The sequence below is a fragment of the Aequorivita sp. IT1282 genome, from assembly GCF_058068205.1.
The window spans coordinates 115,344-230,686 of the sequence record NZ_JBYRHR010000005.1 but is presented as its reverse complement, the minus strand read 5'-3'; the positions used below and the strand labels follow the sequence as shown (position 1 = coordinate 230,686).

At 36.3% G+C, this 115,343-nt stretch carries 107 protein-coding genes (2 of these 107 cut by a window edge); 64 read left to right on the top strand and 43 right to left on the bottom strand.

Going from position 1 to position 115,343, the window contains the following annotated elements:
• The 5 genes from AC3RVG_RS12535 to AC3RVG_RS12515 form a co-directional block, all read left to right on the top strand.
• Nucleotides 1–211: the 3' end of an AIR synthase related protein gene (locus AC3RVG_RS12535; protein ID WP_489691809.1), read on the top strand. The gene continues 968 nt to the left of window position 1, outside the view; 211 of the gene's 1,179 nt are visible here — the last part of the coding sequence; the start codon falls outside the window, past its left edge; its stop codon occupies nucleotides 209–211.
• A gap of 73 nt (nucleotides 212–284) precedes the next feature.
• A complete protein-coding gene (locus AC3RVG_RS12530) occupies nucleotides 285–1,010 on the top strand; it encodes a hypothetical protein (RefSeq protein WP_489691808.1) in 726 nt (241 codons plus the stop codon).
• A 111-nt stretch (nucleotides 1,011–1,121) separates the two neighbouring features.
• Nucleotides 1,122–2,198: a peptide chain release factor 1 gene (gene prfA, locus AC3RVG_RS12525; RefSeq protein WP_489691807.1), complete on the top strand. Its 1,077-nt coding sequence runs from the start codon at nucleotides 1,122–1,124 to the stop codon at nucleotides 2,196–2,198.
• Nucleotides 2,199–2,225: 27 nt separating this feature from the next.
• On the top strand, nucleotides 2,226–3,047 hold the full coding sequence (pyrF, locus tag AC3RVG_RS12520; RefSeq protein ID WP_489691806.1) for an orotidine-5'-phosphate decarboxylase: 822 nt from the start codon (nucleotides 2,226–2,228) through the stop codon (nucleotides 3,045–3,047).
• The gene (locus tag AC3RVG_RS12515; RefSeq protein WP_489691805.1) at nucleotides 3,034–3,807 is read left to right on the top strand and encodes an ABC transporter substrate-binding protein; all 774 of its coding nucleotides are present in this window, start codon (nucleotides 3,034–3,036) and stop codon (nucleotides 3,805–3,807) included. Before pyrF ends, AC3RVG_RS12515 begins: the two co-directional genes overlap by 14 nt.
• A 5-nt stretch (nucleotides 3,808–3,812) precedes the next feature.
• Here the strand turns inward: AC3RVG_RS12515 and AC3RVG_RS12510 are convergent, their stop codons facing one another.
• From AC3RVG_RS12510 to AC3RVG_RS12500, 3 genes are all read right to left on the bottom strand, one after another.
• Complete coding sequence (locus AC3RVG_RS12510) at nucleotides 3,813–3,995, bottom strand: Lacal_2735 family protein (protein ID WP_489691804.1); 183 nt, start codon at nucleotides 3,993–3,995, stop codon at nucleotides 3,813–3,815.
• 115 nt (nucleotides 3,996–4,110) lie between these two features.
• On the bottom strand, nucleotides 4,111–4,818 hold the full coding sequence (locus tag AC3RVG_RS12505; RefSeq protein WP_489691803.1) for a DUF4197 domain-containing protein: 708 nt from the start codon (nucleotides 4,816–4,818) through the stop codon (nucleotides 4,111–4,113).
• 83 nt (nucleotides 4,819–4,901) lie between these two features.
• Entirely contained in the window at nucleotides 4,902–5,807 is a 906-nt protein-coding gene (locus AC3RVG_RS12500; protein ID WP_489691802.1) for a T9SS type A sorting domain-containing protein, read from the bottom strand.
• 164 nt (nucleotides 5,808–5,971) lie between these two features.
• On the opposite strand from AC3RVG_RS12500, the gene AC3RVG_RS12495 reads away from it, so the two are divergent.
• From AC3RVG_RS12495 to AC3RVG_RS12485, 3 genes are read left to right on the top strand one after another with little or no spacing between them, the layout of a single operon-like run.
• The gene (locus AC3RVG_RS12495; RefSeq protein WP_489691801.1) at nucleotides 5,972–9,397 is read left to right on the top strand and encodes a methylmalonyl-CoA mutase family protein; all 3,426 of its coding nucleotides are present in this window, start codon (nucleotides 5,972–5,974) and stop codon (nucleotides 9,395–9,397) included.
• Nucleotides 9,398–9,451: 54 nt separating this feature from the next.
• On the top strand, nucleotides 9,452–9,952 hold the full coding sequence (locus AC3RVG_RS12490; protein ID WP_489691800.1) for an Xre family toxin-antitoxin system antitoxin: 501 nt from the start codon (nucleotides 9,452–9,454) through the stop codon (nucleotides 9,950–9,952).
• Nucleotides 9,953–9,954: 2 nt separating this feature from the next.
• The gene (locus tag AC3RVG_RS12485) at nucleotides 9,955–10,413 is read left to right on the top strand and encodes an RES family NAD+ phosphorylase (protein WP_489691799.1); all 459 of its coding nucleotides are present in this window, start codon (nucleotides 9,955–9,957) and stop codon (nucleotides 10,411–10,413) included.
• Here AC3RVG_RS12485 and AC3RVG_RS12480 read toward each other — a convergent pair whose 3' ends face one another.
• Nucleotides 10,414–11,013 (bottom strand): hypothetical protein, encoded by a 600-nt coding sequence (locus AC3RVG_RS12480; RefSeq protein ID WP_489691798.1) that lies wholly within the window; start codon nucleotides 11,011–11,013, stop codon nucleotides 10,414–10,416.
• A 74-nt stretch (nucleotides 11,014–11,087) separates the two neighbouring features.
• Nucleotides 11,088–11,483 (bottom strand): hypothetical protein, encoded by a 396-nt coding sequence (locus tag AC3RVG_RS12475; protein ID WP_489691797.1) that lies wholly within the window; start codon nucleotides 11,481–11,483, stop codon nucleotides 11,088–11,090.
• 117 nt (nucleotides 11,484–11,600) lie between these two features.
• Here AC3RVG_RS12475 and AC3RVG_RS12470 point away from each other — a divergent pair, with 117 nt between their 5' ends.
• Both AC3RVG_RS12470 and AC3RVG_RS12465 read left to right on the top strand, forming a co-directional pair.
• Nucleotides 11,601–12,044: an Lrp/AsnC family transcriptional regulator gene (locus tag AC3RVG_RS12470; RefSeq protein WP_489691796.1), complete on the top strand. Its 444-nt coding sequence runs from the start codon at nucleotides 11,601–11,603 to the stop codon at nucleotides 12,042–12,044.
• Nucleotides 12,045–12,136: 92 nt separating this feature from the next.
• Nucleotides 12,137–12,340 (top strand): hypothetical protein, encoded by a 204-nt coding sequence (locus AC3RVG_RS12465; protein ID WP_489691795.1) that lies wholly within the window; start codon nucleotides 12,137–12,139, stop codon nucleotides 12,338–12,340.
• A 3-nt stretch (nucleotides 12,341–12,343) separates the two neighbouring features.
• Here AC3RVG_RS12465 and AC3RVG_RS12460 read toward each other — a convergent pair whose 3' ends face one another.
• Complete coding sequence (locus AC3RVG_RS12460) at nucleotides 12,344–13,567, bottom strand: MFS transporter (RefSeq protein ID WP_489691794.1); 1,224 nt, start codon at nucleotides 13,565–13,567, stop codon at nucleotides 12,344–12,346.
• 244 nt (nucleotides 13,568–13,811) lie between these two features.
• On the opposite strand from AC3RVG_RS12460, the gene AC3RVG_RS12455 reads away from it, so the two are divergent.
• Nucleotides 13,812–14,420, top strand: a complete 609-nt coding sequence (locus AC3RVG_RS12455) for a DUF1684 domain-containing protein (protein WP_489691793.1) — start codon at nucleotides 13,812–13,814, stop codon at nucleotides 14,418–14,420.
• Here AC3RVG_RS12455 and crcB read toward each other — a convergent pair.
• Together crcB and AC3RVG_RS12445 are read right to left on the bottom strand one after the other, a co-directional pair.
• On the bottom strand, nucleotides 14,417–14,788 hold the full coding sequence (gene crcB, locus AC3RVG_RS12450) for a fluoride efflux transporter CrcB (protein ID WP_489691792.1): 372 nt from the start codon (nucleotides 14,786–14,788) through the stop codon (nucleotides 14,417–14,419). The two genes, AC3RVG_RS12455 and crcB, sit on opposite strands and share 4 nt — an antisense overlap.
• Nucleotides 14,789–15,844 (bottom strand): SRPBCC family protein, encoded by a 1,056-nt coding sequence (locus tag AC3RVG_RS12445; RefSeq protein WP_489691791.1) that lies wholly within the window; start codon nucleotides 15,842–15,844, stop codon nucleotides 14,789–14,791.
• Between the two features lie 147 nt (nucleotides 15,845–15,991).
• Between AC3RVG_RS12445 and AC3RVG_RS12440 the strand changes: the two genes are divergently transcribed.
• Nucleotides 15,992–18,031 carry a dipeptidyl-peptidase 3 family protein gene (locus AC3RVG_RS12440; protein WP_489691790.1) on the top strand — a complete coding sequence of 680 codons (2,040 nt, stop codon included), beginning with the start codon at nucleotides 15,992–15,994 and terminating at the stop codon, nucleotides 18,029–18,031.
• 88 nt (nucleotides 18,032–18,119) lie between these two features.
• Here the strand turns inward: AC3RVG_RS12440 and AC3RVG_RS12435 are convergent, their stop codons facing one another.
• Both AC3RVG_RS12435 and AC3RVG_RS12430 read right to left on the bottom strand, forming a co-directional pair.
• Nucleotides 18,120–18,824 (bottom strand): thioredoxin family protein, encoded by a 705-nt coding sequence (locus tag AC3RVG_RS12435; RefSeq protein WP_489691789.1) that lies wholly within the window; start codon nucleotides 18,822–18,824, stop codon nucleotides 18,120–18,122.
• Nucleotides 18,825–18,988: 164 nt separating this feature from the next.
• Nucleotides 18,989–19,780, bottom strand: a complete 792-nt coding sequence (locus AC3RVG_RS12430) for a hypothetical protein (RefSeq protein ID WP_489691788.1) — start codon at nucleotides 19,778–19,780, stop codon at nucleotides 18,989–18,991.
• Nucleotides 19,781–20,452: 672 nt separating this feature from the next.
• Here AC3RVG_RS12430 and AC3RVG_RS12425 point away from each other — a divergent pair.
• A complete protein-coding gene (locus tag AC3RVG_RS12425) occupies nucleotides 20,453–20,839 on the top strand; it encodes a pyrophosphohydrolase domain-containing protein (RefSeq protein ID WP_489691787.1) in 387 nt (128 codons plus the stop codon).
• Between the two features lie 61 nt (nucleotides 20,840–20,900).
• On the opposite strand, the gene AC3RVG_RS12420 is transcribed toward AC3RVG_RS12425, so the two are convergent.
• Entirely contained in the window at nucleotides 20,901–21,971 is a 1,071-nt protein-coding gene (locus tag AC3RVG_RS12420; protein WP_489691786.1) for a branched-chain amino acid aminotransferase, read from the bottom strand.
• Nucleotides 21,972–22,082: 111 nt separating this feature from the next.
• Here AC3RVG_RS12420 and AC3RVG_RS12415 point away from each other — a divergent pair, with 111 nt between their 5' ends.
• The 3 genes from AC3RVG_RS12415 (at nucleotide 22,083) to AC3RVG_RS12405 (ending at nucleotide 24,327) form a co-directional block, all read left to right on the top strand.
• Entirely contained in the window at nucleotides 22,083–22,598 is a 516-nt protein-coding gene (locus tag AC3RVG_RS12415; RefSeq protein WP_489691785.1) for a DUF4920 domain-containing protein, read from the top strand.
• Between the two features lie 3 nt (nucleotides 22,599–22,601).
• Entirely contained in the window at nucleotides 22,602–23,270 is a 669-nt protein-coding gene (mnmC2, locus tag AC3RVG_RS12410) for a tRNA (5-methylaminomethyl-2-thiouridine)(34)-methyltransferase MnmC2 (protein WP_489691784.1), read from the top strand.
• 142 nt (nucleotides 23,271–23,412) lie between these two features.
• A complete protein-coding gene (locus AC3RVG_RS12405; RefSeq protein ID WP_489691783.1) occupies nucleotides 23,413–24,327 on the top strand; it encodes a TIGR01777 family oxidoreductase in 915 nt (304 codons plus the stop codon).
• Between the two features lie 52 nt (nucleotides 24,328–24,379).
• On the opposite strand, the gene AC3RVG_RS12400 is transcribed toward AC3RVG_RS12405, so the two are convergent.
• A complete protein-coding gene (locus tag AC3RVG_RS12400; RefSeq protein WP_489691782.1) occupies nucleotides 24,380–25,033 on the bottom strand; it encodes a YceI family protein in 654 nt (217 codons plus the stop codon).
• A 105-nt stretch (nucleotides 25,034–25,138) separates the two neighbouring features.
• Between AC3RVG_RS12400 and AC3RVG_RS12395 the strand changes: the two genes are divergently transcribed.
• The 8 genes from AC3RVG_RS12395 to AC3RVG_RS12360 all read left to right on the top strand — a co-directional run bounded on the left by AC3RVG_RS12395 (nucleotide 25,139) and on the right by AC3RVG_RS12360 (nucleotide 34,067).
• Nucleotides 25,139–25,738: a nucleotide exchange factor GrpE gene (locus AC3RVG_RS12395; RefSeq protein WP_489691781.1), complete on the top strand. Its 600-nt coding sequence runs from the start codon at nucleotides 25,139–25,141 to the stop codon at nucleotides 25,736–25,738.
• 1 nt (nucleotide 25,739) lies between these two features.
• Nucleotides 25,740–26,855, top strand: coding sequence for a molecular chaperone DnaJ (gene dnaJ / locus AC3RVG_RS12390; RefSeq protein WP_489691780.1), 1,116 nt, complete (start codon nucleotides 25,740–25,742; stop codon nucleotides 26,853–26,855).
• A 287-nt stretch (nucleotides 26,856–27,142) separates the two neighbouring features.
• Complete coding sequence (locus AC3RVG_RS12385) at nucleotides 27,143–28,069, top strand: ABC transporter ATP-binding protein (RefSeq protein ID WP_489691779.1); 927 nt, start codon at nucleotides 27,143–27,145, stop codon at nucleotides 28,067–28,069.
• 6 nt (nucleotides 28,070–28,075) lie between these two features.
• Nucleotides 28,076–29,383: an ABC transporter permease gene (locus AC3RVG_RS12380; RefSeq protein ID WP_489691778.1), complete on the top strand. Its 1,308-nt coding sequence runs from the start codon at nucleotides 28,076–28,078 to the stop codon at nucleotides 29,381–29,383.
• 65 nt (nucleotides 29,384–29,448) lie between these two features.
• Nucleotides 29,449–30,396, top strand: a complete 948-nt coding sequence (locus tag AC3RVG_RS12375; RefSeq protein ID WP_489691777.1) for a hypothetical protein — start codon at nucleotides 29,449–29,451, stop codon at nucleotides 30,394–30,396.
• The gene (locus AC3RVG_RS12370) at nucleotides 30,396–31,559 is read left to right on the top strand and encodes a sigma-54-dependent transcriptional regulator (protein WP_489691776.1); all 1,164 of its coding nucleotides are present in this window, start codon (nucleotides 30,396–30,398) and stop codon (nucleotides 31,557–31,559) included. Before AC3RVG_RS12375 ends, AC3RVG_RS12370 begins: the two co-directional genes overlap by 1 nt.
• A gap of 163 nt (nucleotides 31,560–31,722) precedes the next feature.
• A complete protein-coding gene (locus AC3RVG_RS12365) occupies nucleotides 31,723–32,601 on the top strand; it encodes a PPK2 family polyphosphate kinase (RefSeq protein ID WP_489691775.1) in 879 nt (292 codons plus the stop codon).
• Nucleotides 32,602–32,675: 74 nt separating this feature from the next.
• Entirely contained in the window at nucleotides 32,676–34,067 is a 1,392-nt protein-coding gene (locus tag AC3RVG_RS12360; RefSeq protein WP_489691774.1) for a M20/M25/M40 family metallo-hydrolase, read from the top strand.
• 96 nt (nucleotides 34,068–34,163) lie between these two features.
• Here AC3RVG_RS12360 and AC3RVG_RS12355 read toward each other — a convergent pair whose 3' ends face one another.
• Nucleotides 34,164–34,973, bottom strand: a complete 810-nt coding sequence (locus tag AC3RVG_RS12355) for a DUF1853 family protein (protein WP_489691773.1) — start codon at nucleotides 34,971–34,973, stop codon at nucleotides 34,164–34,166.
• A gap of 143 nt (nucleotides 34,974–35,116) precedes the next feature.
• A complete protein-coding gene (gene rlmF, locus AC3RVG_RS12350; RefSeq protein WP_489691772.1) occupies nucleotides 35,117–35,965 on the bottom strand; it encodes a 23S rRNA (adenine(1618)-N(6))-methyltransferase RlmF in 849 nt (282 codons plus the stop codon).
• A 301-nt stretch (nucleotides 35,966–36,266) separates the two neighbouring features.
• On the opposite strand from rlmF, the gene AC3RVG_RS12345 reads away from it, so the two are divergent.
• The gene (locus AC3RVG_RS12345; RefSeq protein WP_489691771.1) at nucleotides 36,267–37,619 is read left to right on the top strand and encodes a flavin monoamine oxidase family protein; all 1,353 of its coding nucleotides are present in this window, start codon (nucleotides 36,267–36,269) and stop codon (nucleotides 37,617–37,619) included.
• Nucleotides 37,620–37,636: 17 nt separating this feature from the next.
• Here the strand turns inward: AC3RVG_RS12345 and AC3RVG_RS12340 are convergent, their stop codons facing one another.
• The 9 genes from AC3RVG_RS12340 to AC3RVG_RS12300 all read right to left on the bottom strand — a co-directional run bounded on the left by AC3RVG_RS12340 (nucleotide 37,637) and on the right by AC3RVG_RS12300 (nucleotide 46,120).
• The gene (locus tag AC3RVG_RS12340; protein WP_489691770.1) at nucleotides 37,637–38,377 is read right to left on the bottom strand and encodes an AAA family ATPase; all 741 of its coding nucleotides are present in this window, start codon (nucleotides 38,375–38,377) and stop codon (nucleotides 37,637–37,639) included.
• 190 nt (nucleotides 38,378–38,567) lie between these two features.
• A complete protein-coding gene (locus AC3RVG_RS12335; protein ID WP_489691769.1) occupies nucleotides 38,568–39,023 on the bottom strand; it encodes a DUF1801 domain-containing protein in 456 nt (151 codons plus the stop codon).
• Between the two features lie 92 nt (nucleotides 39,024–39,115).
• Nucleotides 39,116–39,466 carry a DUF2200 domain-containing protein gene (locus AC3RVG_RS12330; protein WP_489691768.1) on the bottom strand — a complete coding sequence of 117 codons (351 nt, stop codon included), beginning with the start codon at nucleotides 39,464–39,466 and terminating at the stop codon, nucleotides 39,116–39,118.
• A 28-nt stretch (nucleotides 39,467–39,494) separates the two neighbouring features.
• Nucleotides 39,495–40,232 (bottom strand): hypothetical protein, encoded by a 738-nt coding sequence (locus tag AC3RVG_RS12325; protein ID WP_489691767.1) that lies wholly within the window; start codon nucleotides 40,230–40,232, stop codon nucleotides 39,495–39,497.
• Between the two features lie 176 nt (nucleotides 40,233–40,408).
• A complete protein-coding gene (locus AC3RVG_RS12320) occupies nucleotides 40,409–40,576 on the bottom strand; it encodes a glycine zipper domain-containing protein (protein WP_489691951.1) in 168 nt (55 codons plus the stop codon).
• Between the two features lie 128 nt (nucleotides 40,577–40,704).
• On the bottom strand, nucleotides 40,705–41,235 hold the full coding sequence (locus AC3RVG_RS12315; RefSeq protein ID WP_489691766.1) for a hypothetical protein: 531 nt from the start codon (nucleotides 41,233–41,235) through the stop codon (nucleotides 40,705–40,707).
• Nucleotides 41,236–41,757, bottom strand: a complete 522-nt coding sequence (locus AC3RVG_RS12310; RefSeq protein ID WP_489691765.1) for a hypothetical protein — start codon at nucleotides 41,755–41,757, stop codon at nucleotides 41,236–41,238.
• A 599-nt stretch (nucleotides 41,758–42,356) separates the two neighbouring features.
• Nucleotides 42,357–44,129, bottom strand: coding sequence for a hypothetical protein (locus AC3RVG_RS12305; RefSeq protein ID WP_489691764.1), 1,773 nt, complete (start codon nucleotides 44,127–44,129; stop codon nucleotides 42,357–42,359).
• 152 nt (nucleotides 44,130–44,281) lie between these two features.
• Nucleotides 44,282–46,120, bottom strand: coding sequence for an ABC transporter ATP-binding protein (locus AC3RVG_RS12300; protein WP_489691763.1), 1,839 nt, complete (start codon nucleotides 46,118–46,120; stop codon nucleotides 44,282–44,284).
• A gap of 99 nt (nucleotides 46,121–46,219) precedes the next feature.
• Between AC3RVG_RS12300 and AC3RVG_RS12295 the strand changes: the two genes are divergently transcribed.
• The 3 genes from AC3RVG_RS12295 to AC3RVG_RS12285 all read left to right on the top strand — a co-directional run bounded on the left by AC3RVG_RS12295 (nucleotide 46,220) and on the right by AC3RVG_RS12285 (nucleotide 48,579).
• Nucleotides 46,220–47,599, top strand: coding sequence for an MATE family efflux transporter (locus AC3RVG_RS12295; protein WP_489691762.1), 1,380 nt, complete (start codon nucleotides 46,220–46,222; stop codon nucleotides 47,597–47,599).
• 91 nt (nucleotides 47,600–47,690) lie between these two features.
• Nucleotides 47,691–47,921, top strand: coding sequence for a hypothetical protein (locus tag AC3RVG_RS12290; RefSeq protein ID WP_489691761.1), 231 nt, complete (start codon nucleotides 47,691–47,693; stop codon nucleotides 47,919–47,921).
• 82 nt (nucleotides 47,922–48,003) lie between these two features.
• The gene (locus AC3RVG_RS12285; RefSeq protein ID WP_489691760.1) at nucleotides 48,004–48,579 is read left to right on the top strand and encodes a phosphatase PAP2 family protein; all 576 of its coding nucleotides are present in this window, start codon (nucleotides 48,004–48,006) and stop codon (nucleotides 48,577–48,579) included.
• 141 nt (nucleotides 48,580–48,720) lie between these two features.
• Here AC3RVG_RS12285 and AC3RVG_RS12280 read toward each other — a convergent pair whose 3' ends face one another.
• From AC3RVG_RS12280 to AC3RVG_RS12270, 3 genes are read right to left on the bottom strand one after another with little or no spacing between them, the layout of a single operon-like run.
• The gene (locus AC3RVG_RS12280; protein WP_489691759.1) at nucleotides 48,721–50,346 is read right to left on the bottom strand and encodes an ArnT family glycosyltransferase; all 1,626 of its coding nucleotides are present in this window, start codon (nucleotides 50,344–50,346) and stop codon (nucleotides 48,721–48,723) included.
• Between the two features lie 42 nt (nucleotides 50,347–50,388).
• Entirely contained in the window at nucleotides 50,389–51,054 is a 666-nt protein-coding gene (locus AC3RVG_RS12275) for a lipid-A-disaccharide synthase N-terminal domain-containing protein (protein ID WP_489691758.1), read from the bottom strand.
• Nucleotides 51,051–51,761 carry a glycosyltransferase family 2 protein gene (locus AC3RVG_RS12270; protein WP_489691757.1) on the bottom strand — a complete coding sequence of 237 codons (711 nt, stop codon included), beginning with the start codon at nucleotides 51,759–51,761 and terminating at the stop codon, nucleotides 51,051–51,053. The genes AC3RVG_RS12275 and AC3RVG_RS12270 overlap by 4 nt, the downstream gene beginning before the upstream one ends.
• A 196-nt stretch (nucleotides 51,762–51,957) precedes the next feature.
• Here AC3RVG_RS12270 and AC3RVG_RS12265 point away from each other — a divergent pair, with 196 nt between their 5' ends.
• From AC3RVG_RS12265 to AC3RVG_RS12240, 6 genes are all read left to right on the top strand, one after another.
• Complete coding sequence (locus AC3RVG_RS12265) at nucleotides 51,958–52,896, top strand: NAD-dependent epimerase/dehydratase family protein (RefSeq protein ID WP_489691756.1); 939 nt, start codon at nucleotides 51,958–51,960, stop codon at nucleotides 52,894–52,896.
• 31 nt (nucleotides 52,897–52,927) lie between these two features.
• Nucleotides 52,928–53,956, top strand: a complete 1,029-nt coding sequence (locus AC3RVG_RS12260) for a helix-turn-helix domain-containing protein (RefSeq protein WP_489691755.1) — start codon at nucleotides 52,928–52,930, stop codon at nucleotides 53,954–53,956.
• Nucleotides 53,957–54,057: 101 nt separating this feature from the next.
• Nucleotides 54,058–56,046 carry an LTA synthase family protein gene (locus tag AC3RVG_RS12255; RefSeq protein WP_489691754.1) on the top strand — a complete coding sequence of 663 codons (1,989 nt, stop codon included), beginning with the start codon at nucleotides 54,058–54,060 and terminating at the stop codon, nucleotides 56,044–56,046.
• Nucleotides 56,036–56,926 carry a diacylglycerol/lipid kinase family protein gene (locus AC3RVG_RS12250; RefSeq protein WP_489691753.1) on the top strand — a complete coding sequence of 297 codons (891 nt, stop codon included), beginning with the start codon at nucleotides 56,036–56,038 and terminating at the stop codon, nucleotides 56,924–56,926. The genes AC3RVG_RS12255 and AC3RVG_RS12250 overlap by 11 nt, the downstream gene beginning before the upstream one ends.
• 4 nt (nucleotides 56,927–56,930) lie before the next feature.
• Nucleotides 56,931–57,671, top strand: coding sequence for a COG4705 family protein (locus AC3RVG_RS12245; RefSeq protein ID WP_489691752.1), 741 nt, complete (start codon nucleotides 56,931–56,933; stop codon nucleotides 57,669–57,671).
• 10 nt (nucleotides 57,672–57,681) lie between these two features.
• The gene (locus AC3RVG_RS12240) at nucleotides 57,682–58,383 is read left to right on the top strand and encodes a DUF1003 domain-containing protein (RefSeq protein ID WP_489691751.1); all 702 of its coding nucleotides are present in this window, start codon (nucleotides 57,682–57,684) and stop codon (nucleotides 58,381–58,383) included.
• A 6-nt stretch (nucleotides 58,384–58,389) separates the two neighbouring features.
• Here AC3RVG_RS12240 and meaB read toward each other — a convergent pair whose 3' ends face one another.
• Nucleotides 58,390–59,472 carry a methylmalonyl Co-A mutase-associated GTPase MeaB gene (meaB, locus tag AC3RVG_RS12235; protein WP_489691750.1) on the bottom strand — a complete coding sequence of 361 codons (1,083 nt, stop codon included), beginning with the start codon at nucleotides 59,470–59,472 and terminating at the stop codon, nucleotides 58,390–58,392.
• 94 nt (nucleotides 59,473–59,566) lie between these two features.
• Here meaB and AC3RVG_RS12230 point away from each other — a divergent pair, with 94 nt between their 5' ends.
• Nucleotides 59,567–59,995: an organic hydroperoxide resistance protein gene (locus AC3RVG_RS12230; protein ID WP_489691749.1), complete on the top strand. Its 429-nt coding sequence runs from the start codon at nucleotides 59,567–59,569 to the stop codon at nucleotides 59,993–59,995.
• Between the two features lie 49 nt (nucleotides 59,996–60,044).
• Here AC3RVG_RS12230 and AC3RVG_RS12225 read toward each other — a convergent pair whose 3' ends face one another.
• Nucleotides 60,045–60,566 (bottom strand): DUF2383 domain-containing protein, encoded by a 522-nt coding sequence (locus tag AC3RVG_RS12225; protein ID WP_489691748.1) that lies wholly within the window; start codon nucleotides 60,564–60,566, stop codon nucleotides 60,045–60,047.
• A gap of 148 nt (nucleotides 60,567–60,714) precedes the next feature.
• Here AC3RVG_RS12225 and AC3RVG_RS12220 point away from each other — a divergent pair, with 148 nt between their 5' ends.
• Genes AC3RVG_RS12220 through AC3RVG_RS12210 form a run of 3 tightly spaced genes read left to right on the top strand, consistent with a single transcriptional unit; the run spans nucleotide 60,715 to nucleotide 63,251 of the window.
• Nucleotides 60,715–61,260 (top strand): RNA polymerase sigma factor, encoded by a 546-nt coding sequence (locus AC3RVG_RS12220; RefSeq protein WP_489691747.1) that lies wholly within the window; start codon nucleotides 60,715–60,717, stop codon nucleotides 61,258–61,260.
• The gene (locus AC3RVG_RS12215) at nucleotides 61,244–61,864 is read left to right on the top strand and encodes a hypothetical protein (protein WP_489691746.1); all 621 of its coding nucleotides are present in this window, start codon (nucleotides 61,244–61,246) and stop codon (nucleotides 61,862–61,864) included. The genes AC3RVG_RS12220 and AC3RVG_RS12215 overlap by 17 nt, the downstream gene beginning before the upstream one ends.
• On the top strand, nucleotides 61,815–63,251 hold the full coding sequence (locus AC3RVG_RS12210) for a DUF4097 family beta strand repeat-containing protein (protein ID WP_489691745.1): 1,437 nt from the start codon (nucleotides 61,815–61,817) through the stop codon (nucleotides 63,249–63,251). The genes AC3RVG_RS12215 and AC3RVG_RS12210 overlap by 50 nt, the downstream gene beginning before the upstream one ends.
• A 247-nt stretch (nucleotides 63,252–63,498) precedes the next feature.
• On the opposite strand, the gene AC3RVG_RS12205 is transcribed toward AC3RVG_RS12210, so the two are convergent.
• The 15 genes from AC3RVG_RS12205 to AC3RVG_RS12135 form a co-directional block, all read right to left on the bottom strand.
• Nucleotides 63,499–66,150: a YCF48-related protein gene (locus AC3RVG_RS12205; protein WP_489691744.1), complete on the bottom strand. Its 2,652-nt coding sequence runs from the start codon at nucleotides 66,148–66,150 to the stop codon at nucleotides 63,499–63,501.
• A gap of 184 nt (nucleotides 66,151–66,334) precedes the next feature.
• Nucleotides 66,335–67,462, bottom strand: coding sequence for a tetratricopeptide repeat protein (locus AC3RVG_RS12200; protein ID WP_489691743.1), 1,128 nt, complete (start codon nucleotides 67,460–67,462; stop codon nucleotides 66,335–66,337).
• Nucleotides 67,446–68,933 (bottom strand): helix-turn-helix domain-containing protein, encoded by a 1,488-nt coding sequence (locus AC3RVG_RS12195; protein ID WP_489691742.1) that lies wholly within the window; start codon nucleotides 68,931–68,933, stop codon nucleotides 67,446–67,448. The genes AC3RVG_RS12200 and AC3RVG_RS12195 overlap by 17 nt, the downstream gene beginning before the upstream one ends.
• A 176-nt stretch (nucleotides 68,934–69,109) precedes the next feature.
• The gene (locus AC3RVG_RS12190) at nucleotides 69,110–69,586 is read right to left on the bottom strand and encodes a DUF4199 domain-containing protein (RefSeq protein WP_489691741.1); all 477 of its coding nucleotides are present in this window, start codon (nucleotides 69,584–69,586) and stop codon (nucleotides 69,110–69,112) included.
• Nucleotides 69,587–69,703: 117 nt separating this feature from the next.
• The gene (locus AC3RVG_RS12185; RefSeq protein ID WP_489691740.1) at nucleotides 69,704–70,357 is read right to left on the bottom strand and encodes a DUF1579 domain-containing protein; all 654 of its coding nucleotides are present in this window, start codon (nucleotides 70,355–70,357) and stop codon (nucleotides 69,704–69,706) included.
• A 151-nt stretch (nucleotides 70,358–70,508) separates the two neighbouring features.
• Entirely contained in the window at nucleotides 70,509–73,868 is a 3,360-nt protein-coding gene (secA, locus tag AC3RVG_RS12180) for a preprotein translocase subunit SecA (RefSeq protein ID WP_489691739.1), read from the bottom strand.
• A 249-nt stretch (nucleotides 73,869–74,117) separates the two neighbouring features.
• The gene (locus AC3RVG_RS12175) at nucleotides 74,118–74,339 is read right to left on the bottom strand and encodes a DUF2795 domain-containing protein (protein ID WP_014782927.1); all 222 of its coding nucleotides are present in this window, start codon (nucleotides 74,337–74,339) and stop codon (nucleotides 74,118–74,120) included.
• Nucleotides 74,340–74,520: 181 nt separating this feature from the next.
• Nucleotides 74,521–75,096 carry a cob(I)yrinic acid a,c-diamide adenosyltransferase gene (locus AC3RVG_RS12170; RefSeq protein WP_489691738.1) on the bottom strand — a complete coding sequence of 192 codons (576 nt, stop codon included), beginning with the start codon at nucleotides 75,094–75,096 and terminating at the stop codon, nucleotides 74,521–74,523.
• 92 nt (nucleotides 75,097–75,188) lie between these two features.
• Nucleotides 75,189–75,365 (bottom strand): hypothetical protein, encoded by a 177-nt coding sequence (locus tag AC3RVG_RS12165; protein ID WP_489691737.1) that lies wholly within the window; start codon nucleotides 75,363–75,365, stop codon nucleotides 75,189–75,191.
• Nucleotides 75,366–75,473: 108 nt separating this feature from the next.
• The gene (locus AC3RVG_RS12160) at nucleotides 75,474–76,157 is read right to left on the bottom strand and encodes an ABC transporter ATP-binding protein (protein ID WP_489691736.1); all 684 of its coding nucleotides are present in this window, start codon (nucleotides 76,155–76,157) and stop codon (nucleotides 75,474–75,476) included.
• Between the two features lie 109 nt (nucleotides 76,158–76,266).
• Nucleotides 76,267–77,040, bottom strand: coding sequence for an O-methyltransferase (locus AC3RVG_RS12155; RefSeq protein WP_489691735.1), 774 nt, complete (start codon nucleotides 77,038–77,040; stop codon nucleotides 76,267–76,269).
• Between the two features lie 161 nt (nucleotides 77,041–77,201).
• Complete coding sequence (locus AC3RVG_RS12150; RefSeq protein ID WP_489691734.1) at nucleotides 77,202–79,073, bottom strand: ABC-F family ATP-binding cassette domain-containing protein; 1,872 nt, start codon at nucleotides 79,071–79,073, stop codon at nucleotides 77,202–77,204.
• Between the two features lie 74 nt (nucleotides 79,074–79,147).
• The gene (locus tag AC3RVG_RS12145; protein ID WP_489691733.1) at nucleotides 79,148–80,080 is read right to left on the bottom strand and encodes a leucine-rich repeat domain-containing protein; all 933 of its coding nucleotides are present in this window, start codon (nucleotides 80,078–80,080) and stop codon (nucleotides 79,148–79,150) included.
• Nucleotides 80,081–80,166: 86 nt separating this feature from the next.
• Entirely contained in the window at nucleotides 80,167–83,178 is a 3,012-nt protein-coding gene (locus tag AC3RVG_RS12140) for an alkaline phosphatase PhoX (protein ID WP_489691732.1), read from the bottom strand.
• A gap of 252 nt (nucleotides 83,179–83,430) precedes the next feature.
• Complete coding sequence (locus AC3RVG_RS12135) at nucleotides 83,431–85,260, bottom strand: cytochrome-c peroxidase (RefSeq protein WP_489691731.1); 1,830 nt, start codon at nucleotides 85,258–85,260, stop codon at nucleotides 83,431–83,433.
• Nucleotides 85,261–85,447: 187 nt separating this feature from the next.
• Here AC3RVG_RS12135 and AC3RVG_RS12130 point away from each other — a divergent pair, with 187 nt between their 5' ends.
• The 26 genes from AC3RVG_RS12130 to AC3RVG_RS12005 form a co-directional block, all read left to right on the top strand.
• Nucleotides 85,448–86,242 (top strand): polysaccharide biosynthesis/export family protein, encoded by a 795-nt coding sequence (locus AC3RVG_RS12130; RefSeq protein WP_489691730.1) that lies wholly within the window; start codon nucleotides 85,448–85,450, stop codon nucleotides 86,240–86,242.
• Nucleotides 86,243–86,246: 4 nt separating this feature from the next.
• On the top strand, nucleotides 86,247–88,709 hold the full coding sequence (locus AC3RVG_RS12125) for a polysaccharide biosynthesis tyrosine autokinase (RefSeq protein WP_489691729.1): 2,463 nt from the start codon (nucleotides 86,247–86,249) through the stop codon (nucleotides 88,707–88,709).
• A 484-nt stretch (nucleotides 88,710–89,193) separates the two neighbouring features.
• Nucleotides 89,194–89,556, top strand: a complete 363-nt coding sequence (locus tag AC3RVG_RS12120) for an endonuclease domain-containing protein (RefSeq protein ID WP_489691728.1) — start codon at nucleotides 89,194–89,196, stop codon at nucleotides 89,554–89,556.
• A 726-nt stretch (nucleotides 89,557–90,282) separates the two neighbouring features.
• Entirely contained in the window at nucleotides 90,283–91,149 is an 867-nt protein-coding gene (locus AC3RVG_RS12115) for an ABC transporter permease (RefSeq protein WP_489691727.1), read from the top strand.
• Nucleotides 91,150–91,329: 180 nt separating this feature from the next.
• Nucleotides 91,330–92,592, top strand: a complete 1,263-nt coding sequence (locus AC3RVG_RS12110) for an ABC transporter ATP-binding protein (protein ID WP_489691726.1) — start codon at nucleotides 91,330–91,332, stop codon at nucleotides 92,590–92,592.
• Nucleotides 92,592–94,415, top strand: a complete 1,824-nt coding sequence (locus AC3RVG_RS12105) for a DapH/DapD/GlmU-related protein (protein ID WP_489691725.1) — start codon at nucleotides 92,592–92,594, stop codon at nucleotides 94,413–94,415. Before AC3RVG_RS12110 ends, AC3RVG_RS12105 begins: the two co-directional genes overlap by 1 nt.
• 100 nt (nucleotides 94,416–94,515) lie before the next feature.
• On the top strand, nucleotides 94,516–95,454 hold the full coding sequence (locus AC3RVG_RS12100) for a glycosyltransferase family 2 protein (RefSeq protein WP_489691724.1): 939 nt from the start codon (nucleotides 94,516–94,518) through the stop codon (nucleotides 95,452–95,454).
• A complete protein-coding gene (locus tag AC3RVG_RS12095; RefSeq protein ID WP_489691723.1) occupies nucleotides 95,451–96,296 on the top strand; it encodes a glycosyltransferase family 2 protein in 846 nt (281 codons plus the stop codon). The genes AC3RVG_RS12100 and AC3RVG_RS12095 overlap by 4 nt, the downstream gene beginning before the upstream one ends.
• Complete coding sequence (locus AC3RVG_RS12090) at nucleotides 96,293–97,432, top strand: glycosyltransferase WbsX family protein (protein ID WP_489691722.1); 1,140 nt, start codon at nucleotides 96,293–96,295, stop codon at nucleotides 97,430–97,432. The genes AC3RVG_RS12095 and AC3RVG_RS12090 overlap by 4 nt, the downstream gene beginning before the upstream one ends.
• Nucleotides 97,433–98,272: a glycosyltransferase gene (locus AC3RVG_RS12085; protein ID WP_489691721.1), complete on the top strand. Its 840-nt coding sequence runs from the start codon at nucleotides 97,433–97,435 to the stop codon at nucleotides 98,270–98,272.
• Nucleotides 98,269–99,219, top strand: a complete 951-nt coding sequence (locus AC3RVG_RS12080) for a glycosyltransferase family 2 protein (RefSeq protein WP_489691720.1) — start codon at nucleotides 98,269–98,271, stop codon at nucleotides 99,217–99,219. The genes AC3RVG_RS12085 and AC3RVG_RS12080 overlap by 4 nt, the downstream gene beginning before the upstream one ends.
• On the top strand, nucleotides 99,216–100,421 hold the full coding sequence (locus AC3RVG_RS12075) for a hypothetical protein (RefSeq protein WP_489691719.1): 1,206 nt from the start codon (nucleotides 99,216–99,218) through the stop codon (nucleotides 100,419–100,421). Before AC3RVG_RS12080 ends, AC3RVG_RS12075 begins: the two co-directional genes overlap by 4 nt.
• 5 nt (nucleotides 100,422–100,426) lie before the next feature.
• Nucleotides 100,427–101,335 (top strand): glycosyltransferase family 2 protein, encoded by a 909-nt coding sequence (locus AC3RVG_RS12070; protein WP_489691718.1) that lies wholly within the window; start codon nucleotides 100,427–100,429, stop codon nucleotides 101,333–101,335.
• Nucleotides 101,336–101,338: 3 nt separating this feature from the next.
• On the top strand, nucleotides 101,339–102,343 hold the full coding sequence (locus tag AC3RVG_RS12065) for an N-acetylneuraminate synthase family protein (RefSeq protein ID WP_489691717.1): 1,005 nt from the start codon (nucleotides 101,339–101,341) through the stop codon (nucleotides 102,341–102,343).
• A 71-nt stretch (nucleotides 102,344–102,414) separates the two neighbouring features.
• The gene (gene neuC / locus AC3RVG_RS12060) at nucleotides 102,415–103,572 is read left to right on the top strand and encodes a UDP-N-acetylglucosamine 2-epimerase (RefSeq protein WP_489691716.1); all 1,158 of its coding nucleotides are present in this window, start codon (nucleotides 102,415–102,417) and stop codon (nucleotides 103,570–103,572) included.
• On the top strand, nucleotides 103,572–104,267 hold the full coding sequence (locus AC3RVG_RS12055) for an acylneuraminate cytidylyltransferase family protein (protein WP_489691950.1): 696 nt from the start codon (nucleotides 103,572–103,574) through the stop codon (nucleotides 104,265–104,267). The genes neuC and AC3RVG_RS12055 overlap by 1 nt, the downstream gene beginning before the upstream one ends.
• Nucleotides 104,264–105,208 carry an NAD(P)-dependent oxidoreductase gene (locus tag AC3RVG_RS12050; RefSeq protein WP_489691715.1) on the top strand — a complete coding sequence of 315 codons (945 nt, stop codon included), beginning with the start codon at nucleotides 104,264–104,266 and terminating at the stop codon, nucleotides 105,206–105,208. Before AC3RVG_RS12055 ends, AC3RVG_RS12050 begins: the two co-directional genes overlap by 4 nt.
• Complete coding sequence (locus AC3RVG_RS12045) at nucleotides 105,205–106,608, top strand: hypothetical protein (protein WP_489691714.1); 1,404 nt, start codon at nucleotides 105,205–105,207, stop codon at nucleotides 106,606–106,608. Before AC3RVG_RS12050 ends, AC3RVG_RS12045 begins: the two co-directional genes overlap by 4 nt.
• Nucleotides 106,605–107,678, top strand: a complete 1,074-nt coding sequence (locus tag AC3RVG_RS12040) for a glycosyltransferase family 4 protein (protein ID WP_489691713.1) — start codon at nucleotides 106,605–106,607, stop codon at nucleotides 107,676–107,678. The genes AC3RVG_RS12045 and AC3RVG_RS12040 overlap by 4 nt, the downstream gene beginning before the upstream one ends.
• Nucleotides 107,675–108,817, top strand: a complete 1,143-nt coding sequence (locus AC3RVG_RS12035; protein WP_489691712.1) for a glycosyltransferase family 4 protein — start codon at nucleotides 107,675–107,677, stop codon at nucleotides 108,815–108,817. The genes AC3RVG_RS12040 and AC3RVG_RS12035 overlap by 4 nt, the downstream gene beginning before the upstream one ends.
• Nucleotides 108,814–110,352, top strand: a complete 1,539-nt coding sequence (locus AC3RVG_RS12030) for a glycosyltransferase family 2 protein (protein ID WP_489691711.1) — start codon at nucleotides 108,814–108,816, stop codon at nucleotides 110,350–110,352. The genes AC3RVG_RS12035 and AC3RVG_RS12030 overlap by 4 nt, the downstream gene beginning before the upstream one ends.
• On the top strand, nucleotides 110,349–111,377 hold the full coding sequence (locus AC3RVG_RS12025) for a glycosyltransferase family 2 protein (protein WP_489691710.1): 1,029 nt from the start codon (nucleotides 110,349–110,351) through the stop codon (nucleotides 111,375–111,377). Before AC3RVG_RS12030 ends, AC3RVG_RS12025 begins: the two co-directional genes overlap by 4 nt.
• Nucleotides 111,374–112,486 carry a glycosyltransferase family 4 protein gene (locus AC3RVG_RS12020; RefSeq protein WP_489691709.1) on the top strand — a complete coding sequence of 371 codons (1,113 nt, stop codon included), beginning with the start codon at nucleotides 111,374–111,376 and terminating at the stop codon, nucleotides 112,484–112,486. Before AC3RVG_RS12025 ends, AC3RVG_RS12020 begins: the two co-directional genes overlap by 4 nt.
• Nucleotides 112,486–113,553, top strand: a complete 1,068-nt coding sequence (locus AC3RVG_RS12015) for a glycosyltransferase (protein ID WP_489691708.1) — start codon at nucleotides 112,486–112,488, stop codon at nucleotides 113,551–113,553. The genes AC3RVG_RS12020 and AC3RVG_RS12015 overlap by 1 nt, the downstream gene beginning before the upstream one ends.
• A 32-nt stretch (nucleotides 113,554–113,585) precedes the next feature.
• Nucleotides 113,586–114,899, top strand: coding sequence for an O-antigen ligase family protein (locus tag AC3RVG_RS12010; protein WP_489691707.1), 1,314 nt, complete (start codon nucleotides 113,586–113,588; stop codon nucleotides 114,897–114,899).
• Nucleotides 114,862–115,343, top strand: the start of a protein-coding gene (locus tag AC3RVG_RS12005) for a glycosyltransferase family 4 protein (protein WP_489691706.1). Its footprint extends 541 nt past the window's final position; 482 of the gene's 1,023 nt are visible here — the first part of the coding sequence; its start codon is at nucleotides 114,862–114,864; its stop codon lies beyond the right edge, outside the window. Before AC3RVG_RS12010 ends, AC3RVG_RS12005 begins: the two co-directional genes overlap by 38 nt.

Genomic DNA, 115,343 nt, shown 5'->3' with positions numbered 1-115,343 from the left:
ACAGGCAGAAAGTAAAACAGATTGGAAAGAGATGTATCAAGTTTTCAATATGGGGCACAGAATGGAACTTTATGCGCCAAAGGAAATTGCTGATAGTATTATAAAAATTTCAGAAAAATTTAATGTCGAAGCTAAAATTGTGGGAAGGGTAGAAACAGCTACTTCAAAGAAACTTACCATAAAATCAGCTATGGGCGAGTTTATATATTGATACCGCACTTATATTCGCTATTGATTTTTAATGCCATAATCCCTAAGTTCAGTACCAATAAAGCTAACGTCTCATGAAATTGCCTTTTAGAAAATATAAAGTGGGGCTGGCTATTTTTGCCATCTGTTTTATAGCAATAAGCATAGGTTTTCATATGGCTGAAAATTATTTTTGGTACCGCTTAATTCGTGCCATTTTTTGCTATTCCATTTTAGCGTATTTATTGTTAGTTTTCGGGTATAGGATTCAAAAGTGGATTGTCGTGTTTCTGTTTCTTAACGGAGCATCCTGTGTTGCAACGGTATGGTTTGAAAATGGATTAATAGCTAGTACGTCAATGATTTTGGCCTTTCTTTCTTATTTATCATTTTTCTGGTACATTATTCCGAAAATCAAACTACAGCATTTCACCAAAATATTTACGCTCTTTTTTGTCCTGATATTATTTGTTAACGGCTTTCTATTTATACAATTGATAGGAGCAATGAAAGAAATGACGTTAAATGAGACGCAATATTTTTTCATGCTTTTAAGTGGAATAACGGGTAGTTTATTGGGGTTTTTCGCTTTGTTTCACAATCATATTTACAATACATCGCAATCCATGAGCTTCATGATTCTGGTGCTTTTACTAGTTTTTTCTGGCGTCTTTAGAGGTATTGGGTATTACGATCTTGTTTTTGGTAGTACATTTGTTTACTTAGCCCGAATTTTATATGCGTTATCACTTTGTGTATTGGTTTACTTTTCATTTCTAGAAGTAAGGAATCAGAAGGATATAGAAACTAATAATTCTTAAACCACATTTTCCAATCTTCGAATTTTTAAAAAATTTCCATGAAAATTGAAAGATTTACCATTAGTTTCGTTTCGGTTAAAATTGTAAATTTGCACCCATTATAAAATCTCTATGTTAGAAAGGCTTCAAATAATAAAACAACGATTCGACGAGGTAAGCGACCTTATTATTCAACCAGATATAATGAGTGATCAAAAGCGCTATATTCAGTTGAACAAGGAATATAAGGATTTAAGAATTTTGATGGATAAAAGATCAGAATACTTGGAGCTTACAAACAATATAACCGAGGCTGAGGAAATTTTAGCTGACGGTAGCGATGCCGAAATGGTAGAAATGGCTAAACTACAAATGGAAGAGGCGAACACTCTTTTGCCAAAGTTAGACGAAGAGATAAAATTTCTTTTAGTGCCGAAAGATCCTGAAGACAGCAAGAATTCTGTAATGGAGATTAGGGCAGGTACCGGAGGCGACGAAGCGAGTATTTTTGCAGGCGATCTTTTAAGAATGTACACCAAATACTGCGAAAGCAAAGGTTGGAAAACCAATATTATAGATTTTAACGAAGGAACTAGCGGCGGCTTTAAAGAAGTTCACCTTGAAATTGAAGGCGAAGATGTTTACGGAACCCTTAAATTTGAAGCGGGAGTTCACCGTGTACAACGCGTTCCACAAACCGAAACACAAGGTAGGGTGCACACAAGTGCTGCAACTGTGATGGTTTTTCCGGAAGCGGAAGAATTTGATATAGAAGTAAACCCCAAAGATGTTCGCGTAGATTTCTTTTGTTCTTCGGGACCGGGTGGACAATCGGTGAACACAACATACTCTGCAGTACGTTTAACGCACGTTCCCACGGGAATAGTTGCACAGTGTCAAGATCAGAAATCGCAGCATAAAAACAAAGAAAAAGCATTTAAGGTGCTTCGTTCTAGATTGTACGATATGGAATTGGCGAAAAAGCAAGCCGAAGATGCTTTAAAGCGCGGCTCGATGGTTACCAGTGGAGACCGTAGTGCAAAAATTAGAACCTACAATTATTCGCAAGGTCGCGTTACCGATCACCGCATAAACCTTACTTTATACAACCTCGGGAATATTATGAATGGCGACATTCAAGAAATAGTTGACGAGCTTCAATTGGTAAGTAATACCGAAAAATTAAAGGAAACAGGCGAAAGTTTTTAAGCGAATAATCTTCTGAAATATAGCAGTATGACTACAGAAAATTTAATTTCAGAAATCAGAAACAAGAAATCCTTTCTTTGCATAGGCTTAGATGTACATCTTGAAAAAATTCCAGATTTTCTATTAGAAGAAGAAGATCCTATCTTTTCTTTCAACAAAGCTATTATTGACGCAACACACCAATATGCGGTGGCTTATAAACCAAATACGGCATTTTATGAAGCATACGGTATTAAGGGTTGGAAGTCTTTAGAGAAAACGATAAATTATTTAAACGAAAAATATCCTGAAATTTTCACTATCGCAGATGCCAAACGTGGCGATATTGGCAATACTTCTTCGCGTTATGCCAAAGCCTTTTTTGAAGATTTAGGTTTTGATTCGGTTACTGTTGCTCCTTATATGGGCAAAGATTCTGTAGAGCCATTTCTGGCTTTCGAAAGTAAACATACTATTTTGCTCGCCCTAACGTCTAACGAGGGCGCATTCGATTTTCAAACTAAAAAAATTGAAGGCGAAGAAGTTTATAAACAAGTTTTGAAAACTTCAAAAAACTGGAAAAACAGCGAAAATTTAATGTATGTTATTGGCGCTACTAAAGCGGAATATCTTGCTGAGGTTCGTAAAATTGTTCCAAATAGTTTTCTGTTGGTTCCTGGAGTTGGAGCCCAAGGCGGAAGTCTAAAAGAGGTCTGCAGATATGGAATAACTGAAGATATTGGTCTGCTAATTAATTCTTCCAGAGGAATTATTTATGCTTCAGATGGAACTGATTTTGCTGAAGCTGCGGCCAAAGAGGCTAAAAATATGCAGCTTGAAATGAAGACTATTCTTGATGGAATTTACTGATCAATTAAATAGAACCATAAAACTTCCCGAAACCCCGAAGCGCATTGTTTCATTAGTGCCATCCCAAACTGAACTTTTGGTAGATCTCGGTTTACGCGATGCCATTGTTGGCGTTACTAAATTCTGTGTTCATCCTGCAGATTTAAAAAGTGAAAAGACAATTGTTGGCGGAACCAAAAATGTAAACTTTCAGAAAATTGAGTCACTGCAGCCAGATATCATAATTTGTAATAAAGAAGAAAACACCGAAGAAATGGTGAAAGAACTGGAGAATATTGCACCAGTTTGGATAAGTGATATTGAAACCATTTCAGATTCGACTAAAATGATTGCCCTATTGGGCGATGTTTTTGGGGTCTCTTCAAAAGCTTCAGAAATAATCTCGGAGATAAATTTTGAAGCTAAAAAGCATAAAGACTTTGTTCAATCTTCGGAGTCTAAGAAAGTACTTTATTTAATTTGGAAAAATCCATATATGGCAGCGGGACGTGCAACATTTATTAATTCTATGTTGCAAGAAAACAATTTTGAAAATGTTTTCTCCAGTAAGAAATCTCGTTACCCAGAAGTAGAAGCATCCGATTTTGAGAAAGCCGATTTAATACTTCTTTCCACAGAGCCTTATCCATTTAAAGAAGCTGATATCGATACTTTAGCGTATGAATTTGAAACTGAAGTGAAATTGGTAGATGGAGAGTATTTTAGCTGGTACGGATCGCGATTAATAAATGCCTATAAGTATTTTAATACCCTGCATTAACCTAATTATTTATCAGCTTGTTTAAACGATAGGTATTGAATTTCCTGAAAAAGTTTGTTAGCTTGGTTATGTGCCATTTCACTTTTTTGAGGATCTTTTGAGGATAACTCAAAAGAACGCTTCATTAAAAGTCTGTATCTTTCTTTTAATGCTTCAATCCTAGATTTTTTTCTAAACCAATTAAACATGCTAGCTTATTTATGCACTACAAAGGTAGTGTTGCGAATGGTAACTTTCTATTAACAAGAGGTTAATGGAATCATAAAGTAGCTTTGCCATTATTAATGCCAGTAATCCTTTTTCTTAATCCTGTAAAGCAAAAACTTGTTTTAGCAGTGTAGTAGTTCTCGCCGCAATATTGTTTCGTATATCCTTTTCCTCAATACTTATCATTTTGTACACTCCGCTTAAAGCTTGGTTAGTAACATAATCTGTTAAATCTGGATTCACTTTTGTTACAAAGGGAACTGAATTGTATTTGTTGATAATGTTTGTCCAGATTTGATCTGCTCCAACTTTTGCGAATGAACTTTGAATAACCGGATTAAATTTTGAGTAAAGTTGAGAGTTTGTTCGCTGCTCCAAATAATTGGTAGCCGCGTTATCTGGGCCCAATAAAATATTTTTCGCATCTGCGAAAGTAATTTCTTTTACTGCGCTCACAAAAATAGGCGTTGCTTCTTTTACAGCATCTTCTGCGGCTCTATTTAATGCTTTTATGCCTTCATCAGCCAAACTGCCCAAACCTATATCTCTAAGTGTTTGATCCACTCTCTGCAATTCTGCAGGCAACATGATTTTCACTAACTGATTTGAATAAAAACCATTCTCTTTGGTGAGTTTAGTTACCTGTTTTTCAATTCCAAGATCCAAGGCTTGTCTTAGCCCGCTTGCTATCATTGTAGGATCTATTACAGTTTGGGTGGGTAATGTATTAACTACCTGTTGTAGTTCTGCGCATGAAATTACAACAAACAAAGAGCAGAAAAGAAAGATTTTTTTAAGGATCATAGTTTCAAAATTAGGTAAGATTCAAATATAAAAAAAAGCCCCTCAATATTGAAGGGCTCTTTTTATAAAAATTTTTAAAGATCTTATTTAAGAACTTTAACTGTTTTTGTAGCATTTCCAATAGTTACTTGAACCAAGTAAGCTCCAGAAGCAAGACCGCTCATATCAACTTTAGGAGAGATAACTCCTGGTTGTTGTGTAAGAACTACTTTACCTAAAACATCGTAAACAGTTACATTGTCAACAGCAGCTTTAGAGCTGATATTCAATATATCTTTTACTGGGTTAGGATAAACACTGAAAGAACCTACTGCGAAATCTTCAACACCAGCTGAAGCAGTATCAAACATAATATCATCAACATAATATTCGTTGTTTGCGTCAATTGAGAAGAAATCTATTGCACCTACAGTACCGTCTGTTCCAAAACCAACTGGAGCACCGTCTACACCGTCAATAGACAATGTATAAGTAAGAACGTCAATGTCAAAATGAAATTTTACTTCGAACCAGAAATTCTGTGGGTAAGCATAGGTATTGTAAACTGTTCCATCAGCATCAATATCTTCAACAGTTCCAGGGCTTAAACCATCTAAGTTAAAAGTAATGTTTCCTGAGTTGAATACACCAGCACCGCCATTTCCAGCACCACCAGCTTCTGTTTCACCTTGAAAGTTAATGTAACCTGTTCTGTCAGTTGGGATGTACATCATAAATGATAAGTCATACACACCACTTGTTTGATTTCCAAGAAGTAAAAGTGCATCTTGAACACCATTGCTGCCGATTAGTCCTGATTGAGCACCAGAGTTAGCGAAAGCCGTAGTTGCTACTATGTCCTCAGCACCACCACCACCACTCCAGCTAGACCAATGGTCTTCGTGAACTGGACCTGGGGTATAATCTTCCATGTCGTCATTGATTATCTGCGCATTAGCAGAAAAAGTGAAAGCTCCTATAGCAAAAGCCAATAAGTAAATTTTTTTCATAATGTTAAGTTTTTAATTGTTTAATATTGATGCTGCAATATACAAAAATCTTCAAATATCGCAATAGTTTTTAGTTTTTTTTGTGATATCAATAGCGTTCTAAAGTATTATGTTCGTTAGGTTTTGACTAAATTTGCATTTCATAATTTAAAAAAAAATGTGCCATGGAGAAGGTAAATCCCTATAAACCAAAATATAAAGTACGAATTGTAACAGCCGCCTCATTATTTGATGGTCACGACGCCGCAATCAATATTATGCGTCGAATTATACAATCTACTGGGGTAGAGGTGATTCATTTGGGTCATGATAGGAGTGTAGAAGAAGTTGTAAATACAGCTATTCAAGAAGATGCAAATGCAATAGCTTTAACTTCGTATCAAGGAGGCCATAACGAGTACTTTAAATATATGTATGATTTGCTACAGGAGAAGGGTGCCAGTCATATCAAAATATTTGGCGGAGGGGGCGGAGTAATCCTACCATCAGAAATAAAGGAATTGACAGATTATGGTATAACCCGTATTTATGCGCCAGATGATGGACGTGAAATGGGACTTCAAGGAATGATAAACGATTTGGTGGAGCGTTCTGATTTTCCGATAGGCGATAAATTGAATGGTGAAGTTGATAAATTAGCGAATAAAGAAATAGGTGCAATTGCACGAATTATATCATCTGCCGAAAATTTTCCGGATGTTGCAAAAGTAGCGTTAGATGAAATTCATATTAAAAACCAAAAAATAACGACCCCTGTTTTAGGTATTACCGGAACAGGTGGTGCGGGAAAATCTTCGTTAGTTGATGAATTGGTGCGTAGGTTCTTAATTGATTTTCCAGAAAAAACCATCGGTATTATTTCTGTAGATCCTTCTAAAAGAAAAACTGGTGGAGCCTTACTGGGTGACCGTATTAGAATGAACGCTATAAATTCTCCAAGGGTTTATATGCGTAGTTTGGCGACACGCCAGAGCAATCTTGCGCTTTCTAAATATGTATCTGAAGCAATTCAGGTTTTGAAAGCAGCGCAATATGATTTAATTATTCTTGAAACTTCTGGTATTGGTCAGAGCGATACCGAAATTATAGAGCATAGTGATGTATCACTTTATGTAATGACGCCCGAATTTGGTGCAGCTACTCAGCTCGAAAAAATCGATATGCTAGATTTTGCAGATTTGGTAGCTATCAACAAATTTGACAAGCGCGGGTCTTTGGATGCGCTTAGGGATGTAAAAAAACAATACGTTCGTAACCATCAGTTGTGGGAAACACCACAAGATGAACTTCCAGTTTATGGAACCATTGCTTCACAATTCAATGATCCAGGAATGAATAAGCTTTATAAAGCTGTTATGAAAGAGATTGCTGAAAAGACTGATTCTGAGCTTCATAGCGATTATCATGTTTCTGAAGAAATGGAAGAAAAAGTTTTCGTTATTCCACCGGCGCGTACGCGATATCTTTCTGAAATAGCTGAAAATAACAGAGCTTATGACAAAAAAGCTTTGGAGCAAGCAGAAGTAGCTCAGCGACTTTATGGAATTTTCAAAACAATTGAAACAATTTCAGGGAAACAACCCGAACTCGATAAAGCTGGAATTGTTTCGGAAACAATAGTTGATTCTGAAAAAAATAAAGATCTGTTGAAGTTGTTACTTGCTGAATTTGATCGTGAAAAGCTAAATTTAGATCCCTATAATTGGGAAATTATTACCGGTTGGGACAATAAAGTAAACAAATACAAAAACCCAGTTTACAGTTTTAAAGTACGTGGAAAGGAAATAAATATAAAGACACATACTGAAACGCTATCGCACACACAAATTCCAAAAGTATCTTTACCGAAATATCAAGCTTGGGGCGACATCTTAAAATGGGTGCTTCAAGAAAATGTACCGGGTGAATTTCCTTATACGTCAGGACTTTATCCTTTCAAAAGAACAGGGGAGGACCCAGCTAGAATGTTTGCAGGCGAAGGTGGTCCAGAGCGTACAAATCGTCGTTTTCATTATGTAAGTATGGGTTTACCAGCCAAAAGGCTTTCCACAGCATTTGACAGTGTAACTCTTTACGGAAACGATCCAGATTTAAGACCCGATATTTATGGAAAAATAGGTAATGCGGGAGTTTCAATTTGTTGTTTAGACGACGCTAAAAAACTCTACTCGGGTTTCGATTTAAGTCACCCAATGACTTCAGTAAGTATGACAATTAATGGTCCCGCACCAATGTTGTTAGGTTTCTTTATGAATGCGGCTATCGACCAAAATTGCGAGAAATATATAAAGGAAAACGATTTAGAGGCGGAAGTAGAAAAGAAAATTGCTACCCTTTATACTGAAAAAGGAATTGAACGCCCTAAATATCATGGAGAACTTCCTGAAAGCAATGATGGACTCGGACTTATGCTTCTAGGAGTTACCGGCGATCAAGTTTTGGATTTGGAGGTTTACGATAAAATTAAATTTGAAACTTTACAGCAAGTGCGTGGAACCGTTCAAGCTGATATTTTAAAGGAAGATCAAGCACAGAATACCTGTATTTTCTCTACGGAATTTGCATTGCGTTTAATGGGCGATGTACAGGAATATTTTATTGAGAAAAAAGTTCGAAATTTCTATTCGGTTTCTATCAGTGGTTACCACATTGCCGAAGCGGGTGCAAATCCTATTACGCAACTTGCTTTTACACTTTCCAACGGTTTTACATATGTTGAGTATTATTTAAGCCGCGGAATGGATATTAACGAATTTGGTCCGAACCTTTCATTCTTCTTCAGCAATGGAATAGATGCTGAATATTCAGTTATTGGTCGTGTGGCTAGAAAAATATGGGCTAAGGCATTAAGTAATAAATACGGTGCCAATCCTAGAGCTCAGATGTTGAAATATCACATTCAAACTTCTGGTCGTTCGTTGCACGCACAGGAAATAGATTTCAACGACATTCGTACTACTTTGCAAGCTTTGTATGCTATTTATGATAACTGTAACTCGCTGCACACAAATGCGTATGACGAAGCAATTACTACTCCTACGGAAGAAAGCGTACGTCGAGCAATGGCTATTCAGTTAATAATTAATAAGGAACTTGGATTGGCTAAAAATGAAAACCCTATTCAAGGTTCATTCATTATCGAAGAATTGACAGATTTAGTTGAAGAAGCCGTATTAAAAGAATTTGATAGTATAACTGAACGTGGCGGCGTTTTAGGAGCTATGGAAACGATGTATCAGCGCAGTAAAATTCAAGAGGAAAGTTTGTATTATGAAACCTTAAAACACAACGGTGATTTTCCAATTATTGGGGTAAATACTTTTTTGAGTAGCAAAGGTTCGCCAACAGTTCTTCCAGCGGAAGTTATTCGCGCAACAGATGAAGAAAAGCAGGTACAGATACAAACCCTAAAAAATCTTCAAAAAATGCATGCGGACAATTCAACAAGCGTAATTGAGAAAGTGAAAACTGCTGCTATTCACAATGAAAATATGTTTGAACAATTAATGAATGCAACTAAAATATGCTCCTTAGGCCAAATTACCGAAGCCCTGTTTGATGTTGGTGGGCAGTATAGACGAAATATGTAAATAAATTTTTGAATCACGACAAAAATACGTATATTTGTGTCAAATGTCGTGATTGTGGAAACTTATGATAATCGTACTAATGTAAATTTAGCTAAAGAACCCGAAGTCTTTTACCTTATTAATAACCCTTTCGATAGAATCGTTGGGGTTTTAGGAGGTATTGCCCAGGTAGGGCAAGTGGTAAATAGCGATATAGATCTTATTGCAATTACCAGAAAAGGTTTGCCTAAAAGCGTTGTTTATTCGTTGTGTGAAGTTTTAGATATTTCCATGGATAGATTGAGCGATTTGCTTCATATTTCTCATAGAACGTTGCAGCGAAAAGCAGATGATGATCTTTTGGGGGTTTCAAATACAGAACAACTTTTTGAAATTGCAGAAGTGGTTTCAGAAGGAATAGCGGTTTTAGGAACACTCGAAAATTTTAGAAATTGGTTACATTCAAAACCTTATATATTTAGTGGTCAAAAACCTTTAGATTTTTTGGATACAAGGTTTGGAATTCAACATGTTACAAATATCCTTGGGCGTATTGCTCATGGAATTCCTTCATAATTGTGCGTATTTTCAGAATAGCTAAAACACAGTATATCGACGATTTATCGGGTGAAGGGGCTCGTTTATATGGAGGGAGATGGAATAAGATTGGCGATCCGATGTTATATTTTTCAGAAAACCTATCACTGAGTTTATTAGAAATAATAGTACATATTGAATTTGCACAATTGCCTTTGGATTATTCGTTTTTAGAAGTTGAAATTCCAGATGAGGATATTAAAACTGTACTTTCTATTGATTTTATAAATCCAAAATGGACCACGGAGGCAGCTGTTAACCAGTTGCAAATGTTCGGTTCGGGATGGTTAAAAAATCAAGAAAGTTTAGCGATGCGGGTGCCTTCAGCCATATTATCTCTAGAAAATAATATTCTTATTAACCCAGCTCATTTAGATTCGGGGAAACTTAAAGTAGTTCGAAAAGGTAAATTTAGTGTGGACCCTAGATTGGTTCGCTAATCATTCTTCTTCGTCATCGAGATTTTCTTCATCCCAGTCTTCATCAAAATCATCGGAATCTGAAAAAAATTCGTCGGGAAGGTTGCTCGGGTCGAAGGGAATATCATCGGGGTCGTGATCATCGTAATTTACGCCGGGTGGGTTGAAAAGTCCCCAACGGTCTATAATATAATCCCAAGGGTCAAAAGATTTCACCCATTCAGCAAAAAGTATTCTGAATTCTTCAACCTCTTTTCGCAGCAAATCTAAATATTCAATATCCTTAAAACCGTGCATTTGTATTCCACGAACGTCGGTAATTAATTCTCTAGCAGCTTTACGAATAATAGCCGCATTTTCCATTTTAAGATCGTAGATTTCAACAGCTTCGGCACCAGAAATTTTTGCAGGAATTGTATAAGCGTTTTCCATTAGGTAATCTAGGTTGTGCGCTAACATTTCCTTTTCAACTTTACGTTTAAAGACGATATCAGTTTTTTCAACAGAAGTAACAATATGCCGCACTAACTCCCTGATTTCCTCTGCTTTTATGAAAATGGGCATCTGCCGCACGCGATTGTGCCGCTCCATTGGATCGAAATCATTCTCCTCGTCAAACATTTATAAATAGTTATGCCTTTTACAAATGTAACAATTGAAATGGAAAGAAGTAGGATAAATGTTTGAAGTGTAAATTACAGCGTCAACCTCCAAGTATGTTGAAGTTTTCTGAACTTTTTAAGCTCTTTTCGAAGTAATGGTAAAAAATCTTTTCCGTTACTATTTACTCTTTCTAAACGTTCGCAGTTTTTATAGAGCAAATTTGATAATCGCATTACCGAAGCTGCGTATTTATGCTTTTCTTCGGAAAACGGCTGGCTTTCGGCCTTTAATATTTGCGGTCCTAAGGATACAGATTGTTGTACAATATCTCCCGTGAAGTAAATATTCGGATCTTCAGAGCCATTTTTATGTAAATGCGCTAAATCATGACCAATGTAGGCAGAAATATTTCTAGCCAACGAGAATATATCTAATGCTTTTGAGTAAACAGCAGATTGCGATTTTTTTCCAAAGGTGTGGGACGACATTTTTCTTTTTTTAAGCGTATCAAATTTAAGGACTAAACAGCACATTTTACAATAATAATTAAAGCAAAATTGTATATTTGATTTAATTATTAATGATTTTTTTAAATATACTTTAATATGAGCATTGACTTGTTAAATTGGAAAATTTTAAATTGTCTTCAAAAAAATGCGCGTCAGCCCAGTACCGAAATAGGAAGAAAGGTAGGTATTAGTTCGCCTGCGGTGTCGGAACGTATTAAAAAAATGGAAGATTCGGGTATAATTACTGGTTATTTCACTGTTGTTTCGCCCTTTGAAGCTGGCTATCAATTTAAAGCAATTATTACCCTTCGAGCCTTTATGGGGAAGTTAAAACCATTTCTAGATGTGGTGAAAACTTATGACGAAGTTCTAAATTGTTACCGTATCACTGGAAATGAAAATATTGTAATGGAAGTAGTTCTCAAGAATCAAAAACATTTAGAAACTTTTATTGACCAACTGATAGTTTACGGCGAAACCAAAACCCAAATTGTTCTTTCGCACGTGGTTAAAAACAACGATTTGAAACCACTAAAATAGATTTTGTTAAAGAGTTAATAATTGGTTTATTTTTAAGAATTCTGCATCATTTTTCATAGTATATTAGCTATACGTCTACAAATTAAAATGTTATGAAAAACTATACTATTCACTTTTTAATAATTACTGTTGTATCAGTATTATTAGGTTTTACAGGTTTAGAATTTCCGGGTGCTAAAGTAGTTAGGATAATTTGTCTTTTTGCGAGTATCGGCTTAATGATTTCATGTGCTGATGCAGTTATTGTTTCGCGAAAACAACGCCGCGCGAAAAAACAATCACATATAAAAAACTGAAATTTAGATATTTCCAGTGTTAGATTTCTTCAACAGAAAGTAGAGCCATATTGTCAATAAAGCTATTAAAAGAAGGAAGATTGCGAAAAACGTCCATGTGCTAAAATAGCCAAAACTATTTACGAGATTCATTCCTCCATTATGGCCAATTAAATGTGCAAAACTGAAGCTCATACTATACAAACCCATATAACTTCCTTTTCTACCTTTGGGAGCCATTTCTAATGCGAGCGCATTCGAAAAGGGAAAACCAATCATTTCACCGAGTGTCATTAGTAGCATTGCTACCACTAATATACCACTCCAACTTGTTAAGTTTAGTACTAAAAAGCTAAGTCCGAGAAAAAATATTCCCCAAAACGTTGCCATAGTTTTCGAAATCTGTTTTCGGTCTAACCAAGCAATTAAAGGCATTTCGAATATTACAATTGTAGCTCCATTCAGAAATAGCAACCAGCCAATTACATCTTCAGAGAGAAAATGAACCTGCTCGTAAAATATCGGCATCACCGAAAAATATTGAACAAACGCAAGACTGTTTGCCACCATTATTACGAAAAACAGTATAAATAATTTATTCAAATAAGGCGCAACTCCTTCTTTAACGACGATCGTTTTACCGGCGTTATTGTCCTTTTGTTTCTTCGGTTGTAAAAGAAGAATTACAGCAATTGCCGCCATTATACAAGTAAGACCATCAATCCAAAAAAGAGAAGTATAGTTTAAATGCGCTATAATTAAACCACCTACTAATGGCCCAATGGAGAAGCCTAAATTTATAGCCAGCCGGATTAATGCTATACATCTAGTTATGTTTCCTGGTTTACTGTAGGTGTCTGCGGCAACAAATATGGCGGGTCGTCCTGCGTCCGTCATCATTGTTAATATAAATATACCAATGCAAAAACCATAAAACGTTTCGATAAACTGCAAGAGTACAAAGCCTACGCCACCTAAAAATAGACTCGCAAGAATAACTTTATAAAAACCAATTGTATCGGTTAATCTACCGCCAATATATGTGCCTACCAAAGAACCTAAACCAAAGCAGGACATAATCCACCCCACTTGTGGTAGATTGAAACCTTCAACATTTACAAGATAAAGAGATAAAAAAGGAATAACCATTGCCCCAGCACGATTAATGAACGTAACCAAAGACAATAGCCAGATTTCTCGCGAGAGGCCGCGAAAATTTGCTAAATAGTTGGTATATATCTTTTTCATACTAGGTTATAAATCTAAAACGTCCCGGTTAAAGCCGAGACGTTTCTATATTGAATAAATTAATTGCTAAAGTGTCAATACATACATCGCCGGCATTTCTTTCTAGAAATGACCTGATACTTGCGGCAGGTGTATGAGTTATTTTTCATTTTTTATGAATTATTCATCAAATGTAGTGAAAAAATTAATTATAAATAAAACGGAGGCCTAATTGTAGTTTTTATATTTTTACTAAAAACTACAGATGAAAGGATTACTATTATTTCTCAGCTTCTTTTTAATATGCGTAACTATTTCGGCACAAAATGAAGAATTAATTTCTGAAAGCAAAGCAGAACAAATTAAGCTAAATGAAGAATTCAGCAATCCTGAAACCACAATTTTAGAACCAAAGGATTTCAAAAACTTTAAAGGTTTAGTATTTTATCCCATTGAAGAAAAATTTATTGTTGAGGCAAAATTTGTCCGCACACCAGATGAGAAACCGTTTTTAATGCCAACCACAACTGCGCGAAAACCGGAATATGTAAAATATGGCGAAGCACATTTCACGCTAGAAGGAAAAGACTTTATTTTGAATCTTTTTAAAAGTGTGCAACCATACGATGAGCCAGGTTACGACGATTATCTCTTTCTGCCTTTTACAGATTTAACGAGTGGCGATGGCTCCTATGGTGGAGGAAGGTTTTTAGATCAGCGTATTCCTGAAGGAGATAAAATAGTCATTGATTTTAATAAAGCTTATAACCCATATTGTGCCTACAGCCCACGATATTCGTGCCCAATACCGCCAGAGGAAAACGATTTATTAATTAGAATTGAAGCGGGTGTGAAAGATTTTGGGAAGCATTAAATTACCTTCACTAACCACATTCCCAAAAAAACCATCGCGAAGCCAATAACGAAGCTGGCAATAGTATAAAGCGCAAAAGACATAAAATCTCCACTTTTTAGGAAAAGGTGGTTTTCATAAGCAAATGTTGAAAAGGTAGTAAAACCGCCACAAAATCCTGTAGCTAAAAACAATACAGTATTTTGCGAAAGTGTTTCGTTTTTTAAAGCAAGTCCTAGAATTATTCCGATTAGTAAACTCCCCAGAATATTTGCTGCAAAAGTACCGTAGGGTATTCCAGTTTCGTAGTTGTTAAAATACTTGGATAGCCCGTATCTAAAAGTGCTTCCCAAGCCGCCGCCTAAAAAAACCAATGCTAACTGCTTCATTTACATTCCTTCTTCTATAGGTTCGGGTACAGAGATTATTGGTATGTAAATTTCTGTTAACCAATTGGCGGGGTTGAGTACCTCCTCTGGGTTGGTTATATAAACTTCAAACATTTTTCGGTTTGTGTCTATTTGGTGGTCGTTTTTAGTAATGTACTGTCTTCCTTTTAAATATGCTTCGGAAAGATGTTCATAATTTCCTTTAAGCGAAATTTTTACTGCCGTTACTCGCTCCATAAATCCACAAACAACTGGACTTCCTTCTGGCGTAATAACCTGCGCATTCACAGGTACTGCCGCTGAAAAAATAACGGTGTTGTTTGTATTGTCTATTTCGTTATAAATGGTGAAAGGTTTTCCTGCCATAGCGAGATTGTTCTGGGTAATAAAACTCATTACTTCATTCATTAAAGGAGCCATTTTTTCATCAACCTCGTCTTGTTTAGCAACTGTAGTTGTATACATATAATAACCGCCGCCATATTGCGTAACACCGTCAACATTTATGGAATACTGTTTCATATCTTCGGCTACTTCAACGGCAATTCCTTCAAGACCAGATTTATTCATTTGGTGCATCGCTGTTTCAAAGTCAAAACCGCTTAATGAATAATATGCTTTATCAATAAGGGTGTGTTCGCCTTTCATTCCCCAAGTTACTGTTGTGCCGCCATCGGCATCTTCAAATTTCCAATACACTTTTGGGTTTCTTTCTCCAGCAGGCGTATATAAAGTTAAATCTTGTTCTATTTCTTTATTCGGAATAACCTTTGTTGTAGTCATAGCGCCACTCATTTCGCCATCCCAAGAATACGATGCGCCTTCACCCGAAGTTTTTTCGGCATAAGTAAAAGTCATGGTAGAGTCTTGTTTTTTCCACGGCCCCCATTTTTCCCAGCTTTTATAATTATTCACTTTACTGAAAACAACTTCTGGCGGTGCTGCAATTATTGCGGAATCCTGAATGTCATATGTTCCATCTTGTGTTCCGAAATAAATCGCGCTACCGATAATAATAATGAGAAGAAGAAAAAATAAGTACTTTAATATTTTCATTTGGTTGGGTGTTAATTGGTGTTGCTAAGATAGTGAAAAATCATGGACGCATTTTACAATCAATCTCGCTCATTTGCAGTGTTTTTTTTAAAATATTATTGCGATTATTAATTTAGTACATTTGCGGGAATCTAAAAATTTTATAATATGAAGAAGACCTTTTTTATTGCAATGGCAATAAGCGGTTTATTGTTTTTTTCTTGTAAAGACAACAAAGCAGAAAACGATTTAGCTCAAGTGGAAGCAGTTGAAACCACAGAATTTGACTACAACGTAGAATCGTTTGGCGATATAAAAATATTGCGTTATCAAATTCCGGGTTGGGAAAAACTTACCCTAAAGGAGCAGAAACTTGTATACTACCTTACGCAAGCTGGACTAGCGGGAAGAGATATTATTTGGGATCAAAACTACCGTCATAACCTTACTATCAGAAAAGCGTTAGAGAATGTATACGCCAATTATAACGGCGATAAAAACTCTGAAGACTGGAAAAATTTTGAAACCTACTTAAAGCGAGTTTGGTTTAGTAACGGGATTCACCACCATTATTCCAATGCTAAAATGAAGCCTGAATTTTCTTCAGATTACTTAAAGCAACTTTTAACCGATACCAACACAACCTTGGAAGGTGAAGCTTTTGAAGTAATTTTTAACGATAAAGATGCTAAAAAAGTAAACCAAGCAAAAGGTGTAGATAATGTAGCTGAAAGTGCCGTTAACTTTTATGGGCCAGACGTTACTAATAAGGATGTAGAAGCTTTTTATGCTAAAAAGATTTCTCCAAATCCTGAAAAGCCATTGTCTTTTGGTTTAAATTCAAAATTGGTGAAAGAGAATGGACAACTTAAAGAATTGGTTTACAAGTCTGGCGGACTTTATGGCTCAGCAATAGATAAAATTGTAGAATGGCTAGAAAAAGCCCAAGGTGTTGCCGAAAACAAAGCACAGGGTGATGCACTTGGTCTTTTAATTCAATATTATAAATCTGGAGATCTTCAAACGTGGGATGACTACAACGTAGCTTGGACTTCTGCAACAGCAGGGAATATAGATTACATAAACAGTTTTATTGAAGTGTATAACGATCCACTTGGTTATAGCGGCTCGTATGAGACGGTAGTGCAACTAAAAGATTTTGATATGTCTGAAAAAATGGCAGTTGTTTCTGAAAACGCACAGTGGTTTGAAGATAACTCGCCATTAATGGAAGAACACAAAAAGAAAAACGTTGTAGGTGTAACTTATAAAGTAGTAAATGTAGCTGGAGAAGCTGGTGATGCTTCACCAAGTACGCCAATTGGTGTAAACCTTCCAAATGCAAACTGGATACGCGCTGCTGTGGGTAGTAAATCTGTTTCATTAGGAAATATTATTGAAGCTTATAACAATGCAGGAAGCAGTGGCAGATTGAAAGAATTTGTTAATGATGCCGAAGAACTTGAATTGGAAGAAAAATACGGGCAAATAGGCGATAAATTACACACCGCACTTCACGAAGTAATTGGTCATGCATCTGGACAAATGAATCCTGGTGTTGGTGAAACCAAAGAAACATTAAAAAACTACGCGTCTACATTAGAAGAAGGCCGTGCAGATTTAGTTGGTCTTTACTATTTATACAACCCAAAACTTCAAGAATTAGGATTGGTTGATGATTGGAAAAAAGTTGGTATGGCCGCATACGACGGTTACATCCGTAACGGTTTGATGACGCAATTAATTCGTTTGAATTTAGGCGATAATGTTGAAGAAGCACATATGCGTAACCGCCAGTGGGTTTCTTCTTGGGTTTTTGAAAAAGGAAAAGCAGACAACGTAATTGAAAAAATTACGCGCGACGGCAAAACCTATTTCAATATCACTGATTACGATAAACTTCACGACTTATTCGGTCAATTGCTTCGCGAAACACAGCGAATTAAAAGTGAAGGGGATTATGCAGCGGTAGAGCATTTAGTTGAAACCTACGGTGTAAAAGTAGATCAAAAAATTCATAAAGAAATATTGGATCGCAACAAGCAATTTACTGCAGCGCCTTATAGCGGTTTTGTGAATCCTATACTTGTTCCAAAAATGGATGCCAATGGTGAGATTGAAAGTTTCACTATAGAGCAGCCAAAAGGTTTTGCAGAACAAATGACTTACTATTCTGAAAATTACAGCAATTTACCAGCGGTAAACTAAGAGTACAATTTATAAAATTTAAAAGCCTTCAAAAGTAATTTTGAAGGCTTTTTTAATTGAATATTACTTTGGTTAATGTAATACGTTTTTATAATCGCTCAATAATAAGGTTTACTAAAAGCGTCGTGGAAGTATAATCTTCATCGTTTTCAATTGCCTTTTCAATTGCTTTTTTGGCTTGTTTCAAAGCTTTTGAATATTCTTTTGTTTTGTAAAGTAATGCGGCATAAGTATCAAGATTGTAACTGTTTTCATTTAGTTGAATAGAACGAAGCACAATTTCAATACATTTTGAAAGAACTTCGGCTTCGTTATGTTCTTCATAACCGTGCCAAGCCAAAAGGTTTAACGAGCTCCAATCGAACCATTTATCACTTATTTCTTTATCACTATATTCATCAAATGTTGCCTTTGTGGTTAGTTCAAAATTTTCGTTTATAAGTTCTCTAAATTTCTCTTTAGAAAGTGAGCCTTCTTGTACGCCTACATTGGCACCATCCATAATAAAATAGAACGTGGGTATAGATTCAATTCCTAGATAATCATCAGTCTCGTTAGCATCTACATCCATTCGGTAAAAAGTAACCTCACCCTTATATTCTTCGGCCAATTCCTCCATTATAGGCGACATTATTTTGCAAGGTGCACACCAAGTAGCGTAAAAATCGATTATAAATGGTTTGGTACTGTTTTCAATTGCGCTGGCAACTGTATCGTCTGTTAAGGTCTTTACTTGCCCATAGCTTAAAATTGAGAAAGTAAATAAAGCAGTTAAAAGAATATAATTTTTCATAATAACAGGTATTAGTTCGTATTCAAATTTAATTTATGCCAAAACAAAAAAAAATACCCAATTAAGGGTATTTTTAAATATTGTGAATTAAATATTATTTCAATCTAGCTATCAATTTAGAAAACCAATTTTTTGCCTATATTCAAAATAGATAATTGAAATAATTACAAGGTTAGTTGCATTCTAAAGCAGGAGTCTTCTGTAACGGTAACAGTACCATCCCAGTTATAGCCTTGGCAACTTGCGGTATAATTGTATGTGCCTGGTGTTAAGTCGCTAAAATTACCGCCTGCACCATCTGGCACACAATCTGGAGTTCCAGAAGTATAGTAACTAGAAATAGAACTGGAGCCCACGCCACTTAAGTTTACGGTAATTGGGCCACAACCAAAATCTGAGCTAGTCCAAAACTTTACATCTCCTTTGTTGCTTCCGCCGCCGCCGCCACCGCCGTTGCCGCCAGCATCGCTGCAATCAACTCCATAGCCTCCAATAATTACATCAACGGCTCCATTGGCATCCAGATTTGCTTCCAAAACAAACTCGACTCCATTTATTGCAACTGTGCAAGTATTTGGTGGAATATCACCCAAATTGTGAGCATAAAGCGTTACGTAATTGAAACCATTATACCCAAAATCATAATCAACACTTATTGGGCTAGAAGGACCGTTAAGTGTTTGTTCGTCTATAATTACATTACCATTTGCAATAATAGAAACGATATCACCGTCTACAGTACCGTGATCCCAAACCGAAATATTGGTTATTCTGCTTGAAATTTCTATACATCCTAAATAGTTATTCGTTCGCCCAAATGAGGAAGACGGTATTATAGAAGTTTCATTTACCTCTACAATTTCTTGTTCTGGTTCGGCCTCTTCCTCTTCTTCACAACTTATAAAAAAGAAGCAGAAGATTATTAAAAACGGAAATAAATACATTAGTTTTTTCATAATATAATTTGGATTAAGGTTAGTGTTTTGTTCGTTTTCACTTTTAAATTTTATGCATTGATTGTCAAGTTTCTGGTTAATTTCTGAGAAAACCCGTAGTGCATCGCTTAGTCTTATTGCAATCGTTTCCTCTCTCCCCAAAGAGTATATATTGCTCAGGATGTTTCAAATTTCACAATGCACTTTTAGGTTTTTTCTTCTATATAAATAGAATGCCTAATCAAACAGATTCCATTTTTCAGTTTTTAAAATAGCAAACTTCGAATGGATTTAGACAAATATAGGGTAGGGGGGAATTCCTAAAAATACCTACTAGTAGGTATTTTTAGCAGGAAATTTATACGAATGTTTTTGTAGTGAATCGAATAAAAAGTAGGCGAGCACTAAGAGAATAGCGAGCTCGGCTAAAAAGTTATTTTTTTAAATATGTCTTTACAACTAACAGAAAAAGGATGAATGCTATAAAACCTAGCAGTATCCAAAAACTACCTTTATAGTATTTTTTGTGAAGTTTTTTATCTCCGCGGTAACTGAAAATCATTACAATTACGAAGACAATAAAAAATAAAACAGCAAAAACCCACTGGCCGGTACTAAACATAAATTTGTAGTTTTACAGTTGTCAAAAATACAATACTAATTTAAAAATCACCCTTCTATCAGGGCTTTAATATGAAGAATAAAATAAACGCAGTTACTGAATTTCATAAAGCATTTAGTCTTGGGATAAAAAATACACCAACCGCTAATTTAGACTTAAAAAAGAACTTATTGCGGTACGAACTTATGCGCGAAGAAAACGAAGAATACCTTGAAGCCGCAAATAATAACGATTTGGTTGAGGTTGCAGACGCACTGGGCGATATGCTCTATATTTTATGCGGAACTATCATTGAACATGGAATGCAGGATAAAATTGAAGAAGTGTTTAATGAAATTCAACGAAGTAACATGAGCAAGTTGGGCGCAGATGGAAAGCCTATTTATCGTGAAGATGGAAAGGTTTTAAAAGGTCCCAATTATTTTAAACCGAATATTAAATCCATTCTTGAAAAGTAGCCAACAAAAAAGTCCAAAACTTTACGTTTTGGACTTTTTTAAATATGTTTTTGTTTTTCAGTTAAACTACTTCAAATCTCCAGCCAAAAGGGTCGTCGCTGCGGTTGTATTGAATGTCCATCAATTCTTTTTTGAATTGCAAAGCAAAACCATCTTCCTGTTTTTCGATGTCATAAACGGTTTCTTTATAACTGAAAGCGCTTACTGGGCTTATTACTGCTGCCGTTCCTGCTCCAAAAATTTCTTTTAAACTTCCGTTTTTAGCAGCTTCCACGATTTCAGAAACTAAAACTGGTCTTACTTCAATAGTAATATTGTCCCTTTCTGCAAGAGCCAAAACACTTTTTCGAGTAACGCCATCTAAGATTCTATCGCTAACTGGAGCAGTTAAAAGTGTGTCGTTTACTCTAAAAAACACATTCATTGTTCCGGCCTCTTCCAATAATTTATGGTCGCTGGCGTCTGTCCAAATAACTTGCTGGAAGCCTTTTTCGCGGGCTAAATTAGTTGGGAAAAATTGTGCGCCGTAATTACCGGCTGCTTTTGCTGCACCTACACCACCATTTGCCGAGCGGCTGTAATGTTCTGCTATTACTACTCTAACATCGCCTGTGTAATAAGCTTGCGCTGGCGACATTAAAATCATGAATTTATATTCTGTTGAAGGCGATGCAGAAACGCCAACTTGTGTTGCAATTACAAACGGACGAATGTAAAGTGAATTTCCAAGACCTTGTTGTACCCAATCTTTATCAATATTTACGAGGGTAGTTAACGCCTCAAAGAAAATATCTTTCGGGAACTCTGGAATGGCCATCCGTGTGGACGATTTATTTATTCGATTAAAATTTTCTTCAGGTCTAAAAAGCCAAACTCTATTATCTTCATCCTTGAAAGCTTTCATGCCTTCAAAAACCGCTTGCCCATAATGAAAAACTTTTGCAGCCGGCGAAATGGTTAACGGACCGTATGGTTTAATGGTCGGGTTTTGCCAAGCACCATCTTTGTAATCACATTCAAACATGTGATCGGTGAAAGTATTTCCGAAAGTAAGATCGTTGAAATCTACTTCTCCAATTCTTGAAGATGCAACTTTTTGGATATCTAGTTTTTGTGTCGTAGACGGATTCATGAAGAAAAGTGTTTATTTGGTAAAAATAGGTAAAATTTAGACCATATAAAATTCAAAAAATCATTAAAATTGCAAAGCATTACCAATCAATAATTTATTAAAAACTTCAATATGAAAAAAATACTAGTTGTATTTTCCCTAATGGTAGCTTTAGTTAGTTGCAAAAACGAGAAAACAGAAGACAAGCCAGCACTAGAAACGGAAGAGATAGCAGTGAACTATCAAACGTTTGGCGATAAAATAACAAACCAAGATGTTTTAGATAAATCAGCTATTGCAAAAAGATATAACGATTTAAAAATTGGCGACACTATAAATGTAAAATTCACCACCCAAGTAAAGGAAGTTTGCCAAAGTAAAGGTTGCTGGATGAAAGTTGATATGGGTGAAAAAGAAGCGATGGTGCGTTTTAAAGATTATGGTTTCTTTATGCCGAAAGACATTGCAGGCAAAGAGATTATCGCCGAAGGAAAAGCTTATATTGAAGAAATGAGCGTTGAAGATCAACGTCATTATGCCGAAGATGGCGGTGCAACTGCTGAAGAAATCGCTGCTATTACTGAAGTTAAGCGCACCCTTGCGTTTGAAGCTAATGGCGTACTTATTCCTGAAGAGGCAAAACAATAACTTTTGAAACGAACCTTATTTAAAACGGGCGACGGCTCTTACACGCTGCACATTGCAGAGTGGGATGAACAATACCACTCTAAGCACGGTGCAATAGCCGAAGCTCTTCATGTTTTTATAAAAGAAGGGCTTTACCACTGGTTTTCTGAAAATGAAATGGGCGAGGTATCAATTCTCGAAATTGGTTTTGGCACAGGGCTAAATGCTTATCTCACTTTTTTAGAAACCGAAAAAAATCCGTTTAAAGTAAATTATACGGGTGTTGAAGCATATCCATTAGAAATGGAGGAAATCAACGCGCTCAACTATACTTCGCTTTTAAATACTTCCGAAGAAAAATTTAATGAAATGCATCTTTCCGCTTGGGAAGAAAAAACCACTGTTTCTGAAAATTTTCAACTTACAAAACAACAAAAACTCTTTTCTGAAATTACAGATGAAAATTCTTTCAATTTAATCTATTTCGATGCCTTCGGCATTCGTGTACAGCCCGAACTTTGGACTGAAGAAATTTTTCAGAAAATGTATAATTCTTTAAAACCTAACGGTGTTTTAGTAACCTACGCGGCCAATGGCAACGCACGACGTGCCATGCAGGCAGTTGGTTTTAAAGTGGAACGTCTTCAAGGCCCACCCGGTAAAAAAGAAATGTTGCGGGGCACGAAAATTTAAGATTCATAGTTCAAAATTCAAATTGAAATAAGTGGTTCGAAATGCATCGAAATGACTTAATTCTCCACCTGTAAATTCTAAATTTCACAATCTTCCGTTAATGGTCTTTGTCAGGTGTATTTGAATTTATAAATTTAAGTTTATGATCAAGAAGGTATTAATAACGGGGGCCACGGGTCTTATTGGCTCAGAGCTAGTAAGGCAATGTCACCATGAAGGAATTGCAGTTAACTACCTCACTACAAGCAAAGAGAAAATTAAAAACACTGAAAATTATAAAGGATTTTATTGGAATCCTGATACCGGTGAAATTGATACGAATGCTTTTGACGGTGCGGAAGCAATAATTAATTTAGTGGGAGCATCCATCGCAAAAAGATGGACCAAAAAATACAAAAAGATTATTCTCGATAGCCGCATTGAGAGTATGAACTTAATCTATGAAACTCTCAAAAAAATAGATCACAGCGTTGTGCATTTTATTTCAGCTAGCGGCATAGGCATCTATCCCAATTCAAAAACAAAACTATACACAGAAGAAGACAAAGAAGTTGACGATACTTTTTTGGCAGAAGTTGTAGTTGCATGGGAAGCTGCTGCCGCAAAATTCAAAAGCTTAGGAATGGGCATGGAAGTTAGCAAAGTGCGTACAGGAATGGTTTTAGCAAAAAATGGTGGCGCTTTGCCTAAACTAGTTAAACCAATTAAATACGGAGTTGGTGCTCCTTTAGGAAGTGGCGAGCAGTGGCAATCTTGGATACACCTTGAAGATATTGCAGGCATTTATCTATTTCTTCTTAAAAATCAGTTGGAAGGAAAATACAATGCCGTAGCACCCAATCCTGTGCAAAATAAAAAAATGACCAAAATGATTGCTACAAAATTAGATTGTCCGTTGTGGTTGCCAAATATTCCGAGTTTCGCTTTAAAACTATTATTAGGCGAAATGTCTGTTTTGGTGTTGGAAGGACAATTGGTCAGTTCGCATAAAATAGAAGAACTTGGGTATCATTTTAAATACTACAATTTAGAAAACACTTTGCAGGATTTACTGTAAACTAAAAGAGAGCGGCATATGCCGCTCTCTTTATTATTTATATGCTAAGCAATTATGCTTTCGTAGCAACTAACAACACATTAATTTTAATAACGTCATTGATAAATTTGTCACCCAAACTTGGGAAAATAGATTTTGAGCCGTAGTTCACGTTCCATTTTGTTCTGTCTATTTCAAAAGCTTCACTTTTAAGTGTCATTTTATCACCATCCATTGTTACAACTGCAGGAAATTCAACAGCGTTGGTTTTGTCTTTAATAGTCAAGTTTCCTTTAACTATATTATTTTCAAGACCTGTCATTTCAAATTTAGCAGTTGGATATTCAGTTACATTAAAAAAGTCACCTTCTTTACCTTCAACAGTACCTTTTAAGTGTGCTTCTAAGTTTGCTTTCTCTTTTCCTTCTAAATCTTCATCATTAATACTATTCATATCGATAATAAAGTTTCCAGCTTCAACCTTTCCATCGTTTAAATGAATTGTTCCAGAAGTAAGGCTAATAGTTCCGTGGTGTTTGCCAGTTGGTTTAGCACCTTCCCACATAATTTGTGATGCAGCAGCGTCTACTGAGTATGCAGTAGCAGTTTCGGTAGCTTGTGCAGCTTCTCCAACTGTTGTAGCTGTTTCCTTTTCAGTGTTTTTGCAAGAAAATGCACTAACTGCAAGAACGGCCATTAAAGTAATTTTAAAAAATGTAGATTTCATAAATTCAAGTTTATAATTTAGGATGCAAAAATATGATTAATAGTCAATAATTCAGTTAAGGAAGTATTAAATAAAACCCTGTGACATTTTGACATTTTATAACAAATGGCAGTACTTTTGCTCCCTTCAGAAAAAATTGAAACATACGCTACTATGAGCAAAAACGATAATTTGAATGAAACCCAACGCGAAGCGGATTTAGGTTTTGACGAACAGGATATAAATGAGCAGGAAATTGCCGAGGAAAAAGTAACCGATGCACTTACAGAGTTACAAGAAGAATTTCAAAACGAAAAGGACCGCTACTTGCGTCTTTTTGCTGAATTTGAAAACTTTAAAAAACGCACTGCTCGCGAACGCATTGAAATGTTTAAAACTGCAGGTGAAGACGTTATAACTTCGTTGTTGCCAGTTTTAGACGACTTCGAGCGCGCATTAAAAGAAATTGAAAAAAGTGAGAACGACAGCCTGTTTAAGGGTGTTGGGCTTATCAATAACAAACTGAGCGAAACTTTAAAGTCTAAAGGGCTTTATTTAATGGAGGTTAACGCTGGCGATGTTTTTGATTCAGAATCTCACGAAGCGATTACACAAATTCCAGCCCCGAATGCTAAGCTAAAGGGTAAAATTATAGATGTAGTAGAAAAAGGATACAAATTAGGCGATAAAATAGTTCGCTATCCAAAAGTAGTTATAGGACAATAATATGAAGGAAGATTATTACGAAATATTAGATATATCAAAGTCCGCCACAGTGGCGGAAATTAAAAAAGCATACCGAAAAAAGGCAATTCAATATCATCCCGATAAAAATCCGGGCGATCACGAAGCTGAGGATAAGTTCAAGAAATCTGCGGAAGCTTACGAAGTATTGAGCGATCCCAACAAACGTTCTCGTTACGATCAGTACGGGCATCGCGCATTCGAAAATGGCGGCGGTGGCGGCGGATTCGGCGGCGGCGGAATGAATATGGACGACATATTCAGTCAGTTTGGAGATATTTTTGGCGGTGGCGGTTTTGGCGGCGGCGGTTTTGGTGGCGGTGGCCGCAGAACCATGAAGGGGAGTAACCTTCGTATACGCGTTCAGCTTACCTTAGAAGAAATTGCCAATGGTGTTGAGAAAAAGATTAAAGTAAAACGCAAAAAACTAGCAAACGGAACAACCTACAAAACCTGTTCTACTTGCAATGGTCAAGGGCAAGTAACACGAATTCAAAATACAATTTTGGGTCGTATGCAAACTGCTGCTACGTGTAGTACTTGCGGTGGATCTGGACAGATTGTAGATTCTAAGCCAGCAAATGCAGACGCCGATGGAATGTTGGTGACTGAAGAAACAGTATCTATTAAAATACCAGCAGGTGTAGTAGATGGCATGCAGCTAAAAGTTTCTGGAAAAGGAAACGATGCGCCAGGCAATGGAATTCCTGGTGATCTTTTGGTTGCCATTGAAGAAAAGCCACACGATTATTTACAACGTGAAGGCGACAATTTGCATTATGATTTATATATAAGTTTTTCTGAAGCAACTTTGGGCACTTCAAAAGAAATTGAAACCGTTACTGGAAAAGTGCGTATCAAGATTGATAGTGGTGCCCAGAGTGGAAAGATTTTAAGACTTAGAAGTAAGGGAATTCCTAGTATAAATGGATACGGAACTGGCGATTTGTTAGTTCATGTAAACGTTTGGACACCCAAATCTCTTTCAAAAGAACAGAAAGAATTTTTTGAGAAAATGAGCGATGACGAGCATTTTCAACCGAAACCAGAAAAAGAAGACAAGTCGTTTTTTGAGAAAGTAAAAGATATGTTCTCTTAATTAAACGTTAAATAAATATTTTTGCATATATTTGAAATGTCGCTTCGTCTTAGAAGTGATAATTTTTCTTTTTCATAGCAATTTTTTTTCCCACCCAAGAATTTATTTTTGGGTGGGTTTTGTTTTTAGGCCCCCATAGCTGGAATTTTTGAAGTGACCATTTCCAAGGCATTATTTTTTTCTCTTTCGTTTTTGCCTTTTCTATTGTCTAAAAAAAATCATAAATCTTACCCCTTTAAACTTTAGGGTGCATTCAAATCAATATATTTACAGAACAATTTAACTTTATGGAAAAACTTTTAGTAGTCAACAATGTTTCTAAAATCTACGGCGATTACAAAGCGCTAAACGATGTATCCATCGAGGTAGAAAAAGGAAGCATCTTTGGCTTGCTGGGTCCTAATGGGGCCGGAAAAACTACCCTTATACGAATCATCAACCAAATTACAATGCCCGATGCTGGCTCGGTTATTCTCGACGGAGAGCCACTTCAGCCACATCATATTAAAAACATTGGTTATTTACCCGAAGAACGCGGTCTTTACAAATCTATGAAAGTCGGGGAGCAGGCACTATACTTGGCGCAGCTTAAAGGGCTAACAAAACAAGAGGCTAAAGAAAGATTAAAATATTGGTTTGATCGGTTAGATATAGGCGATTGGTGGGATAAAAAAATCCAGGAGCTATCTAAAGGGATGGCGCAGAAAATCCAATTTGTAGTTACCGTGCTTCACGAACCGAAACTATTAATTTTTGACGAACCATTTAGTGGTTTCGACCCAATAAACGCCAATCTAATTAAAGATGAAATTCTTAAACTTCGCGATGACGGGGCAACGGTAATTTTTTCAACGCACCGTATGGAATCGGTGGAGGAAATGTGCGATCATATTGCGCTAATACACAAATCGAATAAAATATTGGATGGAAAATTAATCGATATAAAGCGTCAATATAGAAACAATACTTTCGAAATTGGTTTGATTACTCAAAATCCCCTAGAAGCTACGGCTTCGTTAAAGGAAAAATTTGAAATTTTCCCAGCTACATTTACAAGTATCAATGACGAATTACAATACAAAATAAAGAAACCAGATTCAGTTTCGCCTAACGATTTTGTAAACTATTTAACTTCGCTTGGACAATTAACCCACTTTGTAGAAGTGGTGCCATCTGTCAGTGACATTTTTATTGAAACCATCCAAAAAAATTAACCAATAATGAACCATCTTCCTCTAATAATAAAAAGGGAATACCTAACCAAAGTTCGCAATAAATCCTTTATTGTGATGACGTTTTTGAGCCCGCTTATTTTCGTTGGTATTTTTGCTTTGGTAGCATATTTATCCAGTCTTAACAACGATACCGTTCGTCAAATTTCAGTATTGGACGAGAGTGGAATGTTTGCAGATGAATTCAACTCTACGCCACATTTACAGTATAAAATGCTAAGTGGATTAGAGTTGGAAGATGCAAAAAAAATAGCTGAAAACGGTGAGATTTACGGCCTTTTGTACATTCCAAAAACGGAAAGTCTCGATCAACTTTCAGAAAAAATTACCTTTTATTCTGAAGATTCGCCATCGTTGTCATTAATGGGCGACATCAATGATTTGCTTGAAAATAAGGTAAACAACCTAAAATTAAGGGAAGCTGGTATTGATTCAGAAACCATTAAAAGCCTTCACATAAATATTAGGGCCAACCAAGAAACCTTTAAAGGAAAGGAAACATCAAAACTTGGCTCGGGTCTTAAGCTAATTTTTGGCGGTGCCGCAGGGTATTTGCTTTTCATGTTTATCATTATTTATGGAAATATGATAATGCGAAGTGTAATTGAAGAAAAAACAAGTCGCGTAATTGAAGTAATTATTTCATCTGTTAAACCGCGAACATTGCTACTGGGGAAGATTTTCGGAACCACACTTGCCGGAATTACACAGTTTGTAGTTTGGGTGGTGTTAATTTTGGTTTTAATGACGGTTGTCACCTCTGTTTTTGGAATAGATCCTTCTGCTGGTTCACCCTCGCAACAGGTATTGGAAAATAGCGTAGCTGGCGGGACCCAAGAGATTATGAATAATGTAATGATAGAAATCAACAATTTGCCTATTACAAATCTAATTGTAATGTTCCTGTTGTTTTTTGTGGGCGGTTACTTGTTATATGCTTCCTTGTATGCATCGGTAGGTGCTGCTGTAGATAACGAAACCGACACCCAACAATTTATGATGCCTATTTTAATGCCTTTAATTCTGGCAGTTTATGTTGGCTTTTTTACGGTAATAGATAATCCGCACGGAACTGTTTCGCAGGTTTTCTCGTATATTCCTTTTACATCGCCAGTGGTAATGTTAATGCGTATTCCGTTTGGTGTTCCGCTTTGGCAACAAATTATTTCGGTAGTTATTTTATTCGCAACATTCATTGCTATGGTTTGGTTTGCGGCTAAAATTTATCGCGTAGGTATATTAATGTATGGTAAAAAACCAACGTACAAAGAAATATTTAAGTGGCTGAAATACTAAAATATCCTTGCCGAAGTATGCTATGAAATCGGCGGTGATTTTCCTAATAATAAAAAAAAGAAACTATGAAAAAGAACACTTTTATTGCCTCATTTCTTTTGCTTTTTGCTTTTGGAATGACTGCTCAAACTACAGATTTGGCGAGAATTGAATATTTGAACCTGAATTTTTCGAAGTCGGAGAATTCTATTAATCGTTATCGTGCCCTGGTACAAGCGCCTATTCCTATTAATAAGGAAAAGAAAAGTTTTTTTGTTGTTGGTTTGGAATACCGATACGTAGACATAAATATTAAAGACAGTGAAGATCTTTCGGCTTTTATGGGTTCAGTACCTCCCTCTGAAAATATTCAAAATAATCTAGTTACCTCTGTTAAACAAATGGACGGATACGTAGGCTACACTTGGATGCAGAACGAAAATTGGCGTTTTGGAGCTAAGGCTGGGGTTAAAATTCAAAGTGATTTTGAAGGTAGTTTGATGAGCGACGATTTTATTTATGAAGTTGGAGCCTACGCCATAAACGATAATAAAAATACTATTGAAGAGGGCGAAAAACCTTATAGATTTATAGCTGGACTTGTTTATTCCACTACTCCCGGAAGATGGTACCCTTTGCCCTTATTAAATTATTATAAAGAATTTCACCCTAATTGGACATATACGCTGGGAGTGCCGAAAACGAACGTTAGGCATTATTTAAATGACAATCATAAAGATGCTTTACAGGCATTTGCTACGTTGGATAACATTTATGCCAATATCCAGCAAAATTTTGATCCCGTAGGAAACCTTGGCGAAGATGGCACAGTTGCCGAAAGTATACAATTGACAATTGGTCTTTTAGGCTTGGGTTACGAGCATTTCTTTACCGAACATCTTTTGTTTTATGGTTATGCAGCGCACTCGGTTTATAACGATTTTAGATTGGAAGATGGCGATGGCAAAAAAGTTTATAAAATTAATACCGAAAATTCGCCTTATTTTAGGGCAGGTTTAAAATTTAAATATTAATGGCGAGAATACTTATAATAGAAGACGAAGCAGCAATTAGAAGGGTTTTAGTGAAAATTCTTTCCGAAGAAAATCAAGGATACGAGGTTTTTGAAGCCGAAGATGGCCTTGCCGGAATGGAAATTATCAAAAATGAAGATTTCGATTTGGTGCTTTGCGATATTAAAATGCCAAAAATGGACGGCGTGGAGGTTTTGGAAGCTGTAAAAAAGATAAAACCAGAAATACCGATGGTTATGATTTCCGGCCACGGAGATCTTGAAACCGCAGTAAATACAATGAAACTGGGGGCATTCGATTATATTTCGAAACCGCCAGATTTAAATAGATTGCTTAACACAGTTCGTATTGCTTTAGACCGAAAAGAATTGGTGGTTGAAAATACGCGCCTCAAAAAGAAGGTTTCGAAAAACTACGAAATGGTTGGTGAATCGCCAGAAATTGAGCGAATAAAAGAAATGATCGAGAAGGTGGCGCCCACCGAAGCCCGCGTTTTGATTACTGGCCCCAACGGTACCGGAAAAGAATTGGTAGCACATTGGCTTCACCAAAAAAGTGAACGAAGCAATGGCCCAATGATAGAGGTTAACTGTGCTGCAATCCCAAGCGAATTAATTGAAAGCGAGCTTTTCGGCCACGTAAAAGGTGCATTTACTTCAGCAATTAAAGACCGTGCAGGAAAATTTGAAGCCGCAAACGGCGGAACAATATTCTTAGATGAAGTGGGCGATATGAGTCTTTCTGCACAAGCAAAAGTGCTTCGAGCATTGCAAGAAAATAAAGTGCAGCGCGTAGGTAGCGATAAGGATATTAAGGTAGATGTTCGGGTTATTACAGCAACAAATAAGGATTTAAAAAAAGAAATAGCCGAAGGAAACTTCCGTGAAGATTTGTATCACAGATTGGCGGTTATCCTTATAAAAGTACCGTCTTTAAACGATAGAAGAGACGATATTCCTTTATTAGTAGATTATTTTTCTGAAAAAATTTCAACCGAACACGGCACAGCTAAAAAGAATTTTACCGCTAAAGCCATAAAGCAATTGCAGGAGTATGAGTGGACTGGAAACATCCGTGAGCTTCGTAATGTTGTGGAGCGTCTAATTATTCTAGGCGGAAAAGAAATTAGTGTTGAAGATGTGAAACTCTTCGCTAGTAAATGAGTCCATTAGTAGGTGAAGCTTTCTGCTGGCGTTGAGAATTCATATAGTTTAAAGGTTTGTGTGTTCGGCGTTTAATTTTTATTGTTTAATTTCATACGGATAATGAAACAATCGCCTCAAAAGTTTCAAAAAAATCTAAAGTATTCACAGTATCAGCAGCGCTATGAAAGAAATAAAAATTGAAGATTTTAAAGTTACCGAAACCATAAAACTGGATGGCACTCTAAATACTTGGGATTTAGAAGCGTCTAAAGACGAACTGGAAGAACAATTAGAAGACACCCGAAGAAAGCTGGGTAAACTTCAAGATACCTTATACGCACACGGAAAATACGCCGTTTTGGTTTGCCTTCAAGGAATGGATACCGCAGGAAAAGACAGTCTTATTCGCGAAGTATTTAAAGATTTTAACGCACGTGGAGTTGTCGTTCATAGTTTTAAAACGCCAACTGCACTAGAGAAAAGACACGACTATCTTTGGCGCCATTACATTGCTTTACCCGAACGCGGAAAGTTTGGCGTATTCAACAGAACACATTACGAAAACGTGCTGGTAACAAGAGTTCACCCAGAATATATTCTTGGCGAAAATTTGCCCGATGTAAATAGTTTGGAAGATATTGACGACAAATTTTGGGACAAACGCTTTCAGCAGATCAACGATTTTGAAAAGACGATTCAACAAAATGGAACGGTCATATTCAAATTCTTTTTAAATCTCTCCAAAGACGAACAAAAGGATCGTCAACTCCGAAGATTAGATAGGCCAGATAAAAACTGGAAGTTTTCCCCAGGCGATCTTGACGAACGCGCTTTGTGGGAAGATTACCGAAAATATTATGAAGAGGCAATTAACCGCACTTCAAAACCGAATGCGCCTTGGTATATTATTCCTTCAGACGATAAAGATACCGCGCGAGTTATAGTTGCTGAAATTATGCTGCAGGAGCTAAAAAAATATAAAGACATCAAAGAACCGGAACTAGATGACGATATAAAAGCCAAAATTTCCGAATACCGCGAACGTCTTAAAAATAGTTAATTGTATTTTCGTTTTAACACATATTTCTGTCTGTTCGAACACAGTTGAGAACTAATTCTTTTAAAATTCTATTCATGAAAATCTTCCCAATCTCTACATTACTTTTCTTTTTATTTCTTTCATCAGCAAGCATTTCGCAGAATGCGGTTCAAGATTCTTTAATGATGAAAAAACTTTATAATGCAGCGTTAACCGACGGAACAGCGTATGATTGGCTGGATCATCTTTCTAACGAAATAGGTGGCAGACTTTCAGGTTCCTTTGAAGCTGAAAAAGCTGTAAAATATACGGAAGCAGAATTAAAAGAACTTGGTTTCGACAAAGTTTGGCTACAGCCCGTAATGGTTCCAAAATGGACTCGTGGTTTTAAAGAATACGCCTACATAGAATCGCCCTCTGGCGAAAAAACGGTAACAAATATTTTAGCACTTGGGGGTTCTGTTCCCACTCCTAACTTAGGCATTAAAGCGGAAGTTGTGGAAGTTCAGAATTTTGAAGAGCTGGCAACTTTAGGAAAGGAAAAAATTGCAGGTAAAATAGTTTTCTTCAACCGCCCAATGCAGCCAGATTTAATTCATACAGGTCACGCTTATGGCGGCGCAGCAGACCAACGTTATGCAGGAGCAGCGCAAGCGGCTAAGTATGGTGCAATAGGCGTTTTGGTGCGTTCATTATCATTAAAAAGTGACTATACACCACATACGGGCGCAATGAGCTATGGCGACACTACGGAAGCAAATAAAATTCCGGCAGCAGCAATTAGTACTAAAGATGCAGATTATCTTAGCGGACTGTTGAAACTTGTACCACAACTGCAGTTTTATTTTAAGCAAAATTGTAAAACTTGGGACGATGTGCCGTCATTTAATGTAATTGGTGAAATTACTGGTAGCACCTATCCTAATAAATATATGGTGGTTGGCGGACATTTAGATAGTTGGGATGTTGGCGATGGCGCGCAGGACGATGGGGCAGGAGTAGTGCAAAGTATGGAAGTACTGCGATTATTCAAAAAAATAAATTATAAACCAAAACACACCATTCGCGTGGTTTTGTTTATGAATGAAGAAAATGGTTTACGCGGCGGTTTAAAATATGCCGAAGAAGCGAAACGAAAAGGTGAAAAGCACGTTTTTGCTTTAGAAAGCGATAGCGGTGGCTATACTCCAAGAGGTTTTTCGCTAGAAACTGATGCTGCCAACTTGGCTCAAATCCGGTCTTGGTCATCACTTTTTTCACCTTATTTTATTCATTTATTTGCGGAGGGACATAGCGGTGCAGATATTCGCCCAATGACCGGAAACATTAATGTTCTCGCTGGGCTGCAACCAGATTCACAACGTTATTTTGATATTCACCACACAGCAAACGATACTTTCGACCAAGTAAACAAACGCGAGTTAGAACTTGGAGCAGCAACTATGGCTAGCTTAATGTATTTAATGGATACTTACGGGGTTAAATAAGTGTTCAGTATTCAGTGATCAGTGTTCAGTGGCAGTTTTTGAAGCATCTTTTTATAATTAATTCTGAATTCAGAATTCAGAATTGAAAAAATGCCATTACCACCAAACAACAAAAATACGTTCCATTTTATGGGGCGTTTTTTTATAGATTAATGGCGATCTTTCATTTTGAATTTGCGTCTGAATCTCTTTTTCTACTTCGGAAAAGGAAAGCCAAGTTTCAATAGTTTCCGTCGGTAAAAGCCATTCTTTTTTAGTGGGAATTGCGTACAGAGCAGTTTGATCTTCTTCGGCGAAATCGATTTGTTTTATCCAATGCCCAACAATGCAAGCTGCATAATTATTTGCGAAAGCACTGCGATTCATTTTCTTCGGAATAAATAGAAAAGCTTTTAGACACAATTGCTGAACTGTTGGAATTTCGATTTCGAGTTCTTCTAACTTTTGAATTGTTTCAAGCTTTTGCAGTAATGGAAATTGCTTCAACTTTACCTTTTCCAATTTATCAAAAAGGCTGTCTTTTCGGTTTGGGCCAATCCATTTTTTTTCTTCGGTAGCACCAATAGTTTCATCGTACAAATAAAATTTACACGCCAATTCTATATGAATAACCGCTTCATTTTTCAGATTCTTAACTATGAAATCCAACTCGCCTAGAGTTTCTTTTTCACCATTTATTTGAAGATTAGCGGTGAGAAGTTTATAGTTTTTAGAACCCTTTATATATGCCTCAAAACAGGCTTCGGCTTGCATTCCGACTACCAAATTATTTGGATAATTGAAGTCAACTTCACTTAGCTTTTCATCTAAAAAGTCAAAGTTTTCAAAGGGATATTTTTCCGACGATATTTTTAATTCGGGAGCATTTATAAATGAATTTAGGATGTCTAAATCTTGTGATTTCAAAAGATGAAAAATACTTTAGTTATATTGGGTTGCCGTGTAATTTATTTCTCCGTGCTTCTCAGCGGTTCTCTGTGAGGTTTTGTGTAATAGTTGTTTCGCAGAGGTTCACGGAGTAAACAGAGTTGCACAAAGCGCTTTAAAAGTTAAGCTCTAAACTTCCAAGCTATAAATCTACTTTGCTTATTGCCTTGTTCCATTTCAACTATTTTCACTTCAGTTGGCTTGGTTTTATTGATTGCTCGTTTAATATTTTTCAAGTTCTCTTTTTGCGAAACGATAGATGTAAACCAATGAACCTGCTCTTTAAACTGTATGCTTTCTTCGGCCATCTTTTTAATAAACGCTTCCTCGCCTCCTTTGTACCACAACTCGTTGCTGAGACCACCAAAATTCTTGGTGTTTTCTTGGTTAAGCTCCAGGTTTTTAAACTTGCGTTGGTTGCTCTGTTCGGCCTCGGTTCGGTTTTTAAAAAAAGGCGGATTACAAACTACCACATCAAAATTATCTGTGGGCAGGATGATGTTTTCCAAAATTTGGGTTTTGAACTGTTGGTGCCGCAAATCAATATTTTTTAAACTCTCATTTTTACTTATGATTTCCTGCGCAATGCCCAGTGAATCTAGATTTACTTCACTGGCAGTAGCCTTCCATTGAAAGTGACGTGTGGCAAGAATGGGATAAATTAAGTTGGCGCCCGTGCCAATATCCAACAAATGAATATCCTCTTTGGGAAGCAAATCTGCAACATGTAAAAGATAATCTAGCCTACCGGGAATGGGCGGACAAAGATTATTCTCGGCGATGTGCCATTCTGAAATGCCATAGTGTTCTTTTAGCAAAGCCGTATTCAACGCCTTTACCGCCTGGTGATCGGCAAATTTTATGGAGTTGTTGCCAAATTCATTTTCAAAAACGAATTCTTTTAAAGGCGGGTACGTTGCTATAAGCGTTTCAAAATTATAGTCTTTATTAAAGGGATTTTTGGGATGCACAGCTTGTTTTTTTAGAAAAGTAAAGGTACTACAATATTATTGGCCTATTTCCGCAAGGTTGGGGAAGCTTAGATTTCGCACTTAAATTTTCAGAAATAAAAAAATGTTGAACATATAGTAAAAGAAACTATCTTAGGAGTTAATAATGAGCTGATTGCCTTTTGTTTTTAAAACGAAACTGGTTTTGGCGATAGACGATTTAAAAACAAAGTATGTGATATAGATTTTACGGCTGGGAAAATACTTTTTGGAATGCATTTTATTTTCAAAATATATAATTAATCTTCAACAACCAACCATTATGACGACCCGTAGAAAATTTATCCAGCAGGTATCTGTGGCTACTGCCGGTACCATTTTTTTGCCAACTCCTTCTTTTGGCAACATTTTTACTCCCAAAGCAAAATCAGTAATTATTATTGGCGCTGGTTTCGCTGGCCTTGCGGCAGCCTATAAGCTGAAACAACGAAATATAAACTGCACAATTTTGGAAAGCCGCCCACGCATTGGTGGACGTGTATTTTCCCATCAAATAGATAAGGATTTGGTGGTAGAACTTGGTGGCGAATGGGTGGGCAACTCGCATACCCGAATACATGAACTTTGCGGCGAGCTAAATTTAGAACTTCAGAATAATCAGTTCGATACTCACTTAATTTACAAAGGTGAATATTCGCCAGCGGGAAAGTGGGACTACAGCGAAAAATGGAACAACACTATGACCAAAATGCTGGAAGACTACGGCAATATTTCAGAAAAAGAAAAACTAATTATGGACAAAATGGATTGGTGGCGCTATCTAGTTCAAAACGGTTGCGATGGCCGCGATTTGGATATTCGTGAATTGATGGACAGTACAGATTTTGGCGAAAGCATTCGGCAGGTTTCTTCCTTCGCGGCTTTGGCGGAATATGCCGAAAGCAGCGAAAAGAATGAAATGGATCTTAAAATAAAAGGTGGAAACGGCATGCTGGCTGAACGCCTTTCAGAAAAAATAGGAAAGGAAAAAATTCTGCTGAAACACACCGTTAGTAAGATTGTGCAAAACGATAAAGTAAAAGTGTATTGCGACAACGGTTCTGTGTTTGAGGCCGATAAAATTATCTGTACCATCCCAACTTTTGCGATGAACAAAATAGACTGGCAACCCGGTCTTCCCACTGAAAAAGTGGGTGCTATTAACGAACTGCAATACGCTCGCATTAATAAACACGCCATGCTTTTTAACGAACGGTTTTGGAAAGACGAAAGTTTTGATATGCTTACCGATCAAAATCCGCACTACTTTTATCACGCAACAAAAAACCAAAAATCTAATAAAGGCGTGCTAATTTCATACAGTATAGGCGATAAAGCTGCTATAATTTCAAACCAAAACGATGCTTGGAATGCTAAAATGGTTGCTGATACTTTAAGTCCGCATTTTGGAAATGTGGCTAGTAAATTAGAAAAGCAGGTAAATTATTATTGGGGCACAGACCATTATTCAAAAGGATCTTATGCAATGTATGGAAAAGACCAATGGTTTAGGGTGCGGCCAATTTTACAGCAACCTTTTTTGAATACACACTTTGCTGGAGAACATGTGGCAGATTGGCAAGGATTTATGGAAGGCGCAATTAATACGGGGGAAGAAGCTGCCGAAATGATTTAAGAAATTACCATTCTAAATTATTGGAGCAATTTTTCTTGAAGCATTGCCTTTGTTTTTGCTTCCTCGTTTGCAATAATTGCATTTTTTACCGCTCGAAAAGTGATGTCTTTTGCTTCGGCATACGAAATGTTATAAACACGTTCCACGTTGCTGAATTCTTCGGGAAACTGCTCCAAAAGCGAATCGTAAAAAATGTCTAATTGGTCTTGATTTGGCAGCTCGAATTTTAATTTCAACTGAAATCTACGCAATAGTGCGGTATCAATAACACTGGGATGATTGGTTGCCGCAATTAATAAAACGTTGCTTGGCAGCTCGTCTATTAACTGAATTACCGTATTTACCAATCGTTTCATTTCGCTGGAATCTGTATCGTCGTGATCGCGAAGTTTGCCGATGGAATCAAATTCGTCTAAAAGCAATACCGCATTTTCTCGAGCGGCTTTTTTAAACACTTCGGTAATATTTCTGGCGGTTTCACCCAAACGAGAGGAAACTATATTTCCAAGATTTAAGATGATAATCTTTTTGTTTAACGCCTGCGCAATGGCTTTGGCAGTGGTTGTTTTTCCACAACCGGTGTGGCCAAAAAGAAATATTTTATTATCGACCGGAAGCTTGTATTGGTTTAAAACTTCGAGGTGTTTAAACTCTTTCAGCAATTGATTTAAAACATTTTTATTCGCCTCGCTTAAATGAATTTCATCCAAGCCAATAGCTGCTTCTTTAGAAATGATTATAAAATCTGATAAAGCCATTTGCATGTGAGTTTAAGATTGCAAAAATAGCGAAGCTTTTATTATGATTGATAGGTTTTTTGGAGAAGAAAATCTATTTGTTATTATCAATATTAATGTCTGGTTGCGCGCAGCCGATAGTTTTCGACTGCGCTCGAACGGACCGATGATTCGGGAGAAGTTTTAAATTTATTGCACTGAAAACCGCTATTTATCTTTTTAAAACACTTTCATATTTCGCAATCCATTCATCTACGGAAAGCTTTGTGGAGAGATCTCCCAACAATTCAAAAGGAATATTTTTAGGGTTTTTAAAGCGAACGCAGCTTTTCCCCATATCTAGTTTTCCCTTTGCGTGTTTGGGGTATTCTGCAACAAACCACGCCATAAGTTCCGGATCTGTATAAATACCAGAGTGGTAAAAACCGATGTGATTTTTCTGCGAAGCAATGCTCATAAACGGCAATGCATCTGTGGGCTTGCAGTGGTAACCGTCCGGATAAATGCTGTGCGGCACCACGAAGCTTATCATTCCGTATTGCATGGTTTCTTCAAAACCTTTTGGGAGATTGTTTTTTACTGTTTCGCGTAGTTTTTGTATAACTTCCTTTCGATCTTCGGGAAGCTCAGATATGTATTGGTTGGGAGTGGTGGCTTTTGATTGCATTATTTAATTTTCAAGATTCAAGATTCAAGATTCAATGTTTAACGTATAAGTTACGAATTTTGAAGGAATACTATTTATTGATTAAACACTTTTTACTTTCTTAAAATCGTTTCCATCTTTTTGCCTCTTGCCAGCTCGTCTATTAGTTTATCCATATAACGGATTTTTTGCATCAGTGGTTCTTCAATATCTTCTACGCGGTAGCCGCAGATTATGCCCGTAATTTTTGAAACATTTGGGTTTAATTGTGGGGCTTCGGCAAAGAATGTTTCGAAGCTAGTTTTGGTATCTATTTGCTGTTGCAAACCGTTTTGGTCAAAACCCGTTAGCCAGCAAATAATAATGTCTACTTCTTCTTTGGTTTTTCCTTTTTTTTCTGCCTTGGTAATGTAGTGCGGGTAAACACTGGCGAAGGACATTTTATAGACTCTTTCGTTTTTCATTATGTGCTATTGAAGTTGGAGGGCTAATTTACATAAAGATATTCTTTACCCAAAGGGCAACGACGCGCCATGGCGCACTATCGAAAGCAATAAGCTCGAAAGATTGTTCAACAATAATAAATAGTCCCACATATTTTAGGGTAGGGTGTATTTTACCATTCTTTAGTTTGTCCCATATCCATGCAACAATAATTAGGCTATAAGCAAGCACGATGGCGAACCAAATTTCGGGATGCGGAATGCTGGGGAAGAAGTGACGAAACCGAAACCACGCTGGCCAAAGCACAACGATGGTGGCCAATAGCATTAGCCGTTTGTGTACTGCAGATTTTTTTCTGTAATAAATACCCGCAACTACCAAGCTAAAAAATAAAAGTCCAGAACTTAGTACTCCCACAAAACCTGAATATGCGGTAATACCAAACCCAAGCGCCAATTCTTTTTCTACCGCAAAAAGGCCTACGGGTATCATGGTTATAGATACTCCTGCGGCAACCAAAAGCCCCACCATTCCCAAAATTTGATGGATGTAATATTTCCGATTGTGTATTAATGCCGTTTGCACTACAAAGAGAATAATCCATAAAAAAGCGAATGCCCCATGTAAATGCACTGGCCAAGGTGCTGAAAAACTACCTTCATATACCGGATAAAAAAATGTCTTTGAAAAACCTATGAGCGCTACCAGCAAAGCCAATATAGCCATAATAAAGAAAAAAGAAGGAGTTCTTTTTTTGTGCAGCCGTGTAGTTTTTACATTGGGCATAACTAATTCAGGTTGGTACAATTAAAGATAGGAATATTTTTTAATTGAAGTGCAATTGCCTCACAATGAGTTAATAATTTAGATTAACTCCTATAATGCTTTTGATAGTGTAGGGTTACTTTTACAGCTTTATATTATTGGGCATGAGCGGGAGAGGCTCGCGCTAACTGGTAATATCATTCTTTCTTATTTTTTTTATTCTGGCCCATGGATATACCAATTCCGGCGCCAATAGCTATTCCTACTGCGATCCACAACCCAACATTATGCGTTAGAACACCTATTACACTTCCAATGGCAACACCTATTGCTGCTCCCAAAGCTGTTTTTTTTTCGTTTTTTATAATGTTATAATTGTTTTAGATATATGTTGCTAACGTGCGACAGGGGAATTAAGCACAACGTTTAATGTACAATGCGCATTAATACATTTTACATAGTGTTAGGTGCTTTTATTATTTAATAAATTGTCTCACTCAACTTTTACTAATTTACCCATCTTTAGTTCTTTTTTAGCTACAACTTGATAGGTATTATTTTCACTGACTAATATCATTTTATCAGTTTGTTCTATCAAACCATTCAAATCAATATCTAATACTTTTATATCATTTGATTGAGAAGTGCCACAAATTTCCAGTACAATAGGGATTAATTGAAAATATTCTTTATTGTCCTCAGTAATAAAGTTAAGTTTTGTAAATAATAGAGGGCATCCTAATCGGTTATCGCTACCGCCACCAATTCCTGTGTAAGAATATTGTAAAGTATATATATTTAGCAAGCTATCATAGTTGGTATTAGAACGATATCCCATTATTCCTGATTCATTAGTTGCGAAAATGCCATTTTGATATAATTCTAAACTAATCAGACTATCGTTTTGATTGATTTTTGTAAAACTAATTTCGATTTTCTTGGATTTAAAAACACCGTCTTGAGCAAAAGAAATATTTCCAAACATTAGAATAATAAATGTCAGGACTATGTTAACTTTCTTCATTTAATCTTGAATTTTATTATAAGTTGTATCGTCTGAATAAGTACTCTTTATGAATTTTTTTGTTTGCTTTCTCCAGTTAATTTTTTCGATAATATAATGTGGCATATTACTATTTAGGTATATCTTTTCTCTATCTTTTAGATCAAAGTCGAATAAAAACTTTCCTGTTCTAAACTTAAAATCTACAGCGTAGTATTTGTCTTCATTATTAAATGGTAGGTATATAATCATACTACTATTATTGTGATATAAAGCAAATGAAAATCGTGGTCCTATGGTTGTAATATTTAAAATAAAATAATTCGTTTCTTCATCATAATCAAAGTAATGTTTTAGGTCTTCATTTGGAATGGTTCTTCCATACACATCTGCAAATTTATATTCTGTCTTAAATTGTTCTAGATTTATTTTTTCATTGTTTTCATCACGAAGAATTAGTGCAATCCGTGTATCAAATGATGGCTGTGCATCAACTTGAAGGTAGCTAATTAGTAAAAAAAGAAGTATGATTGAATTTTTCAAGTATTTGATTTTTTTAGAAATGAATTGTCGTTCATCTGAATTGTACCTAAAAATGTGGATAAACACCCTAGATTGTTTTGAAAAGGTCGCATTGCAAATGCTCCATTTAACTAGACTCGCTTTACAAAAGCGCGCCAGGGGTGCGAGCGGGAAGCCAGGGCTAGCGGGAAACCTTTAATTTACTAATGTGGTATGTAATTAAATATAGGATTGACACAAGCATTAAAATATTAATGGCAATGTTAATCGCGTTCATATGCTCGTATTGGTTCAATGATAATATTAAAATTGTTAGCAAAAATAAACTATGCAAAGTCATCATCAGAATTCTATTTCGTTTCTTCATTTCTTTTTTCTGAAAAGGAACCAGTACGTTTATTAGCGAATAAAATACCAAGAAAAGAAAAGTAAAAAGAATAGCATAAGAATCTACAGAATTCCAATCTAAGTATTCGGATTTATCTTTAACCATTAAGATAACCGTGAGTATTGCAAATAATACCCAAATACCAAATAAGAATGATATTATTGAATTAATAAGTTTCATATTTCAAATGTTGGAGGGGACGAGCGGGACGCTCGCGCTAGCGGGGGAAGTTTCAATCTCTCGAGCCATTGCCGTTTAAAAAATGTCTAAGATCATTTTTAGGTCTTTTATTTATAATTAATGCTAATTCATCTTTATAAGACATAACAGGCTCATATAATTTGTGATAGGCTGTGCCAACTGCACCTGAGAATAAAATCATTTGTATTTTTTTTTGACCATCATTTAATATATGTCCAAGAGAAATCCCAGGGTATGGATCGATGTAATATATTTGATTAATTTCTAATTGTTTTGCTTTCTTAGCACATAATTCACAGGGACTCGCGGTGGTAAATAATATGCCATTTTTTAATGGTTGTCCTCCATATTTAGAAATTTGAAGCATTGCATTTTCCTCCGCGTGTAATGATCTAGTATGAACTTGATTTTCTTTCTTTTCAATAAAATTTTGAAAATCCTTAAAACAATACGCGCAATTTAATCCTTGAGTAGTCTCAATTTCTACATCCGAATAGTAATCTTTGAATTTAGGGTTAAAATCTTGATTTTCATCTCTTTCGTATGGACTATATGCTTCAATATCTTCACTATTCTTTAAATCATGAATATTTCTAAAAAGGCAAGGTGTTACATTCTTTGGAACATCATTCCAGCCAATCGACTTAACTGAAAATTCCTGATCGGTAATTACCGCGCCAACCTGTCTTGAAATGCATCCAGAATTACTTTTTGCTACATATGCTATTTGCATACATCGTTCTTGTGCGGAAGGAGTAATTAAGCCAGGATGTAAAATTAGTCCTACATATCTAATAATTTGACCAACAAGATAGTACTTCGATTTTCTTATTATATTTTCTTCATTCAAATCCCTTTTTAAGTCTTCTAATGGTGGATTATTATTAAAATAAATATCACTTTTCTGTATACAGTTTTGAACGTCTTGAAGGTAGAATTTACCTTCTGAAACTCCTTTTCCCTTATATTCAATATTATCAATTTCTAGAATTTGTTTAACTGTAGAGGAATCATTATATCTTCTCATTAAAAAATTCTCACAATGTGTTGAATTTACTGCTATCATATAGAATGCAGAATACCTTTCTTTAAAGAACATAATTTCTAAAGAGTTTCTTAATGAATCAATCACAATATGGCAATTTCTTTTTTCTGACCCTTTAATAACCCTATTAATTGTTTCTGCAATCGTAAAAACATTAACTTCCTTGCTCCCTGGATTACCATAACAATTTCCAGTTTTTCTAATATTATTCGCAATTTGGGAAAAAAGTTTTATTCGTCTAATAAATTCATTATTACTTCTCAGTATATCATTAAAATTATCAGATAATTCCTTATAATCAGTATTAAAATATAAACTTGAAAGTTTTTTTAACTGTTTTTTATCTTTTAGATTTTCATCTAAGGAAGGAATTGATTTTACTCTGTCAATAATTTTTTGAGAATTCTCAAATAAATGTTTTATGTTATTTATCTCAACTATATCATATTTACAATTTTTGAGCGTAAGGTAAAACTCTTCAAGATTACTTCTTAAAATATGAAGTAATAAAACCTCCTTATAACTTATAGTTTTATATACCTTCCAATTAGCTTCCGCAAATTTGTAGGAAATATTATACTTGCGTTTTGTATTATTTATATCATCAGTTTTGAAAGGTTGGATATTAGAAATTTCAGAGAAATTATTAGATAATATATGAGCCACTTCGGATACTCCTGCTCCTGATCTTCCAGTTAAGCCAATAACAGAAAATGAACTACGTAATGAGTAGATTTCATCAGTTAGATTTTTTTGCATATAGTAATGTATTAGTTAAAATTCTAACTAAAGTATAATATATAATGTTAATAGCACAAGTTGAAGTGTATTAAACCTCAGTTTAATCTAATTATTAGAAATTAAAGTGGCGATAAATTTTTATTAAGAAGTAAATTGTTATTCTTTCACCCCTACTGATACCCCGCCGCCTGCAACTTAAACAACTCCGAGTACAATTTTGGGTGCGCCATTAACTCTTCGTGGGTGCCAAGCTCTAATACTTGTCCGTTTTGCAATACCAAAATACGGTCTGCCATGCGCACGGTGCTAAAGCGGTGACTAATAATAATGCTGGTCTTACCTTTGGTGAGCGCAATAAAACGTTCAAAAACATCGTACTCCGCTTGGGCATCCAGCGCGCTGGTGGGTTCGTCCAGCACCATAACATTGGCGTCTTTCATATAGGCGCGGGCGAGAGCCACTTTTTGCCATTGTCCGCCACTTAGTTCTTGGCCTTTGTAAAAACGTCTTCCCAAGCGTTGTTCTAGGCCATCGGCCATTTCTGTCACTACTTGTTCGGCGAGACTTTTACTGGCGGCGTAGCCTATTACTTCATCGTTATCAATTTCAGAAATATTACCCACCGCTATGTTTTCGCGCAGGGTAAATTCATATTTAAAAAAGTCTTGAAAAATTACGCCGAAACGTTTTCGGTACGCATCCACATCAAACTTATTTATGTTGATGCCATCCAAAAGTATTTCGCCTTGTGTGGGTTCGTAAAAACGGAGGAAGAGTTTTATAAGCGTGGTTTTTCCTGCGCCATTTTGGCCCACGAAAGCCATTTTTTCACCAGCTTTCATTGAGAATGTTACGCCTTTTAAAACATCGGTTTTACTACCTGGGTAGGCAAAGTGTAGATTATTTACTGTGAATCCTTGGGTGATGGTTTTGGGCATTGGGGTTTTTGCTTCTGCAGTCTGCTCGATGGTTAAATCTATAAAGTCGAAATAATCCTGAAGGTAAAGCGCACTTTCGGCAATACGGGTAAAGCGCGAAAAGAAGCCCTGCAGATTGTTTCGCAGCCTGTTAAACGAGCCTGAAAGAAAGGTGAGTTCCCCAATACTAATAGCGCCCACCAACACGCGCATAATTATATAAACGTAGGCGCCGTAATAGCTAACCACCCCCAAAACGTTAAACATAGAACCGTACAGACTTTGCTTAAGCGACAGTTTTTTGTTAATGAGGTAATAGTCGTTTGATAGGTTTTTAAACCGTTCCGCGATAAAATCTGTTAAGCCGAAAAGCTTAATTTCTTTTGCAGTTTGGTTGTTGGCGCCGATGAAGCGCAGGTAATCCAATTCGCGACGTTCAGCCGTCCAACTGCGTGCTAACGAATAACGGGTGCTGCTAAATTTCGCTTCATTTATAAACGATGGAATAATACTGAGGATTAAAATCAGTATTAAAATAGGTTCAAAATAAACCAATCCCGCAATAAGTGAAATCATTGAAATCAGGCTTTCGGCCTGCCCCAGCGCATTGGTCATTAAATCTACGCGGCTGTTGGTTTGGGTTCGGGCGCGTTCCAGTTTGTCGTAAAACTCTGGGTCTTCCAGTTGCGAAATGGTGAGCTCGGCAGTTTTGCGAATTATTTTTTCGGAAGACATATTGGAGTATAAATCGCCCAAAAGTCCGTCGGTAAGGTTTATAAATCTCCCCAACAAATCTGAAAGCACCGCCACGCAGAATTCGATGATTACTAAATTCCAAAGCAGCGTAAAATCTTTGTCTTCGAGGGAAACTTGCAGGATTATTTCGTCAATAATCAGTTTCCCCACCCAAAGGATAACCACGGGGGTGAAAGCGTTTATTAGCCGGCTAAATGTGTTTGCGAAAAACAACCTCGGACTGCTGCGAAATATTTCCTTAAAAAACCGTGGAATGGTTTTTAGGGCCTTAAAAGAATCCTTGACACTGGTTTTCTTTTCTTTTTCGGTAATGGATTTTGGTTGAGGTCTGGCCATTTTTTTAATTCTGAATTCTGAATTCAAAATTCAGAATTATTGAAATACAAAGCTATTCTAAAAATCACAACAACTATCTTTGCGCAAAATTTTTAGACATTGGCGCTTTCAGATTACACTAAAGAATTTAAATTCAACATCAAGTTGGCGACCCCTGTAATTTTAGGAATGCTGGGTCATCAAGTGGTGGCGTTGGTCGATAATATTATGGTTGGGCAACTTGGTAGTGCCGAGCTTGCCGCCGTTTCCTTAGGAAACAGTTTTATGTTTGTGGCGATGAGTATTGGGATTGGATTTTCTACTGCAATCACGCCTTTAGTAGCCGAAGCCGATGGTGAAGGCAATCTCGAAAAAGGAAAGTCTACTTTTAAACACGGGTTGTTTTTGTGCATTATGCTTGGCTTGGTGCTTTTTGCAATGGTAATGTTTGCCAAACCATTAATGTACGTAATGAGCCAACCGCCAGAAGTAGTGGATTTGGCGATGCCATATTTAACGCTGGTTGCGGCATCCTTAGTTCCGTTAATTATTTTTCAAGGTTTTAAGCAGTTTAGCGACGGTATGTCTATGACGCGCTTCCCGATGTATGCAACTATTATAGCCAATTTGGTAAACGTATTGCTGAATTATATGTTCATCTTTGGAAAGTTCGGCGCACCAGAAATGGGCGTAGTTGGCGCAGCAATTGGAACGCTGGTTTCGCGAGTTGTAATGGTAGGTTATCTTTGGTATTTGTTGAGCCGAAAAGAAAAGTCGCGCTATTTTGTTACCGAAATTAAAATTTTCACATTAAGCAAAGCAATGCTGAAAAAGTTGTTGAACCTCGGATTTCCTTCTGCTATGCAAATGTTTTTTGAAGTGGGAATTTTCACTTCGGCAGTTTGGCTTTCTGGAATTCTGGGAAAAAATGAACAAGCCGCAAACCAGATTGCACTGAATCTATCTTCAATGACTTTTATGGTTGCGATGGGTTTTAGCGTGGCAGCTATGATACGGGTGGGCAATCAAAAAGGATTGAAAAACTTTCTAGCTTTGCGTCGTGTTGCAATTTCAATCGTTTTACTTACGGGGCTTTTATCGTTAGTATTTGTAGCCGGATTTATAATATTTAAAGACTCTTTACCGAAAATATTCCTCGATTACGACAATTTAGCACTATTTGCAGATAACAACGAAGTTGTAATCTTAGCGTCACAATTATTGATTATTGCAGCTATCTTCCAATTTACTGATGCTTTGCAAGTGGTTGCGCTTGGCGCATTACGCGGAATGCAAGATGTAAAAATACCAACTGTGCTTACGTTTATAGCCTATTGGATTATCGGTTTTCCTGTTTCATATTACTTAAGTATGCATACTTCATTAGAAAGTATGGGAATCTGGATTGGATTGTTCGCAGGACTAACGGCCAGTGGAATTATGTTATTCATCAGATTTAATTATCTTTCCAAGAAATTGATTAGGCAGGGTGCTGGATGATGAGTGCATGAAATTTTATAATAAAAAAGGTTGCTGAGCGGAGGCGAAGCACCAATTAACGTTTACAAATAATACTAAACTACCTCAAACAATGGATTTCCCAAAATATTTATTAGGCGACAATAGCGAATATCCCACTGCGATTTTCGTAATACATACTGAATTTCCTCGTTTCATAATTAATCTTGAAGACGATGAAGTGGAATGGTTGGAAGATTTTGATAAAGAAGACCAAAAAGAATTGGAGGCAGAAGCCGAAGGATTAATTCAGGGTGCCAACGATTTTTACGATCGTGAGATTGCACTTTACGACGAGGATTAATTTATATAACCACGAATTATTAAATTAAAACATTCGTGCTTTCGTGGTGAAAACTGCACTGAATTTATAGAATTACAGAATAATGCTCGACGAACTTTTAAAATACGATACCGAATTTTTTCTCTTTTTAAATGGTTTAGGAAATACATCTTGGGACGGATTCTGGCTATTTGTAACCGAAAAGTGGTCGTCTATTCCGTTGTATGCCTTTATGCTTTATTTAGTTTATAGACATTACGGTATAAAAGGAACTTTGGTTATTATGGTTTCCGTTGCATTAATGATTACGGCTACAGACCAAATAGCAAGTCTTTTTAAATACGGAATTATGCGTCCAAGACCTTGCAAAGTTGAAGAATTACAACCACTTATGCGATTTGTGGCAGATGGTTGTGGTAGGTATGGATATTTTTCAGCACATGCGGCAAGCTCGATGGCTGCAGCTGTTTTTCTTGGATTGAGTCTTCAGAAATGGTATAAATACTTACCGTTTTTATTGCTGGTTTGGGCAGTAATTACTGGCTACAGCCGAATCTATTTAGGCGTCCACTACCCGCTAGATGTAATTAGCGGAATGGCTTTTGGCGGATTAACAGGCTGGTTATTTTATCTGCTTCAACGATGGGGGCAGAAGAAGTTTAAAACTCAAAAAGCTTAACTTTTCTCATAAACCTGACAGGTTTTTAAAACCTGTCAGGTTTGGAATCAAATGTCCGTTCGAGCGCAGTCGAGAACTTCTATTCCAGGTAAATTTACTTACACTAAAAACCTCTCGACTGCGCTCGGGGAGACAATTCAGTTACTCCTTCGTAACAATAAACAACTCTCTGTACAATCTTGTTTTATGCGTTCGGCTGTCCGGACCCTTCGGATTCATATCGTAACGCACTATGTGTTCTCTTTTAAAATCTGGATATGTTTGTGCGAAATGCTCTAAACTTTCTTCAGAAACCAACACACCAAATCGGTTTTCTGTGGGCGTTATAAATTCTCCATCTATATTTAACATTTGCATCTTTTCGCCATAATCCCAAATAAGTTCGGGTGTCATTCCTGAAAATTCATACACTTTTAGATTCTCTTTTTCTTCAAAATTGTGCAATTCTGAAAACGGTTTGTAATCTGGATTTATGGTTATAGCGTTGCTCAATGGAAGTCCGAACCAAATTACGCTTACAATAAAAGCAATGGTTAAATAAAAAACAGTTGCAATTTTTCTTCGGAAAAGATTTCGAACAATAAATATTGCAATTATAAATAACGCGATGGAAAGCAGTACAAACCAAAGCCAATTTCCAGCAAGGCCGTCCTTCAAAAATATGTATCCTCCTATTGGAAATGCAATGCCAATTAAAGCAATCAGCCCAAAGTTAAAATAGACGGGAATAGTTTCGCGTTTATCTTTTAACTCTTTAAATCTTCGGAAGAGATATTCAATATAAAACCCCGTATTCAGTGCCATCGGAATTAAAACTGGTAATAAGTAGCGCGATTTTTTCTCAGGAATTAAGGAAAGTAAAATCACGGAAATCATCGTCCAAAGAAAGGTGAAGCGATACGCTTTTTTATTGAAAACTCTGTTTTTTAAATATGGATACAACAAAGCTATAAACGCGGGGATGGTCCAAATGCCGCTTTGGGTGAAAAAGCTCCAGTAATAATAAAATGGTTTTGTTTCGTAGCTAATCCAATTGGTGGTTTCTTTTTTGGTAATCTCTACTGCCGCAGGATCAAAATTAAGCGTGTACCAATGCCACCAGCTTGAAACTACAAATGCGACTGCTAAAAATGCAAGCAACGGCAACCAGCGCGCTTTAAAGTTTTTGTATTTGTAAACAATTCCGAAGGCAATTAAGAAGGGCAGGAGCAAACCATAAAATGAAACCGGTCCCTTGCTTAAAAACGAGCAGCCGAAGAAAAGGGCAGCTAAAATCGCGTTTCGGTATTTGTGGGTTTCTTCCGTGAAAAATAAATAAAGTAGATAGATACATCCCACCATAAAACCGTGCGTATAAATATCCCACTGTCCATCGCGTGCAGAAGCAACGATGTAAAAAGAGGTAGCCATAATCAGCGAGCTGATAAAAGCATAAAGTTTTTCAGAAGTAAGTTTTTGTGCAAATTTGAAAGAGAACAAAACCAAAATCAAAGTCATTATAGCAGCCGGAAGTCGCAATGCCCAAATTGTTTTTAGACTAAAAATAGCTGCGGAAAAAGCCGTTAACCAAGTGGGAAGCGGTGGTTTTTGGTAGCGCGGTTCGCCATTAATTGTGGTAAGCAGCCAGTTGCCGTCGTTTAGCATTTCGCGGGCGGTAATAAAGTTGCGCGCTTCCATAATATTTACTGGCAGTGCGTCTAAATTCACAAAAAAGATAGCTGCGCAAGTGAGTAATAAAAGCAGTAAATAGTTTTTTTCAATTTTCATCTGTATTAAATATTTGATAAATAGGAAGATGGAATGCCCAAGTTATTCATTTTCGGTTGGTTCATAATCTTTAATGGGCATTTCATAACGCACTTGTTTTTTCCAAATGAAAATATTTCTGACGTAAATAATAAGTCCGGCTGCGTGACCAACCAATAGCACGGGATCTTGTCTAAAAATTCCGTAGGTTAAAATTAGGGAAGCGCCCAAAACACTCATTCGCCAAAAGCCGAGCGGCAATTGCGAGGTTTTTGTTTTTTCGGAAACGATCCATTGATATACAAACCGCAACGTAAAAATTACTTGCGAAACGATGCCCAAAAGTAATAACCAGAATGGAATGTCGTCGTTATTAAAAAGTTTATCGATATCGTATTCGCCGTTATTGTATGCGTAAAGCACTACAAACACTGGGAATACGTATAGAAAAATCTGTAGCCATTTTGGCGATTTTTGCCATTCGCCCTGTAATTGTAAATTTCGAATATAGATATAATACGTCAGTGCTTGCCCGAGCATAATGGCAAAATCGTCGCGTAAATGTCCATAAACGAAAAGTAAAAAGGAAGCGATTAAACTCAGTTTCCAAAATGTTGACGGCGTAATAACACGTTTGTTTTTTTCGGAAAGAATCCATTGCACAAAAAGCCTTCCGCTAAAGAGGATTTGCGCCAAAAAACCAATGCTGTACACAATCCAATTGCTCATCCTTTGCTCTTAATCTCGTAATTGATGTATTTTTTCTTCATCCAAAGGTAAGCGAAGCAGTCCATTAAAGGACCAAGTAATCTGTTCCATAGTCCGAATTTTGCTGTGCCCGCCATTCGCGGAAAATGCTGCACGGGTATCTGAACAATTTTACCATTTTGCAATAAAATCATTGCCGGTAAAAAACGGTGCAAGCCTTTAAACATAGGGATTCGCTTGGCGTTTTCGGTTCTAATTACTTTTAATGGGCAGCCAGTATCGTCCATTCCGTCGTGGGTAAATGCGCGACGGATGCCATTTGCAATTGTGGACGACATATTTTTTACGAATTTGTCTTTCCTATTTGCACGAACGCCAGTAACCAAATCATAATCGCCAATGTGTTGCAGCAATAAATTAAAATCTTCGGGCGCGGTTTGCAAATCGCTATCTATATAACCAACCAACGGACTTTCAACATGGTCAAAACCCGCTTTAATCGCGGCGCTTAACCCTCGGTTTTCTTTGAAAGAAATATATTGAAAATCTTCATTGCGTTTGCAAATATCCTCAATCAACGTTTGGCTATTGTCTTTAGAACCATCGTTTACAAAAAGAATTGAAGTTTTCTTTGTGGCAATTTTGGTGTAGGCTAATAATTCTTTTTCTACCCGCTGTAGGTTTTCTTCTTCGTTGTAAACGGGTACAATTATGGTAAACTCGTACATTTAGTTTTTTTGAAAAGCTTTGTGCAAAAGTATTTCTTTTTTGTAGAATACAGCAGAACGTTAAAAAAGATGTTATTTTGCAGTTGAAATTGGAGTAGGATACAATACCAAAGCGAAACAGGACGGATTTCGAATTTAAATCTGTTGCCGTTTTTGGTTCTTGATTCCCTTCAGTCTTGATTCAAAAAATGAAAGAATGAAAATATTGGTTACCGGAGCTGCCGGATTTATAGGATCGCATACTGCGGAGAGGATGAAATCAATGGGGCACGACGTGGTTGGGGTAGATAATTTTTCGCCTTATTACGATCTTTCTTTAAAGAAATTGAATGCTGAAGCACTTACAGCAAAAGGTGTTGAAATTCTAAATCTTGATTTAAGAACGGACGATCTAAAAGCAAACCTTCCAACGGATTTGGATTATATTTTCCACTTTGCTGCGCACCCAGGTATTTCAGATGCTTCCACGTTTCAGGATTATTTCAGTAATAATATTTTGGCAACACAACGACTGTTGGAGTTTGCTGAGAAGCTTCCGAAAAACCCCTTTTTTGTAAATATTGCCACTTCATCAATTTATGGATTGGAAGCAACTTTTCCAGAAACCGTTGCGCCTAAACCTGCTTCGTGGTATGGTGTTACCAAACTTGCAGCAGAGCAATTGGTTCTGGCAAAAAGCAGAGAAAATAAGCTGGAAACAACTTCGTTTAGGCTTTTCTCGGTTTACGGCCCACGCGAAAGACCCGATAAACTTTATACTCGTTTAATAGATTGTGGTTTAAATAATAAGAAATTTCCACTCTTTGAAGGCAGTGAAAAACACTTGCGCAGTTTTACGTATGTGCAGGATATTGTGGACGGAATTGTAAGTGTTTTTGGAAAAGAAAAGATTTGCAATGGCGAAATTTTCAATCTCGGTACCGAAACTGAAAGTACCACCGCACACGGAATTGCAACAGTCGAAGAAATACTCAATACGAAAATAGACACTGAAAAGTATCCCCCCCGCGCTGGCGATCAGTCGCGAACCAAAGCAAATATTGACAAAGCAAGAAAATTGTTGAATTACAATCCGCAGACTTCTTTAAAAGAGGGTTTGCTAGCGCAGACGGAATGGTTTAAAAATAATTTTTAACTTCAGACTTCATTTTTTTTAAAACCTTGTAATGCTTAAAATACTCCAAATCATAACCATTTTGCAAGGAGTTTTTCTAATTGTGGCACTTTTGGCCAACAGGGAAAAATATCAAAAGCCTACATTTTGGTTGTTTATAGGGAGTATTGCTTCTATTTTATTTTACGTTATTGGCGATGATGATAATGGTTTCTTTGTAGAGAATTTAGATTGGTTTTTCTTTGATTCCTCTTTATTTATAACCTTTCTCTTACTGTTTGTAATGTATTTTGTTTCTCGAAGTGAAACCTTTAAACTTAAACATCTTGTTTATTTTCTGCCAAACCTGCTATATTTTATCATTGAATTTTATGAAAAATATTATGTAGCAGAAGATGTAATTTTTATTGAAATTTTGGAACTACTGGTAGAATTAAGCTTTTTATGTTATCTGCTTTTTACCACTCGGATTATCATAAAGTCGGATAGAAAAAAATGGATGGCCTTTTTTATTCTTCCATTAGCAATTATTATGAGTTTGGCGTTGGTGAATGAAATTTTAGGGTGGTTTGCCATTGGGCAGATACCTTACTTTAGCGACCCAGAAAACAGTGCTTCAACGCTTATTGTAATTGCATTTCTCTTTTACTTTATGGCTTGGAAACTGGTTGTGGCTCCATCAGAGATTGTTCCTTTTTCTGAAATAAAAAAATACCAAACCTCTGGTCTCAAAGAGAATTTAATTGAAGATTATTCAAAGAAAATTATTGTTTTTATGGAGGAAGAAGAAGGTTTTATGGATAATAAACTCTCGTTGACTTTGTTAGCACAAAAACTGAAAATTCCCAAACAATATATTTCAGAAATTCTGAATACCCATATGAATACTAACTTTCAAGATTTTGTAAATGGGTATCGAATTGAAGCTTTTTTAGAAAAACAAAATGATGCCAAATATTCTAAATACTCATTATTGGGAATTGCTAATGAAGTTGGTTTTAGTTCAAAATCTAGTTTTTATGCAACTTTTAAAAAGCATAAAGGCGTTACGCCTACAGAGTATCGAAAACTCTTAAAATAGTTTCCTAATATGTCCACAATAAGCATACAGGACATCAACAAAGCATTGTAAACATTGTATTATCCGATTAGAGTCTAACTTCGTACTCTAATTCAATTTTCGTGTCTAAACTTTTCCCACAGCGGTTTAAACTGCTTTTTTATTTCGTAAAAACATTTATCATTTTATCGACTCTAGTTCGAATTATTTTTGTGCTTTGGGTCTTTCAAGAAGTAGATACTTCGTTTTTTAAACTAGCAAATACTTTTATTGTAGGCCTATTATTTGATGTAGGGACGGTTTCGTTTTTTGCACTTCCGTATGCACTGTATTTGCTGTTAATACCAACACGTTGGTACGGATCTTTTTTTGATAGGATCGCGACGTGGTTTGGCTATTCACTTGGGATAGTTATCTTTTTATTTTCCTTTTTTGCTGAAATTACTTTTTGGGAAGAATTCAAAAACCGATTCAACTTTATCGCGGTAGATTATCTAATTTACACCTATGAAGTAGTTAAAAACATAAACGAATCGTACCCAATCCCTTTACTGATTAGTGGGATTTTGCTCTTTACTGCGGCGCTACTTTTTATTACGAAGCGAAAAGGCATTTTTCAGAAAACATTTAAAAGTGAAAGTACTTTTAAGGAAAAGATATTTCCAACCCTGCTTGTTTTTAGTACGGTTGTAATCTTCGTTTTACTAGTGAAAAACAAAGATGCGGAGCAGTTTAAAAATCGTTATAATAACGAAATTGCGAAGACGGGTATCTACTCCTTTTTTGCAGCTTTTCAAAATAACGAACTCTCCTATACAGATTTCTACAAAACCCTTCCCGTAAACGAGGCTTTTTCTAAAGTGAAAAACGAATTTGAAAAACGCGGCGATAGTTTGTTATTTCCCGAAAAGGATTTGATTTACAGAACTATTTCGAATAAGGATTCATTGCCGGAACAAAGGCCAAACGTAATTTTTATTTGTGTGGAAAGCTTGAGTGCTAATTTTTTAGGATCTTTTGGCAATACGGAAAATATAACGCCAACACTGGATTCTTTGGCGAACCGTAGTTTGTTTTTTACAAATCTTTTTGCAACTGGAACTCGCACCGTTCGGGGTATGGAAGCTATAACACTTTCCATTCCGCCAACACCCGGTCGCAGTATAGTAAAGCGCGAAAATAACCAGCAACTTTTTACCATTGGCGAAGTTTTTAAACAAAAGGGATACGAGCGAAATTTCTTTTATGGCGGCGACGGATATTTCGATAATATGAATAGTTATTTTGGAGGCAATGGTTTTAATATTGTGGATCGTGGCCGTGGTTTTTTACTGGATGCCAGCATAACAACTACTCGAACCAATATTGAAGATGACGAAGTAAGCTTCGAAAATGCTTGGGGAATTGCTGACGGCGATATTTACGATAAAGTAATGAAAGTAGCTGATGAGGCTCACAGCGCCGGAAAGCCATTTTTCGATTTTGTAATGACTACCAGTAACCACCGCCCATACACATATCCTGAAGGAAAAATAGATATTCCTTCTGGTACGGGAAGAAGTGGCGCCGTAAAATATACCGATTATGCAATTGGTGAATTTTTAAGGAAAGCCCAGAAAAAAGATTGGTATAAAAACACGGTCATCATAATTATGGCAGACCACTGTGCATCCAGTGCTGGACGGCAGGAACTTGATGTAAAAAATTATCATATTCCCGGATTAATGCTGAATGTTCCCAATGTTCCTGCTGAAAAAATAGATAAAATGGCTTCGCAGATAGACATATTCCCAACCTTGTTTTCACTGCTTAATTGGAAGTATGAAACCAATCTATTCGGCACCAATATTTTCAATATGAAACCTGAAGAAGAGCGAGCTTTTGTTGGCACTTACAGGAAACTTGGTCTTTTGAAAAAGGATGGAAGCATTATGATTTTAGGCGATCAAAAGGTGTCAAATTTTTACCGTTGGAATCGGGAATCGAATGAGCTATTACCAATGAATGATAATAGTGAGTTTTTGAATGATATTATTTCAAATTATGAAACCGCAGATTATTTATTCAGAAATGAGGGATTGAAATTAAGCACTTTGGGAATTGAAAACTAACATACATTTTATAATAAATCCTATAGCGGGAAAAGGGAGCAACAAACTTCCAATTGCATTGGTTGAGACATTTTTCCCAAAGAATGAATACACAATTGTTATAAAAAAAACCGCCTTTATTGGGCATGCGACTGTTTTAACAAATAGTTCAATTAATGAAGGCGCAGAAATAATTGTGGCTTGCGGTGGCGATGGAACGATAAACGAAGTTGCATCTTGTTTGGTGAATAGTGCTGCTATTTTGGCAATTATGCCAATGGGTTCGGGAAATGGATTGGCTTCTAATTTAAGAATTCCGCGAAACATTAAAAAAGCGCTTTCTATTATAAAGAATCAAAAGGTAATTACAATCGATACGGGCACAATTAACGGCGTGTCTTTTTTCAGTAATACAGGAATCGGCTTTGATGCCCACGTAATTTCAGATTTTGAAGAAAAGACCACCCGTAGACTTTTTAGTTATGTGCAATCAACACTGCGAACGCTGAAAAATTATCACTATAAAAATATAGTGGAACTGAAATACAACGGTACTACCGAATTGATTTCACCCTTTCTACTTTTCGTTTCAAACTCAAACGAAATGGGTTATAAAATGAGTTTAACACCGCGAGCTTCATTGCAGGATGGTTTGTTAGATTTAGTCATTGTACCCAAACTTTCAAATTTTAAACTTCTTCTTTTTACAATGCTATTTCTTTTCAAAAAACATCATTGGTTGAAAGAAGTACGATTTAAACAAGTTACTTCATTACAGATTAAAAGTCTGGACAATTCAATATTAAAGGCCCAAAAAGATGGTGGTTTTTTTGTTCCTAAAGAATCAAAATTTGAAATTAAAATTCACCCGAAGAATTTGAAGGTTTGTGTAAAAAAATAGCAAGATGAAAAAAGTAGCAGAAGTGACGCTTATATTTTGGATTATGAAAATTTGCGCAACCACTTTGGGAGAAACCGCTGGCGACATGTTATCGATGACCTTCAATATTGGTTACGGGCTTAGTTCCATAATTTTGATTGCTGCTTTTATAGTTACGTTAGTAGCGCAGTTGAATGCAATAAAATACATTCCTATTTTGTATTGGTTAGTTATTCTCGCCACAAGTACTGCTGGCACAACGATGTCTGATTTTATGGATCGCACTTTGGGCTTAGGCTATGCCACGGGCGCGCTGATTTTAAGCATAATGCTAATTTCAATGCTTTTTATTTGGTATAAAAGTGAAGGCTCACTTTCGGTAACAGATATTAAAAACTTTAGGCCAGAAATGTTTTATTGGATTACCATTTTAATCTCAAACACTTTGGGAACGGCACTTGGCGATTATTTGGCAGATGACTCGGGGCTAGGTTTTGGCGGAGGCGCATTATTGATTGGTCTGCTTATACTTGCCACTGCGCTTCTGTATTATTTCACTAAAATCTCGCATATAATTTTGTTTTGGATAGCTTTTGTATTAACGAGACCTTTTGGCGCTACCTTTGGAGATTTACTCACCAAATCTGCAGATAAAGGTGGTTTTGATTTGGGTACAATTGGCTCGTCTGCTGTACTTTTCGCTGTATTGATAATTCTCATTATTTATGCAACAGTGAAACTACAAAGGGAGCGGGCATTAACTTAAATGATAAATAATGAAAACATTCGTAAGCAGCATTTCTGGTAAAGAATTTCCCGAAACCGAAAAAATGCATGCCAAGACTATTCGAAAAGCTATTTTCGATTTGATAAAAAAGGAGCATCCTTCTTTTAACCATAACAGTCACGTTTCTATTTCAGAATTAAATCAATACCGACAAAAATACATTTCAGAATATTTACTCAATGAAGTGGGTGAATTGGGTGAACTTGAAAAGGATGTTTTGGAAACCATCCAAAATCAGGAAACACTTTCTTCAAAAATTATTTTAGATGAAGCGTTAGTTAAATTTACTTACGGACAACGATTGGCAGATAAGATTGCAAGTTTTGGTGGCAGTTGGAGATTTATAATCATGTTTGGGGTTTTCATCCTAGTCTGGATGTGTATTAATATAATTTTTTTAGCGAGCAAACCTTTTGATCCGTATCCATTTATTCTACTGAATTTAATTCTTTCATGCTTGGCAGCATTGCAGGCTCCAGTAATTATGATGAGTCAAAACCGGCAAGAGGAAAAAGACCGCGAGCGATCCAAACAAGATTATATGATTAATTTAAAATCTGAGTTGGAAATACGCATGCTTCACGAAAAACTGGACCATTTAATTATACACCAGCAACAGGAATTACTAAACATTCAGCAAGTACAAGTGGAAATGATGGAAGATATTATGAAGCAGTTAAATAAGAAATAAACTGTTTTAATTTTTAATAGAAAGTAATTTCTCTGCAGCTTCAAAAGGAGTGGTTCTATTTTCGTCCAAGGCTTTTAACTGTTTTTCAAGCTCTATTTTTACTTCAGGATTTGCGTAGAACTCACTTTTCAATCTACTTTCTACGGTTTGCATTAGCCAGAATTTGTTTTGCTCTTTTCTTTTATGCTGAAAATAGCTGTTGCTCTTTACCGTTTCAAAATAATTTGAAACAACTTCCCATATTTCAGAAATACCTTCATTTTTTAATGCACTACAAAGAAGCGTTTTTGGTGCCCAACCATTCTCCTTTGCGGGATAGAGGTGCAATGCACGGTTAAACTCGGTTTTAGCCATTCTTGCAGCCTTCAAGTTGTCGCCATCTGCTTTGTTGATTACGATGGAGTCTGCCATTTCCATAATGCCGCGTTTTATACCTTGCAACTCATCGCCCGCACCAGCAAGTTTTAGCAATAGAAAGAAATCGGTCATGGAATGTACCGCAGTTTCACTTTGACCAACACCAACAGTTTCAATCAAGATTACATCAAAACCTGTAGCTTCGCATAGTATAATTGATTCTCGGGTTTTTCGTGCCACTCCACCCAAAGTATCGCCACTAGCCGAGGGACGTATAAATGCATTGGGTTCTTTAACAAGTTCTTCCATTCTAGTTTTATCACCAAGAATGCTGCCTCTGCTAATGCTGCTACTAGGATCTACCGTTAGCACTGCGACTTTTTTCCCTTGAGCAACTAAAAATTTTCCGAAGCTTTCAATAAATGTGCTTTTGCCTACTCCCGGAACTCCTGTAATACCAATGCGTACCGAGCGATTGGCGTGCGGCAAACATTGTTCAATAATGTCCTTTGCCTGCTGTTGATGTTTTTGAGCGGTGCTTTCAATAATAGTAATAGCTCGACTAAGGGAAGCTTGGTTATGCGCTAAGATTGCTGAAACCAATTCTTGAGTTGAAGGAGATTTATTTTTTAAAATCTTGTGCCTTTCAGCAACCTTTTCATTTATCGTGTTAGGTTGCGAAACGCCTTTTTTTTCGTTTAATGCGCTAGTATTTTTTTTGGTGTCTGCCACAGCGTGAATTTAGGACAATTTTATGAATATGTTCTTTAAGAAACGAGTTTTAGGTAGTATCTTGAAAATTAATAATTTTAAAATTCAGAAAAAAATGAAAATCTTATATGAAGCTTCTTCCACTGCTGAAGGCGGAAGAAAAGGCCACGTAAAATCAGAGGACGGAAAAATTAATATGGACCTGTCTGTACCAAAAGGTCTTGGCGGTGATGGCGGAAAAGGCACCAATCCAGAGCAACTTTTTGGAAGTGCATATGCAGCTTGTTTTGGAAGTGCTGTGCAATTAGTAGCAGAAAGTAAAAAAATTAAATTGGGTGACGATATGAGCGTAACGGCTAATATTGAAATCGGAAAAACTAAAGACGGCGATTTACAACTGCGTGCTACCTTAGACTGCTATTTACCTGGTGTAGATGTAGAAACAGGGGAGAAGTTAGTAAACGAGGCCCACGAAGTATGTCCTTATTCTCGTGCCACTCGCGATAATATAACAGTAACTTTGAATCTTCTTTTAGATGAATAGTTAAGAATTTTATCAATAAAAAAAGCCCCGTAATCGGGGCTTTTTTATTTTACATTGCTTTGAGGTCAATTACTTTTCCCCCTTGATTCTCTTTATTAGAATCTTCGCTTTTTACAGCTACGAAAGGGCTTTTCTTTGGCTGTTGTGCAGCTTGCTTTATGTACCATTCTAATTGATACTTTTGTTTTTGAAGAATTTCCAGTGTACTATCTGGTAATTGCTTACGTTCCAGAAGTTCATCGTATCTTTTTATATTATTACGGTCGCGATTTATGCAAGAATTTACAATAGCAACCGCATCAAAATGCTCCAAAGCATCTTTTATTTCCTGCCAAGTACGATCAATATTTCCTTTTTCGGAATCTTGTTTTAAAGGTTCAATATCTCGCGAGTGGAGTTCGTTTGAAATATCGTGGCTCATCCGGTTTCGCTCGACGGCCATATAGTTTAAAAATCGTTTTAAGTCCGTTGTTTGCGCATCGAGTGCGGCGTTGTAGTAAAGTTTTTCTGCTTCGAAACAGGCTACTAACAAACGGTTTAGTTTATCAAAATCGGCGTAATTCTTTTTCATAGTTATACAATTTCACCAAAGTTAATATAATTATGAGTCATTATAAAACCGTAATTCTCAAATATTTCATAAAAATTTAAGTCAATTTTGAAACATCTTGTAATTTATGTCGTCTTTTAATTGAACAGCAACCAAAAAACCATCTAGTTTGTCAGATTTACTATTAATAGAACAATGTAAACACTGTGACCGGAAAGCGCAAATGGCACTTTACGGCAAATATTGCGATGGTATGTTTATAATAGCCAACAGGTATTTAAGAGACACCGCGGCCGCGGAAGACGCAATGCAGGAGGCCTTTATTAAAGCATTCAAAAAACTGAGTCAATTTAATGGCGAGGTAACTTTTGGAGCTTGGCTAAAACGCATCGTAATAAATACCTGCCTTGATACTATAAAGAGTAAAAAGATGGAATTGCAATCTTTAAACGATGAGGTTTTTACAATGGTTGATGAAAGTTCTGATTGGACGATTGCTGATGAAGCTACCATTTCGGAAGTGTTGGCCGCGATTGAAACCTTGCCAGAAAATTACAGACTTACGGTAAAGCTGTTTTTATTGGAAGGTTACGACCATCAGGAAATTTCAGAAATACTGCAGATTTCTGAAAATGCTTCACGCACATATTTACATCGGGGGAAAACGAAATTGAAAGAAAAACTAAAACACTTGCGTTATGGGACGGGATATTAAAAAAATGTTTGAAAATTATGAACCTAAGAATGTCAATCTTCGGGAGGGGCATCGGGCTCGTTTTGAGGATAAACTTGACAAGGCGTTTGTAGAAACTATTTCTAAAGAAAAAGCCGCTTCAATTCCTTGGTTGAAAATAGCTGCAATACTTGTGGTTTTTCTGTCAGTTGGCTTTTTCGGATACCTACAATTGTCAAAAAATGGTTCGGTAATTTCTGAAAACCCAAATAATTCTATAGTTGAAAATACTCCCGAAAATGTGGTGAACACCGAGGCTCCAAAACTTACATTGGCAGATATTTCGCCAAATCTTAAAAAAATCGAAGAATATTATATGACTGGCATTAACGTGCAACTGGCTTCCCTTAAAATAACCGAAGACAACAAAGATGTGGTAGACGGCTATATGCAGCGGCTTGCAGAACTTGACAGAGAATACAATTCGCTTAATGCCGAACTGAGCAACTTTGGCCCCACCGAAGCCACCGTTACTGCCTTGATTGATAATTTGAAATTGCGTTTGGATTTGCTGTTCAAACTAAAAAACAAATTAAATGAACTTAAAACTCAAAATAATGAAGAATTTAAAGCTATACAATCGTAGTGCCATTATCGTACTGTTACTGGTTTCTGCCTTTGGCTATTCGCAAAAAAAATATGTGGAGAGCTTCAACGTAAACGATAACGTGGAAGTTTCTGTGAATACTTCTTTTACAAACGTCATTTTTGAAACTTGGAACAAAAATAAAGTTGAAGTTGAAGCTTTTATTGAGGGCGAAAACCTTTCAGAAAGTGAAAGGGAGCAACAAATGAAAAACTGGAAGCTGGATGTTTCGGGCAATAGTGAAAAAGTAAGTATAAACTCCAACGTATCAAACCAAAGTTTTGCGATGACTGATATGCCTTCAATGGATTTTATTGGTCCGCTGATGGAAGATATGGTTATGCCGATGATCCAAAATATAAAGGTGCCACCGCTACCCAAAGATTTACTTGAGAATATTGGCAATATTCAGTTTGATTATGAGGCTTTTAAAAAGGATGAAAAGGGTTATATGAAGAAATTTGAAGCCCAAATGGATAAAAAATTCGGAAAGAATTTTGAAAAGCGAATGGAGGAATGGGGCAAAAGTTTTGAAAATTCGTGGGACGAAAAAAGGGCCGATAGCATTGGCGATGCCTACGGTAAAAAGATGGAAGCTTGGGGTGAAAACTTCGGGAAACGCATGGAAGCTTGGGGCGAAGAATACGGAAGTAAAATGGAGGCTTGGGCTAGCGAAATGGAAAGAAACGCAGAAAAGGAAGGCGGTAATTATTCAAAAACCGTTACAAAATCGCCTAACGGTACATCTATAACTATTCAAGGAAACGGTAACAACGTTAATAGTAGCAATGTAAAAAGAACTATAATTATACGTGTGCCAAAGAATACCAAAACAGATGTAAACATTCGCCATGGGGTACTAAAAATGGCAGATGCTAACAATGTAAAAGCCAATTTAAATTATACGCCATTTACGGCAAACAGTATTGATGGGGGGCAAACTCTCATCAATGCTGCTTATGCGCCGGTGACGGTTAATGTTTGGAAACAAGGGGTTTTAAACGTAAAGTATGTGGAGAATTGCAGAATTGAAAGCGTTCAAAATATAAATCTGCAAGCTAATTCCAGCGATGTGCGGATAGGGAATATTTCAAACCAAGCTTTTCTTTCTGGTTCGTTTGGCGATTTGCGAATCGATAAGGTTGCTGATAGTTTTGAAACTTTAGACATCCGTTTAGAAAATACGGATGCACGCGTGAAAGTTCCGGCGGGTGCATTTTCGTTTTATTTCACAGGAAATAAATCTACTTTAAAATACCCAAAATCACTTCAACTTAAAGAATCAAAAAGTGCAGATAGGGTTTTGGTGAAAGGGTTTAATCAAAATAATGGGTCTAATAAAACCATTACGATTAACTCCAATTATAGCAATGTTTCACTTCAATAAAAATAAAGTATGGTTTAAAATTTACTCTCGTATTTATTTCAAAAGAAAACCCGCTCCAAAAAATGAGGCGGGTTTTTAAATGAACTGAGAATTAGGGAGTGTTGACCATTGTTTAACCACTTTTAATTTGAAATAGGGAAGGCATTAATCCAGAGCAGCGTTATTTAATACCACCGCCCCCAAATAAGTGGGGGCGGGGCTTAAATAAACAAATTAACTATGAAAAGAATTACCTATTAACTAATAATTAGTTTTTTATGATTTTGAAAGTTCCAACAGTGTTGTTTGATAAAACTCTAGCAAAATAAATACCTGTTGATAAAGAATTTAAATCGATTTCACCGTGAACGGCATTTAGCGTTTTGGTCATCAATTGCTGGCCATTGATGTTGTAAATTTCCACAGAGTTGATTTCTGTTTTAGCTGAAATTTGCAAAACATCTGTTACAGGGTTTGGATATAAAGCTACACCGGTAAGTTGGTTGTCATTAACTCCCATAACATCGCACGTAAGCAACAATTGGAAATTACCAGCTTTGGTATCATCATAACCTTCAATCATAATAATATAAGTGCTAGTTCCATCAGATTGAAATTCTAGCTCTGGTTGGTTTACGCAAGAGCTATCATTAAAAGCTATTTGCGTAGTTAAAGTACAGTCGCTAAAAACTCTAACGGTAGTAGGAAAGGTAGTATTAGGACCACAAGCATTAAGTGTTATGGTTTCACCAATTCCGTTTCCGGTGTATGAATAAAACACATCTGGTGAAGCGTTTCCGCCAGAATCAGTTCCAAAAATAGTTGAGTTTGTAACAAGATCGCCGCAAGCTAGTTCAATTGCTTCTACGCAACCATCATTAGTTGGTACTCCTGGCATTTCAACTCTGTAAGTAAAAATATCGCCCCATGGGCCAATAGTTGGATCGTATCCCCAACCAACAACGTATTTTCCGTTCGCAGATATTGAAGTTACAGACCATATTGGACTAGCACTCATTGTAATTCCCAATGTTTCTGTAACAAAGGAGTTAAACTCAACGATACCGGTTGATTCAGTCCAGATGAAAGGAATCATTGGATCCCAAGGTCCTACATTAAAAAAGCCAACTATTCTACTACCATCAGCGCTCATGTCTGTAACAACACCTGAGGCACCAGCAGACAAAGTACCTAATGATTCATATCCTGTAGCTTCGCTCCATCTCCAAGGCTCGTTGTTGTTAGCGAAGTCTCCATCACCTGCTACCCAGTTACCGTCAGCTGAAACTGCTTTTGCTTCACCTAATTGGTTGTATTCATCATTTGGATCGCCGTTTGGGTCAACTAATAAATAGACGTTTGGTAGATACTCGCCATTAACGTCTTTTTTCCATAAGGCCGCTTTCCAAGGGCCATTAAAATCTTGCCATCCTACAATTACGCTTCCATCATTGTTAACTGCGTTAGCACGGGTGCTTCTATTTTCGCTTACAAAAAGACTTCCTAAATCTATTAGGCCAGTTGCAGCTGTCCATGCAGTTGCGTGAGCAGGAGTTCCAGGTACTCCTGGTGTTTTTTCAACATAAGAAAGTCCTACTATGGTAGAGCCATCTCCAGAAATATCGTATCCGGAGCTTTTACTGCTGTCAACATTAATTCCAAAACTTCCCATAACTGACCACTCATTATTAACAATACTATACATTGATTGTTCAGTATATGTATTGTTTTCTGGTTGTTTTCTAAACATTACCCCATGCGCGCCAACGATGTAACCTGTACCGTTCGGGGTATAAATAATATCATAAAGTGCTTCGCTAAAGGTAGTAGTGCCTAAATTGTTTATTGGCCAAGTAGCACCACCATCAGTAGATTCAGCAATAATTTCTGGAGTTCCAACTATAACTACATTGTCTGCGTCTAACCAAGCTGCATCGCGCCAGATTACTCCTTCAATTACTTCTTGTCCTGTCCAAGTTGCGCCACCGTCAGTGGTTCTATATACATCACTATCAGCTGTAGCTATTCCGTTCATAGCATCGTTGAAAGCTATTCCAACTAATAAGGCGCCACCAGGAGTGTTAAAAACAGTAGTCCAAGTTGCACCATTGTCTGTTGATTTTTGGATCTCACCTGCATTAGTAACCAAGAAATAGGTATCGCCTTCTACATAAGTTAATTTATAAGGAATTGCAGCCAATCCTGTACCTGCTACCCAAGTTGTTCCACCATCATTAGTAGTATAAACTGCCATTCCAGTATCGGTTTGGGCTGTAACAACGCCATTCATTTCATCCTTAAATTCAATTCCTGTATAAATATACGCATCTGGAATAGGAGTTTGTTGCGTCCAAGTGTTACCACTATCAGTAGTTTTTGCAAAATATTGGTTCCATCCACCAACATAGCCAGTCCATTGAGAAGGAAAGCTCATAGCTTCTAAGCCTTGGTCTATTCCAGACCAAAGTTCGGTCCAGGTATCGCCACCATCAGTAGTTGTCAATATAATTCCATCACCATTATAGGTTAATGATTCGCCTATTGCAAAGGCAGTAAAATCACCACCTCCAGGAAATTCAATATCCCTGATGATATAATCAAAGCCAACATTTAATTTTTCCCAAGCAGTAGGATCTGTGTCAGTAACATAGCTTGTTCCTGATAGGAAGTTTCCGTCATCAGAAAATTCTGCAGAACCACCTCCACCTAAACCAGGTGCGGCACCGCCAATTTCTTCGAATGAATTTGTTTCGGGAGTCCATAATGAATATGGGCCTGCTTGATTTTCGTACCCTGAAACCACTCCTGTGTTTGAAACATCTTGTGTTTCAAAAAATGTGGGCTTCACCTCAAATTGGGCAAACATTGTGGCTGTCCCAATAGTGCAAAAGAATAAAAGAAGTAAAAATGTTTTTTTCATTTTGAAAAGTTTTATTGATTTATGTTACCGCTAAAGTATGGCAGCTAATACTATAATAAAAGGAACTATCTTTTAAAATTCACGAAATTTGAAAGGGAAAAACAACCATAAAACACTGTTGATTAGGCGCTTAAGTTGATTTTGTGAAAATTTTTAAATTGGAGAGATAAATAGCTTTTGTAGCCTAATTTTTAAGCTTTTTTTGAAGTTCTTTCAATTTTTTCTCCTCAGAAAAGACTAACCGAAGTAAAATTAAAAGCGCAATAACTATAAAAATTAATAAACCTATCTGAAAAGGTTTATAAAACATTTCTAACTGATCAATTTCTTTAGCTTTGATTTCGGTTAGATTTACTAATGATTGATTGACGGTTTTTCTTTCTGAATTTTTGGTCTCTTGTTGCAAGGCCAGAAATTTATTGTGAAAAAGTATGTAATTGTTCCAATCGTGCAATGCCAGATAATTATTAGACAATCCATCGTAAAGTCCTTTATTCAAAATTAGATCGCCCACACTTTCAGAAATAGCGGTGGCATTGTTTAAAAGTGAAATGGCTTCTTTGTAATTTCCTTCTAAAGTAAATACTTCAGCTAAGCCTTTTTTACCAAAGGCTATTAAACTTTTTGCTTCTGCATTTTGTGCATACGCTATGGAGCTTAAATAACTGGCCTTTGCTTCTACAGTTTTCGTCATTGATAATAAACAATTGCCCTTGTTGTAATAACAAATACTTAAGTTGGCATTTTTTACGTGTTCTTGTAGTGTCTTTTTGTAAGCCTCTATTGCCTTATTGAAATAAGTAAGAGCAATATCGCAGTTCATTTGTTCTCTGTAAATAAAACCTCGCATAGTAGCATTATACCCCAAAAATGGCTGGACGGAATCTTGAGCCGGGTACTTTTCAATCAGTATTAATGCCTCATCTAAATATTCAATTGCCTTGTCATAAATCTGAAGTTCTTGGTAATGACCCGCAATTCTATTTAGAATATTCATTCGCAAGCGGTCATTCTTAATTTTTGGAAAAAGCTCTTTTATTTTTTCTACATATTCTGAAGATTTATTGTAATCTCTTTTTGAAGAATAAGCAGTTGAGATGGTTAGTAATGAATTTACTTTATTCTTAACTAAAACATTCGGATAATTATACGCTTCCTGCGCAAGAGAAATTGCCAGGTCAGGATTTTCATAAATCTGCTTATTGGCCTCTACCAAAATACTGTCCACTTCTTGTTGAGCATGGGCAGTGTGTATAAGCAGGAAAAAGCTTATCAAAAATAATAGAAATGTATATTTAGTCTGCTTCCTCATACTGTTCTGCAAAAGCTTTTGAAGCTGATTTTTTGGTTCTTAAAAGTTCTATGAATACAGTTGGAGGTATTCCTGTAACCGCTTTAAAAACGGTGGCAAAACTACTGTGCGACGAAAAGCCACTCTCTTCGGCCAAATAGCTGATTTTGTAGTGTAAGTAGGTTCTGTTGTTTTTAAGTTTATCGGTTATATAATTTATTCGCAGCTCGTTGATATAACTATTGAAATTTTTATTTTTATGCGAATTGATTATTTCTGAAAGATATTTTGTGTTGGTATCAAAGTGCGAAGCCAACATAGCAAGAGACATATCTTGCTTTGTAAATTGTTTTGAATTTTCGAATTGTTTTAGCTTTTGAACAATTGCATCTTCCGTTTCCTTTGGAATATTTAAACTTTTTGAAACTTCTTTTACAGGAATTGTTTCCGCCGTTTTTTTCTTGTTTTCAAAATAACTGATAAAATTCTCGTATTGTCTCGCTCTATTGCTGTATCGATATCTTAAAATTAACCAAGTAAGCAAAATGAGAGATAAAACGCCACTTAAAATTAAAAGATTGCGTTGGTACATTTTTTTTACGGAATCCCATCGTTCGGTGTGGTTATCGTTTATGTAGTTGTAAATAGAATTTATTGCTTTGTCTTCTTCAATTTCCACTTCATTTGCCACTTGTCCGCTTTCGGTTCTATTGGAATAAAAAAGAGAAGCTTCGTCTAAAGCTAAATAAGTGGTTGAAAGTCCTTCGATGATTCTAGATTGGTAGGGTTTGTTGCTTAGTTGCTGAGAAATTTCTAACGCAGTTTGATAGGAGGTAAGCGATTTTTCATATTCTTTTTTCAGAAAATACAATTTACCTAATTGGTTTAAGGCAACCATTCTTAAAAAAATATTGGGGTGTTCACCAATTGCATTTTGAAGTGTGGTTTGAATGTATTGTTCTGCCAAATCAATAGTTGAAGCTTTTAGATAGGCCTCAATAATAGCAGCGGTAGTTTCGTTTGTGAGTATGAGATTGGGAATTTTTTCGAAATAGGTATTGGCTATTTCAAAATTGCTTAAAACCTCGTTGGGCTTGTTATTTTCGATGGCATTGTATGCTGTTACAAGCGCGGTGCCAGCGTTAAAATAATTGGCAATTATTTTATTATTTGTTCTAGAAGCTAACGTATTGATTTGTAGTAAATATTCTTCAGCTACACGGTTCATTCCCAATTGGTTTAACAAGTGGATAGACGAGATGCCTGTAATAATCTGCATTTCTAAATCGTCCGTAGTTTCTGCAAGTTTTTTTGCTTCAATATTTGCTTTTATAGCATTATTAAAACTGCCCATAGCATAATATGAAGCCCCACTATGAAGATATGCCTGAATCCGTAAGCGTGTATTGTCTGAATTCTGAATTAAGTGTTCAGCTATTTTTATCGACTCTTTGGGTTGGGAATACAGAATGCTTTCCGCCTCTAGCAACATCTGATTGTAATCTTTGTTACTTTGGGCAGAAATGTTTGTAATGAAGCATACAAATGTTATTAAAATAGAGAAAAAGCGCATACATACTACTATGAGCGACCAAGGTACATAAAAATTAATTTTTTAGGATTCAAATTTTTAAATAACAGTTGCACTTATTTAAGAAATTTTTAAATCTATTTTTTCCGCACAAAAATTGCAACTACAGCTGCTGTAATAATTCCTAAACCTAAGGCGCCAAACAACGATTGCCATATATAATTGTTTATATTGAAATATTCATTTGCCTTGGTTCGCGTCATTAAATCGTTTGTAACTGAGTGCTCTATTACGTTATTGAAGTATTCGGGAGTTATATAATTATGTGTTATATATTGCGCTAACGGTGAAAGAAGCGCCACAAAAACACTTAGCATTACCCCTGAAAGAAAACCTTGTAACCAAGTCATTTTTTTATTGTAAACGCGTCTTCTTTTTTCGCGCATCGCTAATAAATACATCAAAATAGAAAAAGGAGCGAATAATAAGGATAGCCATTGATGGTCTGCAATTTGCTCTTCGTGCCAGCCTAAAGTTTTCTCTAGCAGCATCCATGCAAGTATCGTGATTGTGAAAATTACGGCCCATTTAAATTCGATGTATAGTTTTTTCATTGAAGTATAATAGTATTTCTTTTTATTTCAATTTTTATTAAAGATAGCCTTTTTTGGGTAAAAAAATCCCGAAGTTTTTTTACTTCGGGACTTAAGTTTTAATGGATATTAGTGAGATTAAGCTCTCTTCATCACGATTTCCATATTTTTAATTTCTTCACCACCCGCAGATATTTCAAACATTTCCATTTTACGGGTATTGTCATCTATAAATGTATATACTTGTTTCATCTGCTTTTCTTTTCCCGTCATGGGGTCTACCATGGTGCCGGTTAGTGTTGTAGATTTACTAGCCGCATCATATTTTCCGCGCATTACAGCCAAACCAGTGCCCATATTGTCAATCCAAGTAGAAATATATTCATTGCTAGCATTGTCGTAAGCAAGGGTCGAGCGCCCCTCAAAGGACATGCCCATCATTTCTCCAGTGGTGGTGCCAACTTGATAACGGCCGCCCAATATCATTTTTATATTTTCAGTTGCAGTTGCTTTTTCTGGCGGAGCATCGGGACCCATCCAAAAAGTGAGTTCGTCATTCCATTTGCCTTCATCGGCAGCCATTCTTTTGTGAACTTCGCCAGGCGTCATATAGGCTTCCCAAGCTTTTTGCATGGCAACGGAATCCATTGGTTCCGCAATCATCTCGGGTTCTTCAGTAGCAGTAGTGTCTGCTACAAATGTGGTTTCGGCTTCCATAGCTTCCTTATTTTCATCTTTACAGGATACAAAACAAAGTGAAGCGACTGATAACAGAATTAATAATTTTTTCATAATCGTTGAATTTAAGGTTGTTACAGAGAACTAAGTTATGAAAAAAGCTATAAAAAAGATAGCATTTTATAAAGTTAAAGGTAGGTATGTAAATCAAAACCCCTTACGGTTTTTTACTGTAAGGGGTTGAAATATTTAAAATATAAACTTTCTATTCATCCACAAGTACCCAATCTCCTTTGTCTAACAACGGAATTGCTTGCTTGAATTTCATCTCTTTGTTTTCACCGCTCATAACATTTTTTATAGTCACTTTATCGTTGCGGTTAATCTTTGGGCGCTCGCGAGTAATGGTTTCCGTTATCTGCTGACGCTGAGGTTGTGTATTTCCAGCAGCTCTAGATTGTGAAGAACGTTCATCCAAATTCGGGATTTCGTCTTTCTGCTCGCTTAAGTTTTCTTTTCGTTTTACCTCTCTTGCTTCTTGAATTTGTTGTTGGTTTTCCTCTGGCAATTCACCTTTAAACAGGAATGAAACAACATCTTTATTCACTTTTTCAATCATCGCTTTAAAAAGTTCAAAAGCTTCAAACTTATAGATAAGCAACGGATCTTTTTGTTCGTGAACTGCAAGCTGAACAGATTGTTTCAATTCGTCCATTTTGCGTAAATGCGTTTTCCAAGCATCATCAATAATTGCTAAAGTGATGTTTTTCTCGAAGTCATTTACCAATTGCTTTCCATTGGTTTCGTACGCTTTTTCAAGATCGGTAGCAACGTTCAATGTTTTTACGCCGTCTGTAAAAGGAACAAGAATACGTTTGTATTTGTCTTTCTGAGTTTCGTAAACATTTTTAATAACTGGGAAAGCCATTTCAGCATTACGCTCCATCTTATTTTGATAGTGAATAAACGCTGCTTTATAAATTTTTCCTGCAATTTCCGTGCTGTCCATTTTATCGAATTCCTTTTCAGAAATAGGGCAACTCATGGAGAAGAAACGTATTAATTCGAACTCAAGATTCTTGTAATCCTGCGCCATTTTATTACTCTCGGCAATTACTTCTGAAGTATCAAAAATCATATTCGCAATATCTACGCGTAGACGATCGCCGAATAATGCGTGGTAGCGACGTTTGTAAACTACTTCACGCTGCGCATTCATAACATCATCATACTCAAGCAATCTTTTACGAATACCAAAGTTGTTTTCTTCTACTTTTTTCTGCGCACGCTCAATAGATTTCGAAATCATAGAGTGCTGAATCACTTCGCCTTCTTTCAAGCCCATACGGTCCATCATTTTGGCAATACGATCACTTCCGAAGAGACGCATCAAGTTGTCTTCCAAAGAAACATAAAATTGTGAGCTTCCTGGATCTCCCTGACGACCACTACGACCACGTAACTGTCTGTCTACACGTCGTGAATCGTGACGTTCTGTACCTACAATTGCAAGTCCGCCAGCTTTTTTAACTTCTTCGCTTAGTTTAATATCCGTACCACGACCCGCCATGTTTGTGGCTATGGTTACGATTCCGCTTTTTCCTGCTTCGGCAACAATATCTGCCTCGCGTTTGTGGAGTTTCGCGTTCAATACGTTGTGTGGAATATTTCGGATACTCAACATACGGCTAAGTAATTCTGAAATTTCTACAGAAGTTGTACCAATAAGTACTGGTCTTCCTGCTCGTGAAAGCGCTACAACTTCTTCACCAACGGCATTGTATTTTTCGCGTTTGGTTTTATAAATTTTATCTTCTCTATCGAAACGTGCAATTGGACGGTTGGTTGGAATTTCAACCACATCCAGTTTGTAGATTTCCCAAAGTTCGCCAGCTTCCGTAACTGCAGTACCCGTCATTCCCGAAAGTTTGTTATACATACGGAAGTAATTCTGAAGTGTAACCGTTGCAAATGTTTGGGTCATTGCTTCAATCTTCACATCTTCTTTTGCTTCAATTGCTTGGTGAAGTCCGTCACTGTAGCGGCGACCGTCCATAATACGACCAGTTTGCTCATCTACAATCATTACTTTGTTATCCATCACCACATATTGATCATCTTTTTCGAAAAGCGTGTACGCTTTCAAAAGCTGATTCATTGTGTGAATACGTTCACTTTTTACAGAAAATTCACGGAAAAGCTCTTCTTTTAATTCTACTTCTTTTTCAGTAGGAAGACCTTGCTTTTCTATTTGGGCTATTTCGTTTCCAATTTCTGGCATTACGAAGAATTCTGGATCTCCTTCGCCAGATAGATAATCTACCCCTTTATCAGAAAGTTCTATTTGGTTGTTTTTCTCATCAATTACAAAATAAAGCTCAGCATCAACCTTCGGCATTTCGCGATTGTTATCGCTCATGTAATGATTTTCAGTTTTCTGAAGAATTTGTTTTACACCTTCTTCCGAAAGATATTTTATCAAGGCTTTGTTTTTCGGTAAACCGCGGAAAACACGTAGTAATTGAAAACCACCTTCTTTATGGTCGCCTTCTTTAATAAGTTTTTTTGCTTCCGATAAAACTCCGGTTAAATATTTTTTCTGAACTTCAACTATATCGTTAATTTTTGGTTTAAGTTCGTTGAATTCGTGGCGATCGCCTTCTGGTACTGGTCCAGAAATAATTAGAGGCGTACGTGCATCATCAATTAAAACCGAATCCACCTCATCCACAATTGCGTAGTGGTGTGGGCGCTGTACAAGATCGTTTGGCGAATGTGCCATATTATCGCGCAGGTAATCGAAACCAAATTCGTTGTTGGTTCCGTAAGTTATATCAGATAAATAAGCTTTTCTACGTGATTCAGAATTTGGGCGGTGATTATCGATACAATCTACCGTCATTCCATGAAACTCGAAAAGTGGTGCCATCCACGCGCTATCACGTCTTGCAAGATAGTCGTTAACCGTTACAAGGTGAACACCGTTTCCGGCAAGGGCGTTTAAATACATTGGCAGTGTAGCAACCAAAGTTTTTCCTTCCCCTGTATGCATTTCGGCAACTTTTCCTTCGTGAAGTGCAACCCCACCAATAAGCTGAACGTCGTAATGAACCATATCCCAAGTAATGGGTTTTCCTGCGGCATCCCAAGAGTTTTGCCAGATGGCTTTTTCGTCTTCAAGGGTTACATAACCTTTATCTGCGGAAATTTCGCGGTCATATGCGGTTGCAGTAACCGTAAGTGTTGTGTTGTGCTTAAAACGCTTTGCAGTTTCTTTCATTACTGCAAAAGCTTCGGGAAGTATTTTAGTAAGGGTCGCTTTTTCAATTTCGTAGCGCTCTTCCTTTAATTTGTCTATTTCGTTGTAATTATCTTCTTTTTTATTGATGTCTTGTTCAGTCTCAGATAGTTTTTCGAGTTCATCAATTCGGTCTTGCACCACTTTTTGGGCATCTTTTATTTCTTTTTTGAAATAAGCTGTCTTTGCCCTAAGCTCATCGAGGGAAAGTTTTTCGATTACAGCTTCGTGTTTTTTTACTTCATTTACTAGCGGCTGGATAATACCAATATCTTTTTTTGATTTATCGCCAACAAAAACTTTAAGTACATTATCTAATATTCCCATGATGTGTAAATTTATTTTGAAGTGTTGCTTGGCAGCACTGTTTTGTCAATTTTGTTTTAGTTACGGATGGTAAAATAGGTCTCGACTGCGATCGACCAGACATCCATTTTTTTTCCACCACGAATACACGAATAATTATGCAATTATCGTGTATTCGTGTTTTTCATTTTCAATAATTTTTAAATAAAAAAAAGCCTCCTAAAAGAGACTTTTTATATTATTTTTTAAATGTTTCCCAAAATCTTGGGATTAATATTCATCCTCGTTCCAGAGATAATCGTCGTCTGTAGGATAATCTGCCCAGATCTCTTCAATAGAGTCATAGGAGTCTCCCTCGTCTTCGATTGCCTGAAGGTTTTCCACTACTTCTAGTGGGGCACCAGTCCTGATCGCGTAATCAATCAATTCATCTTTTGTTGCGGGCCAGGGTGCATCGCTTAAATAGGATGCTAATTCTAATGTCCAGTACATAGCACTTAGGTTTAATTTTCTGCAAAAGTAATTTTTTAGATCAAAAAGTCAAGTAAAATCCGAATTATTTCTGCTGTATTTTAAAGAACGTTTTTTGTTTGTTGATAATCAGATGATTACAAACAGGGTTGTTAATAAGTAATTTAAGCTAAAGTGCTGTTTTTCTTCTATTTCCAGAAAACTATCCTAGTTTTTCAGGAATCCATTGTGTCTCTTCCGCGTTCTGATCTTTAGACAACTTCCGTGCCAGCACAAATAGGTAGTCAGATAGTCGGTTTAAATACATGAGTACTTTTTCGTCAATTGGCTCATTTTCATTTAAAAGCGTTGCTCTTCGTTCTGCACGTCGGCAAACTGTGCGTGCAATGTGACAATATGACACGGTGGAATTTCCACCTGGTAATATAAAATGCGTCATTGGTGGTAGCGCATCGTTCATTATATCCATTTCATTTTCTAAGAGCGTGATATCCTTTTCTTCAATTTTCGGAATATTGAGACGCTCCTTCCCACTTTTCAAGGTTGCTTTTGCAGGATCTGTGGCTAAAATAGCGCCAAGGGTAAACAGTCTGTCTTGGATAGAAATTAGTATTTCCTTGCTTCGTGGATCTATATCTTGTGTGCGAATTAAACCGAGGTGCGAATTTAGTTCGTCTACTGTTCCGTAACTTTCAATGCGCATGTTGTGCTTAGGAACGCGGGTGCCGCCAAAAAGTGCCGTGGTTCCAGCATCTCCGGTTTTAGTATATATTTTCATAACCGTTGTGTGATTTTGAGGAATAAGATTTTAAACAAATTTACGAATAACCCTAGGAATATTACAATGAAATTACTGCCAACTGCAACTGCTCACTGCCCACTTCCCTTCTCTCGATCTTTTTTTCGTTCGTAATAACTACTTCTGAAATTTTTGTTCTTTCGTTGGCGCTGATTGGTGGCGTTACGTTTGTTCCAAAAATAAAGAATGGCTAACAGAAGAATTCCGCTAATTATTAAAACGATGGGGTTTGAAAGGTCAAAATTCATTTTTCAAATATAAAAGATGAAGAGGAAAGAACGAAAACTTTTTCTAAGAATAAAGAGAAAAGCTTTTTCGAATCTTTAAAACTGTCAACTGCTACTGCCGACTGCAACTTATTTTCTAGTATCGCTCTCTACTATTCCATCGCGAAGACGAATGATTCGGTGTGCATTTTTGGCGATTTCCTCTTCGTGGGTAACTAGAATTACGGTGTTTCCTGCTTTATGAATATCACCAAAAAGATTCATTATTTCTTCTGAAGTTTTAGAATCTAAATTTCCCGTGGGCTCATCAGCAAGAATAATCGAGGGTTTGTTAACCAATGCTCTACCTACGGCAACACGTTGGCGTTGTCCACCAGAGAGTTGATTGGGTTTATGATCCATTCGGTCTGCCAAGCCAACATCTGTTAAAACTTGTTTTGCCCGTTCGGTGCGGTCGCTTTTTGAGGCGCCTGCATAAACCATTGGTAATGCTACATTTTCCAGCGCAGTGGTGCGTGGGAGCAGATTGAAGGTTTGAAAAACGAAGCCTATTTCTTTGTTTCGAATTTCAGCTAATTCATCATCCGTCATATTGCTTACATCGTGCCCATTAAGTTCATAACTACCCGAAGTAGGCGTGTCTAAACATCCTAAAAGGTTCATTAATGTAGATTTTCCAGAACCGGAAGGCCCCATTAACGCAACATATTCGCCACGTTGAATGTCCAGATCAATTCCTTTTAAGACTTTTACAACTTCGTTGCCAAGTGGGAAATCTCTAGTTATATTTCGAATTTTAATTAGTAAACTCATAGGTGTTTTTCAATATATGCTATAGGACGCAAAGGTACGAGGGATGTTACAAACAAATAAATTTCAAATAAATCACAAAGGACAAAAAACAATTATTTTTCTTCTAAACTCAAACCCTAATAATAAAATGTTGTTTTGGTTGCTCTTTTCTGAAAAAAACCATTCCCCATTGAAAAGTGTCTATGCTTACCGTAACATTCTCATCAGCAATTATTTTCTGCCATGCCAGCGTCATATCTCTGCTCCAATAAATATCGTCAAAAATAATAATTGAATTATTGTGAACATTGTTTAACAGTGAATTGAAATACTGCAAAGTTCGTTCGCCATTGTGGTCGCCGTCTATAAAAATTAAATCGTATTTTTCTGTAACGTTTTCTGAGAGGAAATCCTTAAATATTTTCTGGTGGATTTGTATATTATGCAAGTTGAATTTCTCAAAATAATCTTGCGCTTTGTTTAAGGTATTTGGGCAGCCATCCACGGTATGAATCGCGGCAAATTCATTTGAAAGTGAAAGTGCAACTGTTCCTAAACCCAGTGAAGTTCCAAGTTCCAAAATGTTTTCACTTTTAAAATACTTCGCCAAACGCAATAGCAACTTTTGGCGTTTCTTCTTCATTCCAGCGTTTTTTACCACAGCAGAAACTTTTCTGGCGTTGCCTTTAAACACTCGGGAACCTTGACCGTAATCCTTCATTTCCACCATGGAAATGTCACTCCGGAGCGCTCGTCGGTGCTTTTTTAATATTTCGTATTCAGGGTAAATTGTTTTGTCGTTAAAACATTTTGTAACCAAATCATACACAAATGGCGAATGAACCCCGTGCTTGTTTTTGGAAAGCCGAACAAATTTTATAAAACTTTTGGACTGATGAATCACGAGGGAAAGTTAATGGTAAAAAATTAATTGATAAATCGCAGCACCAATATTTTTTCAAACTAGAGGAAACTTTTCTCTGCTCCCTTCGCGTTTCGGCGGTGCTATTTCAACCGCAGAGGCGCAGAGGGCGAAAGTTTTTTTAAAATCTCACCACTGACCACTTATTCTCCCATCTTTGCTGATAGCTCAAACCAGCGCTCGGTTTGTTTTTCAATTTTATCCATAATTTCCTGAAGTTTTATGGATTGCTTATCAATTTCGGCACCATCCCAGTTTTCGGTTGCAAATTTATTTTGAAGTTCCTCGCGGTTTTTTTCAAGATTCACTATTTCCTTTTCTAGTTTGTTGTATTCCTTTTGCTCGTTATAATTCAGTTTTGCAGGGCTTGAATCTTGTTTCCAATCTTTTTTATTCTTTGGAGTTGCTTCACTAGCATTGCGTTTTTCCTGAATATTGCTGTCTTCATAAGATCTAAAATCTGAATAGTTTCCGGGGAAATCTTCTACTTCAGAATCGCCTCTGAAAACAAAAAGGTGATCTACAATTTTATCCATAAAGTAACGGTCGTGACTCACTACCAGCAGACAGCCAGGAAAGTCTAATAGAAAACTTTCCAGAACATTTAGGGTTACAATATCGAGATCGTTGGTAGGTTCATCGAGAATTAAAAAGTTTGGATTTTTAATTAAAACCGTACATAAATAAAGTCGTTTGCGTTCACCACCACTAAGCTTTTCAACAAAATCGTATTGCTTTTTTGGGTCGAAGAGAAAACGTTCCAAAAGTTGCGATGCAGATATTATTTTACCTTTTTTCAGCGGAATATAATCGCCGTATTCTTTGATAACATCTATTACTTTCTGGCCATCTTTAATGTTAATGCCGGCTTGGGTGTAATACCCAAACCTCACGGTTTCACCAACCACAACTTTGCCAGAATCTGGTTTTAAGGCACCGGTTAAAATATTTAAAAATGTAGATTTTCCGGTTCCGTTCTTCCCAATGATCCCAACGCGTTCGCCACGGTTAAAGTTATATTCAAACTTATCCAGCAGCACTTTATCACCAAAAGATTTTGATACTTTGTGAAGTTCCACCACTTTGGTACCCATGCGCTCCATATTCAATTCTAACTGAACTTCGTGGTCGTTTCTGCGTTTACTGGCGCGATCCTTAATTTCGTGGAAATCGTCAATTCGGCTTTTACTTTTTGTAGTTCGCGCTTTTGGCTGGCGGCGCATCCAGTCTAATTCTTTTTTGAAGAGTTGCTTCGCTTTCCCCGTTTCGGTAGCTTCGTTTTCTATTCGAGCATCGCGTTTTTCTAAGTAGTAGCTGTAATTTCCTTTATAGTTATAAAGAATTCCTTCGTCCAATTCCACAATTTCGTTACAAACGCGTTCCAAAAAGTAACGGTCGTGAGTAACCATAAACAGCGTGAAATTTTCTTTAGCGAAAAGATTTTCTAACCACTCAATCATTTCCAGATCCAAGTGGTTGGTAGGCTCATCCATTATCAACAAATCTGGAGTGGTGAGCAATGCATTGGCCAAAGCCAAACGTTTTTTCTGTCCACCGCTTAGTGTAGCTACTTTTGCGTGCAGATCTTCCAATTTTAGTTTGAAAAGAATCTGTTTGTAACGCGTTTCGAAATCCCAAGCGTGATGGGCGTCCATGGCGTCGAAAGCCTTTTGATAGGTTTCAGCCTCCTCCGGATTTTCTATGGCGTGCTCGTATGCCTCAATTATTTTCAGAATTGGATTATCTGAAGAAAATATAGTTTGCTCTACCGTTAACGCAGGATTTAAATCTGGTTCCTGTGGCAAATAGGCAATTTTTAGGCCGTTTCGAGAGACAACATTTCCGCTGTCGGCTTTATCGTTTCCGGCGATTATATTTAGAAGCGAGGTTTTCCCAGTTCCGTTTTTTGCTACGAAGCCTATTTTTTGTCCTTCGTTTATTCCGAAGGAGATGTTTTCAAACAAAGGCTTCATGCCAAAGGACTTGGAGATGTTTTCTACTGAAAGGTAATTCACGGTTTGTATTTTCGGCAAAAGTACTGTAAATGATTAATGATTAGTGAATAATTTGTGGGAATGTCTTTACGCTTTTAAAAATATACACTGCAATTTGGCAGCAAGCTTTTAATTCGTTCTTTTTCCGAAGCAGCGATTGGGTTTCCTACTAAGATCAAGGTTTTTAGGTTTTTAAGATTTTCAAGATGCTCCGGCATTTTTTTTAATTGATTATTTGAAGCTATCAACAGTTCTAATTGGCTTAACTCTGAGAGTTCTTCGGGTAGTATCCTTAGCTTATTGTCATTCAGAATAAGGGTTTTTAAATTTTGAAGGGATCCAAGTTCCTTTGGGAAATACTGCAATTGATTGTATTCTAAATTTAGCTCTTCCAATTTTTTTAAATGGGTCCATTGGTCATTAAACTCATTGAATTGGTTGTAGCCCAAATCTAGCGATTTCAGGTTTTTCAATTCAAAAAAAGAAGTAGGCATATAGCTTAGTTGGTTGTTATCTAGTTCCAAAACTTCCAGACTCTTGCATTTATTGATACTTTCTGGAAGTACGGTGATGTAATTAAATGAAAGGTGAAGAAAACGAAGGTCTCTCAGTTTGCTTATTTCTGAAGGAACTTCGGCTATTTCATTATTAGAAAGATTTAAACGGATTAATTTTTTTAATTGGTCAATTTCTTGTGGAATGTATTTTAGAGAATTCAGCATTAAATTGAGGACTTCCAGTTTTTTTAAATTGAAAATATAGGCATTCAGAGTTTCAAGATTATTTCCCATTAAATTGAGAAAGCGAAGATTTTTTAGCTCTCCAATTGAATCTGAAACATAAAATAAATGATGGTCGCGCAAGTTTAGCTGGGTAGCATTTTTATCTTTTACCGCATCGTGAATGCTTCCGTAAACGGGGGCTTCCAAAGGATTTGCATTTTGGGCCATAGCTGAGTTGTAGATGCCAAAGGCTAAAAACAAAAAGATAGTGATTCTTAAAAGACGCTTTTTAGGGGAGTGGGTCATTTTTGTGATTTTTAAAATGAATTATGTTAAATGGAAAAAAGGACCGATAAAAATTACCGATCCTTTTCCTTTTAATCCTTGCTTCGTTAGTTGCTTGTTAATATTTTGAATTGGCCGTTTTTGCCATCAATTTGAATGTTCAAAATCAACACACTGTTGTTCGCAGTATAATTTGAAAGATCCAGTGCTACTTTTTGGTTTCCACCTGTTGTTTCAGCATTTGTGCTGTAAAGGCTTCTTCCCAAAAGGTCATACACTTCAATAGTGATTGCTTTTCCGGCATCGGTGGAATTCAATTCCAAAGTAACTTCACCCTTTGTAGGGTTTGGATATACTGATAAGTTTTCCAAAGTGTTATTATCGTTAACACCCAAAATCTGTTCTACCGTGATATATTCAGTTTTTACTTCGGCGTTGCTTGTTCCTGCAATGTTTGAAACAATTAAGGAAACATCATAAACACCAGGAGTGCTGTAGGTAACTACAGGCGTTTGATCTGTTGAGGTAGCAGGAGTTCCTCCTTCAAAAATCCACGACCAAGAATCTGGTGTGTTTTCGCTTAAATCTGTAAAAGTTACTGTTTCACCTTCGGTAATTACCACATTGTCTGCAACAAAATTAGCAACAGGAGCTTGTATTCCTATTTCTCCGCGAAGCGCAAATACTACGGTCGCAGATTTATCAAAAGTAACATCTCCAAGAGTAGCATCTTGTTGTGGCGTATTGCTACCACTTGGGTGCTGTACCGAAAAGAAACCGTATTTAAAATCTGGAGTAAAAGTTAAACCAGTAGGCTCAGCCCCTGATGGCATAGAACTGTGAAGCATTACTTTTGGATTACTCTGAGTGTGGTCTGGACGCACAACCCAAATGTAGTTGTTACCTCCATCTTCAAGAACCCAAAGATTTCCTTGGTCGTCAAAAGTAAGGTTGTCGTTCCCATTTCCCCAAGGCTCGGTAAATACACCTTGGTCTGTATCCAAATCGTATGATTTTCCGCCTACGAAGGTTTCAAATTCTGAAATAGTGCTTCCGTTGTCCTTAAATCTGTAAACGCGATTTTTTCCTTTTGCGGCAAAGTATATTTTTCCGTCAATAGGGCTAATTTCACAATCTTCTACGCCGTTGAAATCGGTTCCGCCAAGGGCTCCTGCAACAGATGAAAGGTTGTTTCGATCTGCTTGGGTAGTGTTTGGAACTTGAATCCAAGTTGCAGTGGCTGAACTTGGATCGTTTCCAGAAAGTGGTAAATCCAGTTTCAACACATAAACAGTACCTGCAGTAAGGTCGCCGGGAGTATCTGCTACAAATTTATAAACACAGTCTGTTCCGCCATCTTCACCGTAGTATGCTGTAACTTGGTCATTGCTTACCACTACGTTTTCGTGTTTCATACGGCCCATTGCCCAAAGTTTCTCTTGACCATTTCCATAATCCATAACCTGTGCGGTAACTGGATCAATTTCCACAAGCCAGCCCACATCTTGGTAGCCGTCGCCATTTGCATCGCCTGCGCTCGTGTTTTCTTCAGCGGTAATTGCTGTTCCCCAAGGTGAAATACCACCAGAACAGTTTCTAATTGTTGTTACCAAAGCACTGTTGTAAAGATCTACCGCTTGTGTATCGTCAAGAACCCAAAGGTTTGTTGTTTCGTCTAAATGAAGATTCACAATAGAAACTCCACCAGGAGTATTTTCATGGTTAACTGAAAGACGACCAAGTGTACTGCTTCCGCCTTCGGCTATATAGCCTGTGAAATCGTGATTTCCAGGAACGGTTCCACCGCCAATGGTGTAGGCGCTTCCTTGTTTCAAAATTTGCTGGAAATTTTGTTCGCTTGGAATAATCATTTTATCGGTTTGTCCTGTTGGCACTATTGAAGTGAAACAAGCAATATGTGGCGAAGCACAATCTACTGAAAGATCTTCATAATCCTTGATATACATGTCAAAACGAAGATCTGAACTCTGCCCATCACGGTTATGGATTTCTACAGCAATTCGGTTTGTTCCGTTTACAAAAACGCTTTTCGGCAATTGCTGGGTGAAGTAAATATTTTCATTAATTCCATCAATGATAGTTGAAGAAGTAGTTAAATAATCTGTCGGTTCTGCCGGCATATTATCTCGGAAAACTTCAACACCATTTACGTACACAATGGCTCCGTCATCTCTTTTCATACCAAACTCTATAAAATCTGCAACGTTTGTAAGATCAATTTCTACGTCTTTTGTAAAATAGTAAGTGATGAATTTGTTATTTGAATCTGGACCAAACGAAATATTGGTATTTACAGGATCACCGTAGCCCAAAGTTCCGTAGCCATTGGCCCAAGTGGAATTGTCGTACGCAAGTTCTGTCCAGTTATCGGCATCAAGACTTGTTCCGTTATCCAAATATCTCCAACGGCTGTCTTTTGCTACTGGATAAGGAGTTGGTTCCAAAGGAGGAAGTACAACAGTTGAACTAACCGCCATATCAAAACCAAGATCGCTGCTGCTCGCAGATGCTTGATGAAGTTCCACGGCAATAACGTTTGTGCCATTTACCAATAAATTCGCAGTTGCTTGTTGAAAGTAAGTAGACTCATCGGAGCCGCCCACAGTTGAAGAAGCATAAGTATTATAAGTAATTGCTCCCCCGGGCATATTCATACGAAAAGCTTCGGAACCATTTACGTAAACAGCCACTCCGTCATCACGGCGAACATCAAAAATTAGATCGATAAATTGTGAGGCATCAGCGATATCAAAAGTATTTCTGAAATAGTAGGTAGGGTATTTGTTATTTGAATCTGGGCCAAAATTCAAGGTAGTGGTTTCAACACTATCACCGTAGCCGAAGATTCCGTTTCCAGAAGTCCAAGCGGCATCGTTAAAAGCAACATCTTTCCAAGAGGTGCCTAGGTCAACACCAGTGTCGTTGTATTTCCATTCGCTCATAGCAGGAATTGGAAATACTCCGTTTATTGCAAGATTTTCCGAAGTTCCATTTACACAAACCGTGTTTGTTTTAGGAACCTCCCGATTTTCGGCTGCAACGCCAAAACCAGTAAGGATGGACATTAGTAAACTAACTAATAGGAATTTTTTTTTCATTTCTAATTGTTTAAAGGGTTTTGATTAATTAGTGTAAAAGTATATTTGGCAGATTGCCTTACAGTAAACGACGGTTTAAGGTTGGGTAAAGACTTTGGTAGGGATGTTACTAAATTCCTAAGATGAAGAATGGTTCTAGTTAAACTTTCTGAATAGCGATTAAAAAGGAGTAGTTTATGTAAAAGCGTCAGTTTGAGTGTAGTGGAAGTCCTTTTTAGTAAGCACCTCTACTGCGCTAAGTGAGACACTATGTTATTTATAGGAATTTGTATCGCTTAACGTTTTAATAAACGCAATCAATTCCTTTTTTTCGATATCGCTTAAATCCAGTTTGTCTGGGGCGAGGGTTTGGTTTACCACATTTAGGCCTAAGCCCGCGCCACCGCCTTCGTTGTAGAAATCGATTACTTCTTCCAAAGTTTCGTACGCGCCGTTGTGGAAATACGGCCCAGTGAATTCAGCGTTGCGAACCGTGGTAGTTTTAAATGATTTTTCATAAATCCACGCTTTTTCGCTAATAATGTTGCTCGCTATTCTTCCTTCGTCGGTATCGAGGGTTTTTGTTTTCGCATTCGGATTTTTTAAAACACCTAATATTTCTGTTTCATTTTCACTAAAAAAAGGCGGCACTAAACCTGCGAAAGTAGGAGCGAAGTGGCAAGTGGCGCAATTCGCTTTTCCCATAAAAAGGTTGAAACCGTTTTTCTCTTCGGAAGAAAGAACTTCAGATTCATTACGAACATATTTATCAAATTTGCTATTCCAAGAAGTGAGGGAAAGCACATAGGAAGCTAAGGCTTTTGAAAACTTTTCACGTGTAATTTCCCCTCTTCCGTAAACGATTTTGAACTTCTTAGCATACTTTTCATCGCTGTTCAACTTCTCCAAAATGTTGCTATAAGCCGTATTAAATTCGTCCTCATTAAAAATAACATGCTCCGCTTGTTGCTCTAAAGTAAAAGCGCGCAAGTCGTAAAAATATCTGTCGGCGTAAACAGCATTCAGTAGTGTTGGTGCGTTACGAAGGACTGTTTCCCCTTGCACATTGCTAGTAGATTGTGGAACATTATCTGTAAAGGCCTTGTCCGGGTTGTGGCAAGAAACACAGCTCAATTGCGCATTGTTGCTGATGGAAGTATCATAAAAAAGATCTTTGCCTAACATCTTCATTTGTGCATTGTCTTCTTCTTTTTTCAACCCGGTGAAAAAATAAGGGTTTAAAAAATCTGCAGCAAAAATGGAGTTGCTTTCCGGGTTCCAAGAAGTTGTGTTAATTAATGAAGCATCTTTTTTTGAAGGTTGAAGTTCTCCCAAGTTTTTATAAAGTGGGTCTATGTATTTTTTTAGAAATTCTAAACGGTCAAAAGTTTCAAACGACGCTGCTTTTTGCAAGTTTGAAATTGCCCCTTCAAAAAGGGAAACAATAGTGGGGTTTTGATAATTTTCAGAAAAATAATCCTTCATTCCATTCAATGAAGATTCCGTTTCGGGAAGAGCGTTTAACGAACCGGGCGTATCGAAACCTGTAATTCCCATAGAAAAAATGCGAACTAATTGCAGGCGCATTGCGGCAATGTCATTTTTAAAAAAGTTCTTATTTTTTGGAATTGAGCCGTAGAGCCTGCCATAGCTCGCCTTCAGTTTAGTGGCGAGGGCTGCGATTTTTGTTCTTTCAGAAAATGCAACTTCCGAAAAAGCTAATTCGTCTAAAATCTGTAAACCTTCTGGCTCCAAAACTGCGGGGCGTGTGTTTTCGCGTTCAATATGTAACAAAGGCGCACCGTTAAAATGTTCGTTGGCGTAAACTGTATATTGGAAAGAGAGGAAGAACTCAATTTTTTTGTATTGGTTTCGCGCAACTAGCACAGCTTTTTGAAGGGAATCCTGATTTGTTTTTCCTAGTTTGAAATCTGTTGCCACTTTTTCTAAGGCTTCCGTTGTTTTTTTAAAGTTTGAAGTCTCTTGCTGAAGAAAACTGAGTTTTGTGAATTCATTAGTTGATGGAGAAAATGAGTAAAAGAAGAAAACACAGACTGCAGAAAGAAAGAAAAAAGCAAAACTAAATTTTTTGGTACGTGGCATGTAATATTAAAATTTTAGGGTTTCAAACAATTCCCGAAAGTAAATAGGTAGGCAAGGAGCCGTGTTATTTAAATATTAAATAATGATTAAATTGCAGTAGCGAAATGAAGTAGACTAATGGACTAGAAAATATGTTTCATTATTTAATGCGTTACTCTATATTTGTCTATTATCAACCCTTTCCTTTATGAAGCTTACGTATGTATTGCTATTTTTGATTGTCGTGTTATGCGTTTCTTCTTGTGTAACCACCAAACAGCTTACCTATTTGCAGGAAAACACAAGCGGGACAGATACTTTGGCGCTTTTAAGAAAAAGACAGGAACCGTATAGACTTCAAATAAACGATCTTTTAAGTATTCGTGTTAAAGCTTTGGACCAGGAAACCGTTGGAATTTTTAACCCAATTAATGATGCGAACCCAAATGCTACGGGTGAAGAAAGATTGTATTATGATGGTTTTGTTGTGGATGACCACGGAAATATTCGTATTCCTAGTTTAGGCGAAATGAATGTGCTGGGTTATACGGTAGATGAGGTTCGCGAAAAGCTGGAAGAAATTTTATTAAGAGATTATTTTAAGGAGGAGGCGAACGTATTTGTTACAGTGAAACTGGCTGGAATTCGATATACAATTAATGGCGAAATAGGAAGTCCGGGTTCAAATATTATTTATAGGGACCAAGTGAGTATAATGGAGGCAATCGCCAATAACGGCGATATTAATATAACGGGCGACCGAAGTGATGTAGTTATAATCCGTCAGTATCCTGCAGGGCAGAAGGTGCACCACATAGACCTAACAAAATTGGAAGCAATGAATTCGCCTTACTATTATATTAAACCCAACGATTTAATTTTAATAAATCCGTTGCCACAAAAAGCTTTGGGTACCGGCACCACTGGAATTCAATCTTTCACAACCATTATTTCAATCACAACTGTATTGGTTACTACAATATTGTTGTTTACCACATTATAAAAATATGAGTGACGAATTCGAAATAAACGAAGCCCACACTACTTTTGATTTCAAAGGTTTTCTCTTTCGGTTGTTACAACATTGGCCTCTGTTTGTGGTTTCTTTGGTAATTGCATTTTCGGTTGCGTATTATGTAAACGTGCGGAAACTTCCGGTTTATCAAATGGAGAATCTTCTTTCTATAAAAGATGACCAAAATCCTTTTTTCACAAGCACAACCAGTCTAACATTCAATTGGGGTGGAACTACAGACAAAGTTAATACAGCTGTTATTTCATTAAGATCACGATCGCACAACGAAAAGGTTGTAGAGCGCTTGGGATTTTATTTGGAATATTTAAAGGAAGGGAAATACCAACAAGTAAACGCTTATAAGCAGACACCATTTATAGTTGAAGCGGACACTACAATGCCACAAATGCTGAACAAGCAAATAAAAGTGGTTTTTAAAGATTCGGTTAATTTCGATTTAAGCGTTTCATTTGAAGAAGGTGGAGATATCAATTTACAAAATTATAGCACAAAAGAAACCAGTAGTAAGTTTGTAGATGCAGGCACGTTTATGCAATCGTTCAAAATAGGGGATCGTATAAAGTTGCCTTTTTTCAATGGTACTTTTATGCCAAACCCAGATGTAATATCGAATCCGGGAACCCCTTATTATTTCGTCTTTAGAAGTTTTGATGGTATTGTGCAAAGATATTCGGGTATTCGCGTTGATGCAGAAAGCAAAGGTTCTTCTGTTTTGAAAATGCAACTCATTGGCGATAATAAAGCCCAATTGGTTGATTATTTGAATACTTCGGTACAAGTGCTAAGCGAAGATATGTTAGAGCGAAAAAATCTATTCGCCACTAAAACAATACGGTTTATTGATAGTAGTCTTGCCGTAAAATCAGCTGAACTGTCTACAGTTGAAGACGAGTTAAATCAGTTTAGAGATAAAAATGCCATCTTCAATCTTGAGGAAGAGGGTACTGAAATAAATACAAAATTAAGCGAATTAGACCTTCGCAAGGAAGCCGCTAGCCGTGAGCTTAATTATTACAATATGCTAGAGGAATACCTTACAAACCGTACAGATTATAAAAACGTTCCGGCGCCATCTGTGGCAGGAATATCTGAGGCTAGTGTGATATCTGGTGTAGGCAAAATAATTGCTTTAGCAGAGGAACGTAATAAACTTCAATATTCATTTAAAGAGGGTGCTCCCATTTTTAAAGATATTGACAGACAGATTAATGCCGTTAAAACTGTTTTATTAGAGAATCTTCGCTCTTCAAAAAGTTTAAAAAATCAGGAACTTGACGCTATTAATCGTGACCTAAGTCGATTTGAAGGACAGATTAGAAAACTTCCGAAGGAACAACAAGATCTTTTGAAAATTGAGCGTCGCTACAATCTTAGTCAGGGTACGTATAATATGTTTCTTGAGAAACGCAGCGAAGCAGGTTTAGTGAAGGCTGCCAATGTTAGCGACGTTATGGTTATTGATACGGCTAAGGATACTGGCGGTGGACAAATTGGCCCCAACACTCAGTTGAATTATATGATGGCGACGCTTCTCGGATTTTTCTTTCCGTTTTTTATCGTGTTCCTTCGTGTATTTTTCGATACCAAAATAACCAAAGTGAAAGATTTGGAGCGCATTACCGCTATTCCCTTATTAGGAATTATTGGGAAAAGCCAGATAGATGGTAACTTAGCTGTACTAACACAACCAAAATCTGCCATTGCTGAAGGGTTTAGGGCACTGCGTTCAAGTTTACAGTTTATATATAAAAAACAAGGAATTAAGGGCGCTAAAACAGTACTTGTAACTAGCTCGGTTAGTGGGGAGGGAAAAACGTTTTGTTCTATTAATCTAGCATCGGTATTTGCGCTAAGCGAAAAGAAAACCGTATTGGTTGGTCTTGATCTTCGTAAGCCTAAAATATTTGGCGATTTCAATATAATTAATGATATGGGAGTGGTGAATTATCTGATAAATGAGGCAGATATTGATAGCATAATCCAAAAAACAGAAATTGAACATTTAGATGTAATTACTTCTGGACCAATTCCGCCAAATCCTTCCGAATTACTGATTAGCGAAAAATTGGATGAACTTATTGAAAGCCTAAAAGAACGCTATGATTACATAATTTTAGACTCTCCACCCTTAGGGATTGTTTCCGATTCGTTGGAACTGATGAAACACGTTGATGCCACGCTCTATTTAGCGCGATTCAACTATACACATAAGAATATGTTCACCTTTGTAAATGAAAAGTATAAAACTGGCGAAGTAAAACATATTAGCATAGTGCTAAATGATTATATCGAGAAAACTGGTGGGGCATATGGCTACGGTTATGGTTACGGCTATGGCTACGGATCTTATGGAAATTATGGAACTGGCTATCACGATAAGGCAAAGCCGTCTGGGTTTGTGGCTAAAGCGAAGCAGTTTATTAAGAGGAAGTAACATCTCCCCTAAATCCCCTCTTCAAAGAGGGGACTTTTGATTCGTACTACTAATCACAAATGAATTCCGAATCTTGCTCCTCCCTTTGAAGGGAGGCTGGGAGGGATGTTTTTCAGTTTCGAAGCGGGGACTTTTGATCCTGACTTAAATTGATAGTAGGAGGTCTTTTCGCTTTAAGGATGGCACTTTTAATCCTAGCTACATCTATAAATTATATCCAAATCTGCCCCTCCCTTCGAAGGGAGGTTGGGAGGGATGTTCTTGCATGTTTCGACGTTGTTACTTTGGTTGTAACCTCGCAAACATCTCCCCTAAATCCCCTCTTCGAAGAGGGGACTTTTAAGTCCTTGCTTACATTGATAGTAGGGGGCATTTTCGAATTACAGATGGCATTTTTAATTCTAGCTACATCTATAAATTACATCCAAATCAGCCCCTCCCTTCGAAGGGAGGCCGGGAGGGATGTTTTTTATATCTTTATAATGTGGCTAACAAGATCATTCCATATAATAAGCATCTTAAACTTATGGCAAGGGAACTTCGGAAGAATATGACCCCTTGTGAGGAATTGGTATGGGATAAAATTAGAAAGAAGTCCTTGGGAATAGAATTTCATAGACAAGTTCCAATATTGAATTATATAGTTGATTTTTATTGCCACGAAATTGGATTGGTAATAGAAATCGATGGCAGCGTGCACGACAATAATTTTTTAGAAGATGCGGAGAGACAAGGGAAAATGGAGAAAGAGGGTCTACGGTTTTTGCGCTTCTCTAACAATGAAATTTTAAATAATATGGACTACGTTTTGGTGACAATTAGAAATTATATTAAAGAAAATACGTAGAACATCTCCCCTAAATCCCCTCTTCAAAGAGGGGACTTTTGATTCGTACTACAAATCACAAATGAATTCAGAATCTTGCTCCTCCCTTTGAAGGGAGGCTGGGAGGGATGTTTTTCAGCTTCGATTCGGGGACTTTTGATCCTGACTTAAATTGATAGTAGGAGGTCCTTTCGCTTTAAGGATGGCACTTTTAATCCTAGCTACATCTATAAATTATATCCAAATCTGCCCCTCCCTTTGAAGGGAGGCTGGGAGGGATGTTTTTGTTTGTTTCGACGTTGTTACTTTGGTTGCAACCTCGCGAACATCTCCCCTAAATCCCCTCTTCGAAGCGGGGACTTTTAAGTCCTTGCTTACATTGATAGTAGGGGGCATTTTCGAATTACAGATGGCATTTTTAATTCTAGCTACATCTATAAATTATATCCAAATCTGCTCCTCCCTTCGAAGGGAGGCTGGGAGGGATGTTTTTCATCTTCGAAGCGGGGACTTTTGGTTCTGTCTTATTTCGATAGTTTGGGTATTTTTGATTTACTTCAACATTTCCTTTTAAAATGTTTCCAATAATTTCTTCGATTGTATTCAACAAGATGAATTTCAAATTTTATTTTGAAATGATAAATAGATATAAAACCTATTTGCTAATGCCGATCTAAGCTAAGCTTGAATAAAGTGAAGAGAAGTGTTTGCAAATTTCCTATCTTAGCTCCCAATTAAATTAGACATTTGACTTCCCAAGAAAACGATACCTGGCTTTATGAGATTTCCTCAAAAAGAAAAGCCTTCGACCTAAACTTAAAAGAAGTATGGCGCTATCGCGATTTGCTTATTCTTTTTGTGAAGCGTGATATAACCACCGTTTACAAACAAACCATTTTAGGGCCGTTGTGGTATTTTATACAGCCGCTATTTACGTCCGTTATTTTTACTTTGGTGTTTAATAATCTTGGGAGTATAAGTACTGGCAGCATTCCGCCGTTCTTATTTAACCTTGCGGGGATTACAGCTTGGAACTATTTTACTGCCTGTTTTACGGGCACTTCCAATACTTTTAGAAGCAATGCAGGGATTTTTGGGAAGGTGTATTTTCCACGGGTTATAATGCCAATGTCTATCACCATTAGCAACTTGATGAAGTTTGGAATTCAATTGCTGATATTTATTATTTTCTATTGTTATTATTTATTTCAGGGAGCTGATTTAAGTGTGAATTTACATTTGTTCTTATTTCCAGTTTATATTTTAATGATGGCGCTGCTTGGTTTGGGATTGGGGATGATTATTAGTTCGATGACTACCAAATACCGCGATTTAAACGTGTTGGTGGGCTTTGCTGTTTCATTATTGATGTACGTTTCGGCTGTGCCGTATCCATTATCGGAAGCCCGAAAAAAACTACCGGGTTATGTAGCAGATTTTGTGGAATATAATCCGCTTACCCAAATAATTGAAGGATTTAGATATATGCTTTTAGATACAGGAAGTTTTAGCTGGCTTGGGTTTTTCTATACCTTGGCGGTGAGCGTGGCGCTGTTTCTGATAGGTTTAGTGATTTTTAATAGGACGGAGAAATCATTTATTGATACGGTTTAAACTAAGTATTGAGATATGTGACTTGAGATGTGAGAGTTACTGAAGATTGTTTAATTTTGAATTTTGGAAAAAGAGGTTAGCCGCAAAGTAATCCTATGAAGGCGCGAAACGAAAATAGCGAGAAATAACTGTATTCTTTGCGCCATTGCGAGAGAAAAATAAGAGTTGATTAAGAAACCAATGACAATATTAAAAGCCGAAAATATTAGCAAGCAATACCGTCTCGGGAACGTGGGGACGGGGACGCTTTCGCATGACCTGAATCGGTTTTGGCACAGCATCCGTGGGAAGGAAGACCCGTATTTAAAGATTGGGGCGGTGAATGATAGAAGCAGTAAAGCCAAATCGGACTATGTTTGGGCGCTGCGCGATATTAATTTTGAGGTGCAGCAAGGCGAAGTGCTGGGTATCATCGGGAAAAACGGCGCAGGGAAATCTACGCTGCTTAAAATACTCTCAAGAGTTACCAGCCCAACAACGGGCGTTATTAAAACAAAAGGGCGAATAGCTTCCTTATTGGAAGTAGGTACCGGCTTTCACCCTGAGCTAACAGGCAGAGAAAACATTTACCTTAACGGCGCCATTCTCGGGATGACCCGTGGAGAAATAACCGCCAAGCTTGATGAAATTATAGATTTTTCCGGTTGCGAAATGTATATAGATACCCCCGTAAAACGTTATAGCAGCGGAATGACCGTGCGCCTCGCTTTTGCCGTGGCAGCCCATTTAGAGCCAGATATATTGGTGGTAGATGAGGTGCTTGCAGTTGGGGACGCTGAGTTCCAGAAAAAGGCGATTGGGAAGATGCAGGATATTAGTAGAGGGGATGGGCGAACGGTTTTGTTTGTGAGTCATAATATGGGTTCTATATTAGCATTAACTAAAAAATGTTTAATACTGGAAAACGGCAAGATTTTAGATTATGGTGAGACCAATAAAATTGTTGAGAATTACATCCAATCGGGGATTACTAATAAAGGACTTTTCATAAAGGATTTTCAAGTCGATAAATCTCATCCGGTTATTAATAATGTTGAATTTTTAAATAGCGATGATACGCCTTGTAACGTTTTTATTTCTGGACAATATGTAAAAATAAAAATTGAAGTTACAAATATCACCTCTAATACCTTTGAAAATTGTTATGTTGGCATAGGCATATTCAACTTAAATGAAATTATGTTAACTTCATATCGAAGCGACCTGACTGAAAATTATTATACAATAAAACAGGGGAAGACCTATATCTATTGTATAATAGATAAATTGCCATTTAGTGCTGGTTCCTACAGCTATAATTTAATTTTAAAGGACTTTATTACCACTTATCACAGGATTAAACAAGCGGGATATATAGAAGTTGATACAGGTGTTTATTATAATTCGGGAAAAATACCTGCATCCTCGGTACAATCGGTTCTAGTTAATCAAAACTGGGAATAATGAAAATGATCGATAGAATTTTAAAAAAAATCATTCGTAGATACTTAAACTATATAATCCACGAAACAGAAAAGAGAAAAAAGAATAACTCACGAAGATTATTTAATTCCATTGGGAAAATGGGTGAGGATTCTTTTTTTTGGGGTAAAGAAATTGTTATTTCTGATCCTTCTAAAATTGAAATAGGACAAAATGTACATATTGGAAACAATGCTTTCATAAAATCAGAAGGAGGTTTGGTTATAGGCGATAATACACATATTAGCAGGAATTTAGTACTTTATACAGTAAACCACAATTATGATGCTGATATACTTCCTTATAATGACGAGATGGTTATTAAGAAGGTTATAATCGGAAAAAATGTATGGATTGGAATGAATGTATGTATTACTCCTGGAACTGTTATTGGGGATGGTTGTATAATAGGCATGGGTACAGTGGTATCAGGAGAAGTGCCAGCTTTATCAATTGTCGGCTCTGAAAAGTGGAGAATAATTGGTAATAGAAATGAACATCGATATAATGAAATTATAAATAAAAAAAGGTTCGGTAAAGAGAACGGATTACTTTATAAGTCTGAAGATAAGCTGTTAATTGAAATAGGTGAATCTTACACCAACCAGAGAACCTATGTTGAATTAATCGAATATGAAGGTCGAAGAGCGATAAAAAAATCGTGGGAAAATGATACTCACTCAATCGAAGCATTCAAGAATGAAGCGAATATTTACTCTAAATTTAAAAAATATCAATGGTTACCTCAGTTATTTGAGATTGGAGATAATTATCTTATATTAGAATACATAGATAATAATTTCCGTTTAGATCAATTTGAGTTTTCTAGCAAAAATAGTATCGAAAGAACAAAGATACTTGGTGATATTATAACTTGCTTGTTGGATATTTACTCAGAAAGTATTGCTCACTGTGACATACATTCAAAGAATATATTTGTTACTCCCAATGGGATAAAAATCATTGATTTTGAAACAGCGCATAATCTAGTTGAAGGATTAAAGTTCTTCGAGTCCTATGATATAATTGGAACAGGTCTAGAGTCTCCCTATCGGACAAATAATGCATGTGTAATGAATGAAGATAAATACTCATTAAAAAGTACTTTTAACATAAGGGATCTCATTGATTTAAAAACAATGTTCCATCAATATTTAATAGACGAATTATACACTATCTCAAACTCTTTTTTTACTCGAAGAAGTGATGAAGACGGAAGACATACATTGATAAATAAACTTATTTATTCCACTTTTGATTTGGAATTTCTTCAAGTTAACAACGATATTGGTCAAAGAGATACAAAAAAAAGATTAAATAAATACGAAATAGAAATCAGCAACATAGAAGGTAAAAATGTTTTGGATATTGGGAGTAATGTTGGTGCAATTCTATTTGAAGTAATGAAAATGAATCCAAATTCTGCTTTAGGTATTGAATATGATTCGGATAAAGTGAAAATTTCAAATACAATTAAGAAATTAAATTATAAAAACTATAATCTTAGTTTCGAGCAATTTGACATTGAAAGTGCTTCATGTCTGGATAGATTGAAAGATGGCTACGAAGTGGTTTTTTGTTTAGCAGTTATAGAACATATACAAGACAAAACTGGACTTTTGGAATTGTTAGGTAAACTATGTTTAGAAACGTTGTTTTTTGAAGGAAACGCAGGAACCAATAAGGAATTTGTTATTAGTGGTTTAAAAAACGCTGGTTTTTCTTCAGTCAAATTTATAGGAAACTCGGATGATGAAAATGATAATCATAATAATGTTCGTCCTATGTTTATTGCTGTCAAGTAATATGTCTTCGTTAATTTCTAGCATCATGCCTACCATTAACCGCGCCGCCTATTGGAGAGACACTAAATATTATTTTGGATCAGACGTATGAAAATCAGGAATGCATTGTAATAATGATAAAATAGATGTGAAAATGCTTTTCTCAATACTTGTAGCAAATTACAATAATGGTCATTTCTTTATGGACTGTTATAAAAGCATTTTATCCCAAACTTATAAGGAGTGGGAAGTAATAATTATCGATGACGGTTCAATTGATGATTCCGTCTCAGTTATGAAAGAGATTATTGGAAATGACCCACGGTTTAATTTTTTTGAAAATTCGAAAAATGAAGGTTGTGGTTATACAAAAGCAAAATGCGCGAGATTAGCAAATGGTGAAATCTTGGGGTTTTTGGATCCTGATGATTCTTTGTATAAAGATGCAATACAAATAATGGTAGAGGCTCATAAGAAAAATAATGCGTCGATAATTACGTCTAAGTACGAATTTGTGGATTTGCAAATGAACACAATCTCTAACGGTAAGAATGGCGCTTCAATACCTAAAGGAAAATCCTATTTAACTTATGGCAAGGGTGCTTTTACAGCTTTTGCTACATTTACAAAGCAAGCCTATGATAAATCCATAGGTATTGATCCTAAAATGTTGCGAGCCGTAGATCAGGATCTTTACTATAAAATGGAAGAACAGGGCGTTCAGATTTTTATCGATAAGATATTGTATCGCTATCGTGTGAATAAAAACAGTATTTCACAGAACGAAAATCTTTGGAAAGCTGAATATTGGCATTTTTACGCAATTGTCGCGGCATATAGGAGAAGAAAGAAAAACAAATTCAAAATTAATAATTATACACAGGAATATATTTCAAAATATCAAGTAGATTACTACTTGAGCAGGTTTGAAAAACTGAAGTTTTCTGAAAAAAGAGTTTCGAAGTTTTATTTTTTATGTCAATCTTTTTTGAAAAGACCATTTTATAGGTTTCAGTTTAAAGTAAAAAGTTTGATTTTAATTTTGGTCGGTAAGATATGAATAACGACATTTCAATTATCGTCCCTTGCTACAATCAGGCTGAGTTCTTGAATGATGCGCTTCAATCTGTCTTTGCCCAATCATTCCAATCTTGGGAATGCATAATTGTAAATGATGGTAGTGATGATGCTACAGAAGTAATTTCAAATCGATGGGTAGCAAGGGATTCTCGTTTCAAATATTTTTATAAAACCAACGGTGGTCTTCCGAATGCAAGAAATTTTGGTATTGAAAAAGCAAGTGGGCATTTAATCCTTCCCTTGGATGCAGATGATAAAATTGCATGTAAATATATAGAATATGCAGTTGGTGCTTTTAGAAAAGACAAAAATAATACATTAGTCTATTGTGTAGCTGAAAAATTTCAAGAAGAAAGTGGTGAGTGGATATTGCCCGATTTTTCCCTAAAGGAATTGAGTCGTAACAATATGATTTTTTGTTCTGCTGTTTTTAGAAAAGAAGACTGGTGGGATGTTAGAGGATATGATACGAAAATGAAATATGGTTGGGAAGATTGGGAGTTTTATATCGCGCTTTTGAAGAGCGGAGGAAAAGTTGTAAAATTGGATTATTTGGGCTTTTACTATAGAATAAAATCCAATTCTATGTTGACTTCGATTAGCGATAAACAGAGTAATGAACTTTTAGAATATTTGAGCGTTAAGCACGCCGATTTTTTCGTGCGATATTATGGTTCTTTTCATCATCTTACCGAAAAAACAACCAAGATGAAACGATCTTTCCAGAAAAATTTAAAAAGTGAAAAGTTCGTTATTGATGCTTTTTTAAAAAAGTTTTTAGGCTTTACAATATTTGGTATGCTAAAAAAATATGAAAAGTGAATAAAGAGAAAGATCCAATAAAATTTCTGGCTTATTACCTTCCTCAGTACCATCCAATTCCTGAGAACGATCTGTGGTGGGGAGAAGGATTTACTGAATGGACCAATGTAAATAAAGCAAAGCCATTATTTAAGAATCATTATCAACCAATAGTTCCAGGAAAATTAGGTTATTATGATTTGTTACAACAACCCGAAATTCAAGAAAAACAATCAGAATTAGCACTAGCAAATGGTATTGATGGGTTTATTTATTATCAATATTGGTTTGGTGAAGGAAAAATGCTTTTAGAAAAGCCGGTAGAAAGAATGCTAGAAAATAAAAGCATTGATATCCCTTTCTGTTTTTGTTGGGCAAACGAAACTTGGAAAGGTGTTTGGCATGGTTTGGATAATCCTGAGGTTTTAATTGAACAAACTTATAATGGCGAAAAGGATTATGAAGCTTATTTTAATTATTTGCTGCCATTTTTTAAAGACTCTAGGTACATAGTTTTAAATAATAAACCTATGTTTCATATATATAAACTAAATGACATTCCAGACTTAAATATATTTATTAAAGTATTTAATATATTAGCAATTGAGGCGGGTTTTGATGGGATATACTTAGTGTCAACTGCAACATCTATTGATGATTTAAAACTAAATAATTCAAATATTGATGGCCAAGTTGGTTTAGACGTTTTTTTTAAAATGAGATATAAAAAACCATCATTTTTTCCTGATAATTGTTTTTTCGGTAAAGTTGAATCTAAATTGAAGAGTTTAATTTGGCCTTCACGTAGTATAGGTGAACGAAATAACCCACTAATTTTTGATTATGCTAAAGGTGTGTCAAACCTTAATGTAAAGTTTCTCAATAAAAAATATATACCTTGTGTATTCCCTAACTGGGATAATTCACCAAGGAGTGGTAAAAAATCATTAATTTTTAAAAATGCAACACCAATTGCTTGGAAAACACACTTAGAAGCTGCTGTGAAGGAATTGCTGAACAATCCAGAAAACCCTCAATTTGTTATTATTAAATCATGGAATGAATGGGCTGAAGGAAATTATTTAGAACCTGATAAAAAGTTTGGTTCACAATGGTTATATGCGATAAAAGAGGTTAAAGAAAAACTAAAGAGCTAATTGAAGAATAACGATTTAATATCAATAATTATCCCTTGTTACAATGACGCAGAATTCATTGAACAGTCTATTGACTCTGCAGTAAGTCAAACGTACGCTTATAAAGAAATAATTGTTATTGATGATGGTTCTAATAAAGCAACTAAACTTGTTTTAAAAAGTTTAGAACATAAAATAGATAAACTAATTACCCAAGAGAATTTAGGGCAAAGTACAGCAAGAAATAATGGTATAAAACAAGCCAATGGAAGTTTTATATTAGTGCTGGATAGTGATGATTATTTTGAGAATACGTTTTCTAGTAAAGCGTTGAATTTATTTAATAATAACTCAGATATTAAATTAGTTACCTGTTATGCTAATTTAATTTTTGAAAAAGAAAAGGAAAATTACATTCGAAAAACAAGAGGAGGAGATATAAAAAATTTTTTAACATCAAATAGTGCTTTAGGCTCTGCCATGTTTAAAAAAGAAGATTGGGTAAAATGTGGAAATTATGATGAAAGCATGCGTAATGGCTTAGAGGATTGGGAATTTTATATCCGTTTATTGAGTAATGGAGGAATAGCCGAGGTTATAAAAGAACCACTGTATAATTACAGAAAAAGAGAAGATACCACTACATCAAAGGCAAACAAAGCAAGATATAGTTTATTGAAGTTTATTTATTTTAAACATAAAGATTTATATGTGAAGTATTACAATGAGTTTATAGATCAGATCATATATATAATTGAAACCGAGGAAAGAGATAAAATAAAAAATAGAAATCGATTAGAATTTAGATTAGGAAGCTTAATCTTAAAGCCTTTGAGAAAAATAAAAACAATTTTTAAATGAGTTTAGGTCCATCAGTATCCATTATTATGGCCACCTATAATAGGGCGCAATTTATAATGGAATCTCTAAAATCTATACAAAATCAGACTTTTGAAAATTGGGAGTGTCTGATTATAGACGATGGTGGCACAGACAATACTGAAGATATTTTAAAACCCCTTTTAATTGAAGATAATAGATTTAAGTATTTAAAGCGGACTTCAAAATATCAAAAAGGCTTGCCAGGAAGTAGGAATTTTGGAATAGATTTAGCTAAAGGTGATTATATAATATTTTTTGATGATGATGATATAACACATCCACAAAATTTGGAAATCTGTGTGGATGAGCTATCTACAAAAAATATCCCTTTTTGTAGATATATTAGAGAAACATTTACTGGAGATTATGATTATAGATTTGATTATTCAAAAGATTACACCTCATTTTATATAGATAAAAATGACATAAATAGGATACTAAAAAATGAACTTCAGTTTAATTCGTGTGCAGTTATGTGGACTAAGGAGTGTTATATCACACATAGATATACAGAACATTTAAAGTGTGCAGAAGAGAGGGAGCTTTATGCACGTATTATAACATCTATTAATAAAGGAATTTCTATAAGTAAATCGCTTTATTTTGCAAGAAAACATGCGTTTACCTCTGTAACAGGTGATTTTGGTACTAGAAAGGAAAGTAGTTTAAAGTCATACGCAGATGCCACTGTTTTAATGGTTCAAAACTTAAAGCAAAAAGATTTGATTACGAATGAAATACTACGCTATTTTATTCAAGTTTCTTTAGATTATAAACAGTATAATTTATACGATAGAATTATTTCAACTCTCAATTTAACATTATTAGAGAAGATTAAGTGGAAGGTGTTTTATAAACAATTACCATTGCGCTTATACTTTTATAAGATTTATAAGTATCAGCTAAAAAAAAGGTTAAATAAATGAAGTTTTTAGTTATAGTACAAGATTTAAGAGTTAGAGGTACAAGTGCGGGCATAGGAAGACGATCTTTTATAGCTAAACTAAGAAAGGCTTACCCCGAATCTATAATTGATGTGCATTATTTAATTCATGAAGATACTGAAGATAGATTAGATTTACTTCCAGTTGATTCTATAAAAAAGCATATTGTAAATATTAAAATACCAGAATTTATTGTTTTTTTTAATCGTTTCTATTGGAGGTTATTTCATATTTCATTGAATGAACGCTATATACAAAAAAAATTTTCAGAAATTATTGCTAAAATAGATTATCAAGTTTATGACCATATTTTTATATCAAGCTCTGGTACAGAACATGAAACTATATTAGCAACCCAGAATTTACCAATATTAAAAAAAGCAAATATAATTTTTCATGACCCATATCCTTTAGCCTGGTATGTTGGTTATAATAAGAAAGTTACAAATTTAGATTTTTTTCGCTTAAAACAAGTTATTGAGGTTGTAAATCAGGCAAGAACATGCTCTAGTACTGCCCAATATATGTCTCATGACCTTAAATGTTTATATGCATATAAAAAGAAATTTTATACTTTACCACATCAATTTGATTCCTCTGTATTTGATGCTTCAGACAGTTCGAAGGTATTAATAAAATCAAGAAAAGTTTGTATTACATACCAAGGAGCTTTAATGTTTGGGCGAAATGCATATAACTTATTATTGGCATACCAAGAATTATTAGAAGAGGAAAGTGTATACAAAGAAGTTTCAGAAATGCTTTTAAGAGTTAAAGGAGTTGGTACGGAAAAATTAAAGCAGGATTTTAGCGCTAATGAGAATATAAAAATATTAGACACGTTAAATTTTTCAAATTCTTATAATGAACAAATAAATCAATGTGATATTAATATTATTCTTGAGAATGGACCACTTTACTGTAATGTACTCGTAGGAAAGGCATCATTTATTGCAAATCATAATAAGCCTGTATTATGTATCTCCCCTAAAAAAAGTGAATTGAGAAATATTATAGTTGATGAAAGGTGTATTGCAGATATGAATGATGTTTCAGATATAAAAGAAAAATTAAAAATTTTAATTGATAATAGACTAAAGTCAAATGAAGTTTTTATGCCTTTTGGAAGTTACTTTAGTGATGATAATTTTAAAACCCAGCTTAACCAAATTTTAGAAAATTAAATATTTTGATTTTTTCAATTTTAATTACTACATATAACCGTCTTAATGAGCTTAAGAATACATTAAATTCTTTAGAGGAATATTATTTAAGAGATGATATTGAATTTTTAATTTGTATTGATGGTTCTACGGATGGGACTTATACCTTTTTAAAGGAGAATTACCCTAATATTTCCGTGATTAATCATACAGCATCGAAGGGACTTATTGCTAGTAGAAACGAATTGTTAAGTTTAACAAAGGCAAAATATGCAATATCCTTAGATGATGATGCACATTTCCTATCTAATGATGTTTTGGAGAGTATAGAAGCATTATTCAAAAAATATCCAAAGTGTGGTTTACAAGCATTTAGTATTTATTGGGATTTAGATATACCCAGTAATACCCTAAAATATGAAAAAATAGAGCGCGTTAAAGGGTTTGTAGGCTGCGGTCATGTATGGAATATGGAAGCTTGGACTTCTATTCCGAATTATCCAGCTTGGTTCATTTTTTATGGAGAAGAAGATTATGCAGCATTTCAATTATTTAAAAAAGATTGGCACATATATTATAATCCAGAAGTTTTAGTACATCATCGCGTAAATATTAAACAGAGGTCAAAACAAGATGATTATTCAACCAGATTTCGCAGATCTTTAAGATCTGGATGGTATTTGTATTTTTTATTCTATCCGATAAAATTGATACCAAGAAGAATTTTATATACGTTATGTATTCAATTAAAAACAAAAGTGTTTAAAGGAGATATTAAAGCGGCTATAGCTATAATTAAAGCTCTTTTTGATGTGTTTTTGCACCTACCTAAATTAATAATAAATAGTAATCGATTACCCTCTAAAGAGTTTCAAGAATTCAGTAAATTACCAGATGCGAAAATCTATTGGAAACCATATAACTCCAATCATTAATAGATGAGTTTTATAATTGCTGAAATCGCCCAAGCACATGGTGGTAGTTTAGCTACTGCACATGAGTATATTGATGCATTGGCAAAAACAGGAATTCATGCTATAAAATTCCAAACCCATATAGCTGATGCAGAAAGTAGCATTTATGAACCTTTTAGAGTAAAATTTTCAAAACAAGATGTAACACGTTTTGATTATTGGAAGCGTATGGAATTTACACTCGATCAATGGAAAGAGTTAAAACAACATTGTGATAAAGTTGGTTTAGAATTTATGAGTTCGCCTTTTAGCAACGCAGCCGTAGATTTGCTGGAAAAGGTGGGGGTTTTAAGATATAAAATAGGTTCTGGCGAAGTAACTAATTTTTTATTGTTGGAGAAAATTGCCGCAACCAAAAAGCCAATTATTTTATCTTCAGGCATGAGTTCCTTTAAAGAGCTAGACGCAACAGTCGCTTTTCTAAAAGCCAGAGGCTGTGACTTTGCTATACTGCAATGTACTACGAGTTATCCTACTAAACCCGAGCATTATGGTCTGAATGTTATTTCAGAATTAAAAAAGAGATATGAGGTGCCTATTGGTTTTTCAGACCATTCTGCTAAAATTGAAACCTGTATTGCAGCCGTAGCTTTAGGAGCAGAAATTTTGGAGTTTCACGTGGTTTTGGATAGAAATAGCGATACAGGCCCAGATGCCTCGTCCTCTTTGGAGATTGACGAAATTACACGATTGGTGAATAGTGTGAAAACTATATACGACGCTTTAAATAATCCAATAGATAAAACTGCCAATTCTATTTTTTCAGAATTGAAGAGTATTTTTGAAAAGAGTTTAGCTGTAAATAAATCATTAAAGAAAAATCATATTCTATCTTTTGATGATTTGGAATCTAAAAAGCCAAAAGGTTATGGAATTAATGCTTCGGAATTTGAGAAAGTGATAGGCAAGAGGCTATCAAGAGATATGGAGCAATGGGATTTTTTGAATGAAGAGGATTTATATTTATAAGTTCAAGAAACCCATCATATCGATTATTGACTTGTTTTGATTACTTTTATCCCTAACCACAATCTATCCCAATGAAAAAGCGCAAAATCTGCGTAGTGATTACCGCACGTCCCTCTTATAGTCGCATAAAATCTGCACTTACAGCTATTAACGAGCACCCCGAGTTGGATCTACAATTAGTAATTGCAGGCTCCGCCTTATTAGACCGCTATGGAAATGCGATTGATTTTATAGAGCGAGATGGATTTACTGTAACCGAAAAAGTATTCATGGTTCTAGAAGGAGAAAATCCTACAGCAATGGCAAAGACTACGGGACTTGGGGTTATGGAACTCGCCAATGTTTTTTACAATTTGCGCCCCGATGCGGTGATAACAATTGCTGATAGGTTTGAAACCATCGCAACTAGTATTGCTGCGGCCTATCAAAATATTCCGCTGGTGCATATTCAAGGTGGGGAGGTTACGGGTAATATTGACGAAAAGGTACGCCACGCTAATACTAAGTTAGCCGATTTGCATTTAGTAGCCTCGGAAGACGCAAGACAGCGAGTTATAAAATTAGGTGAGGATGAAAATTATGTTATCAATACAGGTTGTCCTTCAATCGATTTGGCGGCTGAGGTTATGAAAGGTACAGATATTGGCTTTCAACCCATTAAAAAATACGGAGGAGTAGGTGCTAATATTGATACAGGGAGTCCGTATTTAGTTGTTATGCAGCATCCTGTAACCCATGAGTACGAGGCCGCAAAACAACATATCACTTTAACCCTAGAAGCCATTTCAGAACTCAACATTCCAACATTTTGGTTTTGGCCTAACGTAGATTCTGGATCAGATGGTACTTCAAAAGGTATTAGAAGTTTTAGAGAAAAATATGATCCAGAAAACATTCGCTTTTTTAAAAATATGGAGCCAGAAGATTTTTTACGGCTACTTCGCTACAGCAAATGCTTGATAGGAAACAGCAGTGTAGGAATAAGGGAATGCTCTTTTATGGGTATTCCCGCAGTAAACATAGGAACTCGGCAATACAGGAGACTAAGAGGAAATAATGTTGTGGATGTAACTTATGATAAGGAAGCTATCAAGGAGGCCGTTCTAAATTGTCTTAATCACTCAGCACAAAAATCTTCTAATGTTTACGGTGAAGGAGACGCTGGTAAAAAAATTGCTGAGATTTTGGCAACCGCAGATCTCCGTTTTCATAAAACAATTACATATTGATGAAAGTTCTTGCAATTATACCAGCACGCGGAGGTAGTAAGGGGATAAAAGATAAAAACCTTCTTGAAGTAGATGGAAGTAGTTTGCTAGAATACGCAATAAAATGTGCACGCTCCAGTAAGTTGATTGATCGCTTGGTGATTTCAACAGACAGTAAAAAAATTGAAGAGGAAGCCCAACGATTAACGGTAGAGGTTAGCAAACGCCCCGAGAACCTTGCAACAGATTCAGCAGATGTGGTAGATACTGTTTTATGGGAATTAGAACGCTTGGAAAATGAAGGCGAATTTTATGATGTAGTTATACTCTTGCAACCTACAGCACCTTTGCGCACTGGAAAAAATATAGACGAGGCGATAGCTTTGATGAAGCAAACAAAAGCAGAAGGTGTAATAAGTGTGGTGGCTGTTGACGATGACCATCCCGCTAGAATGTATAAGGTTTCAGAGAACTTTATGCAACCATTATACCCGGTTGAAGAAACAAAACGACGGCAAGATCTACCAAAAATATATAAGCGAAACGGCTGTATTTATGCCGTAAAAAGCGAAGTTCTAAGGAGTAAAAAAACTTTGATGCCTTCTAAAAAAGCAGCATATATTATGGATGCCCGATGGGCGGTAAATATAGATACGCTACAAGACTTATATATTCTCGAGAAATTGATAAAACCCTGGAAAGAAATATTCTTATGAAAATTGTAATCACCGAACCGGAGGATTTTTCACCTGTTGCGCTAAAAAAACTAGGGGAGTTGGGGTCGATTTTCAAGGGGCCATTTACAGAGTCCGAGTTAAAAAATGCTTGCAAAGATGCAGATTTGCTCATGGTTCGTTTAAAACATTATTTTTCTAAAGATTTTATAACCCAGTGCCACTCCCTAAAATACATCTTAACTCCCACAACTGGCTTAGATCATATAGAGAGTGAAGCTGCTGAAATAAAAAAAATAGAGATTATTTCATTAAAAGGAGAAGTCGAATTTTTGGAAAGTATCCCTTCCACAGCAGAACATACTTGGGCTTTATTATTATCCTTGCTTCGAAAAATACCCCAGTCTTTTGAAGATGTAAAAAAAGGAAACTGGGAGCGCGATAACTTTAAATCTCGAAACTTGGGAGTACTAAAGTTGGGTATTTTAGGTTATGGTCGCGTGGGTAAGCAAGTAGCACATTACGCACAAGCATTTAACATGGAATGGCTATACTACGATATAAACCCTGAAAAACAACAGCATTCCAATTATATTGGCTCGATAGAGAAATTACTAGAGCTTTCAGATATTGTTTCTATACATATCCCTCTTAATGCTAATAACCAAAACTTCTTAAACAAAGAGCGTTTGACCCATGTTAAACAAGGCGGCTATCTTATTAATACTTCCCGCGGAGCAATTTGGGATGAAAATGCGGTTGTTTCTTTATTAAAAGAGAAAAAGTTGGCTGGTATTGCCACAGATGTATTGAGGGATGAGTTGTTTCCTGAAAAAAGGAATAAAAATGTGGTATTGCAGTATGCTAAAGAACATATCAATTGCATTATTACCCCACATATTGCAGGTGCTACCTTGGATTCAATGAATATGACTGAAGAGTTTATAGTTGATAAATTTTTAAAAAATATAGGGAAACTATGAAAACGTTGGGGTTGGTCATTGTAGATGGAGTAGGTTACCGAAACTTTGTACTTAGCGATTTTCCAGAACGGGCGCTAAAAGAATTTGATGAGATCATTATATACTCCGGTTTACAGGAAAAAATTTATAAGGATATTAGTTCCCGAAAAATTTCTATAGTGGAGTTACCCATATTCAAAGAGTCTGGGTTAACTTGGTTTTTTAGAAAAATGAAGGAAGTTGCTCATATGCAAAATCACAAAAAATATTTTTTTGGAATAAAAACTAATCTTGATAAAAACAAACCTCAATCTAATTCTAAACGAGGTTTACTGACCAGAATAATATTTTTTATAACCGAATTTTTCCACAGTGAAAGCAACATTTCTTATTATTATAAACTTCAAAAAAATAGTTTTGCAAAGGACAAAGTCACGAAAGCCTATTTTAGTTTACTATTAAAGCACAATCCAGATATTCTTTTTTTTACCCATCAGCGTGCCCCGTATTTAGCACCATTGGATCATGCTGCGAAAAAACTTGGGATTAAAACCTGTTCGTTTATTTTTAGTTGGGATAATTTACCTTCAAAAGGGCGAATGGCAGCCCCTTTCGATGCCTTTCTTGTTTGGAGCGATTTAATGAAGCAAGAATTACATCAATTTTATCCTAATACCAAGAAACAAGTTGTTGCCGTTGTTGGTACACCGCAATTTGAACCCTATGTGATGGAGAAATATGAATCTTCAAAAGAAAATTTCTATAAACAATTTTCACTAAATCCAGATTTGAAAACAATTTGTTACAGTTGTGGAGATGTTTCGACCAGTAAAAATGATGTATTGTATATTAAGACCATTGCACGTGCAATTACAGATGAGTCAATTTCAAGGATTAATTTTATTGTGCGTACTTCGCCAGCAGAAGATGGCGAGCGATTTTCAGAAATCAAGGCAGATTATCCTTGGATACAATGGAATTTCCCTGAATGGAAACTCACACGTGTTAACCATCCTGAACCTTGGTCGCAGCGCGTTCCACTTGCGCAAGATCTTACAGATTTACGCTCTCTATTAACATATTGCGATTTAAATGTAAATATGTGTTCCACCATGGGGCTGGATTTTATGATTTTTGACAAACCGGTAATAAACCCTGTATTTGGAAATATAAATAACGGTCTATATAACGATCAAAAATATTTGAAGTACGGTCATTATGAACGTGTGGTGGAAAGTGGGGCAGTAGCAATCGCAAAAGATGAAAAGCAATTAATAGCAGAAATTAATGTTACTATAAAAAACCCATCGGCGAGATTAGCACAGCAAAAGGAATTACTTAATTTACAAATTGGGAAGCCGCTTCAAGGAACAAGTAAAAGAATGGTTCAATCGCTTTTAAACTTAACAACTGGAAAATGAAAAACCGTGTTGCCGTACTTTGCAATTATAGATTAATGCCCGATAGAATAGGGGGCATGGACTATTTTTTTTGGCAATTTGACGAAAGCTGTAAAACACAAAACATAGCTGTAGATTGGTTTTTTCCGAATGGTGGAAATCACGGAGAATATGGAAAATTGAATATTATTGCGGCGGACGGGAAATCGATCGAAAGTTTATTTCTAAATCATTTACAAGAAAATAAAGTTTCTTATTCCCATGTCATTACGCATTTTTTAGAAATATGCACTTCATTTTACAAAAACGTAAAAAATATTCTTCCTGCTAAAATTATTGCAGTAGATCATAATTCTAGGCCGTTAAACGGATACTCTATTAAAAAGAAAATACTAAAACGAATTAAGGGAAGATTATATTCTAAATATATCAATCTTTTTGTAGGTGTCTCTCAATATAGCATTAATGAATTAATATGCGACTTTGGAAAGCATATTAAACCAAAATGCCAAATTATATACAACGGTATTTTACTGGAAAACATTAAAGCCAGAGCTGTTCGAAACCCCAAAAATCCTTCGTTTATAGTCGTTGCACACTTGGTAGAGACAAAGGGAATTCAAGACCTAATTTTGGCAGTTTCTAAGATTATAAATAAGTTAAAAGTTAATCTGATTATAGATGTGTATGGGGAAGGGCTATTTAAGATGCAGCTTTTGAAACAAATGAAAGCATTAAGGGTAGAGGAAAATTTTAGCTTTAAAGGCAGTTTGCCCAATCTTTCCGAAATATACTGTAAGTATGATTACTTGCTGCATCCCACGTATATGGAGTGTTTCAGTTTAACTCTTTTGGAAAGCTTAGCCGCCAATGTGCCAGTGATAACCACTCCGGTTGGTGGTAATACAGAAGTTGTTTCCAATGGTATAAATGGCTATATTTTTCAAGCGAAAAATGTGGAAGAATTGAAAGAGAATATAGAAGAATTGCTGAACGGGTCAAAATCGATCACGGAAAATACCCGCCCTTATATAGAAGAAAACTTTGGGCTTGAAAGGATGGTGGAGAATTATATATATATAATACAATGAAAATCGCCTTCCTAACCCCCGAATATCCTCATGAAAAAACCGGTAAATCTGGTGGTTTGGGAACTAGTATATTAAATCTGGCCACAGGGTTGGTAAAGCTTGGGCATCAAGTTTCTGTACTGGTTTATCAACAAAAGGAGGAGGCTGTATTTGATGACAACGGGATCACGGTTAACCAAATAAAAAATATAAAGGTTAAGGGCCTGGCCCTACTGCTTACTCAATATAAAGTACAGCGGTTAATCAATAAACTGTATGCGGAAAATAAACTGGATATAGTAGAAGCGCCAGATTGGACTGGCTTTACAGCCTTTGTACAACCTAAATGTCCCTTGGTGATTCGCTTAAATGGTAGCGATACCTATTTTTGTCATTTGGACAAACGCCCTGTGAAAGCTAAAAACAAATTTCTGGAAAAACGAGCTTTGCAAAAGGCAGATGGTATTATTTCCGTAAGCCAGTTTACGGCAGAGGTTACCAAAAGATTGTTCGCCCTTAAAAAGGAAATAACAGTAATCCCTAATTCTATAGATATTAGTAAGTTTCGACCAAAAAATATAGAAACTGAGGAACCCACAATCTTGTATTTTGGAACCTTGATTCGCAAAAAAGGACTTTTGGAATTGCCATATATTTTTAATGAGGTGCTAAAAAAGGAACCGATGGCAAAACTTATTTTAATAGGGAAAGACAGTGCCGACAAACAATCGGGAAGCATCTCAACTTGGCAGTTGATGCAGCCACTTTTTACTTCAGAAGCCCTAGAAAACGTGGACTACAAGGGTGTAGTTTCTTATACCGACATAAGCAAACATATAGCCAAAGCCACTGTCTGCGTTTTTCCTACCTTCGCTGAGGCACTTCCAGTATCCTGGATTGAAGCCATGGCGCTGAAAAAGGCAATTGTCGCTTCAAATATTGGGTGGGCAAAGGAAGTGGTGGATAATGGTAAAAATGGTTTTTTGGTGCATCCAACAAATCACTCGCTATTCGCCGAGAAAATTAGTCAGCTTTTGGAAGACCGAGCATTGCGACAATCTTTTGGGGAAGCAGCGAGAAAAAAAGTGGAAAAGCAGTTTGCAATGGGAGTAGTAGCTAAACAAAGCGTCGATTTTTATGAAAAATTTGTAAAAAAATGATCCTACTCCTACACAAGCATAATAAAATTGTATCCGTTAAAGGAATAACAGGTCTTTCAGCCTATTTAGGAAAAGATTTGGTTCCAGCTATTTTCAGTATTGCAGAAAAATTTCCTGATGCCTTATTCATATGGTGCGCTGCTGAATTAGAGACCTTTTTAAATATAGATGGAGTTAATTCTATTTTTCATCATAAACGGGTATTGGCTTCATTTTCTATTTCTGGTGTTTATCTTCTATCTGACCGTATTGGTTATGTTGAGGATTCTCCCTTTCTAAAAATAAATAGGGACGTAACATATCCCACTTGGCTTATGAGCAGTGATGTAGGAGGTGTTTATGCCGAGGCATTATTGCAATTCCAGGAACTTAGGGATCTAAAAGACTTTGAGTATTTTCTAAACTCACTTGCGAAAAACGGACAGCCGAAAGGGCTGCTCTGTTATTCAGCTCCGGTTTTACTGGTTAGGGAAAATGGAGTAACTCCACTTAGCTTTCAAAATAAATTCTCTCTTAATACCTTATTTCATTTTGTAAAGCAGCATTATAGAACGCGGTGGGTGTTTTTATTATTTTTGAATCTATTTATTTACGAAAAGAAATTCCCCGTAATCTCTTTGTTGAAAAGCTTTTTTTATAGAAAATTTGCGATTGTTGATAAACTGTCAAAGTCGGATTTTAATAGTGATAAAACTAAGAAAATTGAAAAGCAGATAGATGTGGTAATCCCTTCCATAGGACGTAAGCTGTATTTACACGATGTTTTAAAAGATCTTTCAGAACAAACATTGTTGCCCCAAAATGTAATTATTGTAGAACAAAACCCCGACCCAACTTCTCAAACTGAACTTGATTACCTACAGAATGATTCTTGGCCATTTAGAATTATCCATAAATTTATTCATAAAACAGGTGCTTGTAATGCACGAAATATCGCACTAAATGAAGTGAAATCATCATGGGTTTTTCTTGCAGATGATGATATCCGTATTCCAAATAACTTTATTGATGGATGTTTTTATTTTATTGAGAAATATAATTCAAATGTATTTACGGTAAGCTGTCTTAAGGAAAATGAGTCGGAACAAATAACTGATGTTTTGCAATGGGGAACTTTTGGATCGGGATGTAGTATTATCTCTAAAAAAATTGCCGAAAAAGTTAAATTTGACATCGGCTATGAACATGGTTTTGGGGAAGATGCAGATTTTGGCATGCAAATTCGTAATATAGGTGTAGATATACTTTATAACCCCTTTATTAAATTGGTTCACTCAAAAGCACCCATTGGAGGGTTTAGAAATAAGGTGTTACTACCTTGGGAAGATGAAAACATATCTCCAAAACCTTCCCCAACGGTGATGCTGTTTAAAATAAAACACAACACTCGCGAACAAATATTAGGTTATAAGACGGTATTGTTCTTTAAGTTTTACAGCAGACAAGCCATCAAAAACCCGTTGAGGTATATGAAAATGATGAAAAAGCGATGGAAAAAAAGTGTTTATTGGGCTAAAAAACTTGATGCATTATGAAATTCTCCCTTATCATCTGCACCTATATGCGACCACAGCCTTTACTGAAGCTACTTACTTCGGTAGAAAATCAGACGCTGTACCCAAATGAAATCTTGATTGTGGACGGGTCTATAGATAATGCTACAGAAATTGAGATTAAAAAGAATTATTTTAAAAATCTAAAATATTTTAAAGTAACCGAAAAGGACCGCGGTCTAACGCGGCAGCGTAATTATGGGATCGAAAAGATTGGGGATGATATTGAAATAGTCTGCTTTTTGGACGACGACACTGTTTTGACCGAAACTTATTTTGAAGAACTTTTAAAAACGTATTCCATCCATCCCGAAGCTCTGGGGGTGGGCGGGTATATTATTAATGAAGTTAAGTGGTGGAAGAATAATCATACCGAGAATAAACGGTCTGATATATCGGGTCGAGTACAGTTGAGACCTAATGAATATACTTACGATGGCTGGACTCGCAAAGATGGCTCCCGCTTTGTGCTTCGTAAAAAACTTGGGCTGGATGCAGATAGACCGCCGGCGCACTTTCCAGATTTCGGTCACGGCAGGAGCGTAAGCTTTCTTCCGCCTAGTGGAAAAATTTACAAAGTAGAACAGTTTATGGGCGGAGTTGCTTCCTATAAAAAGAAAGTGTTGGAGACTGAACAGTTCTCTGAATATTTTGAGGGCTATGGACTTTATGAGGATGCCGATTTTACATTGCGGCTTTCCAATATAGGGAAGTTATACGTTAATACTGCTGCTCAGCTTTACCATTTTCACGAAGCATCTGGTCGACCAGTCCTTTACAAATACGGTAAAATGGTTGTCAGAAATGGATGGTATGTTTGGCGGGTAAAGCACCCAAACCCTTCATTAAAAGCACGCTTTAAATGGAACGCTACTTCGTTTTTACTCACTTTGATCCGTTTTAGCAATGCATTCTCTTCTTCCGATAAAAAAGGAGCATTTAGCGAGGCTATTGGTAGAGCCTCTGGTTGGTTTAGTCTCTTGTTTAATAAACCAACGGCGCGATGAATTTCCTTATCATTTCACATACTGCGCATATTTTTAATGAAGGTCGCTATTATGCTTATGGCCCCTATGTAAAGGAAATGAATCTTTGGTTAAAACATGTGGATTCTGTTGAAATAGTTGCACCCCGTGAAAAGGATCATCCTTCGATGATAATGCTTCCGTATAAAAATAATGATATAAAATTTTCAGAGATTTCTACTATTTCATTGCTTTCCTTTATTGAAATAGTAAAAACAATAATCAAACTCCCAAAAATTTTCTTATATCTTTTTAGGGCTATGAAACGTGCAGATCACATTCATCTGCGCTGCCCTGGAAATATTGGACTTTTAGGATGTATTGTACAGGTATTCTTTCCGAAGAAAAAAAAGACCGCCAAATACGCCGGCAATTGGGATCCAAAGGCAAAACAACCTTGGAGCTACCGCCTGCAAAAATGGATTCTTTCAAATACCTTCTTAACGCGGAATATGAAAGTACTTGTTTACGGGGAATGGCCCGAACAATCCAAAAATATTAAGCCTTTTTTTACAGCTAGCTATTCGGAAGAGAAAATTGAGGAGATTCTCACCAAGAGCTATAATGATACTTTGCGCATTATGTTTGTAGGTACGCTTGCCAAAGGAAAACGTCCGCTTTATGCACTTCAAATAGTAGAAAATTTAAGGAATAAGGGAATTGACTGTCAGCTGGATTTTTACGGGGAAGGAGTGCAGCGTGAGGTTCTTGAAGAATACATTATTGAAAAAAATCTGGGTGCCTTTGTCAAGCTGCATGGAAACCAAGCTTCAGAGGTTGTAGAAGCCGCATATAGACAAAGTCATTTTCTGATCTTGCCATCCCAATCTGAGGGTTGGCCAAAAGTAGTGGCAGAGGCCATGTTTTGGGGTGTTGTGCCTTTGGTGACACCGATTTCCTGTGTGCCTTGGATGCTGGATCACGGAAACCGGGGGATATTGCTAACTTTGGACGTGGAAGATGATACTGAAAAAATACTAGAGTTATTAGAGCATAAGGAAACATTGCTGCAATTGGCAGATCAAGGTTCTAAATGGAGCCATCAATATACATTAGAGATCTTTGAAGCGGAACTCAAAAAATTAATTTAATGCGGCTACTGCAACTTATAGATTCCCTAAATCCAGGTGGTGCCGAACGCGTGGCGGTCAATATTGCCAATGCTTTGAGCAGCTTAGGGTTGTATTCGTATTTGTGTGCCACTAGAAAGGAAGGGGAGCTTAAAAAAGAATTGGATGTAAAAGTGGGTTATTGTTTTTTGAACAAGCGTGGCGCTTTAGATTTTGGAGCGTTATTGAAATTGACGCGTTTTGTAAAGCAAAATAATATTGAAATTGTTCACGCACATTCTACTTCTTATTTTTTTGCAGCTCTGTTAAAAATGACTGTTTCAAATGTGAAAATAGTTTGGCACGATCACTACGGCAATAGTGAAATGTTAAAGGATAGAAAGCATTTATTGTTGAAATTTTGCAGTAATTCTTTTGCAGCCATTATTTCAGTAAACAAACTTTTGAAGATTTGGGCAGAAGAAAAATTAAGAACAAAAAAAGTATTTTATCTTTCCAATTTTGTGAGCTCTGATAAATCTCTACCATCCATTGTTCTAGAAAATAGTAGTTCCTTAAAGATAATTTGTGTCGCCAATTTAAGGCCACAAAAAGATCATATAAATCTCTTAAAAGCTTATAAAATAATTCAGGAAAGGAATTTGAATGTTTCCTTGCATTTTATTGGAGCAATTGATGATAAGAGAAATACAGCTATAATTGAAAGTTTTATTTTCGATAATCATCTAAATGATGTATATATTTATGGATCACAAACAGGGATTCATCAGATATTAAAAACTGCAGATATTGGGGTTCTGTCTTCACTTTCAGAGGGGTTGCCTATATCTTTACTAGAGTACGGCTCCGCTAGTTTGCCTGTAATATGTACAGATGTAGGCGAGTGTAAAGAGGTTGTAAACGGATTTGGGAAAATTGTGTCTCCCAAAAATGCGGAGGCTCTTGCGGCTGCACTTCTATTTTATATTGAAAATGAAGAAAAAAGGATCGCCGATGGGATGGCCTTTTCTGCGCATATTGCAGAAAATTATGCAGAGGACGCTATAATCCCTAAATTGCTGAAAATTTATAAAGACTTAAGCAAATAAGACCTTCACAAAACAAATTTTATTTTCATCTTTTGGCATTTCACATAGCCTTAGGCTTTGCCATTTTCGCATTTAACGCGCTTTCTAAGTATTATTTGATAGCAATCTGCTTTTATTTTCTGTATCGAATTATATCTAACTCAAACCAAAAGGATGAGGTTCTGATTGCTGCTGGTTATATTACGGGTTTTGAAGTATTATCTAGAATGACGGGTGGCGCAATTAGTTACGAATTTGCGAAATATGCGGTCGCAGGATTTATGTTAATTGGAATGTTTTATAAAGGATTTAAAAAAACCTCAGTACCGTATTTTATTTATTTGGTTTTCCTCGTTCCTGGGGTTGTATTTTCTATCTTAAATTTAAATTATGATACTAATGTGGGAAATGCCATAGGCTTTAATTTAAGTGGACCAGTTTGCCTGGGCGTGGCGGCCTTATACTGTTATGATAGGACAATACCAATCGCTCGAATGCAAACTATATTACTCGCAGTTTTGCTTCCTATTATCTCTATAACAGTGTATTTGTTCCTCTATTCGCCAAGTATTCGGGATGTTTTAACAGGTACGTCTTCAAACTTTGCCGCCTCGGGAGGTTTTGGACCCAATCAAGTATCAACCGTGTTAGGTTTAGGAGCGTTTATACTTTTCGCGAGGATATTTCTGATTAAAAATAGAACTATAAATATTGTAGACTTAGTTCTTTTATCGGTCATTGGTTATCGTGCATTAATTACATTTTCTCGTGGAGGTGTGGTAACTGCAGTAGCTTGTGCTATTTTATTTCTGTTTTTTTTCTATTTAAAATCTGGAGCTAAACAAAAAGTTCGTTTAGTGCCAAAGATGGTTGTAATGGGTTCTGTGATTATAGGAATTTGGATAATAAGTTCAATTGCCACTTTTGGTTTAATTGATAATAGATATGCCAACCAAGATGCCGCTGGAATGGAAAGGGAGAATATTGGTACAGGAAGATCTGAAATATTCAAAACTGAATTGCAAGCTTTTGCAGAGGCACCCTTCACAGGAATAGGCGTGGGAAAATCTAAAGAATATAGGCTGGAACTTACAAATGTTGAGGCTGCTAGCCATAACGAAGTAAGCCGATTACTGTCGGAACACGGATTATTTGGAATTTTAGCATTGCTAATTTTACTTATAACCCCTTTAGTTTTTTGGACCCAGCATAAATCGAATATTTATTTATTTTCCTTTTTGTGTTTCTGGTTTTTAACCATTAATCATTCCTCCATGCGAATAGCCGCCCCAGCATTTATTTATGCCTTATGTTTGTTGAATATAGATTATGCGCCAAAGAAAAAAACTACTTTACATAGGAAATAAACTGGCTGCTCAAGGGAAGCCTCCAACAGCTATAGATTTGCTCTCTGTGAAACTAGAAGCCGAGGGTTATTCGCTAATTACCGCTTCTTCAAAAAGGAACAAGATTAGTAGAATGATAGATATGGCAATAGTTACCATCAAAAATAGGAAAATGGTGGATTTGGTTTTAATTGATACCTATAGCACGCAAAATTTTTATTACGCAGTTTTAATTGGTTGGATGTGCCGATATTTCAGATTGTGTTATATTCCTATTTTACACGGTGGGAATCTTCCTGACAGATTAAAGCAAAACCCACGTTTAAGCAAAACTCTTTTTGAAAAAGCATATAAAAATGTAGCACCTTCAAAATACATGATGGAGCAATTCAAGAACTCAGGTATTCAAAATATAACCTATATTCCTAATTCGATTGAAATAGAGCATTATCCCTTCATCCTGCG

Excerpts from the sequence above, each read along its gene's own strand:
- AC3RVG_RS12285 (WP_489691760.1), top strand. The coding sequence starts at position 48,004 with ATGCTCGACGAACTTTTAAAATACGATACCGAATTTTTTCTCTTTTTA.
- secA (WP_489691739.1), bottom strand. The coding sequence starts at position 73,868 with ATGGGAATATTAGATAATGTACTTAAAGTTTTTGTTGGCGATAAATCA.
- neuC (WP_489691716.1), top strand. The coding sequence starts at position 102,415 with ATGAAAAAGCGCAAAATCTGCGTAGTGATTACCGCACGTCCCTCTTAT.
- AC3RVG_RS12170 (WP_489691738.1), bottom strand. The coding sequence starts at position 75,096 with ATGAAAATATATACTAAAACCGGAGATGCTGGAACCACGGCACTTTTT.
- AC3RVG_RS12365 (WP_489691775.1), top strand. The coding sequence starts at position 31,723 with ATGAAAGAAATAAAAATTGAAGATTTTAAAGTTACCGAAACCATAAAA.
- AC3RVG_RS12075 (WP_489691719.1), top strand. The coding sequence starts at position 99,216 with ATGAAGTTTTTAGTTATAGTACAAGATTTAAGAGTTAGAGGTACAAGT.
- AC3RVG_RS12290 (WP_489691761.1), top strand. The coding sequence starts at position 47,691 with ATGGATTTCCCAAAATATTTATTAGGCGACAATAGCGAATATCCCACT.
- AC3RVG_RS12385 (WP_489691779.1), top strand. The coding sequence starts at position 27,143 with ATGGAAAAACTTTTAGTAGTCAACAATGTTTCTAAAATCTACGGCGAT.
- AC3RVG_RS12505 (WP_489691803.1), bottom strand. The coding sequence starts at position 4,818 with ATGATCCTTAAAAAAATCTTTCTTTTCTGCTCTTTGTTTGTTGTAATT.
- AC3RVG_RS12210 (WP_489691745.1), top strand. The coding sequence starts at position 61,815 with ATGAACTTAAAACTCAAAATAATGAAGAATTTAAAGCTATACAATCGT.
- AC3RVG_RS12475 (WP_489691797.1), bottom strand. The coding sequence starts at position 11,483 with ATGTCGTCCCACACCTTTGGAAAAAAATCGCAATCTGCTGTTTACTCA.
- AC3RVG_RS12135 (WP_489691731.1), bottom strand. The coding sequence starts at position 85,260 with ATGCCACGTACCAAAAAATTTAGTTTTGCTTTTTTCTTTCTTTCTGCA.
- AC3RVG_RS12065 (WP_489691717.1), top strand. The coding sequence starts at position 101,339 with ATGAGTTTTATAATTGCTGAAATCGCCCAAGCACATGGTGGTAGTTTA.
- AC3RVG_RS12055 (WP_489691950.1), top strand. The coding sequence starts at position 103,572 with ATGAAAGTTCTTGCAATTATACCAGCACGCGGAGGTAGTAAGGGGATA.
- AC3RVG_RS12380 (WP_489691778.1), top strand. The coding sequence starts at position 28,076 with ATGAACCATCTTCCTCTAATAATAAAAAGGGAATACCTAACCAAAGTT.
- AC3RVG_RS12030 (WP_489691711.1), top strand. The coding sequence starts at position 108,814 with ATGATCCTACTCCTACACAAGCATAATAAAATTGTATCCGTTAAAGGA.
- AC3RVG_RS12425 (WP_489691787.1), top strand. The coding sequence starts at position 20,453 with ATGAAGAATAAAATAAACGCAGTTACTGAATTTCATAAAGCATTTAGT.
- AC3RVG_RS12160 (WP_489691736.1), bottom strand. The coding sequence starts at position 76,157 with ATGAGTTTACTAATTAAAATTCGAAATATAACTAGAGATTTCCCACTT.
- AC3RVG_RS12445 (WP_489691791.1), bottom strand. The coding sequence starts at position 15,844 with ATGAAAATATTAAAGTACTTATTTTTTCTTCTTCTCATTATTATTATC.
- AC3RVG_RS12275 (WP_489691758.1), bottom strand. The coding sequence starts at position 51,054 with ATGAGCAATTGGATTGTGTACAGCATTGGTTTTTTGGCGCAAATCCTC.
- AC3RVG_RS12325 (WP_489691767.1), bottom strand. The coding sequence starts at position 40,232 with ATGCCCAATGTAAAAACTACACGGCTGCACAAAAAAAGAACTCCTTCT.
- AC3RVG_RS12405 (WP_489691783.1), top strand. The coding sequence starts at position 23,413 with ATGATCAAGAAGGTATTAATAACGGGGGCCACGGGTCTTATTGGCTCA.
- AC3RVG_RS12110 (WP_489691726.1), top strand. The coding sequence starts at position 91,330 with ATGACAATATTAAAAGCCGAAAATATTAGCAAGCAATACCGTCTCGGG.
- AC3RVG_RS12430 (WP_489691788.1), bottom strand. The coding sequence starts at position 19,780 with ATGAAAAAACTAATGTATTTATTTCCGTTTTTAATAATCTTCTGCTTC.
- AC3RVG_RS12340 (WP_489691770.1), bottom strand. The coding sequence starts at position 38,377 with ATGGCTTTATCAGATTTTATAATCATTTCTAAAGAAGCAGCTATTGGC.
- AC3RVG_RS12045 (WP_489691714.1), top strand. The coding sequence starts at position 105,205 with ATGAAAACGTTGGGGTTGGTCATTGTAGATGGAGTAGGTTACCGAAAC.
- AC3RVG_RS12145 (WP_489691733.1), bottom strand. The coding sequence starts at position 80,080 with ATGACCCACTCCCCTAAAAAGCGTCTTTTAAGAATCACTATCTTTTTG.
- AC3RVG_RS12265 (WP_489691756.1), top strand. The coding sequence starts at position 51,958 with ATGAAAATATTGGTTACCGGAGCTGCCGGATTTATAGGATCGCATACT.
- AC3RVG_RS12245 (WP_489691752.1), top strand. The coding sequence starts at position 56,931 with ATGAAAAAAGTAGCAGAAGTGACGCTTATATTTTGGATTATGAAAATT.
- AC3RVG_RS12140 (WP_489691732.1), bottom strand. The coding sequence starts at position 83,178 with ATGAAAAAAAAATTCCTATTAGTTAGTTTACTAATGTCCATCCTTACT.
- AC3RVG_RS12455 (WP_489691793.1), top strand. The coding sequence starts at position 13,812 with ATGAAAGGATTACTATTATTTCTCAGCTTCTTTTTAATATGCGTAACT.
- AC3RVG_RS12035 (WP_489691712.1), top strand. The coding sequence starts at position 107,675 with ATGAAAATCGCCTTCCTAACCCCCGAATATCCTCATGAAAAAACCGGT.
- AC3RVG_RS12460 (WP_489691794.1), bottom strand. The coding sequence starts at position 13,567 with ATGAAAAAGATATATACCAACTATTTAGCAAATTTTCGCGGCCTCTCG.
- AC3RVG_RS12400 (WP_489691782.1), bottom strand. The coding sequence starts at position 25,033 with ATGAAATCTACATTTTTTAAAATTACTTTAATGGCCGTTCTTGCAGTT.
- AC3RVG_RS12335 (WP_489691769.1), bottom strand. The coding sequence starts at position 39,023 with ATGCAATCAAAAGCCACCACTCCCAACCAATACATATCTGAGCTTCCC.
- AC3RVG_RS12305 (WP_489691764.1), bottom strand. The coding sequence starts at position 44,129 with ATGCAAAAAAATCTAACTGATGAAATCTACTCATTACGTAGTTCATTT.
- AC3RVG_RS12470 (WP_489691796.1), top strand. The coding sequence starts at position 11,601 with ATGAGCATTGACTTGTTAAATTGGAAAATTTTAAATTGTCTTCAAAAA.
- AC3RVG_RS12480 (WP_489691798.1), bottom strand. The coding sequence starts at position 11,013 with ATGTTTGACGAGGAGAATGATTTCGATCCAATGGAGCGGCACAATCGC.
- AC3RVG_RS12215 (WP_489691746.1), top strand. The coding sequence starts at position 61,244 with ATGGGACGGGATATTAAAAAAATGTTTGAAAATTATGAACCTAAGAAT.
- AC3RVG_RS12205 (WP_489691744.1), bottom strand. The coding sequence starts at position 66,150 with ATGAAAAAAACATTTTTACTTCTTTTATTCTTTTGCACTATTGGGACA.
- crcB (WP_489691792.1), bottom strand. The coding sequence starts at position 14,788 with ATGAAGCAGTTAGCATTGGTTTTTTTAGGCGGCGGCTTGGGAAGCACT.
- AC3RVG_RS12125 (WP_489691729.1), top strand. The coding sequence starts at position 86,247 with ATGAGTGACGAATTCGAAATAAACGAAGCCCACACTACTTTTGATTTC.
- AC3RVG_RS12050 (WP_489691715.1), top strand. The coding sequence starts at position 104,264 with ATGAAAATTGTAATCACCGAACCGGAGGATTTTTCACCTGTTGCGCTA.
- AC3RVG_RS12095 (WP_489691723.1), top strand. The coding sequence starts at position 95,451 with ATGAATAACGACATTTCAATTATCGTCCCTTGCTACAATCAGGCTGAG.
- AC3RVG_RS12465 (WP_489691795.1), top strand. The coding sequence starts at position 12,137 with ATGAAAAACTATACTATTCACTTTTTAATAATTACTGTTGTATCAGTA.
- AC3RVG_RS12360 (WP_489691774.1), top strand. The coding sequence starts at position 32,676 with ATGAAAATCTTCCCAATCTCTACATTACTTTTCTTTTTATTTCTTTCA.
- AC3RVG_RS12040 (WP_489691713.1), top strand. The coding sequence starts at position 106,605 with ATGAAAAACCGTGTTGCCGTACTTTGCAATTATAGATTAATGCCCGAT.
- AC3RVG_RS12240 (WP_489691751.1), top strand. The coding sequence starts at position 57,682 with ATGAAAACATTCGTAAGCAGCATTTCTGGTAAAGAATTTCCCGAAACC.
- AC3RVG_RS12415 (WP_489691785.1), top strand. The coding sequence starts at position 22,083 with ATGAAAAAAATACTAGTTGTATTTTCCCTAATGGTAGCTTTAGTTAGT.
- AC3RVG_RS12370 (WP_489691776.1), top strand. The coding sequence starts at position 30,396 with ATGGCGAGAATACTTATAATAGAAGACGAAGCAGCAATTAGAAGGGTT.
- AC3RVG_RS12500 (WP_489691802.1), bottom strand. The coding sequence starts at position 5,807 with ATGAAAAAAATTTACTTATTGGCTTTTGCTATAGGAGCTTTCACTTTT.
- AC3RVG_RS12185 (WP_489691740.1), bottom strand. The coding sequence starts at position 70,357 with ATGAAAAAATTATTAATTCTGTTATCAGTCGCTTCACTTTGTTTTGTA.
- AC3RVG_RS12080 (WP_489691720.1), top strand. The coding sequence starts at position 98,269 with ATGAGTTTAGGTCCATCAGTATCCATTATTATGGCCACCTATAATAGG.
- AC3RVG_RS12270 (WP_489691757.1), bottom strand. The coding sequence starts at position 51,761 with ATGTACGAGTTTACCATAATTGTACCCGTTTACAACGAAGAAGAAAAC.
- AC3RVG_RS12200 (WP_489691743.1), bottom strand. The coding sequence starts at position 67,462 with ATGAGGAAGCAGACTAAATATACATTTCTATTATTTTTGATAAGCTTT.
- AC3RVG_RS12190 (WP_489691741.1), bottom strand. The coding sequence starts at position 69,586 with ATGAAAAAACTATACATCGAATTTAAATGGGCCGTAATTTTCACAATC.
- AC3RVG_RS12375 (WP_489691777.1), top strand. The coding sequence starts at position 29,449 with ATGAAAAAGAACACTTTTATTGCCTCATTTCTTTTGCTTTTTGCTTTT.
- AC3RVG_RS12020 (WP_489691709.1), top strand. The coding sequence starts at position 111,374 with ATGAATTTCCTTATCATTTCACATACTGCGCATATTTTTAATGAAGGT.
- AC3RVG_RS12105 (WP_489691725.1), top strand. The coding sequence starts at position 92,592 with ATGAAAATGATCGATAGAATTTTAAAAAAAATCATTCGTAGATACTTA.
- AC3RVG_RS12260 (WP_489691755.1), top strand. The coding sequence starts at position 52,928 with ATGCTTAAAATACTCCAAATCATAACCATTTTGCAAGGAGTTTTTCTA.
- AC3RVG_RS12100 (WP_489691724.1), top strand. The coding sequence starts at position 94,516 with ATGCATTGTAATAATGATAAAATAGATGTGAAAATGCTTTTCTCAATA.
- AC3RVG_RS12195 (WP_489691742.1), bottom strand. The coding sequence starts at position 68,933 with ATGTTGCTAGAGGCGGAAAGCATTCTGTATTCCCAACCCAAAGAGTCG.
- AC3RVG_RS12015 (WP_489691708.1), top strand. The coding sequence starts at position 112,486 with ATGCGGCTACTGCAACTTATAGATTCCCTAAATCCAGGTGGTGCCGAA.
- AC3RVG_RS12395 (WP_489691781.1), top strand. The coding sequence starts at position 25,139 with ATGGCAGTACTTTTGCTCCCTTCAGAAAAAATTGAAACATACGCTACT.
- AC3RVG_RS12530 (WP_489691808.1), top strand. The coding sequence starts at position 285 with ATGAAATTGCCTTTTAGAAAATATAAAGTGGGGCTGGCTATTTTTGCC.
- AC3RVG_RS12515 (WP_489691805.1), top strand. The coding sequence starts at position 3,034 with ATGGAATTTACTGATCAATTAAATAGAACCATAAAACTTCCCGAAACC.
- AC3RVG_RS12315 (WP_489691766.1), bottom strand. The coding sequence starts at position 41,235 with ATGAAGAAAGTTAACATAGTCCTGACATTTATTATTCTAATGTTTGGA.
- dnaJ (WP_489691780.1), top strand. The coding sequence starts at position 25,740 with ATGAAGGAAGATTATTACGAAATATTAGATATATCAAAGTCCGCCACA.
- AC3RVG_RS12420 (WP_489691786.1), bottom strand. The coding sequence starts at position 21,971 with ATGAATCCGTCTACGACACAAAAACTAGATATCCAAAAAGTTGCATCT.
- AC3RVG_RS12435 (WP_489691789.1), bottom strand. The coding sequence starts at position 18,824 with ATGAAAAATTATATTCTTTTAACTGCTTTATTTACTTTCTCAATTTTA.
- AC3RVG_RS12345 (WP_489691771.1), top strand. The coding sequence starts at position 36,267 with ATGACGACCCGTAGAAAATTTATCCAGCAGGTATCTGTGGCTACTGCC.
- AC3RVG_RS12495 (WP_489691801.1), top strand. The coding sequence starts at position 5,972 with ATGGAGAAGGTAAATCCCTATAAACCAAAATATAAAGTACGAATTGTA.
- AC3RVG_RS12440 (WP_489691790.1), top strand. The coding sequence starts at position 15,992 with ATGAAGAAGACCTTTTTTATTGCAATGGCAATAAGCGGTTTATTGTTT.
- AC3RVG_RS12300 (WP_489691763.1), bottom strand. The coding sequence starts at position 46,120 with ATGGCCAGACCTCAACCAAAATCCATTACCGAAAAAGAAAAGAAAACC.
- AC3RVG_RS12165 (WP_489691737.1), bottom strand. The coding sequence starts at position 75,365 with ATGAATTTTGACCTTTCAAACCCCATCGTTTTAATAATTAGCGGAATT.
- AC3RVG_RS12175 (WP_014782927.1), bottom strand. The coding sequence starts at position 74,339 with ATGTACTGGACATTAGAATTAGCATCCTATTTAAGCGATGCACCCTGG.
- AC3RVG_RS12230 (WP_489691749.1), top strand. The coding sequence starts at position 59,567 with ATGAAAATCTTATATGAAGCTTCTTCCACTGCTGAAGGCGGAAGAAAA.
- prfA (WP_489691807.1), top strand. The coding sequence starts at position 1,122 with ATGTTAGAAAGGCTTCAAATAATAAAACAACGATTCGACGAGGTAAGC.
- AC3RVG_RS12280 (WP_489691759.1), bottom strand. The coding sequence starts at position 50,346 with ATGAAAATTGAAAAAAACTATTTACTGCTTTTATTACTCACTTGCGCA.
- AC3RVG_RS12510 (WP_489691804.1), bottom strand. The coding sequence starts at position 3,995 with ATGTTTAATTGGTTTAGAAAAAAATCTAGGATTGAAGCATTAAAAGAA.
- AC3RVG_RS12330 (WP_489691768.1), bottom strand. The coding sequence starts at position 39,466 with ATGAAAAACGAAAGAGTCTATAAAATGTCCTTCGCCAGTGTTTACCCG.
- AC3RVG_RS12130 (WP_489691730.1), top strand. The coding sequence starts at position 85,448 with ATGAAGCTTACGTATGTATTGCTATTTTTGATTGTCGTGTTATGCGTT.
- AC3RVG_RS12025 (WP_489691710.1), top strand. The coding sequence starts at position 110,349 with ATGAAATTCTCCCTTATCATCTGCACCTATATGCGACCACAGCCTTTA.
- pyrF (WP_489691806.1), top strand. The coding sequence starts at position 2,226 with ATGACTACAGAAAATTTAATTTCAGAAATCAGAAACAAGAAATCCTTT.
- AC3RVG_RS12225 (WP_489691748.1), bottom strand. The coding sequence starts at position 60,566 with ATGAAAAAGAATTACGCCGATTTTGATAAACTAAACCGTTTGTTAGTA.